Annotated in this window: 101 protein-coding genes, 3 pseudogenes and 1 riboswitch (2 of these 105 only partly in view); of the genes and pseudogenes, 64 read left to right on the top strand and 40 right to left on the bottom strand. The window is 66.7% G+C overall.

Annotated elements, in window-relative coordinates; all coding sequences use genetic code 11:
* A protein-coding gene (araD1, locus tag ACMGER_RS18070; protein WP_436813544.1) for an AraD1 family protein crosses the window boundary here: on the top strand, positions 1–71 show its 3' end. The gene continues 910 nt to the left of window position 1, outside the view; only the last 71 of its 981 coding nucleotides appear in the window; its start codon lies off the left edge, out of view; it ends in the stop codon at positions 69–71.
* 156 nt (positions 72–227) lie between these two features.
* Here the strand turns inward: araD1 and ACMGER_RS18065 are convergent, their stop codons facing one another.
* Positions 228–989, bottom strand: coding sequence for a FadR/GntR family transcriptional regulator (locus tag ACMGER_RS18065; RefSeq protein ID WP_436813543.1), 762 nt, complete (start codon positions 987–989; stop codon positions 228–230).
* Between the two features lie 138 nt (positions 990–1,127).
* Between ACMGER_RS18065 and ACMGER_RS18060 the strand changes: the two genes are divergently transcribed.
* From ACMGER_RS18060 to ACMGER_RS18040, 5 genes and pseudogenes are all read left to right on the top strand, one after another.
* On the top strand, positions 1,128–2,678 hold the full coding sequence (locus ACMGER_RS18060) for an alpha-N-arabinofuranosidase (protein ID WP_436813542.1): 1,551 nt from the start codon (positions 1,128–1,130) through the stop codon (positions 2,676–2,678).
* A gap of 13 nt (positions 2,679–2,691) precedes the next feature.
* Positions 2,692–3,714, top strand: a complete 1,023-nt coding sequence (locus ACMGER_RS18055) for an arabinan endo-1,5-alpha-L-arabinosidase (RefSeq protein ID WP_436813541.1) — start codon at positions 2,692–2,694, stop codon at positions 3,712–3,714.
* 3 nt (positions 3,715–3,717) lie between these two features.
* A pseudogene (locus ACMGER_RS18050) lies at positions 3,718–4,749 on the top strand (glycoside hydrolase family 43 protein); the annotation flags it as partial.
* A 252-nt stretch (positions 4,750–5,001) separates the two neighbouring features.
* The gene (locus ACMGER_RS18045) at positions 5,002–7,872 is read left to right on the top strand and encodes a TonB-dependent receptor (protein WP_436813540.1); all 2,871 of its coding nucleotides are present in this window, start codon (positions 5,002–5,004) and stop codon (positions 7,870–7,872) included.
* Positions 7,873–8,000: 128 nt separating this feature from the next.
* Positions 8,001–10,013 (top strand): MGH1-like glycoside hydrolase domain-containing protein, encoded by a 2,013-nt coding sequence (locus tag ACMGER_RS18040; protein WP_436813539.1) that lies wholly within the window; start codon positions 8,001–8,003, stop codon positions 10,011–10,013.
* A 58-nt stretch (positions 10,014–10,071) separates the two neighbouring features.
* On the opposite strand, the gene ACMGER_RS18035 is transcribed toward ACMGER_RS18040, so the two are convergent.
* A complete protein-coding gene (locus tag ACMGER_RS18035; protein ID WP_436813538.1) occupies positions 10,072–11,157 on the bottom strand; it encodes a FadR/GntR family transcriptional regulator in 1,086 nt (361 codons plus the stop codon).
* A gap of 177 nt (positions 11,158–11,334) precedes the next feature.
* On the opposite strand from ACMGER_RS18035, the gene ACMGER_RS18030 reads away from it, so the two are divergent.
* Positions 11,335–13,575: a TonB-dependent siderophore receptor gene (locus ACMGER_RS18030; protein ID WP_436813537.1), complete on the top strand. Its 2,241-nt coding sequence runs from the start codon at positions 11,335–11,337 to the stop codon at positions 13,573–13,575.
* Here the strand turns inward: ACMGER_RS18030 and ACMGER_RS18025 are convergent.
* Positions 13,565–14,467, bottom strand: coding sequence for a LysR family transcriptional regulator (locus ACMGER_RS18025; protein ID WP_436813536.1), 903 nt, complete (start codon positions 14,465–14,467; stop codon positions 13,565–13,567). The two genes, ACMGER_RS18030 and ACMGER_RS18025, sit on opposite strands and share 11 nt — an antisense overlap.
* A 179-nt stretch (positions 14,468–14,646) precedes the next feature.
* On the opposite strand from ACMGER_RS18025, the gene ACMGER_RS18020 reads away from it, so the two are divergent.
* Genes ACMGER_RS18020 through ACMGER_RS18010 form a run of 3 tightly spaced genes read left to right on the top strand, consistent with a single transcriptional unit; the run spans position 14,647 to position 20,390 of the window.
* Complete coding sequence (locus ACMGER_RS18020) at positions 14,647–17,844, top strand: efflux RND transporter permease subunit (RefSeq protein WP_436813535.1); 3,198 nt, start codon at positions 14,647–14,649, stop codon at positions 17,842–17,844.
* Positions 17,837–19,000 (top strand): efflux RND transporter periplasmic adaptor subunit, encoded by a 1,164-nt coding sequence (locus ACMGER_RS18015; RefSeq protein ID WP_436813534.1) that lies wholly within the window; start codon positions 17,837–17,839, stop codon positions 18,998–19,000. Before ACMGER_RS18020 ends, ACMGER_RS18015 begins: the two co-directional genes overlap by 8 nt.
* Positions 18,987–20,390: an efflux transporter outer membrane subunit gene (locus ACMGER_RS18010; RefSeq protein ID WP_436813533.1), complete on the top strand. Its 1,404-nt coding sequence runs from the start codon at positions 18,987–18,989 to the stop codon at positions 20,388–20,390. The genes ACMGER_RS18015 and ACMGER_RS18010 overlap by 14 nt, the downstream gene beginning before the upstream one ends.
* A 34-nt stretch (positions 20,391–20,424) precedes the next feature.
* On the opposite strand, the gene dacB is transcribed toward ACMGER_RS18010, so the two are convergent.
* The 5 genes from dacB to ACMGER_RS17985 all read right to left on the bottom strand — a co-directional run bounded on the left by dacB (position 20,425) and on the right by ACMGER_RS17985 (position 28,194).
* Entirely contained in the window at positions 20,425–21,888 is a 1,464-nt protein-coding gene (gene dacB, locus ACMGER_RS18005) for a D-alanyl-D-alanine carboxypeptidase/D-alanyl-D-alanine endopeptidase (protein WP_436813532.1), read from the bottom strand.
* Entirely contained in the window at positions 21,854–23,098 is a 1,245-nt protein-coding gene (locus tag ACMGER_RS18000; protein WP_436813531.1) for a dicarboxylate/amino acid:cation symporter, read from the bottom strand. Before ACMGER_RS18000 ends, dacB begins: the two co-directional genes overlap by 35 nt.
* Positions 23,099–23,225: 127 nt before the next feature.
* Positions 23,226–24,812, bottom strand: a complete 1,587-nt coding sequence (locus tag ACMGER_RS17995; protein ID WP_436813530.1) for an N-acyl-D-amino-acid deacylase family protein — start codon at positions 24,810–24,812, stop codon at positions 23,226–23,228.
* A gap of 50 nt (positions 24,813–24,862) precedes the next feature.
* Entirely contained in the window at positions 24,863–27,034 is a 2,172-nt protein-coding gene (locus tag ACMGER_RS17990) for a penicillin acylase family protein (protein ID WP_436813529.1), read from the bottom strand.
* Positions 27,031–28,194: an aminotransferase gene (locus ACMGER_RS17985; RefSeq protein WP_436813528.1), complete on the bottom strand. Its 1,164-nt coding sequence runs from the start codon at positions 28,192–28,194 to the stop codon at positions 27,031–27,033. The genes ACMGER_RS17990 and ACMGER_RS17985 overlap by 4 nt, the downstream gene beginning before the upstream one ends.
* An 88-nt stretch (positions 28,195–28,282) precedes the next feature.
* Here ACMGER_RS17985 and mtnB point away from each other — a divergent pair, with 88 nt between their 5' ends.
* From mtnB to mtnA, 4 genes are read left to right on the top strand one after another with little or no spacing between them, the layout of a single operon-like run.
* The gene (gene mtnB / locus ACMGER_RS17980; protein ID WP_436813527.1) at positions 28,283–28,933 is read left to right on the top strand and encodes a methylthioribulose 1-phosphate dehydratase; all 651 of its coding nucleotides are present in this window, start codon (positions 28,283–28,285) and stop codon (positions 28,931–28,933) included.
* A 3-nt stretch (positions 28,934–28,936) separates the two neighbouring features.
* Positions 28,937–29,488: a 1,2-dihydroxy-3-keto-5-methylthiopentene dioxygenase gene (locus ACMGER_RS17975; RefSeq protein ID WP_436813526.1), complete on the top strand. Its 552-nt coding sequence runs from the start codon at positions 28,937–28,939 to the stop codon at positions 29,486–29,488.
* A 5-nt stretch (positions 29,489–29,493) separates the two neighbouring features.
* Positions 29,494–30,141: an acireductone synthase gene (gene mtnC, locus ACMGER_RS17970; RefSeq protein ID WP_436813525.1), complete on the top strand. Its 648-nt coding sequence runs from the start codon at positions 29,494–29,496 to the stop codon at positions 30,139–30,141.
* A complete protein-coding gene (mtnA, locus tag ACMGER_RS17965) occupies positions 30,138–31,187 on the top strand; it encodes an S-methyl-5-thioribose-1-phosphate isomerase (RefSeq protein WP_436813524.1) in 1,050 nt (349 codons plus the stop codon). Before mtnC ends, mtnA begins: the two co-directional genes overlap by 4 nt.
* Before the next feature lie 124 nt (positions 31,188–31,311).
* Here mtnA and ACMGER_RS17960 read toward each other — a convergent pair whose 3' ends face one another.
* Positions 31,312–32,187, bottom strand: a complete 876-nt coding sequence (locus ACMGER_RS17960; protein ID WP_436813523.1) for an N-acetylmuramic acid 6-phosphate etherase — start codon at positions 32,185–32,187, stop codon at positions 31,312–31,314.
* A gap of 60 nt (positions 32,188–32,247) precedes the next feature.
* On the opposite strand from ACMGER_RS17960, the gene nagA reads away from it, so the two are divergent.
* Entirely contained in the window at positions 32,248–33,399 is a 1,152-nt protein-coding gene (gene nagA, locus ACMGER_RS17955) for an N-acetylglucosamine-6-phosphate deacetylase (RefSeq protein ID WP_436813522.1), read from the top strand.
* A gap of 123 nt (positions 33,400–33,522) precedes the next feature.
* On the opposite strand, the gene ACMGER_RS17950 is transcribed toward nagA, so the two are convergent.
* The 6 genes from ACMGER_RS17950 to maiA form a co-directional block, all read right to left on the bottom strand.
* On the bottom strand, positions 33,523–34,386 hold the full coding sequence (locus tag ACMGER_RS17950) for a glucosamine kinase nucleotide-binding domain-containing protein (RefSeq protein WP_436813521.1): 864 nt from the start codon (positions 34,384–34,386) through the stop codon (positions 33,523–33,525).
* A 2-nt stretch (positions 34,387–34,388) separates the two neighbouring features.
* Entirely contained in the window at positions 34,389–35,159 is a 771-nt protein-coding gene (locus ACMGER_RS17945) for an ABC transporter ATP-binding protein (protein ID WP_436813520.1), read from the bottom strand.
* Positions 35,156–36,130 carry a FecCD family ABC transporter permease gene (locus tag ACMGER_RS17940; protein ID WP_436813519.1) on the bottom strand — a complete coding sequence of 325 codons (975 nt, stop codon included), beginning with the start codon at positions 36,128–36,130 and terminating at the stop codon, positions 35,156–35,158. The genes ACMGER_RS17945 and ACMGER_RS17940 overlap by 4 nt, the downstream gene beginning before the upstream one ends.
* Positions 36,127–36,951 (bottom strand): ABC transporter substrate-binding protein, encoded by an 825-nt coding sequence (locus ACMGER_RS17935; protein WP_436813518.1) that lies wholly within the window; start codon positions 36,949–36,951, stop codon positions 36,127–36,129. Before ACMGER_RS17935 ends, ACMGER_RS17940 begins: the two co-directional genes overlap by 4 nt.
* 259 nt (positions 36,952–37,210) lie before the next feature.
* Positions 37,211–39,055 carry a TonB-dependent receptor plug domain-containing protein gene (locus tag ACMGER_RS17930; protein WP_436813517.1) on the bottom strand — a complete coding sequence of 615 codons (1,845 nt, stop codon included), beginning with the start codon at positions 39,053–39,055 and terminating at the stop codon, positions 37,211–37,213.
* 143 nt (positions 39,056–39,198) lie between these two features.
* Positions 39,199–39,386: riboswitch (cobalamin riboswitch) on the bottom strand.
* A gap of 19 nt (positions 39,387–39,405) precedes the next feature.
* Entirely contained in the window at positions 39,406–40,038 is a 633-nt protein-coding gene (maiA, locus tag ACMGER_RS17925) for a maleylacetoacetate isomerase (RefSeq protein WP_436813516.1), read from the bottom strand.
* Positions 40,039–40,177: 139 nt separating this feature from the next.
* Here maiA and ACMGER_RS17920 point away from each other — a divergent pair, with 139 nt between their 5' ends.
* The 3 genes from ACMGER_RS17920 to ACMGER_RS17910 are packed head-to-tail and all read left to right on the top strand — an operon-like array spanning position 40,178 to position 46,122.
* Positions 40,178–41,419 carry an efflux RND transporter periplasmic adaptor subunit gene (locus tag ACMGER_RS17920; RefSeq protein ID WP_496047868.1) on the top strand — a complete coding sequence of 414 codons (1,242 nt, stop codon included), beginning with the start codon at positions 40,178–40,180 and terminating at the stop codon, positions 41,417–41,419.
* A 12-nt stretch (positions 41,420–41,431) separates the two neighbouring features.
* The gene (locus tag ACMGER_RS17915; protein ID WP_436813515.1) at positions 41,432–44,659 is read left to right on the top strand and encodes an efflux RND transporter permease subunit; all 3,228 of its coding nucleotides are present in this window, start codon (positions 41,432–41,434) and stop codon (positions 44,657–44,659) included.
* Positions 44,656–46,122 (top strand): efflux transporter outer membrane subunit, encoded by a 1,467-nt coding sequence (locus ACMGER_RS17910; RefSeq protein ID WP_436813514.1) that lies wholly within the window; start codon positions 44,656–44,658, stop codon positions 46,120–46,122. Before ACMGER_RS17915 ends, ACMGER_RS17910 begins: the two co-directional genes overlap by 4 nt.
* Here the strand turns inward: ACMGER_RS17910 and ACMGER_RS17905 are convergent, their stop codons facing one another.
* On the bottom strand, positions 46,123–46,335 hold the full coding sequence (locus ACMGER_RS17905; RefSeq protein WP_436813513.1) for a hypothetical protein: 213 nt from the start codon (positions 46,333–46,335) through the stop codon (positions 46,123–46,125).
* A gap of 254 nt (positions 46,336–46,589) precedes the next feature.
* On the opposite strand from ACMGER_RS17905, the gene ACMGER_RS17900 reads away from it, so the two are divergent.
* The 4 genes from ACMGER_RS17900 (at position 46,590) to recJ (ending at position 50,983) form a co-directional block, all read left to right on the top strand.
* Entirely contained in the window at positions 46,590–47,144 is a 555-nt protein-coding gene (locus tag ACMGER_RS17900; protein ID WP_436813512.1) for a (2Fe-2S)-binding protein, read from the top strand.
* 102 nt (positions 47,145–47,246) lie between these two features.
* The gene (locus tag ACMGER_RS17895) at positions 47,247–48,248 is read left to right on the top strand and encodes an RcnB family protein (RefSeq protein WP_436813511.1); all 1,002 of its coding nucleotides are present in this window, start codon (positions 47,247–47,249) and stop codon (positions 48,246–48,248) included.
* 82 nt (positions 48,249–48,330) lie between these two features.
* Entirely contained in the window at positions 48,331–49,014 is a 684-nt protein-coding gene (locus ACMGER_RS17890) for a prolyl hydroxylase family protein (RefSeq protein WP_436813510.1), read from the top strand.
* A gap of 208 nt (positions 49,015–49,222) precedes the next feature.
* Positions 49,223–50,983 carry a single-stranded-DNA-specific exonuclease RecJ gene (recJ, locus tag ACMGER_RS17885; RefSeq protein ID WP_436813509.1) on the top strand — a complete coding sequence of 587 codons (1,761 nt, stop codon included), beginning with the start codon at positions 49,223–49,225 and terminating at the stop codon, positions 50,981–50,983.
* Positions 50,984–51,057: 74 nt separating this feature from the next.
* On the opposite strand, the gene ACMGER_RS17880 is transcribed toward recJ, so the two are convergent.
* Positions 51,058–51,384 carry a hypothetical protein gene (locus ACMGER_RS17880; protein WP_436813508.1) on the bottom strand — a complete coding sequence of 109 codons (327 nt, stop codon included), beginning with the start codon at positions 51,382–51,384 and terminating at the stop codon, positions 51,058–51,060.
* Between the two features lie 35 nt (positions 51,385–51,419).
* On the opposite strand from ACMGER_RS17880, the gene ACMGER_RS17875 reads away from it, so the two are divergent.
* Both ACMGER_RS17875 and ACMGER_RS17870 read left to right on the top strand, forming a co-directional pair.
* On the top strand, positions 51,420–51,719 hold the full coding sequence (locus ACMGER_RS17875; RefSeq protein ID WP_436813507.1) for a hypothetical protein: 300 nt from the start codon (positions 51,420–51,422) through the stop codon (positions 51,717–51,719).
* 334 nt (positions 51,720–52,053) lie between these two features.
* On the top strand, positions 52,054–53,292 hold the full coding sequence (locus ACMGER_RS17870; RefSeq protein WP_436813506.1) for a tyrosine-type recombinase/integrase: 1,239 nt from the start codon (positions 52,054–52,056) through the stop codon (positions 53,290–53,292).
* Positions 53,293–53,298: 6 nt separating this feature from the next.
* Here the strand turns inward: ACMGER_RS17870 and ACMGER_RS17865 are convergent, their stop codons facing one another.
* Positions 53,299–53,898 (bottom strand): SEN1982 family lipoprotein, encoded by a 600-nt coding sequence (locus ACMGER_RS17865; protein WP_436813505.1) that lies wholly within the window; start codon positions 53,896–53,898, stop codon positions 53,299–53,301.
* Positions 53,899–53,953: 55 nt separating this feature from the next.
* Between ACMGER_RS17865 and ACMGER_RS17860 the strand changes: the two genes are divergently transcribed.
* From ACMGER_RS17860 to ACMGER_RS17840, 5 genes are all read left to right on the top strand, one after another.
* Positions 53,954–54,238 (top strand): hypothetical protein, encoded by a 285-nt coding sequence (locus ACMGER_RS17860; protein ID WP_436813504.1) that lies wholly within the window; start codon positions 53,954–53,956, stop codon positions 54,236–54,238.
* Between the two features lie 228 nt (positions 54,239–54,466).
* Positions 54,467–55,036, top strand: a complete 570-nt coding sequence (locus ACMGER_RS17855) for an RNA polymerase sigma factor (RefSeq protein WP_436813503.1) — start codon at positions 54,467–54,469, stop codon at positions 55,034–55,036.
* On the top strand, positions 55,036–56,055 hold the full coding sequence (locus ACMGER_RS17850) for a FecR family protein (RefSeq protein WP_436813502.1): 1,020 nt from the start codon (positions 55,036–55,038) through the stop codon (positions 56,053–56,055). The genes ACMGER_RS17855 and ACMGER_RS17850 overlap by 1 nt, the downstream gene beginning before the upstream one ends.
* 166 nt (positions 56,056–56,221) lie before the next feature.
* Positions 56,222–58,714: a TonB-dependent receptor domain-containing protein gene (locus tag ACMGER_RS17845; protein WP_436813501.1), complete on the top strand. Its 2,493-nt coding sequence runs from the start codon at positions 56,222–56,224 to the stop codon at positions 58,712–58,714.
* Positions 58,711–60,807: an Atxe2 family lasso peptide isopeptidase gene (locus ACMGER_RS17840; protein ID WP_436813500.1), complete on the top strand. Its 2,097-nt coding sequence runs from the start codon at positions 58,711–58,713 to the stop codon at positions 60,805–60,807. Before ACMGER_RS17845 ends, ACMGER_RS17840 begins: the two co-directional genes overlap by 4 nt.
* 350 nt (positions 60,808–61,157) lie before the next feature.
* Here ACMGER_RS17840 and ACMGER_RS17835 read toward each other — a convergent pair whose 3' ends face one another.
* Both ACMGER_RS17835 and ACMGER_RS17830 read right to left on the bottom strand, forming a co-directional pair.
* Positions 61,158–63,668: a hypothetical protein gene (locus ACMGER_RS17835; protein WP_436813499.1), complete on the bottom strand. Its 2,511-nt coding sequence runs from the start codon at positions 63,666–63,668 to the stop codon at positions 61,158–61,160.
* Positions 63,669–63,676: 8 nt separating this feature from the next.
* Complete coding sequence (locus tag ACMGER_RS17830; protein WP_436813498.1) at positions 63,677–63,910, bottom strand: hypothetical protein; 234 nt, start codon at positions 63,908–63,910, stop codon at positions 63,677–63,679.
* A 30-nt stretch (positions 63,911–63,940) separates the two neighbouring features.
* Between ACMGER_RS17830 and ACMGER_RS17825 the strand changes: the two genes are divergently transcribed.
* Together ACMGER_RS17825 and ACMGER_RS17820 are read left to right on the top strand one after the other, a co-directional pair.
* Complete coding sequence (locus ACMGER_RS17825) at positions 63,941–64,300, top strand: MerR family transcriptional regulator (protein WP_436813497.1); 360 nt, start codon at positions 63,941–63,943, stop codon at positions 64,298–64,300.
* Complete coding sequence (locus tag ACMGER_RS17820) at positions 64,290–65,549, top strand: DNA cytosine methyltransferase (protein ID WP_436813496.1); 1,260 nt, start codon at positions 64,290–64,292, stop codon at positions 65,547–65,549. The genes ACMGER_RS17825 and ACMGER_RS17820 overlap by 11 nt, the downstream gene beginning before the upstream one ends.
* Here ACMGER_RS17820 and ACMGER_RS17815 read toward each other — a convergent pair.
* Positions 65,518–65,928 (bottom strand): very short patch repair endonuclease, encoded by a 411-nt coding sequence (locus ACMGER_RS17815; protein WP_436813495.1) that lies wholly within the window; start codon positions 65,926–65,928, stop codon positions 65,518–65,520. The genes ACMGER_RS17820 and ACMGER_RS17815 overlap by 32 nt on opposite strands.
* Before the next feature lie 68 nt (positions 65,929–65,996).
* On the opposite strand from ACMGER_RS17815, the gene ACMGER_RS17810 reads away from it, so the two are divergent.
* Positions 65,997–68,051: an ATP-binding protein gene (locus tag ACMGER_RS17810; RefSeq protein WP_436813494.1), complete on the top strand. Its 2,055-nt coding sequence runs from the start codon at positions 65,997–65,999 to the stop codon at positions 68,049–68,051.
* A gap of 213 nt (positions 68,052–68,264) precedes the next feature.
* Here the strand turns inward: ACMGER_RS17810 and ACMGER_RS17805 are convergent, their stop codons facing one another.
* The 7 genes from ACMGER_RS17805 to ACMGER_RS17775 form a co-directional block, all read right to left on the bottom strand.
* Positions 68,265–70,070: an asparagine synthase-related protein gene (locus ACMGER_RS17805; RefSeq protein ID WP_436813493.1), complete on the bottom strand. Its 1,806-nt coding sequence runs from the start codon at positions 70,068–70,070 to the stop codon at positions 68,265–68,267.
* Positions 70,070–70,729 carry a lasso peptide biosynthesis B2 protein gene (locus ACMGER_RS17800; protein WP_436813492.1) on the bottom strand — a complete coding sequence of 220 codons (660 nt, stop codon included), beginning with the start codon at positions 70,727–70,729 and terminating at the stop codon, positions 70,070–70,072. Before ACMGER_RS17800 ends, ACMGER_RS17805 begins: the two co-directional genes overlap by 1 nt.
* A 53-nt stretch (positions 70,730–70,782) precedes the next feature.
* On the bottom strand, positions 70,783–70,908 hold the full coding sequence (locus ACMGER_RS17795) for a benenodin family lasso peptide (protein WP_436813491.1): 126 nt from the start codon (positions 70,906–70,908) through the stop codon (positions 70,783–70,785).
* Positions 70,909–70,998: 90 nt separating this feature from the next.
* Positions 70,999–71,619 (bottom strand): GntR family transcriptional regulator, encoded by a 621-nt coding sequence (locus ACMGER_RS17790; protein WP_436813490.1) that lies wholly within the window; start codon positions 71,617–71,619, stop codon positions 70,999–71,001.
* Entirely contained in the window at positions 71,616–72,488 is an 873-nt protein-coding gene (locus tag ACMGER_RS17785) for a phytanoyl-CoA dioxygenase family protein (protein ID WP_436813489.1), read from the bottom strand. The genes ACMGER_RS17790 and ACMGER_RS17785 overlap by 4 nt, the downstream gene beginning before the upstream one ends.
* Before the next feature lies 1 nt (position 72,489).
* Positions 72,490–73,107 carry an acyl-homoserine-lactone synthase gene (locus tag ACMGER_RS17780; RefSeq protein ID WP_436813488.1) on the bottom strand — a complete coding sequence of 206 codons (618 nt, stop codon included), beginning with the start codon at positions 73,105–73,107 and terminating at the stop codon, positions 72,490–72,492.
* A 75-nt stretch (positions 73,108–73,182) separates the two neighbouring features.
* Complete coding sequence (locus ACMGER_RS17775; RefSeq protein WP_436813487.1) at positions 73,183–73,929, bottom strand: LuxR family transcriptional regulator; 747 nt, start codon at positions 73,927–73,929, stop codon at positions 73,183–73,185.
* A 239-nt stretch (positions 73,930–74,168) separates the two neighbouring features.
* Here ACMGER_RS17775 and ACMGER_RS17770 point away from each other — a divergent pair, with 239 nt between their 5' ends.
* Positions 74,169–74,474, top strand: a complete 306-nt coding sequence (locus ACMGER_RS17770) for a transcriptional regulator domain-containing protein (protein WP_436813486.1) — start codon at positions 74,169–74,171, stop codon at positions 74,472–74,474.
* A 22-nt stretch (positions 74,475–74,496) separates the two neighbouring features.
* A complete protein-coding gene (locus tag ACMGER_RS17765; RefSeq protein WP_436813569.1) occupies positions 74,497–75,006 on the top strand; it encodes a DNA -binding domain-containing protein in 510 nt (169 codons plus the stop codon).
* 9 nt (positions 75,007–75,015) lie between these two features.
* On the opposite strand, the gene ACMGER_RS17760 is transcribed toward ACMGER_RS17765, so the two are convergent.
* The 3 genes from ACMGER_RS17760 to ACMGER_RS17750 form a co-directional block, all read right to left on the bottom strand.
* Positions 75,016–76,155, bottom strand: coding sequence for an alpha/beta fold hydrolase (locus ACMGER_RS17760; RefSeq protein ID WP_436813485.1), 1,140 nt, complete (start codon positions 76,153–76,155; stop codon positions 75,016–75,018).
* 126 nt (positions 76,156–76,281) lie between these two features.
* Complete coding sequence (locus ACMGER_RS17755) at positions 76,282–76,659, bottom strand: ArsR/SmtB family transcription factor (RefSeq protein WP_436813484.1); 378 nt, start codon at positions 76,657–76,659, stop codon at positions 76,282–76,284.
* Positions 76,656–77,000: a hypothetical protein gene (locus ACMGER_RS17750; RefSeq protein ID WP_436813483.1), complete on the bottom strand. Its 345-nt coding sequence runs from the start codon at positions 76,998–77,000 to the stop codon at positions 76,656–76,658. The genes ACMGER_RS17755 and ACMGER_RS17750 overlap by 4 nt, the downstream gene beginning before the upstream one ends.
* A gap of 328 nt (positions 77,001–77,328) precedes the next feature.
* On the opposite strand from ACMGER_RS17750, the gene ACMGER_RS17745 reads away from it, so the two are divergent.
* A complete protein-coding gene (locus ACMGER_RS17745; protein WP_436813482.1) occupies positions 77,329–78,711 on the top strand; it encodes a glycoside hydrolase family 43 protein in 1,383 nt (460 codons plus the stop codon).
* Here ACMGER_RS17745 and ACMGER_RS17740 read toward each other — a convergent pair.
* From ACMGER_RS17740 to ACMGER_RS17730, 3 genes and pseudogenes are all read right to left on the bottom strand, one after another.
* Positions 78,657–78,861, bottom strand: a pseudogene (locus ACMGER_RS17740) (hypothetical protein); the annotation flags it as partial. The gene ACMGER_RS17745 and the pseudogene ACMGER_RS17740 sit on opposite strands and share 55 nt — an antisense overlap.
* Positions 78,847–78,927: pseudogene (locus ACMGER_RS17735) on the bottom strand (IS5/IS1182 family transposase); the annotation flags it as partial. The pseudogenes ACMGER_RS17740 and ACMGER_RS17735, both read right to left, overlap by 15 nt.
* 640 nt (positions 78,928–79,567) lie before the next feature.
* Positions 79,568–79,798, bottom strand: a complete 231-nt coding sequence (locus ACMGER_RS17730) for a hypothetical protein (RefSeq protein WP_436813481.1) — start codon at positions 79,796–79,798, stop codon at positions 79,568–79,570.
* Positions 79,799–79,978: 180 nt separating this feature from the next.
* On the opposite strand from ACMGER_RS17730, the gene ACMGER_RS17725 reads away from it, so the two are divergent.
* From ACMGER_RS17725 to ACMGER_RS17715, 3 genes are all read left to right on the top strand, one after another.
* Positions 79,979–80,212 (top strand): putative periplasmic lipoprotein, encoded by a 234-nt coding sequence (locus ACMGER_RS17725; protein WP_436813480.1) that lies wholly within the window; start codon positions 79,979–79,981, stop codon positions 80,210–80,212.
* Between the two features lie 158 nt (positions 80,213–80,370).
* On the top strand, positions 80,371–81,093 hold the full coding sequence (locus ACMGER_RS17720; RefSeq protein ID WP_436813479.1) for a hypothetical protein: 723 nt from the start codon (positions 80,371–80,373) through the stop codon (positions 81,091–81,093).
* Positions 81,090–81,335: a hypothetical protein gene (locus ACMGER_RS17715; protein ID WP_436813478.1), complete on the top strand. Its 246-nt coding sequence runs from the start codon at positions 81,090–81,092 to the stop codon at positions 81,333–81,335. Before ACMGER_RS17720 ends, ACMGER_RS17715 begins: the two co-directional genes overlap by 4 nt.
* 1,101 nt (positions 81,336–82,436) lie before the next feature.
* Here the strand turns inward: ACMGER_RS17715 and ACMGER_RS17710 are convergent.
* Both ACMGER_RS17710 and ACMGER_RS17705 read right to left on the bottom strand, forming a co-directional pair.
* The gene (locus tag ACMGER_RS17710) at positions 82,437–82,787 is read right to left on the bottom strand and encodes a hypothetical protein (protein ID WP_436813477.1); all 351 of its coding nucleotides are present in this window, start codon (positions 82,785–82,787) and stop codon (positions 82,437–82,439) included.
* Positions 82,788–82,868: 81 nt separating this feature from the next.
* Positions 82,869–83,168, bottom strand: coding sequence for a hypothetical protein (locus ACMGER_RS17705; RefSeq protein WP_436813476.1), 300 nt, complete (start codon positions 83,166–83,168; stop codon positions 82,869–82,871).
* A 526-nt stretch (positions 83,169–83,694) separates the two neighbouring features.
* Here ACMGER_RS17705 and ACMGER_RS17700 point away from each other — a divergent pair.
* The 5 genes from ACMGER_RS17700 (at position 83,695) to ACMGER_RS17680 (ending at position 87,690) form a co-directional block, all read left to right on the top strand.
* Positions 83,695–84,684: an ArdC family protein gene (locus ACMGER_RS17700; protein WP_436813475.1), complete on the top strand. Its 990-nt coding sequence runs from the start codon at positions 83,695–83,697 to the stop codon at positions 84,682–84,684.
* Positions 84,681–85,085 carry a DUF2958 domain-containing protein gene (locus tag ACMGER_RS17695; protein ID WP_436813474.1) on the top strand — a complete coding sequence of 135 codons (405 nt, stop codon included), beginning with the start codon at positions 84,681–84,683 and terminating at the stop codon, positions 85,083–85,085. Before ACMGER_RS17700 ends, ACMGER_RS17695 begins: the two co-directional genes overlap by 4 nt.
* 97 nt (positions 85,086–85,182) lie before the next feature.
* Positions 85,183–87,033, top strand: a complete 1,851-nt coding sequence (locus ACMGER_RS17690; protein WP_436813473.1) for a ParB/RepB/Spo0J family partition protein — start codon at positions 85,183–85,185, stop codon at positions 87,031–87,033.
* Between the two features lie 124 nt (positions 87,034–87,157).
* Positions 87,158–87,436, top strand: a complete 279-nt coding sequence (locus tag ACMGER_RS17685) for a hypothetical protein (RefSeq protein ID WP_436813472.1) — start codon at positions 87,158–87,160, stop codon at positions 87,434–87,436.
* Between the two features lie 71 nt (positions 87,437–87,507).
* Positions 87,508–87,690, top strand: a complete 183-nt coding sequence (locus ACMGER_RS17680) for a hypothetical protein (protein ID WP_436813471.1) — start codon at positions 87,508–87,510, stop codon at positions 87,688–87,690.
* A 30-nt stretch (positions 87,691–87,720) separates the two neighbouring features.
* On the opposite strand, the gene ACMGER_RS17675 is transcribed toward ACMGER_RS17680, so the two are convergent.
* A complete protein-coding gene (locus ACMGER_RS17675) occupies positions 87,721–88,206 on the bottom strand; it encodes a thermonuclease family protein (RefSeq protein ID WP_436813470.1) in 486 nt (161 codons plus the stop codon).
* 399 nt (positions 88,207–88,605) lie between these two features.
* Between ACMGER_RS17675 and ACMGER_RS17670 the strand changes: the two genes are divergently transcribed.
* From ACMGER_RS17670 to ACMGER_RS17640, 7 genes are all read left to right on the top strand, one after another.
* Entirely contained in the window at positions 88,606–88,932 is a 327-nt protein-coding gene (locus ACMGER_RS17670; protein WP_436813469.1) for a DUF736 domain-containing protein, read from the top strand.
* A 165-nt stretch (positions 88,933–89,097) separates the two neighbouring features.
* The gene (locus ACMGER_RS17665) at positions 89,098–89,322 is read left to right on the top strand and encodes a helix-turn-helix transcriptional regulator (protein ID WP_436813468.1); all 225 of its coding nucleotides are present in this window, start codon (positions 89,098–89,100) and stop codon (positions 89,320–89,322) included.
* Positions 89,315–89,887, top strand: a complete 573-nt coding sequence (locus tag ACMGER_RS17660; RefSeq protein WP_436813467.1) for a S26 family signal peptidase — start codon at positions 89,315–89,317, stop codon at positions 89,885–89,887. Before ACMGER_RS17665 ends, ACMGER_RS17660 begins: the two co-directional genes overlap by 8 nt.
* Positions 89,875–90,552 carry a lytic transglycosylase domain-containing protein gene (locus tag ACMGER_RS17655; protein ID WP_436813466.1) on the top strand — a complete coding sequence of 226 codons (678 nt, stop codon included), beginning with the start codon at positions 89,875–89,877 and terminating at the stop codon, positions 90,550–90,552. The genes ACMGER_RS17660 and ACMGER_RS17655 overlap by 13 nt, the downstream gene beginning before the upstream one ends.
* Before the next feature lie 312 nt (positions 90,553–90,864).
* Positions 90,865–91,008, top strand: a complete 144-nt coding sequence (locus tag ACMGER_RS17650; RefSeq protein ID WP_436813465.1) for a hypothetical protein — start codon at positions 90,865–90,867, stop codon at positions 91,006–91,008.
* A gap of 284 nt (positions 91,009–91,292) precedes the next feature.
* Positions 91,293–93,272, top strand: coding sequence for a relaxase/mobilization nuclease RlxS (gene rlxS / locus ACMGER_RS17645; RefSeq protein WP_436813464.1), 1,980 nt, complete (start codon positions 91,293–91,295; stop codon positions 93,270–93,272).
* Positions 93,273–93,612: 340 nt separating this feature from the next.
* Positions 93,613–94,566 carry a HEPN domain-containing protein gene (locus ACMGER_RS17640; RefSeq protein ID WP_436813463.1) on the top strand — a complete coding sequence of 318 codons (954 nt, stop codon included), beginning with the start codon at positions 93,613–93,615 and terminating at the stop codon, positions 94,564–94,566.
* Here ACMGER_RS17640 and ACMGER_RS17635 read toward each other — a convergent pair.
* Positions 94,547–95,386 (bottom strand): DUF5710 domain-containing protein, encoded by an 840-nt coding sequence (locus ACMGER_RS17635; protein ID WP_436813462.1) that lies wholly within the window; start codon positions 95,384–95,386, stop codon positions 94,547–94,549. The genes ACMGER_RS17640 and ACMGER_RS17635 overlap by 20 nt on opposite strands.
* A 263-nt stretch (positions 95,387–95,649) precedes the next feature.
* On the opposite strand from ACMGER_RS17635, the gene ACMGER_RS17630 reads away from it, so the two are divergent.
* From ACMGER_RS17630 to ACMGER_RS17620, 3 genes are all read left to right on the top strand, one after another.
* Positions 95,650–95,931, top strand: coding sequence for a hypothetical protein (locus tag ACMGER_RS17630; protein ID WP_436813461.1), 282 nt, complete (start codon positions 95,650–95,652; stop codon positions 95,929–95,931).
* A 590-nt stretch (positions 95,932–96,521) separates the two neighbouring features.
* Positions 96,522–100,256, top strand: a complete 3,735-nt coding sequence (locus tag ACMGER_RS17625; RefSeq protein ID WP_436813460.1) for a calcium-binding protein — start codon at positions 96,522–96,524, stop codon at positions 100,254–100,256.
* Between the two features lie 95 nt (positions 100,257–100,351).
* A complete protein-coding gene (locus ACMGER_RS17620; RefSeq protein WP_436813459.1) occupies positions 100,352–101,494 on the top strand; it encodes a nucleotide disphospho-sugar-binding domain-containing protein in 1,143 nt (380 codons plus the stop codon).
* Between the two features lie 480 nt (positions 101,495–101,974).
* Here ACMGER_RS17620 and ACMGER_RS17615 read toward each other — a convergent pair whose 3' ends face one another.
* Together ACMGER_RS17615 and ACMGER_RS17610 are read right to left on the bottom strand one after the other, a co-directional pair.
* Positions 101,975–102,265: a type II toxin-antitoxin system RelE/ParE family toxin gene (locus ACMGER_RS17615; RefSeq protein ID WP_436813458.1), complete on the bottom strand. Its 291-nt coding sequence runs from the start codon at positions 102,263–102,265 to the stop codon at positions 101,975–101,977.
* The gene (locus ACMGER_RS17610) at positions 102,262–102,564 is read right to left on the bottom strand and encodes a type II toxin-antitoxin system RelB/DinJ family antitoxin (protein ID WP_436813457.1); all 303 of its coding nucleotides are present in this window, start codon (positions 102,562–102,564) and stop codon (positions 102,262–102,264) included. The genes ACMGER_RS17615 and ACMGER_RS17610 overlap by 4 nt, the downstream gene beginning before the upstream one ends.
* Positions 102,565–102,822: 258 nt before the next feature.
* On the opposite strand from ACMGER_RS17610, the gene ACMGER_RS17605 reads away from it, so the two are divergent.
* The 11 genes from ACMGER_RS17605 to ACMGER_RS17555 form a co-directional block, all read left to right on the top strand.
* Positions 102,823–104,847: a conjugal transfer protein TraG gene (locus tag ACMGER_RS17605; RefSeq protein ID WP_436813456.1), complete on the top strand. Its 2,025-nt coding sequence runs from the start codon at positions 102,823–102,825 to the stop codon at positions 104,845–104,847.
* Positions 104,810–105,259 (top strand): CopG family transcriptional regulator, encoded by a 450-nt coding sequence (locus ACMGER_RS17600; RefSeq protein ID WP_436813455.1) that lies wholly within the window; start codon positions 104,810–104,812, stop codon positions 105,257–105,259. Before ACMGER_RS17605 ends, ACMGER_RS17600 begins: the two co-directional genes overlap by 38 nt.
* A 32-nt stretch (positions 105,260–105,291) precedes the next feature.
* Positions 105,292–106,245, top strand: a complete 954-nt coding sequence (trbB, locus tag ACMGER_RS17595) for a P-type conjugative transfer ATPase TrbB (protein WP_436813568.1) — start codon at positions 105,292–105,294, stop codon at positions 106,243–106,245.
* Between the two features lie 72 nt (positions 106,246–106,317).
* Complete coding sequence (locus ACMGER_RS17590) at positions 106,318–106,608, top strand: TrbC/VirB2 family type IV secretion system protein (RefSeq protein WP_436813567.1); 291 nt, start codon at positions 106,318–106,320, stop codon at positions 106,606–106,608.
* Positions 106,605–106,889 carry a VirB3 family type IV secretion system protein gene (locus ACMGER_RS17585; protein WP_436813454.1) on the top strand — a complete coding sequence of 95 codons (285 nt, stop codon included), beginning with the start codon at positions 106,605–106,607 and terminating at the stop codon, positions 106,887–106,889. Before ACMGER_RS17590 ends, ACMGER_RS17585 begins: the two co-directional genes overlap by 4 nt.
* Positions 106,883–109,318: a conjugal transfer protein TrbE gene (gene trbE / locus ACMGER_RS17580; protein WP_436813566.1), complete on the top strand. Its 2,436-nt coding sequence runs from the start codon at positions 106,883–106,885 to the stop codon at positions 109,316–109,318. Before ACMGER_RS17585 ends, trbE begins: the two co-directional genes overlap by 7 nt.
* Before the next feature lie 23 nt (positions 109,319–109,341).
* On the top strand, positions 109,342–110,100 hold the full coding sequence (trbJ, locus tag ACMGER_RS17575; protein WP_436813453.1) for a P-type conjugative transfer protein TrbJ: 759 nt from the start codon (positions 109,342–109,344) through the stop codon (positions 110,098–110,100).
* A 108-nt stretch (positions 110,101–110,208) separates the two neighbouring features.
* Positions 110,209–111,513 (top strand): P-type conjugative transfer protein TrbL, encoded by a 1,305-nt coding sequence (gene trbL, locus ACMGER_RS17570; RefSeq protein WP_436813452.1) that lies wholly within the window; start codon positions 110,209–110,211, stop codon positions 111,511–111,513.
* A 3-nt stretch (positions 111,514–111,516) separates the two neighbouring features.
* Positions 111,517–112,311, top strand: coding sequence for a conjugal transfer protein TrbF (trbF, locus tag ACMGER_RS17565; protein WP_436813451.1), 795 nt, complete (start codon positions 111,517–111,519; stop codon positions 112,309–112,311).
* Positions 112,308–113,165: a P-type conjugative transfer protein TrbG gene (gene trbG / locus ACMGER_RS17560; protein WP_436813450.1), complete on the top strand. Its 858-nt coding sequence runs from the start codon at positions 112,308–112,310 to the stop codon at positions 113,163–113,165. The genes trbF and trbG overlap by 4 nt, the downstream gene beginning before the upstream one ends.
* A protein-coding gene (locus ACMGER_RS17555) for a TraB/TrbI/VirB10 family type IV secretion system protein (RefSeq protein WP_436813449.1) crosses the window boundary here: on the top strand, positions 113,162–113,924 show its 5' portion. 458 nt of this gene lie beyond the right edge of the window; only the first 763 of its 1,221 coding nucleotides appear in the window; its start codon is at positions 113,162–113,164; the stop codon falls past the right edge of the window. Before trbG ends, ACMGER_RS17555 begins: the two co-directional genes overlap by 4 nt.

Genomic DNA, 113,924 nt, shown 5'->3' with positions numbered 1-113,924 from the left:
CATTTTCGCTGCCGGTGCGCAACCCGATCGGGCAGGCTGCCGCGGTGACGGTCACGGTGCGCGCGCTGTAGCCTCTGGCAGCGAGAAGTCGGACAATTAAGATCGATCCAGGGCCGATCGACATTCAGGTTCGTCGCCTACTTGTCTCAGCGCCTCCCTGAAGGGGAGGGCTTGAATCATGACGGAAAAGGGTAACCCCGCGCCGCTCGTTGAATGACGCGACGCCGTCAGCGGACCATCGAGATCCTGGTGTCCTCGAGCGCCAGATCGACGAGCACCCGCATCGCGTCCCGCGCCGCATCGGCATCCTGCGCCGCGATCGCGTCGTACACGCGCGCGTGATCCGGGATCGGGTTGCGCGGCAGCTCGCGCAGGCGCTGCTTGAACTGCGTCGTCCAGTTGACCGCGGCGCCGATGCTCGCGGACAGGGCGACGAGCGCCTCGTTGTGCGTCGCACGCAGGATCGCGTTGTGGAAATCGCGGTCGGCGGCGCGGCCCTGCTCGGTCGCGAGCGTGTGGCGCCTCATGCCGGCGAGCGCCTCCTTCATCGCCTTGAGCTCGGCCCGATCGCGCCGCACGGCGGCGAGCGCCGCGCAGGCGGGCTCGACGATCGCGCGCAGCTCGAACAGCGAGCGGACATAATGGATGTCGGGCTCGCCGGTGAAGGCCCAGGCGAGGACGTCGGGATCGAGCAGGTTCCACCGCTCGCGCGGGAGCACGCGCGTGCCCGCCTTCGGCCGGCTCTCGACCAGTCCCTTGGCGACGAGCACCCGCACCGCCTCGCGATAGGCGCTACGCGACACGTCGAGCGCCTCGGAGAAGGCGACCTCGCCCGACAGCGTGTCGCCCGGCGCATAGACCCCGGAGACGATGTCGATCCCGAGCTTGTGCGCGATCGCGCCGTGCAGCCGCCGCCCCGTTCCGCGCGGCTGGCGTCCGTTGGCGGCATCGCGCTCCGACACCCCGTTCGGGCGCGCTTGATCCGTCATCGCTATCCTCCCGGTCCTTTCCTTACCAACGTGGCCGCCGACTTCAAACGGCGATTGCGTTTTGAAGACGAATATGTCTGAGTATAAAGGATGTCCATGGCAGGGCCGCATGGGTCACGACGAAACAGGGAGGATGCGATGAAGCTACGGGTCTTGACTGCGCTCGGCGCACTGGCGGCAGCGCTCGCCGTTCCCGGCACCGCGCCGGCACAGACGCGCGCGACCGCGGTGGTCCGCGCCGACACGCCCGGTCCCGTCTACGATCGCCGCATCTTCACCCAGTTCGCCGAACATCTCGGCAAGGGCATCTATGACGGCCTGTGGGTCGGGCCCGATTCGCCGATCCCCAACACGCGCGGCTTCCGCAATGACGTGATCGCGGCGCTCAAGCGGCTCGACGTTCCGGTGATCCGCTGGCCGGGCGGCTGCTTCGCCGACGAATATCATTGGCGCGAAGGGATCGGCCCGAAGGCGAAGCGCCCGGTCAAGATCAATACCCATTGGGGCGGCGTCACCGAGCCCAACACGGTCGGCACCCACGAGTTCATGGACTTGGTCGAGCAGGTCGGCGCCGAGCCTTATGTCTCGGGCAACGTCGGCAACGGCAGCCCGCAGGAGATGGCCGAGTGGGTCGAATACATGACCGCGCCGGCCGGCAGCCTCGCCGACGAGCGCGCCGCCAACGGCCGCAAGGCGCCCTGGCCTCTCCCCTATTTCGGGATCGGCAACGAGCTGTGGGGCTGCGGCGGCAACATGCGCGCCGAATATGCCGCCGACGTGACGCGCCGCTATGCGACCTTCGTCAAGGCGCCGGCGGGCACGCGCATCCTCAAGATCGCCTCGGGCGCGAACGTCGACGACTATAAATGGACCGAGACGATGATCCGCGAGGCGAAGGGCCAGGTCGACGCCCTCTCGCTCCACTATTACACCGTGCCGGGGAGCTGGCCGCCGCGCGCCAACTCCAGCGACTTCGGCGAGGACGGCTGGGCGGAGACGATGAGCCTCGCGCTGCGCATGGACGAGCTCGTCACCAAACATGCGGCGATCATGGACAAGTACGATCCCGAGAAGCGCATCTTCCTCGCCGTCGACGAATGGGGCACCTGGTATGCGTCCGATCCGGGCACCAATCCCGGCTTCCTACGCCAGCACAACACGCTGCGCGACGCGCTGGTCGCCGCCGTCCACCTCAACATCTTCGCCAAGCACGCCGACCGCGTGAAGATGAGCGCGATCGCGCAGATGGTGAACGTGCTCCAGGCGATGGTGCTGACCGATGGCGCCAAGATCGCGCTCACGCCGACCTATCAGGTCTTCCTGATGTACAAGCCGTACATGGACGCCACCGTCCTGCCGATCGCGGTCGAGGCGCCGGCATACACCCGCGGCAAATGGTCGATGCCGTCGGTCAGCGCCTCGGCGGTGCGCGATAAGGCGGGCGTCGTCCATGTCGCCCTCGCCAACCTCGATCCGAACAAGACGGCGACCGTCACGACGACGCTCACCGGCCTCTCCGCGCGGACGGTGACCGGGCAGGTGCTGACCGCGCCGGCGATGACCGCGACCAACGGCTATGGCGTCGCACCCGCCGTCGCGCCGGTGCGGTTTGGCGATGCCCGGCTGGCCGGGGGCAAGCTGACCGCAACGCTGCCGGCGAAGTCGGTCGTCATGCTCGAGCTGCGCTGACGGGCATCGGGGCATGGCCGTGCCATCGAAGATCGTGGCGGGCGCCCTCGCCGTCCTGCTCACCGCTGCGGCAGGCGCGCAGGGCGGCCCGGCCACTCTCAACGACCGGCTGACGGGCGATCTCGTCCCCACGCACGATCCGGTGCTGATCCGCGAAGGCGACACCTATTACGTGTTCAGCACCGGCGGCGACGGCGGCCGCTTCATCCGCTCGCGCACGTCCAGGGACCTCGTGCACTGGACCGCCGGCCGGCCGCTGATCGACCGCATCCCCGACCGGGCGCTGAAGGCGGTCCCCGGCGCGAAGGACTTGTGGGCGCCCGACATCTCCCATGTGAACGGCCGCTATCGGCTCTACTACTCGGTCTCCACCTTCGGCTCGAACCGGTCGGCGATCGGGCTGTTCACCAGCCCGACGCTCGATCCCGCCGCACCGGGCTACGGCTGGCGCGACGAGGGGCTGGTGGTGACGTCGACCGAAAGGGACGACTTCAACGCGATCGACCCCAATTTCGTCGTCGACCATGAGGGGCGCCACTGGCTCGCGCTCGGCAGCTTCTGGTCGGGGATCAAGCTCTTCGCGCTCGATCCCGAAACCGGCAAGTTGCTCCATCCCGGCGAGAAGCCCCATTCGCTCGCACGCCGCCCGGCGCCCGCCGGCGCGCCCGCACCGGTCGAGGCGCCGTTCATCATCGCGCACGGCCGCCATTACTGGCTGATCGTCAGCTATGACTATTGCTGCAAGGGCGTGAACAGCACCTATTACACGGTCGTCGGCCGCTCGAAGGCGATCACCGGCCCCTATCTGGGCAAGGACGGCAGTGCGATGATGAACGGCGGCGGCACGATCCTGCTCCGCGCCGACCTGCCCGAGAAGCAGCGCTTCCGCGGCCCCGGCCATGCCGGCGTGATGCACGATCGCGGCACAGACTATCTCGTTTACCACGCCTATGATCGCGAGAACAATGGCGCCCCCACGCTCCGGATCGCGCCGATCCGCTGGGGCGCGGACGGCTGGCCGCAAGCGGAGGACTGATCCATGAACCTGCTTTCCCGTCGCAGCTTCGTCGCCGGCGCCGCCGCCGCGGGCACTGCCCCGCTGCTCGCGAAGGCGGCAACCGCGCCGGCCATCGTCAACCCGGTGGTGCGGCGGCGCGCGGACGCGCAGGTGTTCCTCCACACCGACGGCTGGTACTATATGACCGGTTCGGTTCCCGAATACGACCGCCTGGTGCTGCGCCGCTCGCGAACGCTTGCGGGGCTTGCCACCGCCAAGGAAGCGGTGCTGTGGCGCCATCTCGCCAGCGGGCCGATGTCGGGCTTCATCTGGGCGCCCGAGCTGCATCTGATCGACGGGCGCTGGATCATGTATTTCGCGGCCGGGCCCAGCGGCGGCGGCGAGGACGTGTTCCGCATCCGCACCTATGCGCTCGCCTGCGACGGCGCCGACCCCATGACCGGAAAATGGTCGGTGCTGGGCCAGCTGCAGACGCCGTGGGACAGCTTCAACCTCGATTCGACCAGCTTCGTCCATCGCGGCACGCGCTATCTCGCCTGGGCACAGCGCGAGCCGGGGATCGACACCAACTCGAACCTCTACATCGCTCCGCTCGCGACCCCACTCACGCTGGCGGCAAAGCCGGCGCGCCTGTCGGTACCGACGCTCGACTGGGAGATCCGGGGCTTCAAGGTCAACGAAGCCCCCGCGCTGCTCGCGCGCAACGGGCGGCTGTTCATGACCTATTCGGCGAGCGCGACCGACGCGCGCTACTGTATGGGGATGCTCACGGCGCGGGACGACGCCGACATCATGGACCCCGTCTCCTGGAGCAAGTCGCAGGTCCCGGTGTTCAAATCGTCGCCGGAGCACAAGGTGTTCGGCCCCGGGCACAACAGCTTCACCGTCGACGAGCGCGGCCGCGACATGCTGGTCTACCACGCGCGCGACTATGAGAAGATCGTGGGCGACCCGCTGTTCGATCCCAACCGCCACACACGGATCCAGCCGATCCGCTACCGCTCCGACGGGACGCCGGATTTCGGCCTGCCGGTCGCCAACGGGCCGCTGCCGCGCGCATAACGAAGCGGATTCGGGAATCCGACACCCATCCCGAAGGGATGGATGCCGGAACAAGTCCGGCATGACGATGCGGTCATTGCAATTCCTTTAGTCCGACCAACCGGCCGCCGGCCTTTCGCACCGCAGAGACGTCGAAACGCGCGTTTCTCCTTGCGGCGGCCTGTGACTCGACATATTATAATGTATGAGTAATGAGCGCCCCCGAGAAGCGCTCTGACAATTATCCTAGGGAGGGGAGAACACATGGCACTCAAGCCTCGCAATCTCGCGTCGGTATCCATATTGGCGCTGCTCGTCGCCGGCCCGGCCTACGCCCAGACCCAGCCGAGCGAAGCCGATGCGGCGCAGGATCAGCCCGCCGCCGGCACGACGGCCGACGACGCGGGCGATCCCCAGCAGCAGGACATCGTCGTCACCGGCGTGCGCGCCTCGATCGTCGGCGCGCTCAACCGCCGTCGCGAGTCTACCCAGATCGTCGATTCGGTGGTGGCCGAGGACGTCGGCAAATTGCCCGACAATAATGTGGTCGAAGCGCTTCAGCGGATCACCGGCGTGCAGGTGACCGACCGCGCGAGCGGCGAGGCGGCAGGCATACAGATCCGCGGCCTTCCCGATGCGCTGACCACGCTCAACGGCCGCAACATCTTCACCGCGGCCGGCCAGGCCTTCTCGCTCCAGGACATCTCGGCGAACCTCATCAAGCGCGTCGACGTCTTCAAGACGCGTTCGGCGGACCAGATCGAGACCGGCCTCGCCGGCCAGGTCGACGTGGTGACGCGGCGGCCGTTCGACTTCGACGGCTTCGCGCTCTCCGCCCTGGCGCGCGGCATCTACGACCAGGAAGCCGACAAGGTGAACCCGAACGCCGCGCTGCTCGTCAGCAACCGCTGGGAGACCGGAATCGGCGACATCGGTATCCTGGTGAACGGCAGCTACACCCGCAGCAAGTACCGGACGATGTCGACGACGGCGGGCGCGCTGGTGCCGTTCGCGACGGAGACCCCTACCGCCGGCACCGGCTTGGCACCGCTGCAGCGCATCTTTCCCGCAAGCCGAGACCCGGCCACCGGCGACTATGTCGTGGCGCCGGGATTGGGCGAATGGGACGTCGGGCTCGACCGCGGGCTGCCGACCGCCTCCGGGTCGACGATGGTGGTGAACGGCGTCGAAACCCCCTATTATCTGTCACGCGACGCCGTATTCAGCTCCGATCTCTACGGCAAGCGCGAGCGCCCGTCGGTCAACATCGCGCTGCAATGGGCGCCGAACTCGAGTTCGGTCTATACCGCCGAGGCGTTCTACGCCGGCTTCCGCGGCGAGACGTTCAACAGCCTCCAGTTCAGCTTCGTCGATTACTGGGCGAACCCGCAGTCGCCGACGCTCTACGACGGCACCAACATCGTCAAGTCGCGGGTCGCGAACAGCGTCTACGGCTTCAACAGCGGCGACTATACCCGGAGCAAGACCGACAGCTACGTCTATGCGCTGAACGGCAAGTGGGATCTCGGCAACCGCGGCAACATCGTCGCCGATGTCGCCTATCAGACGAGCACCTACAAGACCTCGTTCATCGCGATGCGCACCGAGCGGGTGGCGGATTCCATCAGCACCGATTTCAACGCCGGCGGCGGTATCCCTTCCTACCACTTCAACGACGACTCGCTGCTGACCGATCCCTCGGTCTGGACCGTCGCGCAGCTCTACGACAATGCGTCACGCGACAAGGGCAGCGCGATCACCTTCTCGCTCGACGGCAACTACACCTGGGATTCGGGCTTCCTCCGCCAGATCAAGGGCGGCTTCCGCTTCGACGATCGCAAGGCTTCGAACGCGGTGCGCACGCAGGACGCAGGCGTGCTGGGCCGTCCCCTGTCGAGCCTTCCGGAGGGCGCCACCTTCACCAACTCGGACTTCTTCGACGGACGCGCGGACATCCCGACCAGCTGGGTGCTGGCCAACGGCTATTGGCTCTATGACAATGCCGATGAGGTCCGCGGGCTCTACGGCCTGAGGACGTCCGACCAGCTTGCGCTGACGCAGACCTTCGACGTCGACGAGATCACGCTCGCCGCCTATGTCCAGGCGGACGCGGAGGTGTCGATCCTCGGCCGACCGCTGAAGCTCCAGGCCGGCGTGCGCTATGTCACGGTCGATACCGATGCGCGCTTCTTCGATCGCTACGACAACGGCGCCGAATCCTCGTCTTCGCCGGGGTCGGAGCGTTTCCTGCCGAGCTTCACGGCACGCTATGAGATTACCGATAACCTGCGCATCCGCGCCAACTATGGCGAAACGCTGCGCCGGCCGAATTTCGGCGACATCAATCCGAACTACACGCTGACGGGAGATCTCACCAACGTGGGCTACGGCAGCGGCACCGCGGGCACCGCGAACCTTCGGCCGACCCATTCGAAGAACTACGACGTGGCGGTGGAATGGTTCTTCGACCGCGACAGCGCCATCACCGTGACGGGCTTCCGGCGCGAAATCGACGGACTGGTCGTGCCGGTCACCCAGCTGGAATATATCCCGAACAACGGCATCGTCGCCGGCGCGACCGACTATTTCGCGATCACCCGGCCGCTCAACGCCTCGGACGGCGTGCTGAAGGGCGTGGAGATCGGCGTCACCTATTTCCCGCACTATCTGCCGCGCTTCCTCGACGGGCTTGGCGTTCAGGGCAGCGTGACGGTGCTCGATTCGTCGCAGAACATTCCGCGCTACGACAATGGGGGTAACCTGATCGCGCAGGACCGCTCGGACTTCTTTGGGGTCTCGGACCTCTCGTACAACGCGACGCTCGCCTACGACAACGGCCCGATCGGCGCGCGCCTGTCGTACGTCTACCGCAAGGAGTTCCTGGCCCGGAACGAGGCGCGGCTGTTCGCCAATCCGATCGGCGTGTGGCGCCGTCCGGAGCGGAGCCTCGATTTCCAGCTCACCGCCAGGCTCACCGACCGGCTGGGCCTGACGTTCGACGCGGTGAACCTGACCCGCTCCAAGCAGCAGGAATATTACCGCTTCGCCGATGTTGGCAATCCCGAGCAGTTCAATCTCGGCACCGTGCTGATCCCGCGGACCTTCGCGATCGGTGTACGCTACAGCTTCGACTGACCTGCCGCCGAGGCGCATCGCATTCCGGAGGGCTCATGATCGCAAAGCGTTCCCGTCGTCCGATCGCGATGGTATTCGGCGCAGCGATGCGCCGGTACCTCGGGGCCGGCACTCGACATGGGAAACCGATGACAGGCCGCTGCCACGCCAGCTTCGCCGGCGCGCTGACCGCCGTAGTGCTTGCGGCGACGGCGCCGGCAACGGCGAGCGAGGCCGGGACGACGCTGACCGCCCGGTTCGGCAACGACGCCGAATGGTACCGGGACCGTATCCCGCTGTTCGAATCCTCGGATTCCGTGCTGGACGCGGTCTATTACTATCGCTGGCAGATCGTCCGCGCGCACCAGCGCGACATCGGCGCGCAAGGTTATGTCACGACGGAATTCCTCGACGACGTATCCTGGCAGCGCGAGCCCTTTGCCAGCCTCAACGACGCGACCGGCTTTCACCTCGGCGAGCTCAGGTGGCTGCGCGACCGCCGGTTCGCCGCCGACTATGTCGACTATATGTACCAGGGCGGGAACGACCGCCATTTCTCCGACTACATGGCCGATGCGGTCTGGAGCCGCTACCTCGTCGACGGCGACCGCGCCGAGGCGCTGCGCCATCTGAGCGCGATGCGCCTGCTGTTCGGCGCCTGGGACGACCATCTCGATTTCACCAAGGGCCTCTACTGGATCGAGCCGCTGCTCGACGCGACCGAATACACCATCTCCTCGATCGACGCCTCGGGCGGCAAGGACGGGTTTCGCGGCGGCGACGCGTTCCGGCCGTCGATCAACGCCTATATGTTCGCCAACGCCCGGGCGCTGTCGCGGCTGTCGAGGCTCGCCGGCGACGAGGCTGCCGCGGCCGACTATGCGGCGCGCGCCGAGGCCATCAAGGCCCGCGTCCAGCGCGACCTGTGGAACCCGGCATTCCAGCACTTCATCGATCGCTACAAGGTGTCCAACGAGCACGTCCGCTATTGGGAGCCAATCCGCGGCCGCGAGCTCGTCGGCTATGTGCCGTGGGCGTTCGACCTGCCGGACGATGATCCCCGCTATGCCGCGGCGTGGCGCCACCTGCTCGACCCCGACCGGCTGGCGGGCCCGGCGGGGCTCCGCACGGTCGAGCCGAGCTATCCCCATTACATGCGCCAGTATCGCTACGAGGGGACCGCGCCCGAGTGCCAGTGGAACGGTCCGGTCTGGCCCTTCCAGACCACCCAGGTCCTCGCCGGCATGATCAACCTGCTGGACCATTACAAGCAGTCGACGGTGACGCGGAGCGACTTCCTGCGGCTGCTGCGGCAATATGCCAGGCTCCACTATCAGGGCGACCTCCTCGACCTCGAGGAGGACTATGACCCTGCGACGGGCAAGCCGATCGTCGGATTGGCGCGGAGCCACCACTATTTCCATTCGGGCTTCATCGACCTCGTGATGACCGGCCTGGTCGGCATCCGCCCGCGCGACGACGACATGCTCGAGATCAATCCGCTGATCCCGGCGTCGGGCAGGGACGGGCTGTCATGGTTCCGCGCCGAGGGTATTCCCTATCACGGCCGCACCCTGTCGGTGACCTGGGATGCGGACGGGCGCCATTACGGCCGCGGCGCGGGGCTCCGGATCGAGGCGGACGGCAAGGAGATCGCGCGGCGCGCGAGCCTGGGGCGGATCGTGGTGCCCCTCGCGCGGGCCGCTCCCTCCCCCATCGCGCGTCCGATCGACCGCGCGGTTCAGCTCGTCCGCGGCACCTTTCCCCGCCCGAGCGCCTCGAGCAACCCCGATCCGGAGGCGCTCCACGATGCCATCGACGGGCGGATCTGGTTCTTCCCCGAGATGGCGAACGGCTGGACCTCCGGCACGAGCGACAAGAGCCCCTGGTTCGCGGTAGAGTTCGAGCGGCCGGTCGCACTGTCGCGGGCGGAGCTCGCCTTCTTCGCCGACGGCAGGCAGATCGCCGCGCCGGCCGACCTTCGCCTGCAAAGCTGGAACGCGCAGGCCGGCCGCTGGGTCGACATCGCGCAAACGGCAGCCGTCGTACCGAACGGCATCACGCATGTCCAGTGGCGCGAGGTGCGAACCTCCCGGATTCGGATGGCTTCGACGTCCTCGAACGGCCGCCCCGTGCGTCTGATCGAGCTGAAGCTGTTCTGAAAGCAACAGTGCCGGGATCGGACCGGCCGCCAGCCGCCGCCGCTCGCGCCTGCGGCGGCTAGGATTGCGGCTGCGGCACCTCACCCACCGCGGCGCCGAAATTGATCATGTCCGACATAAGCAAGGCGGCGCGTTCGGTCTCGCGCCGTGCGATCGTCTTGAGCAGCTCCTCGTGCCGGTTCACCGCCTCCGTCCGCAGGTCCGTGTCCTCGAGCGGCAGCAGGAGCGTGGCGCAGACGAGCGCGGTTTCGATGACCGCTGCGAACGAGCCAAGGACGAAGTTCCCCGACGCCGCCGCGACCGCCCGGTGGAACCGCAGATCCGCCTGCGCGAACAGATGCCGGTTCCCGACCGCGTCGCGCATCAGCCGCACGCTCTCGGCCATCTCGGCCATGTCCGCATGAGTCGCCCGCTCCGCAGCCAGCCGGGCGGCGAACGGCTCGACCGCGAGACGGGCCTCCCTCAGCGTCTGCAGCAGCGCCGCATCGAGCCCGGTGTCGATCTTCCAGGCCAGGACGTCGGAATCGAAGAAGTTCCAGCTGTGGCGGTCCCGGACGATCGTGCCGATCCTCGTCTTGGACTTCACCATCCCCTTGGCTTCGAGGATTTTCAGTGCCTCGCGCAGGACGGTTCTCGAAACCGCGAACCGCCCGAGAAGGTCCTCCTCGGCAGGCAGCTTCTGCCCTGGCCCGATCGCGTCCCGGAGGATGTCCATGCCGATCGCCCTGGCGACGCGTCCCGCGGCCGACCCGACGACGCCGTTGGAGCCGCGAGCAGCCATGATGTCGGCGGTCGCGATGGTCGTGTGCCTCGCCGAGGCGGGACCGTGGGGATCGCCGGGGTTCGGCCCGGGCTGCCGTGGTTCGACGCTCCGCCTTTCGGTACTCCTGCCAGGCAGTCGATCGCGCAAAAGAATCCCCCTTGAAAACCGAACCGGCTCGAAAGGAGAGGTAAGCGGATATTGTCCGGCACTCAAGGAGTTGGGCCTGAGGGTGATGACGTAGCGTAACGGCCCGGCCTCCTGGGATACTCGCGGCTTCGCTTTCGTCATTCCGGCGAAAGCCGGAATCCAGGGCCACGAGCGAAGGCCCTGCTTGGCTCTGGATTCCGGCTTTCGCCGGAATGACGATTCAACTCGGCCCATGCTCCAGTCTCCATGGGAGGTTCAAGTTCTCCGCTCATCATCCGTTGCCAGACTCGCCGGCACCCCCTAACGGCGAATGCGAATCAATCGCAATAAAAGGGGTATCAAATGCAGCGCAGACATCACGGCTGGGCTTGGAAGGCTTCCCGGACGGCATTGATCGCTGGTGGGCTCCTCATGTCTTCGGCCGCGCTGGCGAACGACGGCGAGCCGGATGATGCATCCAATCCCCAGGAGATCGTGGTCACCGGCCTGCGCGAACGGGGCACCGGATCGGGCACCAAGACCGACACGCCGCTCATCGAGACGCCGCAGACGATCACCGTCATCGACGAGGAGGAGCTGACGCGCCGCAACGCGCAGTCGATCAACCAGGCGCTCGGCTATGTCGCCGGCGTCGCGGCGAACCAGCGCGGCGGCACCGTCACCCGCTACGACCAGCTGCTGCTGCGCGGCTTCGCACCGGGCATCTACCTCGACGGGATGCGCCTGCTCGCCGGGCCCTATTCGATGCCGCAGACCGACTTCAACCGCATCGATCAGATCGACATCGTCAAGGGGCCGGCCTCGGTGCTCTACGGCAATTCGACGCCGGGCGGCCTCGTCAACCTGACGAGCAAGACGCCGGAGGCGACGCCGTTCGGCCGGGTCGAGCTGCAGGCCGGCAACTATGATTCGCTGCGCGCCGCCGCCGATCTCAACCAGCCGCTGACGGCGGATGGCAAGCTGCTGTTCCGCGTCGTCGGCGGCTGGCAGAAGACCGACGGCTTCACCCGCTACACCGAAAGCGAACGCTATCACGTCAGCCCGATGCTGACCTTCGCGCCGGGACCGGATACCAGCCTCACCCTCATCGCCGTCTACCAGCGCGCGCCGTCGGGTGGCGGCTATTCGGGCGTGCCCGCCTATGGCACCGTCCTGCCCAGCCCCAACGGGCCGCTCCCGCTGCACATCAACACCGGCGATCCGGGCTATGAGCGCTACAACCACAAGCAGAAGGCGATCACCGCGCTGTTCCGCCACGATTTCAGCGATCAGCTGACGTTCCGGTCGAACTTCCGCTTCCAGAACAACACGCTAAGCTATCGCCAGCTCTACGTCGCCGGCTATGCGACGACCGGCACCGGCGCCAACCGCAACACCGATTACTCGACCATCATCCGCGGCGGCGGCGGTGCCGACGAGGATTTCGACACGCTGACGCTCGACAACCACCTAAACGCGAAGTTCGCCACCGGCCCGGTGCGCCACAACCTGCTGGCCGGCATCGACTATCAGTATATCTCGGGCGAGAATTTCCAGCAGTTCAACACCGGGCAGACGTCGAACCCGCTCACCAGCATTCCGAACCTCAGCCTCTACGCGCCGGTCTACGGCGGTACTCTGCCGAGCTTCGACCTGACCGTCCTCTCGCCCAACTACGTGAACACCTACAGCAAGCGCGACCAGCTCGGCCTCTACCTGCAGGACCAGATGGCGATCGGCCGGCTCCAGCTGATCGCGAGCGGGCGCTGGGACTGGTACAACCAGAACACGATCAACAAGAAGATCGTCACCGGCACTCCCAACGCCGTGACCCGGCTGTCGCAGACCGCCTTCACCATGCGGCTGGGGGCGCTGTACGAGTTTCCCTTCGGCCTCTCGCCCTATGTGAGCTATTCGGAATCCTTCGAGCCGCAGGCGGGCGGCGACTATCAGGGCATCCCCTTCGATCCAGTCACCGGCAAGATGTACGAGGCTGGGCTCAAGTTCCAGCCCTCCGGGACCAAGGCGCTCCTCACTCTCTCCGTTTATGAGCTCAAGCGGCAGAAGGTGCCGGTCACCGATCCGCGTGCCGGGACCGGCGGCATCCCGGCCAACGCGCAGATCCAGATCGGCGAGGTCCGCGTGCGCGGCGTCGAGCTGGAGGGACGCGGCGAGGTGACGCCCGGCTTCGATATCGTGCTCGCGGCGAGCTACACCGACGCGATCATCACCCAGGGCACCCCGGCGATACCGCCTCGAACGGGCGACAGCGGCACCCCGACCACCACGGGCACGCGGCAGCTCGGCACGCCCGAGTGGCAGGCGTCGACCTTCCTGTCCTATGATTTCGGCAAGCGCACCATGGGCCCGATCGGCGGCCTCAGCATCGGCGGCGGCGTGCGTTACGTCGGCGGCTCGGCGGGGTCGACGAAATATGCGGTGATCAACGGCGTCACCACCTTCCAGGCCTTCACCACCGACAGCTTCACGCTGGTCGACGGCATGATCGGCTACGACCTCGGTTACTCCACCGATGCCCTGCGCGGATGGAGCGTCGCGCTCAACGCCGCCAACCTGCTCGACGAGCGCTATATCTCGGCCTGCCCCTTCTCCAACTCCTGCTATTTCGGCGCATCGCGCACGGTCACCGGATCGCTGAGGTTCAAATGGTGACCTCGCCCTGCCGGATGATGTCGAGGAAGTTCCGGCATTGCAGCGTCAGCGAATGCTCCGGCAGGTGCAGCAGCCACATCGTCGTGATCGCCGCGGGATCGGCGAGCGGGCGATAGGCGAGCCGCGCCGACTGCAGCGCGCAGAGGGATTCGGCGAGCACCGTCACGCCGACCCCGGCGGCGGCGAGGCCGAACAGCGTCGAGACCTCCCGCACGGTCTGCGCGACCACCGGCTCCACGCCGGCGCGGTCGAGCAGCTCCATGAGCTGGTCGGTGAAGCAACTGCCGCCTTCGCGCGAGTAGAGCACCATCGGCTCGCCCGCGAGATCCCGCAAACCGACCTCGTTGCGGCGGGCGAGCGGATGCTCCGGACGCATCGCCACGAACAGGCGCTCCTCGAGCAGCAGCGTGGCGGTGATCCGCGGGGACAGGGCCATCCGGTCGACGTTCCGCACGAACACGACATCCAGCGAATGATCCTCCAGCAGCGCAGGCTGCGCCGTGCCGTGGACCTCGGTCAACGCGAGCCGGATGTCGGGATAGCGGTTGCGGAACTCGACGATGGCGTTGGCGACCTTCGCGATGAACGGCGCCGAGGCGTTGAAGCCCACCGCCAGCTCGCCGAGCTCCCCCCGCGAGGCGCGCCGCGCCACCTGCGCCGCGCGGTCCGCCTGCGCCAGCGTCGCGCGCGCGGGCTCCAGGAAGGCCTTGCCGGCGCTGGTGAGTCGGACGGTGCGGCTGGTCCGGTCGAACAGGCGCACGCCCAGCTCCTGCTCCAGCGCGCCGATCTGCTGACTGAGCGGCGGCTGCGAGATGCCGATCCGCTGCGCCGCGCGTGCGAAGTGCAGCTCCTCCGCGACGGCGAGGAAATAGCGAAGGTGCCTGAGCTCCATATCAATATGAGTTAGCTATCGATCATGCCGTAAACAATATTGGACGACGATGCTGCACTGCGCAATTGCGCGTTTTCCAGTCCGGCGTATGGCCGGAACCCAGGGAGTCCGCTGGTGCATCACCCATTGCGGGTCCGGGCGAGCCTCCGCTTCCCGGCCGGAATTCGGAGTCGGCAGCCTTGATCGGGATCGTCCGCACCGCGCTCGCGCGTCCGCTCACCTTCATCGTGATGGCGATCCTGATCGTGATCCTGGGCGTGCTCGCCGCGATCCGTACGCCGGTCGACATCTTCCCCGACATCCGCGTGCCGGTGATCGCCACCGCCTGGAACTACGCCGGCCTCTCGCCCGACGAGATGTCGGGTCGCATCATCACGCCGTTCGAGCGCGTGCTGACCACCACCGTCAACGACATCGACCATATCGAGAGCCAGTCGATGCAGGGCATCGGCGTGGTGAAGATCTATTTCCAGCCGGGCGCCGACATCCGCACCGCGACCGCGCAGGTGACCTCGGTCTCGCAGACGGTGCTCAGGCAGCTGCCGCCGGGCATCACGCCGCCGCTGATCCTCAACTACAACGCCTCGACCGTGCCGATCCTCCAGCTCGCGCTGTCGGGCAAGGGCATGTCGGAGGGCCAGCTCTTCGACCTCGCGCAGAACCAGGTCCGCACCACGCTGGTCACCATCCCGGGCGCCGCGGTCCCCTACCCCTCCGGCGGACGCCAGCGGCAGATCCAGATCGACCTCGACCCGCAGGCGCTGCAGTCGAAGGGGCTGTCGGCGCAGGACGTCGGCAATGCGATCGCCGCGCAGAACCAGATCAACCCGGCCGGCTTCGCCAAGATCGGCGGCTACCAATATGCGGTGAAGCTCAACAATGCGCCCGGCTCGGTCGAGGAGCTCAACAACCTGCCGGTGCGGGTGGTGAACGGCGCGACCATCTACATGCGCGACGTGGCGCATGTCCGCGACGGATCGGCGCCGCAGACCAACGTCGTCCATGTCGACGGCTCGCGCTCGGTGCTGATGACCATCCTCAAGAACGGCGCCACCTCGACGCTGGCGATCGTCCAGGGCATCAAGGACGCGCTGCCCAAGATCCAGGAGACGCTGCCGGAAGCGCTCAGGGTCGTGCCGATCGGCGACCAGTCGATCTTCGTGAAGGCCGCGGTCGAGGGCGTGATCAAGGAAGGCGCGATCGCCGCCGCGCTCACCTCGCTGATGATCCTCCTGTTCCTCGGCTCGTGGCGCTCGACGGTGATCATCGCCGTCTCGATCCCGCTCGCGATCCTGGCGGCGATCCTGGCACTGTCGGGGACCGGCAACACGCTCAACATCATGACGCTCGGCGGCCTCAGCCTCGCGGTCGGCATCCTCGTCGACGACGCGACGGTGACGATCGAGAACATCAACTGGCACCTCGAGCAGGGCAAGCCGGTGCGCCAGGCGATCCTCGACGGCGCAGCGCAGATCGTGACGCCGGCGTTCGTGTCGCTGCTGTGCATCTGCATCGTGTTCGTGCCGATGTTCTTCCTGCCGGGCGTCGCCGGCTTCCTGTTCGTGCCGCTGGCGCTGGCGGTGGTGTTCGCGATGATCGCCTCGTTCGTCCTCTCGCGCACCCTGGTGCCGACGATGGCGATGTACCTCCTGAAGCCGCACGCGCCGGGCCACATCCACGAGGCCGGCACCCCCGGCTCGCGCAATCCGCTGGTCCGCTTCCAGCGCGGCTTCGAGCGCCACTTCGAGCAGGTCCGCACCGGCTATGGCGAGCTGCTCGAAAAGGCGCTGGCGGTGCCGAAGCCCTTCGTGCTCGGCTTCCTCGGCGTGGTTGCGGCCTCGTTCCTGCTGGTGCCGTTCCTGGGGCAGAATTTCTTCCCTTCGGTCGACGCCGGCGCGATCGCGATCCACGTCCGCGCGCCGGTGGGATCGCGCATCGAGGAGACCTCGGCCCAGTTCGACCGCATCGCGCAGCGCATCCGCACGATCATCCCGCGCGAGGAGTTGGTGTCGCTGGTCGACAACATCGGCCTGCCGGTGAGCTCGATCAACACGACCTACAACAACTCGGGCACGGTCGGCCCGCAGGACGGCGACATCCTGATCCAGCTTACGGAGGATCACGCCCCGACCGCGGATTATGTCCGCAAGCTGCGCGAGGAGCTGCCCAAGGCGTTTCCGGGCACGCAGTTCGCCTTCCTGCCTGCCGACATCACCAGCCAGATCCTGAACTTCGGCTCGCCCGCGCCGATCGACATCCAGATCGCCGGCCGCGACGTGAACGCGAACGCCGCCTTCGCCCGCAAGATCCTGCGCCGGATCGCGTCGATCCCCGGCGTCGCCGACGCGCGCATCCAGCAGTCGTCGCGCTATCCGCAGCTCAACGTCAACGTCGACCGCAGCCGTATCGGCCAGCTCGGCCTCACCGAACGCGATGTCACCACCAGCCTGGCGAGCTCGCTCGCCGGCACCTCGCAGACCGCGCCGGTGTTCTTCCTCAACCCGGAGAACGGCGTGTCCTACGCCGTGGTCGCGCAGACGCCGGAGTATCGCGTCGGATCGGTCGGCGATCTCGCCAATATCCCGGTGACGGGAGCGGCCGGCAATGCCGGCGGCCAGGTGCTCGGCGGCATCGGCACGATCCAGCGCAGCAACGCCTCGGCGGTGGTCTCGCACTACAACATCGCCCCGGTGATCGACATCTTCGCGACCCCCAACGGCCGCGACCTCGGTGCCGTCGCGGGCGACATCAACAAGGTGCTCGACGACTTGAAGGCCGAGACGCCGAAGGGCGTCACCGTCACCATGCGCGGCCAGTATGAGACGATGAACAGCGCCTTCTCCGGCCTCGCCTTCGGCCTGATCGGCGCGATCGTGCTCATCTACCTGCTGATCGTCGTCAACTTCCAGAGCTGGCTCGATCCGTTCGTGATCATCACCGCGCTGCCGGGCGCGATCGCGGGGATCATCTGGATGCTGTTCACCACCGGCACCACGCTGTCGGTGCCGGCGCTGACCGGCGCGATCATGTGCATGGGCGTGGCGACCGCCAACTCGATCCTGGTGGTGAGCTTCGCGCGCGAGCGGCTCGCCGAGCTCGGCGACGCGACCAAGGCGGCGCTGGAGGCGGGGCTGGTCCGCTTCCGTCCGGTGCTGATGACCGCGCTCGCGATGATCATCGGCATGTTGCCGATGGCGATGGGCTTCGGCGAGGGCGGCGAGCAGAACGCCCCGCTCGGCCGTGCGGTGATCGGCGGGCTGATCGTCGCCACCTTCGCCACGCTGATGTTCGTCCCCGTCATCTTCAGCCTCGCGCACCGCCGCAAGGCCGCCGCCCCGGGCGGCGAACCGATCCATCTGGAGGAAGCCCATGTCTGAGCCGGGCAATAACAGCCGGCTGAAGCTCGCCGGCGGTATCGCCGCGCTGGCCGCGCTCGCGGTGGTCGGCGGCGGCATCTACAGCCGCGTCCAGTCGAAGGAGACGCTGGCGAACTGGACCGAAGCGCAGGCGATCCCCAGCGTCACGCTGATCCGGCCAACCCCGATCGCGGCCAGCGACGCGCTGACGCTGCCGGCCAACCTCCAGGCGCTCAACAGCGCGCCGATCTACGCCCGCACCACCGGCTATGTCCGCCGCTGGCTGGTCGACCTCGGCGACACGGTGCGTCGCGGCCAGTTGCTCGCCATCCTCGACGCGCCCGAGGTCGAGCAGCAGCTCGTCGCCGCGCGCGCCGACCTCCAGACCGCGCGCGCCAACCAGCAGCTCGCGAGCACCACCGCGCAGCGATGGAGCACGATGCTCGCCAAGGACGCGGTGTCGAAGCAGGAGACCGACGAGAAGCTCGGCGACCTCGCCGCCAAGACCGCCGTCACCAACGCCGCGCGCGCCAACGTCGCGCGGCTCCAGGCGCTGACCGGCTTCACCCGCCTGATCGCGCCGTTCGACGGCGTGGTGACGAGCCGCTCGGCACAGATCGGTGCGCTCGTCACCGCCGGCAATGCCGCGGACGCGCCGCTGTTCACCGTCGCCGACGTCGGCCGGATGCGCGCCTATGTGCGCGTACCCCAGCTCTATTCGGCGCAGATCCGCCCAGGCATGGCGGTGAAGCTCACCCTGCCCGAATATCCCGGCCGCAGCTTCGACGCGACCTTGACGCGGACGGCCGGCGCGATCGATCCGAGCTCGGGCACGGTGCTGGTCGAGCTGCAGGCGCCGAACGGCGACCGCGCGCTCAAGCCCGGCGCCTATGCCCAGGCGAGCTTCCCGCTGCGCGGCGCCGGCAACACCCTCACCTTGCCGCCGAGCGCGCTGATCATCGGCGAGAGGGGGACGCAGGTCGCGCTGCTCGGCCCCAACGGTCGCGCGGTGCTGCGCACCGTGACGCTCGGCCACGACCAGGGCAAGGTGGTGGAGATCACCGCCGGCCTCTCCGCGAACGATCGCGTCATCGACAACCCGCCGGACTCGCTCCAGACGGGCGACCCGGTGCGCCCGATCGCGCCCCGCAAGGGCAAGGCCGATGTCGCGAAATAGGGCGGCGCTGCTGCTGGGCGGCGTCCTGATGCTCGCCGGCTGCGCGACGGCGCCGCGCTACGAGCGCCCCGGCGTCGCCACCGCCGCCGCCTACAAGGAGCCCGGACCGTGGCAGCCCGCCGGCGGCGACGTGCCCGCGCCGGGGAACTGGTGGGAGCTGTTCGGCGACCCGGTCCTGAGCGGGCTGGAGGAGCGGATCGAGGCCGGCAACCCGAGCCTCGCCGCCGCCGCCGCGCGCTACGAGCAGGCGCGGGCGCTCGTCCGCGGCGCCAAGGCGGATCGTTTCCCCCAGGTCGATGTCGGCGGTGACGCCGGGCGAAACCGCGTCTCGGCCGGCCGCCCGCTGTCGCCAGGAAATGCTGCCACTTACAATGATTTCGAGGTAGGAGCTTCACTCAGTTATGAGCTCGACCTGTTCGGCCGTGTCCGCAATTCGGTACGGGCGCGCACGGCCGGCGCCGAGGCGAGCGCGGCGGACATGGCCGCGGCCCGCCTCGGCCTCCAGGCGCAGCTCGCCGCCACCTATTTCGACCTGCGCGGGCTCGACGCACGCATCATGCTGCTGCGCGAGACGGTCGCCGCCTTCCGGCGCGCGTTCGAGCTGACCGACACGCGCCATTCCGGCGGCATCGCTTCCGGGCTCGACGTCAGCCGCGCGCAGAGCCAGCTCGCCAGCGCCAAGGCCGAGCTCGACGCGGTCGTGGCGCAACGCGCCCGCGACGAACATGCGATCGCGGCGCTGGTCGGCGAGACGCCGTCGAGCTTCGCGCTCGCCGTCGCCGACGCGCAGCCCGCGCCGCCGTCGATCCCGGTCGGCGTGCCGTCGACCCTGCTGGAGCGCCGCCCCGACATCGCCGCCGCCGAGCGCCGCGTCGCCGCCGCCAATGCCGAGATCGGCGTCGCGCGCGCGGCGCTGTTCCCCAGCGTCACGCTCGGCGCCGCCGGCGGGTTCGAGGCGACCGGCGGCAACCTGCTCAGCGCCTCCAACAGCTTCTGGGCGCTGGGGCCGCTCTCGGCCGCGCTGGCGATCTTCGACGGCGGCCGGCGTCGCGCCAACGTCCGCCTGACGCGCGCCCAATATGACGAGGCGGCGGCGAATTACCGCGAAACGGTGCTGACCGCCTTCCGCGAGGTCGAAGACGACCTCGCCACCGCCCGCCAGCTCCAGGCGCAGGAGCGCAACCAGCGCGATGCGGTCGCCGCGGCCGAGCGCACCCGCGAGCTCGCGCTCACCCGCTACCGCGACGGCGCCTCGGACTATCTCGAGGTCGTCACCGCCCAGACCGCCGCACTCGACGCCGAGCGCGCGCTGCTCCAGCTTCGCACCGAGCAGCTGCGGGTCGCGGTCGATACGGTCCGGGCGCTCGGCGGCGGACCGGCCGGTTCCTGACTCCCCTCTCCCAAAGCGAGGGAGGTCGAAACGCCTAATTCTCCGCCGCGATCAGATCGAGCGCCGCGTCGATCGCCTTGGTCGCCGAGGCGTCCCCTGGCATGTCGCCGGCATAGACGGCGACCACCAGCGTCCGGCCGCTGGCGGCGGTCATATAGCCGGCGATGGCATTGGCCTGGTTGAGCGTCCCGGTCTTGGCCGCGATCCGCCCTTCGAGCGGCGTGCCCTTGAAGCGCCGCGCCAGCGTGCCGTCGACCCCGCCGACCGGCAGCGTCGCCCGGAACGCCGCGCCCCACGGCTGGCCCGCGATCCAGCGCAGCAGCGTGACGGTCGCGCGCGGCGTCACGCGGTTGTAGGTCGACATCCCCGATCCGTCGGAGAAGTCATAGGCCCAGCGCGGCACCCCGGCGGCGGTCGCCATCGCCTCGACCGCCGCCTGCCCGTCCGCGATCGAGCCGCTGCCCTTGAGGCGCGACACGCGGCGCAGCAGCAGCTCGGCATGGACGTTCTGGCTGACCTTGTTGGTGTGCGTGAGATCCTCGATCAGCGGCGGCGGGATCAGCTTGGCGAGCGGCGCCGCGGCCGGCGGCGGAGCGGCCGGCGCACCGTTCCGGGCCTCGGGATCATCGTCGGGCACGAGCGGCCGATGGCGCACCTCCACCTTGCCCTTCACCTCGACCCCGCGCTCGATCAGCATCGCCTGCAGCCGCCACGCCGCGAACTCGGCGGGATCGTCGATGCCGACCGCCAGCGTCACCGGCGCCGCGCCCGCCGCGATCGTGCCGTCGAGCCGCAGCTCGCGGCTCCCCGGCAAACGATGGAGGCGAAGATCGGTCCTGCCCTCGGCCACCGTCGTCACCCGATTGTCGAAGCGGTAGTAAGGCAGCGCCTCGATCGCCGCCGCTCGCCCGGCCGTGCCCGGCTTCACCGTGATCGCCAGCTCGTTGTCGTCGATCGTCAGCGCCGAGACGGCCGTCCCCGAGCGCGTCTGGATGTTGTTCCACCCCATGCCGGGGCTCCAGCGCTCGTCGGGGAAGGCGCTGTCGTCGCCGATCACGTCGTCGACCCTCCTCGTCCCGGTCGCGACCGCGTCGGCCAGCGTGGCGAGGCAGTCGGTCGCGCAGTCGGGCGTGCTGGAGAGCCGCGCGTCGCCATGTCCTTCGAGGATCACGTCCCCATCCTCGATCCGCACCGACGCGCCGCCGGTGGTGTCGGGCCGGGTCACGTCGGGCAGGTTCGCGAAGACGGCCGCCGTCGTATAGATCTTGGTGTTGGACGCAGGCACGAAGCGATCGTCGGGCGAGACCGCGACGACCTCGCGCCCGTCCATCGTCGTCGCCATCACGCCGAAGCGCGCGCCCGGCCCCTGCTGCGCCCGCAGCGCGGCGGCGACGCGCTCGTTCAGCGAAGGCCTGTCCGCCGCCGCCGCCGGCCGTGCCGCCAGCACGACCGCAAGGCACAGGCTAACGTTCGTTCGGCGCGCGATAGACATCTTCATCCAATTCCCCTTCCCAGCGCGCCACCGTCGTCGCCACGACGAGGTTCGCGCTGGCGCTCGGCACGGTGCGGGTCATGTCGAGCAGCCGGTCGAACGGCAGCACGAAGCCGACCACCAGCGCGGTCTGCTCGGGCGCGACGCCGACCGCGGACAGCACCGCCGCCAGCATGAACAGCGAAGCCGAGGGTACCGGCGCGGTCCCGAACGCCGCCAATGCGCCGGTCAGCAGCACGGTCGCGTAGACGAGCGGCGTCATCGGCACCGCGAAGGCCTGGAGCGCGAACAGGCTGAGCAGGCCGACGTACATCGCCGTCCCGTCCTTGCCGATGCTGGCGCCCAAGGGCAGCACAGTCGAATAGACCGCCCGCCCGACGCCCAGATTGTCGCCGGCGACGCGCATCGCCACCGGCAACGTCGCCCCGCTCGATGCGGTCGAGAAGGCGACCGCCAGCGCGTCGACGATGCCGCGGAAGAACGGCAGCAAGGGAAGGCGCGCCAGCAGCCGCAGGATCAGGCTGTGCACGAGCGCCATCTGGATCAGCGATCCCAGCACCACCGCCAGCGCCAGCCAGCCGATGTTGACGAACACCGCGGCGCCGTTGGCCGCAACCGCATTGGCGATCAGCGCGAACACGCCGAACGGGGTCGCCTCCATCACCAGCCCGACGATCCGGAGCAGCACCGCCGACAGCGACTGCAGCAAGGTCGCGAACGGCTTGCCCGCCTCCCCCGCCAGCACGGTGCCGACCCCGGTCAGGATCGCGACGAAGATCAGCGCTAGCATGTCGCCGTTCGCCAACGCCTCGACGATGTTGAGCGGGACGATGCCGATCAGCTGCTCGTAGGGCGTGACCGCCGGCCCCAGCGCATGGGCGGCGGCGGTGCCGAGCGGCGCGCCGGCGCCGGGCCGCACCAGGCTCGCGACCAGCATCCCCACCGACACCGCGACGAAAGTGGTGAGCGCGAACAGCCCGACCGTCCGCCCGCCGAGGCTCCCGAGCCGCTTGGGGTCGGCGAGCGTGGTAATGCCCGAGGCGATGGTGACGAGCACGATCGGCGCGACCAGCATCCGGATCGCCCGGACGAACAGCTCGCCCATGAAGGCGACCGACGGCGCCGCCTCCGGCCAGGCAAAGGCCAGCAGCAACCCCAGCGCGACGCCGCCCAGCACGCGCTTCCACAGAGCGATGGCGAACCAGGCGCGGATCACGGACGCACCCGCAACGGGCCACCCTCACCCTTCCCCCTCGGCTCCGCCGAGCGGGCCCCTTCCCTCTCCCAATGGGAGAGGGAGGGAGGCGCGAAGCGCCGGAAGGGTGAGGGCGACGTAGCGGAAATCAGGAGCAACTGCCCTTCGGCGGCACATGCGCCAGCGCGCGCCCGGCAGCAGCGCCGGTCGGCCGGCCGTTATCCACCGCCACTCGCCCGTTCACCACCACCGTCCGCACGCCCTCGGCGAACAGCTCGGGCCGCTCATAGGTGGCGCGCTCGCGATAGGTCTTGGGATCGAACACAACGACATCGGCGAAGGCACCCGTGCGCAGATGCCCCCTGCCCTTCAATCCGAAGGTGTCCGCCGTCAGCGCGGAACTGCGCTCGATGAACTCGCGCAGCGTGATGACGTGGTCCTGCTGCACATATTTCGCATATTTCCGCGCGAAGCTGCCGTAGACGCGCGGATGACCGGTCGAGGCGTCGGAGCCGGTCATCACCCAGGGCTGGCGCATGAAGGCGGCGATGTCGGCCTCGCTCTGGTTGAACGAGGCGACGGCGGGGTCCGTCACCCGGATGATCGCGATCGCCGCGGCGACGGGATCGAGCTTCATCCGCGCCGCCACCTCCGACAGGCGATGCCCCTTCTCCCGCCCTTCGGTGATGAGCAGCCTGTCCGCCCCGCCGCGCCTGCGCAGGTTCTCGGCCATGTCCTTCAGCAGGCGGTCCTTGAGCGAGGCATCGTCGAACCGCTCGAGCAGCGCCGCCCGCCCGCCGTCCTGCGCCCACAGCGGCACCAGCGAGGCGACCAGGCTCGTGCCCGAGGCGGACCAGGGATATTGGTTGGCCGTCACCTGCTGCCCCGCCCGGCGCGCCGCCTCGACCTTGGCGACGATGACGGGCGCCTTGCCCTGCACGTCGACGCCGAGCGCCTTGATGTGGCTGATGTGGACCGGCATCCCGGCCTCGCGCCCGATCGTGATCGCCTCGTCGACCGCGGCTTCCAGCCCGACGGTGTAGCTCGACTCGTCACGGATATGGCTGTCGTAGACGCCGCCGCGCACCGCCGCCTCGCGGGCGAGCTCCACCACTTCCTTGGTCGTGGAGAAGCTCTGCGGCGCATAGAACAGCCCGGTCGAGAAGCCGATCGCCCCCTGGCACATCGCCGCGGCGACCAGCCCCTTCATCTTCCGAAGCTCGGCGGCGGTCGGCGCGCGGCGGACCTCGCCGATCACCGTCTCGCGCACCGCCCCGAAGCCGACGAAGGTGGCGTAGTTGACCCCGACCGGCTTGGTCTTCGGCCAGGCGAGCGTCGCCGCGACGTCGGGGCTGCCGCCGCCGTCGTTGCCGATGAAGGCGGTGGTGACGCCCTGCATCAGGAACGGCAGCACCAGCCGTTCCCGGGCGTCGTCGGATGCGAGCGCCTTGGCATGGGTATGCGGATCGATGAAACCCGGCGCGACGATCATGCCCTTGGCGTCGATCGTCCGCTTCGCCGCCAGCTTGAGATAGGGTCCCACCTCGACGATGCGGTCGCCGGTGATGGCAACGTCGCCGGTGAACGGCGCCGCGTCGCCGGTGAAGACGGTACCGCCGCGGATCACCAGGTCAGCCTCTACCGGCGCGGGTACGGCACCCGCCGTCGTGGCCAACAGCACGGCGGCCGCCACGATCCGCGCCATTTCTCGCCTGTCGAACCCCGAGCCCCGCATGACAGCGATCCTTTCGAACCGTCCCGCGCCGGTCAAGCCGGCCTCACCGATCATTTGGCACCCGGCCGATAACTCCGGGTTATATGCCCTTTGAGGTCCTCGGGATAGAAATAGACCGGGCGCAGGTCGCCGGCGGCGTAGTGCTTCGCCTGGTCGGTAAAGTGCGGCGACCCGGGATCGCCGCTCTCCCCGCCCGCCGACACCGCCCAGGCGCGCACCCTGGACCCGAACTCGACGATCGCGACGAAGCTGTTGCCGCTGGTGCCGTACCAGCGCCGCGTGCCGGGATAGGCCCGCGCGCCGAACGAGGCGAGGCTGCCCCAGCGCGCCGAGGCGAAGGGCACGGGGATGCTCGGCTTCGCATCGTCGAAGGTCTGGACGATCGCGCCGTCATTGCGCTGGAAGCGGTTGACCTCGCCCCACGGCACCCGCCAGCCGCCCCATTCGCGCCGCATCCGCCCGACGGCGCGGTCGAGCGCCGCCAGCCGCTCGGCGGGGGTAAGCCGGTCGCGCATCCATTCATAGACATTGGCCCGTACCGGCGTCGCGGCGCGCAGCGCGATGGCATAGAGCTCCTCGCCCCAGAAATTGGCGAGCGTCGTTGCCTCCGAGCGTTCCGACCAGCGCGCGTCCCAATCCTTCAGGAGCGCCACCGGCCCGGCGAGCCGGGCGCGCTCTGGGTCGCTCCCCGGCAGCGCCTCCCATGCCGCCACCAGCTTCGGCACCATCATCGCGAAGCCCGGCATCCACGGATCATAGGCGATCCGCCGCAGCCCCTCCGGCGTCAGCGACCTGGCGTCCTCCAGCAGCGCCGTCGCATGGTCGCCGCGGAAATTGATGCCGGCCTGGTCCATGTAGCGCGGAAAATCCGCCTCGCGCGGGCTATCGGCGCCGGCCGCACGCCAAGGCGCGTCATTGGAGTTGTAGAGCCATCCGCCGGCCGGATCGCGCACCTCGGGCAGCTTCGAGAGCGGAGTCAAACCCCGCCAGTCCGCCGCCGGATCGCTGCCGTCGACCGGTCCGCGATAGTCGAACCGGTCGTCGCGCACCGGCACGAACTGCGGATGCAGCAGCGCGATATGCCCGTCGGCGTCGGCATAGACGGTGTTGTTCGACGAGTTCGCCTGCAACGCCGCCACCTTGAGGTAGCCGGCGAAATCGCGCGCCTTGGTCCTGAGCCAGCTCTGCTCGAGCGCCGGTACCGGCTTGTTCATCATCGCGAACGCGATCCACTTGCCGCCTTCCGCGCGGACGATCGGCCCGTGGTGGGTGGCATAGGTGGCGAAGCTGCGCCGCGCCATGCTGCCGTCGGGCCGGCGGTAAGCGATCGTCACCGCCTTTTCCGTCACTTGGCGCAGCATCTTGCCGTGGTGATAGAGGTAACGGTCGCCGTCCTTCTCGATCGCTTCGGCGAACTCGTCGACCGCGTCGACGCCGCTCGAGGTGTGCATCCAGCCCAGCCGCTCGTTGAAGCCCTGATAGAGGAAGAACTGGCCCCAGGTCGACGCGCCATAGGCGTGCAGCCCCTCGTCGCTCGCCATCCCGAGCTCGGAGCGGAAGAAGAAGCTAGTGTGCGGGTTGATCAGCAGCAGGGCGTGGCCGTCCCGGGTCAGCTTGGGCGCGATGGCGATGCCGTTGGACCCGCTCGGCTCGTCGCTGTGTGGGCGTTCCAGCAGCGCGACCTTGGGCGGGGCGCCGTAGAAGGCGGCGAGCTTCTTGAGGTCCGCCCGCTCGATGTCGCCGCCGATGCTGCCTTCGGTGAAGGACAGCGCCATCCACGGCTCGAACCGGTCGAGCACGCGCGGCTTCACCTCGGGATGCGTCGCCAGGTAGAAGTTGAGCCCGCCGGCCCACGCGTCCATCAGCGCGCGCAACCAGGCAGGACTCCTCGCATAATCGGCCTTGAGCGCCTCGGGATCGACATAGAGCCGCTGGCGCAGGTCCTGCCAGATCGCCGCCTCCCCTTCCGCCTCGGCGGTGCGGCCGAGCGCGGTCAGCAGGTTCGCCTCGATCCGCGGGAAATCGTCCTCCGCCTGCGCATAAATCGCCCCGAACACGGCATCTGCGTCGCTCTTGCCGTGGACATGGGCAATGCCCCAGTCGTCGCGCGTGATCGCGACCCGCGCAGCCTGGGCACGCCACTCCGTCAGCTCGTCCGGTCGCGTGGCACTCGTCGCGAGCAGGGCCAGCGCCGCGACGGCGACGCGCATCAAACGGGTCATCGACGATTCTCGAGCTCGGGAAGGGCCGCGGCGAGCCGCCGGAGCGCCTCGTCGAGCGTCGCATCCTCCTTGGCGAAGCACAGCCGAACGAGATGCGTGACCGGCGCCTCGGCGTAGAAGGCGGAGATCGGGATGCCGGCCACCCCCGCCTCCTCCAGCATCCATTCGCAGAAGGCGCGATCGTCCATCGTGAGGCCCGAGGCGGAAAGGTCGATCGACAGGAAATAGGTGGCGGCGCTGTGCGTCGCGGCGAGCCCCAGCCCGGCCAACCCCTTCGCCAGCCGATCGCGCGAGCGCTGGAAGCCGGCGCTCGCCTTCTCGATCCAGCCGCCATGCCGGGCGAGCCCCTCCGCCACCGCCCACTGCAGGTTGGGCGGCGTGGTGAAGGTGAGGAACTGGTGCGCCCGCGACAGCACCCGCGCCAGCGCCGGCGCCGCGCACATCCAGCCGACCTTCCACCCGGTCAGCGCGAAGATCTTGCCCGCCGAGCCGATCTTGACCGTCCGCTCGCGCATCCCCGGAAAGCCGATCAGCGGCCGGTGCCGGGCGCCGTCGAACACGACATGCTCCCACACCTCGTCGCAGACCACGACCACGTCGTGCGCGACGCAGAAGCGCGCGATCGCCGCCAGCTCTTCCCCGCGCATCGCGATACCGAGCGGATTGACCGGATTGTTGAGGATCAGGAGACGCGAGCGCGGGCCTGCCGCCGCTTCCAGCATCGCCTCGCTCACCCGCCATTCGGGAGGTTCCAGCCGGATCAGCCGCGGCAACCCGCCCGCCCGCTCGACCAGCGGCAGATAGGCGTCGTAGAGCGGCTGGATCAGCAGCACCTCGTCGCCCGGCGACACCAGCGCCAGGATCGCCGCCGCCAGCGCCTCGGTGGCGCCGGAGGTGACGATCACCTCCTCGGAGAGGAGATCTAGGTCTTGATGGTGCCTGTAATGATCGGCGACCGCCTGCCGCAGTTCGGCGAGCCCGGGCATCGGTGGATACTGGTTCGACCGCTCCGTCAGCGCCGCCGCCGCCGCGCGCAGCACCGGCTCCGGCCCGGGGCCGTCGGGAAAGCCCTGCCCCAGGTTGATCGCCCCGCTCGCCCGCGCCCTCGCCGACATCTCCTCGAAGATCGTAGTGCCGAGCGCGGCATAGACGGGGTTCATCGAATGGGCTTTCCCGAAAGGAAATCGAGGCGGATGCCTAGCAACTCGTCATTGCCCGCGAAACCGCCGCCGCGCTATTGGCATGTTCATGCCCGAACCCCTGCCCGCCGACGTGACCCCCCTCGACCAGATGAGCGCCGTGACGGCCCTGATCGCCGTCGGCGAGCGCTTCGACCGGCACGGCCTCGCCGCCGCCACTTCCGGCAACCATTCGGTGCGGCTGTCCGACGGCAGCATCGCGATCACCCGCTCGGGCCGGCACAAGGGCCGCCTGACGCCCTCCGACTTCATGCGGGTCAACGCGGCCGGCACCGCGATCGACGAGGGCCGCCCCTCGGCCGAGACCGGGCTGCACCTGATGCTCTACCGCCTGTTCCCATCGACCGGCGCCGTGCTGCACTGGCATTCGCCCAACGCGGTCGGCCTCAGCCGCGCCGAGCCGCGCGCCGGCCGCTGGGCGTTCGAGGGGCAGGAGATGCTCAAGGCCTTCCCCGGCATCGCCACGCACGAGACGCGGCGCAGCCTGCCGGTCGTCGACAACAGCCAGGACATGGCGGTGATCGCGGCGGCGGTCGCGCCGGCGCTTACCGAACGCGACACCCTGCCCGTGTTCATGATCCGCAGCCACGGCCTCTATGCCTGGGGCAAGGATGTCGAGGAGGCCGAACGCATCGCCGAGGCGATCGAATGGCTGATCGCCGCCGATCTCGCCGAGCGCAGCTTCCGCATGAGGATGTAAGCCATGACCCGCCTTCGCCGCTACGACGAGCAGGACGGCGCCTCGCCCGAGCTCGACACCGAGGATCCCTTGGTCATCGCCGACGCGCTGGCGAAGATCGGTGCGCGCTTCGAACGCTGGCCGCTGCACGAGATTGCCGCGGATGCGAGCGACGCCGATGTGCTCGCCACCTACGCGCCCGAGATCGACCGGCTGCGCGCGGAGGGCGGCTATCAGTCGGTCGACATCGTCCGGATGCGCCCCGACCACCCCGACCGCGCGGCGCTCCGCACCAAGTTCCTCGACGAGCATCGCCATTCGGAGGACGAGGTGCGCTTCTTCGTCGAGGGCGAAGGGCTGTTCACGCTGCACGAGGGCGGCAAGGTCCATGCGCTGCTGTGCACAGCCGGCGACCTCATCTCGGTGCCGGCGGGGATGCGCCACTGGTTCGACATGGGCCCCTCGCCGCGCTTCGCCGCGATCCGGCTGTTCATCAATCCCGACGGCTGGGTGGCGCAGATGACCGGCGACGACATCGCCAGCCATTTCCCGCGCCACGAGTCGGTAGCGGCCTGACCTCGGTGCCTCGCCTCCCCCGCGCCGTGCTCCTCGACGTCGAGGGCACGACCAGCAGCATCGCCTTCGTCGCCGACATGCTGTTCCCCTACGCCCGCGCGCATCTCGCCGACTTCGTCGCGCACCATCCGGCAGAGACGGCGCCATTGCTGGACGAGGTGCGGACCGAGACCCCGGACGAGGACCCGGTCGCCACCCTGCTCCGCTGGATCGACGAGGATCGCAAGGCGACGCCGCTCAAGACGTTGCAGGGGATGATCTGGGCGCAGGGCTATGCCGACGGCACGCTCAAAGGCCATGTCTATCCCGACACGGTCGCGGCGCTGCGGCGCTGGCGCGAGGCCGGCATCGCGGTGCACATCTACTCGTCGGGCTCGGTCACCGCGCAGAAGCAGCTGTTCGCGCACAGCATCGCCGGCGACCTCACGCCGTTGCTGTCCGGCCATTTCGACACGCACGTCGGCGCCAAGCGCGAGCCCGGATCCTATCGCGCGATCGCCGACGCGCTGGGCCTGGCGCCGGAGGACATATTGTTCGTCTCCGACGTCGCGGCCGAGACCGATGCGGCGCGGGAGGCCGGCCTAGCCGCGCTGCTGATCGACCGCGACGGCGACGGCGGTGACGTCGCCAGCCTGGCCGAGGTGCTGCCATGATCCTGGAAGGCCGCCCCACCCGCTCGATCACGCGCACCGCCGACGGGCGCGGCGCGCGCATCCTCGACCAGCGGTTGCTGCCGTGGGAGATCCGCTGGGTGGAGCTGCGCAGCGCCGACGAAGCCGCGCGCGCGATCCGCGAAATGTGGACCCGCGGCGCCCCGATGATCGGCGCCACCGCCGCCTATGGCTTGGCGATGGCGCTGGCGGAGGACGCGAGCGACGCCGTGCTCGACGCCGCCCATGCGATGCTGCTCGCCACGCGGCCGACCGCGGTCAACCTGCGCTGGGCGCTCGACCAAGTGGCGGAAGCGGTGCGCCCGCTCCCGCCGGCAGCCCGTGCCGAGGCCGCCTTCGCCCGCGCCGACGCGATCTGTGACGAGGACGCCGCGCTGTGCCGCGCGATCGGCGAGCATGGGCTGGAGCTCGTGAAAGCGCTGCACGCCCGCCGTCCCGACCGGCCGCTCAACGTCCTCACCCACTGCAACGCCGGCTGGCTGGCGACGGTCGACTACGGCACCGCCACCGCGCCGATCTACCTCGCGCACGATGCCGGCCTCCCGCTCCACGTCTGGGTCGACGAGACGCGGCCGCGCAACCAGGGCGCGCTGCTCACCGCCTTCGAGCTCGCCAACCACGGCGTGCCGCACAGCGTGATCGCCGACAATGCCGGCGGGCTGCTGATGATGCGCGGCCAGGTCGACGCGGTGATCGTCGGTACCGACCGCGTCACCGCCAACGGCGACGTGTGCAACAAGATCGGCACCTATCTGAAGGCGCTGGCGGCGCACGACAACGGCGTGCCCTTCTACGTCGCGCTGCCCTACACCACCTTCGATCCCGCGACCCCGAGCGGCGACGCGGTGCCGATCGAGGAGCGCGACGGCGACGAGCTGGCGCTGCTCACCGGCCCCGGCGGCGACGGCGCGCCCGCCACGGTGCGCGTCACCGCCTCGCCGACGCGCAACCCGGCGTTCGACATCACGCCCGCCCGCCTGGTTACCGGCTACATCACCGAACGCGGCGTGCTCGACCGCATCGGCTAGGACGGATCGACATTTGGGATTGCAGGTCTTCCGTAGCCCGGCTCCCAGCCGTCGCCCCGGACTTGTGCCGGGGTGACGGCTGGAACGGTTGAGATGTCGGTCGTCCCCTCGGCGTCGATCGATCCTAACCCCCGATCGCACCGCGCAGGTCGCCCTGATGACGGCGCAGGAGCTCCGCCGCCGCCGCCGCATCCATCCCGCGCGCGATCAGGATCGCGCAGGCGATATCGTTGTCCGCCTCCGCCAGCGCGGCGGCCGCCCGATCCTCCGCGACCCCCGCCGCCTCCCGCACGATCGCGTTGGCGCGCGTCTCGAGCTTCGCATTCGACACGCGCATGTTGACCATCAGTCCGCGATAGACGCGCCCCAGCCGCAGCATGATCGCGGTCGAGAGGAGGTTGAGCGCCACCTTCTGCGCCGTCCCCGCCTTCATCCGCGTCGAGCCGGCGACCAGCTCGCTGCCGGTATCGGCCAGGATCGGATGCTCGGCGGCGGCGAGCAGCGGCGTGCCCGCGTTGTTGGCGACGCCGATCGTGAGCGCGCCGGCGCGACGCGCCGCCTCGATCACCGAAATCGTATATGATGTTCGCCCGCTGGCCGCGACGCCAATAACGACGTCGCTCCGCCCGATCCCCGCCGTGGCAACTTCGGTGTAACCTTGTTGCGCGTTGTCCTCGGCGCCTTCGACACTTCGCGCGAGCGCGGCCATGCCGCCAGCGAGCAGGAACACCAGCCGCTCGCCCGGCCAGCTATAGGTCGGCGTCAGCTCCACCCCGTCCTGCACCGCGACCCGGCCGGAGGTGCCCGCCCCGGCATAGATCAGCCGTCCCTCGTCGCGGAGCCGCGCCGCCGCCGCCTCGGCCGCGGCGGCGATGGCGCCGGTCTGGCTCTTGAGCGCAGCGACGGCGGCGAGCTGCCCTTCCAGCATGGCCTCCACGGCGGTTGCGGTCGGCCAGCGGTCGAGGTCGACATAGCGCGGGTCTGCGGTCTCGGTGGGCATGGGGCCGGACCCTAATGCCGAAACTGGCCAGTGCCCAGCATCGGCCCTATGACGGCGGCGATGACCACCACCGCGATCCTCGGCGCGCGCGTGCTCTCGCCCCACGGCGAGCCATGCCCCCGCGGATTGCTGATCGAGCGCGGGCGCATCCGCCGCCTGCTCGCCGCCGGCGCGCGGCCGGAGGCGGACCGGACGGTCGAGCTCGACGGCGGCTGGCTCCTCCCCGGCTTCGTCGATACACAGGTCAACGGCGGCGGCGGCGTGCTGTTCAACGACACGCCGACCGTCGAGGGCATCGCCGCGATCGCCGCCGCGCATCGCCGGTTCGGCACCACCGGCCTGCTGCCGACGCTGATCAGCGACGGCCTGGAGGTGGTCGACCGCGCGATCGCGGCGGTGGACCAGGCGATCGCCGCGGGTGTGCCGGGCGTGCTCGGCATCCATGTCGAGGGGCCGTTCCTCAACCCCGAGAAGCACGGCATCCATGATCCCGGCAAGTTCCGCATCCTTGACGACGAGGCGCTGGCGCTCCTCACCCGGCCGGGCCGCGGCGCGCGGCTGCTGACCCTGGCACCCGAGCTGGCGCCGCCCGGAGCGATCCGCGCGCTGACCGCGGCGGGCGTGATCGTCTCGGCCGGGCACAGCATGGCGAGCCATGCCGAGGCGCGCATCGCGCTCGACGAGGGGCTGGCGGGTTTCACCCATCTGTTCAACGCGATGACCCAGCTCGGCAGCCGCGAGCCGGGCATGGTCGGCGCCGCGCTCGACGATCGTGCGAGCATGTTCGGGCTGATCGTCGACGGCCATCACGTCGCCCCGGCGACGCTGCGCATCGCGCTCGCCGGGCGTGGGCTCGACCGAGCGATGCTGGTCACCGACGCGATGCCGCCGGCCGGCACCGACATGACCCGCTTCACGCTGATGGGGCGGGAGATCGTCGTGGACGACGGCACGTTGCGCGCGGAAGACGGCACGCTGGCAGGGGCAGCGCTGACCATGGCCGACGCGGTCCGCAACGCGACCGCGATGCTGGGGCTGGATATCGGCGAGGCGTCGCGGCTGGCGAGCGCCAATCCAGCGCGCTTCCTTCGCCTCGACCGCGAGACGGGGGCGATCGCCCCGGGCCTGCGCGCCGACTTGGTCCATCTCGATGAGGACCTGCGCATGACCCGCACCTGGATCGCCGGCGAGATGTCCGACGTGGGAGAATAACCTCACCGTCACCCCGGCGGAGGCCGGGGTCCACCGTGCCGCTCGCACTGGACAAGAGCTCAATCGAAAAGCCTCCGCCTGGTGGACCCCGGCCTCCGCCGGGGTGACGGCGGGCAGTTGCGGTCAGACTCTCCGAAACCCCGCCAGATGCAGCGCCCCGTCGAGCGGATCGCCGAGCGGCTCCGACAACCGCGCCACCGTCCGCGAACGCAGCCAAGGCTTCATCCGCGACGCCAGGCCGCCGACCAGCGCGCAGCGCGGCGCGCCGCGCTCGAAGATCGTCTCGATGAACCGCTCGATATGCTGCGCGGCATCCTCGACGATCGAGCGGGCGATCGCGTCGTTGGCCTCGGCATAGTCCATCACCAGCGGCGCGAAGGCTGCATAGTCGCGCGGGGTCGCCTGATCCATCCATGCGATCGCCCGCGCGGTCTCGTGGTCGAAACGCGCGGTGACGGCGCTGCTGAGCGGCGTCGGCCTGGTGCGCCCGTCCAGCGCGCGCAACGCGTGCCGCATCGCGCTGAGGCCGAGCGCGGCGCCGCTGCCCTCGTCTGAGATCGGGAAGCCGTAGCCGCCGATCGCGAAATTCTTCCCCTCGAAGCGGATCTGGGCGATGCTGCCGGTGCCGATCACCAGCGTCGCGCCGTCCCCACCCATATGCGCACCGATGTTGGCGATGACGGCGTCGGTCTCGAAATGCATCGAGGCGAAGGGCCAGGCGATCGCGGCCAGCGCATCCCGCGCGCCCGGATGCGACAGCCCGGCGATGCCCATGCCGGCGGCGATCGTCGCCACGTCTTCGCCGCCGAGCCCGGCCATCGCGATCGCCTGACCGGCGGCATCCATCAGCGTCGCCTGCAACCGCTCCATGCCGATGCGCGCATTGGCCGGCCCGGTCTCGCCGGTGCCCAGGATCGTGCCGCTCGCGTCGATCAGCCGGCTGCGGCAATGGCTGCCGCCTGCGTCGATCCCCAGGAAATAGGCCATGCTCACTCCCGGTTGATACGCCTATCCGGCGGCGACACTCCATCGACGATCACGTCCGGACCGTCGATCCGGGCCGCGACACCGTAGATACCGGCAATCTGCTCCACCGTCATCGTCTCCGCGACGCCCCCGCTCGCGACGATACGGCCGTGCTTCATCCACACGAGCCGGTCGGCATAGCGCGCCGCCAGCGGGAGGTCGTGGAGCACCGCGAGCGCCCCGCCGCCCCGCTCGACGAAATCGCGCAGCAGGCCGAGCACGCGATGCTGGTGACGCGGATCGAGCGAGGCGACCGGCTCGTCCGCGACGATCAGCGGCGCCTCCGCCGCCAGCGCGCGGGCGAGATGGACGCGGGCGAGCTCGCCGCCCGACAGCGTGTCGGCAGCACGGTCGGCGAGCGGCCGGAGGTCGCAGGCGGCAAGCGCGTGCGCCACGGCCGTCCGATCGGCCTCGCCGAGGCGCGCCGGTGCCGCGCCATGAGCGAAGCGGCCGAGCGCGACGACGTCGCGCACCTTCGCCGGCCAGGCGAGCGGCCGGGCCTGGGGAAGATAGGAGACACGGCGCGCCCGCTCGGCCGCCGCGAGCCGGCGGGGGTCGTCGCCCCCGATCGTCACGCGCCCCCTGTCGGCATGGAGCAGCCCGAGCGCCATCCGGAGCAGCGTCGTCTTGCCGGCGCCGTTGGGGCCGAGCAGCACCACCAGCTCGCCGGGCGCGAGCGTGAAGGACGCATCCTCGACGATGCCGCTGCGGGTCAGGCCCTCGGCGGCGATCATGCGCCGCGTCTCCGCGCCGCGATCAGCACGAACAAGGGCGCGCCGACCAGCGCCGCGACCACGCCGAGGCGCAGCTCGTTGGCCGTCGGGATCAGCCGCACGCCGATGTCGGCGAGCACCAGGAACAGCCCGGCGAGCAGCGCCGAAGGCACCAGGCTGCGCGCCGGATCATGGCCGACCCAGGGCCGCACCAGATGCGGCGCGACGATGCCGACGAAGCCGATCGCCCCGGCGATCGCGATCGAGCCGCCGGTGAGCAGCCCCGCGCCCAGCACCACCGCGATCCGCTGGCGTCGGAGGTCGAGGCCGATGCCGGCAGCGGCTTCCTCGCCGAGCATCAGCGCGGAGAGGCCGCGGCGGCTCGCGAGCAGGATCGCCCCGCCCAGCGCCAGGAACGGCGCCGCCGCGCCGATCTCGTCGAAGCTGCGGTTGGCGACCGATCCCAGCGTCCAATTGACCATGTCGGTCAGGGTGAAGGGATTGGGCGCGAGGTTGAGCAGCAGCGCCATCACCGAGCCGGCGAAGCTCGACAGGCCGACGCCGACCAGGATCAGCGTCGTCACCGAGCTGGTCCGGAGCGCCACGCCGGCGATCAGCGCGGTCGCCGCCAGCGCGCCGAGGATCGAGGCGAGCGGCAGCGCGAACAGCCAGGCGCCGGCGAGGCCGTAGTAGAGCGCCACCGTCGCGGTCAGCGCCGCCGAGGCCGAGACGCCGAGCACGCCGGGCTCGGCGAGCGGATTGCGGAGCAGCCCTTGCAGCGCCGCCCCGCTCATCCCGAGCGCGGCCCCCGCCAACAGGGCCGCGAGCGCACGCGGCAGGCGGATCGCCCAGACGACAAGGCGGTCGCCCACGTCGCCTCCTCCCATCAGCGCTGCGAGCAGGCGCGGCGCGGGCAGCGGCACCGAGCCGAGAAAACACGCGGCCACCAGCGCGACGAGGCAGGCCAGCGCGAGGAGCAGGACGAGCCTCATCGCGTAGCCGCCTTCGCCATCACCTCGACCGCGTCGAGCACGAACCAGCCGCCGCACGCCGTCGATGCACCGGAGAGGTTCGCCGTGGACCGCCTGGCGAGACGGCGCACCAGCGGATGACCGGCCGCGCTCCACGGATCGGGCCGCTTCCAGCGCGTGTCGAGGAAGGCACTGGCGACCACGTCCGGCGTGTCATAGGCGAGCCGTTCGAGCGGGATCGTGCCCCATCCCGGCGCGGTCTGGAAATTGCGGAGGCCGGCCGCGGCGAACATCGCATCGATCATCGTTCCCGGCCCCGCCGTCACCCCGCCCGGCGTGAGGTAGAGTGCGCTCCGCCCGCTCCCGCCGCGCCGGAGCGCCGCTAGGCGGGCGTCGAAGCTGCGCGCCATCGCCTCGCCCCTCGCCCGCTCGCCGAGGCCGGCGGCGGTCTCGACCAGCACCCGCCGCACGCCGGCGAGGTCGTCGGCATAGCCGAGCTGGAGCACCTGCACGCCGGCGCGCGCGAACATCGCCTCCGCATTGGGCCCGCCGCCATAGCTGCGCACGACGAGATCGGGCTTCAGCAGCAGCACGTCCTCCGCCGACGGCCGCACCTGCCGCACGCCCTTCGCCGCGTCGCGCATGTAGGAGAACTCGGCGGCGGCGTCCGGCGACACCGCCAGGATGCGCCCGCGCGGCAGCAGGCGGAGGACGTACTGGTCGGCGCAATAATCGAGGCTCACCACCCGCATCGGCCGCGCCGGCGCCACCGCCGCCGGCGGCGCGGCGGCGCAGCCGGCGGTCAGCATCGCGAGCAGGATCGCCTTAGGTCGGATCCACATCCCGATACCTCGCGCGACCGTCGCAAAAGTGAAGGGAGTCGCGCTGCATTCGTTCACTTTGCTCCACTTATCCCCGCGGCTGCGCCACGGCAGCCGCAGATGGATCCAAGCAAGGCAAATCCTATTAGGAAAGCGGTTTCTTCCGGGCCGGATCGAAACGACACGTGCTCCTGCGAAGGCAGGAGCCCAGGCCGCGAGCCGAGCTGCATGTGTCACAGGGCTCCTGCCTTCGCAGGAGCACGAAGCTCGCGGCCAGCCTTCATAGCTTCAACCGCACGCCCCCATAGGCCGCGCGACCATAGGTGCCGTAGCCCGCCACGGTCTGGTACCGCTCGTCGAACAGGTTATCGACCCGGCCGTAGATCGAGAAGCGATCGCCGATCGGCATCTCCGCACGGATGCCGGCGATGGCATAGCCGTCGAGCCGCACCCGGTTGGCGGCATCGTCGAAGCTGTCGCCCGCCACCAGCAAGGTCGCGCCGGCCGACAGGCCGAACGGCAGGCGATAGTCGGCGCTCACGCTCCACTGGTCGCGGGGGCGCCGCTGGAGGTCGAGCCCGTCGAAGCCCGCCGAACGGTTGAGCGGCTCCATCCAGGTGTAGTTGGCGCTGAAGCTGAGATCGTCGACCGGCCGCACCGTCAGCCCCGCCTCGACGCCCTGCACATGGGTGCGGTCGATGTTGCCGTAGCAGAAGCAGCCCATGTCGAAATTGATGCGGTTGCGGATGCTGCGGTCGAAATAGGTCGCGCCGAAGCGCAGCCGCCCGTCGAGCAGCGCCTGCTCGACGCCGATGTCCCAGCTCTTCGCGGTCTCGGGCCGGAGGTTCTCGTCGCCGAACGAGCTGAACCGCTCATAGAGCGACGGCGCGCGGAAGCCCTCGGCATAGCTCGCGCGGATGGTGGTGCGCGTCTTCAGCGCCAGCGCGGCGTTGGCGCTGAAGCTGGTGTGATTGCCAAAGGTGTCGCTGTCGTCGTTGCGGACGCCGCCGGTCACGGTCAGCACATCGATCGAGCGCACGATCAGTTCGCCGTAGACGCTGGTCAGCCCCGCCGACTTGCGCAGCGTGCCGTCATAGAAGCGGCTGTCCTCATGCTCGGCCCCGAACACCGCGCGGACCTGCTCGACGATGGTGAAGTCGCCCTGATATTCGTAGCGCTCGCTGCGGCCTCGCGCGAAGAAGCTCGGGTCCGAGCCGAGGGTCGGATCGAAATTGTCGCGGTTCACGTCGGCGATGGTGAAGGCGATCCGGTTCCTGAACCGCCCGCCGGCGAGGTCGGCATGGAGCCCGGCATAGCCGTAGATCTCCTGCGCCTTGGAATATTCGGGCGTGTCGGCCAGCGTGAAGGCCGGCGGCGGGAAGCCGTCGAGGTCGGTGCGGCTGTCGGCATAATAGCCGCGCAGGTCGAGGCCGATGCCGGGCACGATCTCGACGCCGATCCGGCCGGTCGCGCCGAACTGGCGATAGCCGTCGCGCTCGCTGCCGTCCGCCGCCGCGGAGATGCCATCGGTGCGCAGGTAGCCGGCGGTGAGCGATCCGGAGAGCGCGCCGCTTCGTCCGGAGACGCCGCCGCTCGTGAACACGCTGTCGGCATAGCCGTATTCGGCATTGGCGCGCGCCTGGAGCCCCTCGCCGGGCTGCTCGGTGATGACATTGACGACGCCGCCGATCGCCTGGCTGCCCCACGGCACCGAGTCCGGCCCGCGCACCACCTCGACCCGGGCGACTGAGCTTGACAGCAGGTTGGCGAAGTCGAACGCGCCGGCCGGCGACGAGGGGTCGTTGACGCGCACGCCGTCGATCACGACCAGGGTGTGCTCGCTCGCGGCGCCGCGGATGGCGACGCTGGTGAGCGTGCCGACGCCGCCGCTGCGCGTCACCTGCACGCCGGGGGTGGTGGCGAGCAGGTCGGCGATGGAGACGGTCTGGCGGCGCTCGACCTCGTCGCGGGTGATGACGGTGACGGCCTGGCCGGTCTGGTCGGCCGGCTGCGCGGCACGCGCGGAGGTGACAATGATGTCGTCGCCCTGGTCGGATACGTCCTGGGCATGGGCGGGCAGCGCCAGCGCGGCGGCCCCGGCCAGGAACAATGCGGATCGGATCATTCGAACTTCCCTCGCCCGCCCGGCGTCGACTTGGGGCGAGCAGCAACGACATTTCCGGCCCGCCCGGCTGAAGGGCGCGACGATGGCCATCGGCTGTCGTTACGAGGGGAAACCTCCCCATGCCCGCGGCTGGACCCGGCCCGGCACGAACGACGCGATGGCAGGTTTCCTGGCTCGCCGATCGTCACTTCCGGCCGTCTTCCCGGAGGCAGGACGCCTCCAGTGACATGATTGACCGTGAGCTCCCGGCTTACAGTTGCGGGCACAGCGCCGGATTTGCACCGGCTTCCCTCTTCGCCGGTCGCCCGGCACCATCTGATGCGCGGATTAGGGTTGTTGCGGTTGCGAAGTCAATCGGCGTCGGGCTGGCGCTCCGGCTCGGCCTCGACGAAGGCTGGGAGCGCGCGGGCGCTGGCGACCGCAGCGGCGAGCCGCGGCCAGGATGAGGTGTCGAGCCTGTAGCGCTCGGCATTGTACCACTGCGGCACCAGCAGGATGTCGGCGAGCCCGACCGCATCGCCGAACGCGAAGCGCCCGCCGTGGCGGGCGACCATCACCTCAAGCGCCTCGAACCCCGCCGCCATCCAGCGCTGCATCCAGGCGGCCACGGCGTGGCCGTCGGCGCCGAACTCGGAGCGCAGGGCATTGACGATGCGCAGGTTGTTGACCGGATGGATGTCCGCCGCGACCGCGAGCGCCATCGCCCGTACGACCGCGCGATCGTCGGGATCGGCGGGCAGGAACGGCGGCGTGGGATGCGTCTCGTCGAGCCATTCCAGGATCGCCAGGCTCTGGACGAAGACGCGGTCGCCCACCTCCAGCGCGGGCACCAGTCCCTGCGGCGATTTCGCGACATAGTCCGGCGCCGCCTGTGCGCCCGACCGCAGGTCGTGGGTGACCTGCTCATAGGCGAGCCCCTTGAGATTCAGGCCGATTCGCGCGCGATACGCCGCCGAGGACCGCCAATAGCCATGCAGGATCATCGTCGTCTCCGAGCCGCTTGCGACATTTTGCTACATTATTCCCATTGCCACGTATGACGGGATGGGCGAACGCGCCCGGACGATCCCCTGTTGCGTTGCGAAAAACCCGTCGCGCGATCGCCCGAACGATGAGGTGTTAATGAGTTTGAGCGCTTCCTCCAACGGCTTCCGGAACGGCAGGATGGCGTGGCGTGCGGGTGTCACGGCGGCGGCGCTGATGCTGGGCGCCTGCGGTGGCGGCGATGCCGCGCAGCAGAAGGGCGGAGGCGGCCGCGGGGGCAATGCCGGCGGGCCGGCGACGGTCGGCTATGTGGTGGTGCAGCCGACCTCGGTGCCAGTGACCACCGAGCTCGCCGCTCGCACCGCCGCGTTCGAGACGTCGGAGGTTCGTCCGCAGGTCTCGGGCATCATCCAGAAGCGGCTGTTCACCGAAGGCGGCATCGTCCGCGCCGGCCAGACGCTCTACCAGATCGATCCCAGCATCTATCAGGCGACCGCCAACCAGGCGCGCGCCAATCTCTCCGCCGCCGCCGCGCAGCTCGAGGCCGCGCGCATCCGCGCCGACCGCTACAAGCCGCTCGCCGCCGCCGAGGCGGTGAGCAAGCAGGACTATACCGACGCCCTCGCCCAGGCGCGCCAGGCGCAGGCCTCGGTCGCACAGAACCGGGCCGCGCTCGAATCGGCGCAGGTGAGCCTGAGGTTCACGCGCGTCCCCGCCCCCATCACCGGCCGCATCGGCCGCAGCCTCGCCACCGTGGGCGCGCTGGTCACCAGCAACCAGGCCGATCCGCTCGCGGTGATCCAGCGGCTCGACCCGATGTTCGTCGACATCCAGCAGTCGAGCACCGACCTGCTGACGCTGCGCCGCTCGCTCGCTTCGGGCAGCATCGTGCCGACCAGCGCGCAGGTGCGGCTCAAGCTCGAGGACGGCACCGAGTATGGTCACACCGGCACCGTGCAGTTCTCCGAGGTGACGGTCGATCAGGGCACCGGCACGGTGACGTTGCGCGCGACCTTCCCCAACCCCGACGGGCTGCTGCTGCCGGGCATGTTCGTCCGCGCGGTGTTCGCCCAGGGGATCAACAACAATGCCTTCCTGGTGCCGCAGGCAGCGGTGACCCGCGATCCGAAGGGCAATGCCGCCGTCTATGTCGTGGGCCCTGACAACAAGGCGGTGCAACGTCAGGTGACGACACCCCGCACCCAGGGCGCCTTCTGGGTCGTGACCGGCGGCCTCCAGGCTGGCGACAAGGTGATCACCCAGGGCATCGCGCGCCTCCGGCCCAACGCCGACATCAGGCCGGTGCCGGCGAGCAGCCCGCAGAGCATCACGCAGCAGCGGCAGGGTCAGGGCGACGCCGCCGCACCCAAGGGCCGCTGAGGCAGCCGGCCGATGATCTCGCGCATCTTCATCGATCGCCCGATCTTCGCATGGGTGATCGCGATCATCATCATGCTGTGCGGCGTCGGCGCGATCTTCTCGCTCCCGATCGCGCAATATCCCGACGTCGCGCCGCCTCAGGTCAACGTGCGCGCGAACTTCCCCGGCGCCTCGGCGGAAACGCTGGAGAACAGCGTGACGCAGGTGATCGAGCAGCAGCTCACCGGCATCGACGGGCTGCTCTATTTCACCTCGACATCCTCCTCGCGCGGGCAGGTGACGATCTCCGCCACGTTCGAGAAGGGCACCGATCCGGACATCGCCCAGGTCCAGGTGCAGAACAAGGTGCAGCAGGCGCTGTCCCGCCTGCCGCAGCAGGTGCAGCAGCAGGGCGTCACGGTCACCAAGTCGAACCCGGACTTCCTGATGATCGTATCGGTCTACGACGAGACCGACACGCGCACCAACGGCGACGTTTCCGACTGGCTGGTCTCCAACATGGAGGAGCCGCTGGGCCGCATCCCCGGCGTCGGCGATTCCAATGTGTTCGGATCGCAATATGCGATGCGGATCTGGCTCGATCCCAACAAGCTCGCGAGCTTCCAGCTCATGCCGGGCGACGTCGTCACCGCGATCCAGAACCAGAACACCGAGGTCGCGGCGGGCGAGGTCGGCGGTCAGCCGATGCCGAACACGCAGATGCTGAACGCGACCGTCACCGCGCGTTCGCGCCTGCAGACGCCGCAGCAGTTCAGGGACATCATCCTCAAGACCCAGCCGAGCGGCGCCGCGGTGCGGCTCAGCGACGTCGCCCGCGTCGAGCTGGGGCAGGAGAACTATACCGCGTTGACCCGCGTCAACGGTCATCCCGGCGCCGGCATCGCCATCAATCTCGCCCCCGGCGCCGACGCGCTCGAGACCGCCGAGCTCGTCAAGCAATATGTCGAGCAGCAGTCGAAGCGCTTCCCGGCCGGCTTCAAATACGCCTTCCCCTACGACACCACCGACTTCATCAAACTGTCGATCGACGAGGTGGTGAAGACACTGTTCGAGGCGATCGTCCTCGTCGTCCTCGTCATGTTCGTGTTCCTGCAGAGCTGGCGCGCGGTGCTGGTGCCGGCGGTCGCGGTGCCGATCGTGCTGCTCGGCACCTTCGCGATCTTCGCCATCGCCGGCTTCTCGATCAACACGCTCACCCTGTTCGGGCTGGTGCTCGCGATCGGCCTGCTCGTCGACGACGCCATCGTCGTGGTCGAGAACGTCGAGCGTCTGATGGAAGAGAATCCGGACATGACGCCGCGCGAGGCGACGATCGAGTCGATGAACCAGATCACGGTCGCGCTGTTCGCGATCGCGCTGGTGCTGTCGGCGGTGTTCCTGCCGATGGCATTCTTCGGCGGCTCGACCGGCGTGATCTACCGCCAGTTCTCGGTGACCTTGGTATCGGCGATGGCGCTGTCGGTGCTGGTCGCGATCGTGCTGAGCCCGGCGCTCACCTCCCACGTCCTCAAACAGAAGAACCATGGCGGCGGAGACGACGGCTGGTTCGCGCGGCGCTTCCCCTTCGTCGGCCGCACGCTGCGCGGCGCGGCGGACCGCTTCAATCGCGGATTCGAATGGACCGTCGAGCATTATCTGCGCTCGGTCCGCACGGTTGTCGACCGCAAATGGCTGTTCCTGCTGATCTATGTCGTCGTCTGCGCCTTGCTGGTGGTGATGTTCTTCCGCCTGCCGACCGGCTTCCTGCCGACCGAGGACCAGGGCGGGGCGCAGATCCAGTTCCGGCTCCCCGCCGGCGCCACCCGCGGCCGCACCTTCGAGGTGCAGCAGGCGATCGAGAAATATTTCTTCGCGAACGAAGCGAACAACACGCGCGTCCTGTTCACCGTCAGCGGTGGTGGCGGTGGCGGTGCGAGCGGGCAGAACACCGGCCAGGGCTTCCTCGCGCTCAAGCATTGGGACGAGCGCAAGGGGCCGCAGAACAGCGCCGACGCGATCACCCAGCGCGCCTCGCAGGCGCTCTCCGGGCTGCGCGACGCCCAGGTGTTCGCGCTGGTGCCGCCGGCGATCCGCGGCCTCGGCCAGTCGAACGGCTTCACGATGGAGCTGCAGAACTCGGGCGGCCTCACCCGCGAGCAGTTCGCCGCCGCGCGCGACCGGCTGCTCAACATGGCGGAAACCGACCCGGCGCTGCGGGCGGTACGCCTCACCGAGCTGCCCGACATCGCCACGCTCAAGATCGACATCGACCAGGCCAAGCTCTCCGCGCTCGGGCTCAACGAAGCCGACGTCAACAACACTCTGTCGACCGCCTGGGGCGGCCGCTACGTCAACGACTTCATCGACCGCGGCCGCGTGAAGCGCGTATACGTGCAGGGCGACGCGCCGTTCCGTGCCGCGCCAGAGGACATCTCCAAATGGTTCGTACGCGGATCGAACGGGCAGATGGCGCCCTTCTCCTCCTTCGCGCGCATCTCCTGGTCGCAGGCGCCGACGACGCTGTCTCGCTTCTCCGGCACCTCCTCGTTCGAGTTCCAGGGCCAGTCCGCGCCCGGACACAGCTCGGGCCAGGCGATGGAGCGGATGGAGCAGCTCGCCGCGCAGATCCCCGGCACCTCGGTCGCCTGGGCGGGCCTATCCTACCAGGAGCGGCTGTCGTCGGGGCAGGCGCCGATCCTCTACGCCCTGTCGCTGCTGGTCGTGTTCCTGTGCCTCGCCGCGCTCTACGAGAGCTGGTCGGTGCCGATCGCGGTGCTGCTGGTGATCCCGCTCGGGCTGGTCGGCGCGGTGTTCGCGGTGACGCTGCGGAGCCTGGAGAACGACGTGTTCCTCCAGATCGGCCTGCTGACGACGATGGGCCTCGCCTCCAAGAACGCGATCCTGATGATCGAGTTCGCCGAGGCCGCCGAGAGGAAAGGCGCACGTGTGATGGATGCAGCGCTGGAGGCCGCCCGCATCCGTCTGCGCCCGATCCTGATGACCAGCTTCTCGTTCATCTTCGGCGTGCTGCCGCTGGCGATCTCGACCGGTGCGGGCGCCAACGGCCGCATCGCGATCGGCACCTCGGTGATCGGTGGCATGATCACCGCGACGATCCTCGCGATCTTCTACATCCCGCTGTTCTTCGTGCTGGTGCGCCGCAGCGTCCGCGACGGGCTCGCGCGCCTCCGGGGCAAACCGACTGGCTACCAGGGGCCGCCGCACCGCGACGACGAGGAAGGGGAGCCGAGGCCGGCATGATCCGCCCGATCCTTCCCGTCGTTTCGCTGATCGCGCTCGCAGCCTGCTCTATGACGCCGGAATATGAGCGGCCGGCGGCGCCGGTGCCCTCGTCCTGGCCGGTGGGCGACGCCTACCTCCGCCAGAACGAGGCGGGGCTGCCCAGCATCACCTATCGCGACATCTTCCGCGATCCTCGCCTCCAGGCGCTGGTCGGGCAGGCGCTCGCCAACAACCGCGACCTGCGCATCGCCGCCGCCAATATCGCGGCCGCACGCGGCGCCTATCGTTCGCAGCGGAGCGCGCTGTTCCCGACGATCGGCACCGGGGCGAGCGCGGGCGCGAGCAAGGGCGGCACGAACGTCCAGAACGTCGGCAACGACGTGCGCGAGAGCTATTCGGCCGACGTCGGCATCACCGCCTTCGAGGTCGACCTGTTCGGCCGCGTCCGCTCGCAGAGCCGCGCGGCGCTGGAGGATTATTTCGCGACCGAGGCGGCGGCGCGCGCCACCCGGCTCGCGCTGGTCGGCGACATCGCCAATGCCTGGCTAACCTACGCCGCCGACAGGAGCCTGCTCGCGCTGGCGGAGGATACCGCCAAGAACGCGCAGGAAAGCGTCCGCCTGACGCGGCTGCGGCTGGAGGGCGGCATCGCGCCGCGCACGGACCTCCGTCAGGCCGAGCAGATCGCGGCGCAGGCCCGCTCCGACGTGGCGACCCAGCGCACAGCGCTCGCGCAGGACGTCAACCTGCTCCAGCTCCTCGTCGGCGCGCCGATCGACCCGGCGCAGCTCCCCGCCTCGATCGACGAGGCGGCGCCGACGCTGGCCGAGCTGCCCGCCGGCCTCGATTCCGGCGTCCTGCTGCGCCGACCGGACGTGGTGCAGGCCGAATATCAGCTCCGCTCCGCCAACGCCCGCATCGGCGCCGCGCGCGCGGCGCTGTTCCCGCGCATCAGCCTGACCGGACTGCTCGGCTTCGCGAGCACGGCGCTGGGATCGCTGTTCGACGGCGATCGCTTCACCTGGAACGCCTCGGGCGGCATCGACTACAACATCTTCGACGCGGGCGGCGCGCGCGGCGACCTGCTCCAGGCGCGCGCCCAGCGCGATGCGGCGGTGGCGACCTACGAGAAGGCGATCCAGACCGCCTTCCGCGAGGTCTCCGACGCGCTCGCCCGCCGCGGCACCATCGCCGACCAGGAAACGGCGCAGCGCAGCCTGGTGACGGCGGCGCAGGACAATTACGACCTGTCCTACGCCCGCTATCGCGGCGGCATCGATACCTTCCTGCAGAGCCTCGACGCGCAGCGCTCGCTCTATTCGGCACAGCGCAGCTACGTCGGCACGCGGCTGGACCGCGCTACCAACCTCGTCGACCTCTACCGCACATTGGGCGGTGACGCGCTGCTCGATGCGACGCCCGAGGGTCCGAAACCGCTGTCACCTGAGCCGACCGCGATCCCGACGCCGCGGACGCGCTGATCACTCGTCGTCGACGGCTTCGTCCTCGTCCTCGTCGAGACCGAGCGCCTCCTCCTCGTCCAGATCGAGCTGCTCCTCGATCGCCTCGCTGATCAGGTCGAGCTGCTCGTACGTCGCGCTGTATTCGACGGTGTCGCCGTCCTCGTCCTCGATGTGGAGGAGATAGCCGTCGGCTTCCTGCGTGATCGTGAACTGTCCAAGCACCTTCGCCATTGCCGCACTCCATCGCCTGGGACTTCCGCCCGACAACCCCGCAGCGCGGCGCGCGTTCCAATGCCACGACATTGGGTGGCCGGATGCTGAAGCTGCCCCCTGTGATGCCATGACCGTCCTGCTCGGATCGAAGCAGTGTCAGTGTTCCTGCGAAGGCAGGAGCCCAGGCCGCGAGCGGCACCGCGGTGATCCAGGGCTCCTGCTTCGCAGGAGCACGATTCCATTTCACCCGTACCGGCTCTAGAACGGCGGGGATGACCCGCTTCACCGTCAACAACCAGCCGGTCGAATATGAGCTGGACCCCGCCACCCCCCTGCTCTGGGCGCTGCGCGACGCCTCCAACCTCACCGGCACCAAATACGGCTGCGGCACCGGCGAGTGCGGCGCGTGCACGGTCGATATCGACGGCAAGGCGGTCCGCTCCTGCACCGTCGCCATCGGCGAGATCGAGGGCGTGTTCGTCACCACGGTCGAGGGCCTGTCGCGCGACCGCAGCCATCCGGTGCAGCAGGCGTTCCTCGCCTCCAACGTCGGCCAGTGCGGCTATTGCATCCCAGGCCTGGTGATGACCGCCCAGGCGCTGATCCGCGCCAGCCGCAATCCCGGCGAGGACCAGATCAAGGCGGCGATCACCAATCTCTGCCGCTGCGGCAGCTACCCGCGAATCGTCGCAGCGATCCAGCAGGCGGCGGCGATTGCGCGCGGCGACGAGACGATCGACACCACGCCGCGGCCCGACGTCGATCCCGCCGAGGCGGCCCGCGCGGTCCCGGCGCTCGCTCCGCCGCCGAAGCGCCCCACTTCCTGACAGATTGCTTTCAGTGCAATTCAGCCGTCGCTCATCGGTGTTCAGGCAATAAGTGTGCCATCGAGACGTGTGCCGGGCGACCGGCCGTGGAGTGACACGAACATGAAGAAGGCGATTCTGGCCGCGCTGATCGCGGCGACCGCGCTGGCGCCGATCGCCGCCAGTGCGCAGGAGTGGCGTGGCCGAGGCGGCGGCGACCGTGGCGGGAACGCCAGAGCCGAGCAGCCGCGCGGCAACGGCGGCGGCGAGCGTTTCCAGCGGAGCGGTCAGCGCCGCGATTGGTCGCGCCCGAGCGCTCCGGCGCGCAGCTTCGACAACGGCGGGCGGCGCTTCGATCGTCCGCAGGTGCAGGGTCGCCCGCAATTCCAGGGCCGGCCGCAATTCCAGGGTCGCCCGCAGTTCCAGGGTCGCCCGCAGTTCCAGCGGCCCGATGGCCAGGCACGCCCTGGCTTCAGGCCGGGCGGGAATGACGGCAACCGCTTCAGCGGCCGCTGGCAGGGCAACGGCCGTCCCGACTTCCGCCGCGACGACAACCGGCCCCCGGTGAACGCCACGCCCGGCGCGCCGCGCGGTAACCGCGACGGCGACGGCCGCCGTGGCTGGAACCGCGACCGTCGCGACGGGCAGTGGGACCGCCGCAACTGGAGCAGCGAGCGCCGCGACTGGGATCGCCGCAACGACTGGAATCAGCGCCGCGACTGGAACCGCCGCGGGGACTCGAACCGGCGCGATTGGGATCGGCGCAACTGGAATCGCGGTGACTGGGACCGCCGGGACTGGGACCGGCGCGGAAGCTGGAACCGCGGCTGGCGCAACGACAACCGCTACAATTGGCGCGATTGGCGCTCGCGCAACCGCTATGCCTATCGCCTGCCTCGCTATTATGCGCCCGGCGGATGGGACTATGGCTACCGCCGCTTCGGCATCGGCATGACGCTGAGCTCCCTGCTGTTCGCCCAGAATTATTGGATCGGCGATCCGTGGGAGTATCGCCTGCCGCCGGCCTATGGCCCCTATCGCTGGGTGCGCTACTACAACGATGCGCTGCTGGTCGACATGGACACGGGCGAGGTGGTCGACGTGATCTACGACATCTTCTGGTAAGCTGCCTGGATTGCGCGTCGAGGGGCCGGTCCTGCGGGGCCGGCCCCTTGATTTTGGTGCTTCCCGCGCCATGGTCGGGATCATGAACGTGGTTGAAAAGAAAGCGGGATCGCCGTCCCGCACCCGCGCCCAGTTCGGCGCGAGCGTGGTCGCGCGGCTGGAAGCGAACCCCAGCGTCAAGCGTGCCAAGGTCGAGACCGCCGATGTCTTCTATCATCAGGATTTCGTCACCGACGCGGAGTGCGACACGCTCATTCGGTTGATCGACGCCGGCCGCCGTCCCTCGACGCTGCTCGCCTACTCGAGCGATCCCAATTTTCGGACCAGCGAGAGCTGCGACCTCGATCGCTTCTCGCCGCTGGTGCGCCCGATCGACGAGCGTATCGCCGCCCTGCTCGGCATCGATTCCCCTTATGGCGAGACGATGCAGGGCCAGCGCTATGCGCCTGGCCAGCAATTCCGCGCGCATCACGATTATTTCCACGAGACCGCCGATTATTGGCCGCGAATGAAGGCGGAGGGCGGTCAGCGCACCTGGACCGCGATGATCTATCTGAGCGACGTCGAGGAAGGTGGTGCGACCTGGTTCCCTCAGGCCGGCGTCCGCGTGCCGCCGAGAAAGCGGATGCTGCTCGCCTGGAACAACATGAAGCCCGACGGCAGCCCCAATCCCCATACTCTCCACGAGGGCATGGCGGTGACGAAGGGCGTCAAATACATCGTCACCAAATGGTTCCGTGAGGACCATTGGTTCAAGCCGCGCTGAAGCCGCACGTTTCCTAGACCGCTGCACCGGTCCCCCCGTCACCGTCACCCCGGCCTTGTGCCGGGTCCACGGTGCCGCAGCCCTTGCGCGAGAGGCTCAAGCTACGGACAAGCCGCCCCGTGGACCCCGGCACAAGGCCGGGGGTGACGAAGGGCTTATGGGGGCAAGCACCCTACCCTCGCCGCCTCGACCGGGCTAAGCCATGCGGATGACCCCCGTCCTCGGCATCCAGCGATCGGTCCTCGGCCAGCCCTGGCGGTGGCGCGGCTTGGCGGCGGATGCCCGCGACGGGCTGGTGCCCGACGATCTCGTCACCACGCTGCTGCTTGCCCGCGGCTGCCCGCGCGACGGCCTCGACGCTCACCGGACACCGAGCATCCGCGGCTTCATGCCCGACCCGTCGATCTTCCGCGACATGGACCGCGCCGCCGCGCGCCTCGCCGACGCCGTCGCCGCGTGCGAGACGGTGGCGGTGTTCGGCGACTATGACGTCGACGGCGCCACTTCCGCCGCGCTGATGATACGGCTGCTGCGCGATCTCGGCCTTGCGCCCCGTCCTTATATCCCCGACCGGTTGATGGAAGGCTACGGCCCCTCGGGCGAGGCGCTGGTGCGGCTGGCACGCGAAGGCGCGAGCCTGATCGTCACCGTCGACTGCGGCACGCAGGCGTTCGAGGCGCTCGAGATGGCACGCGGGGCCGGCGTCGACGTGATCGTCGTCGACCACCACAAATGCGCCGCCGCGCTTCCCGTCGCCCATGCCGTGGTCAATCCCAACCGCCTCGACGAGGGCGACGGCGCCGCGCACGGTCACCTCGCCGCGGTCGGCGTCGCCTTCCTGCTCGGCGCCGCGCTGCTGCGCGAGCTGAGGCAGCGCGGCTGGTTCGCCGAGCGGCCGGAGCCGCGCCTGCTCGACCTGCTCGACCTGGTCGCGCTCGGCACCGTCGCCGACGTGGCCGCGCTGCGCGGCCTCAATCGCGCCTTCGTGGCCCAAGGCCTCAAGGTCATGGCCCAGCGCCGCAACCCCGGCATCGGCGCGCTGATCGAAGCCTCCCGCCTCACCCGCGCGCCGACAGCGAGCGACCTGGGCTTCGCGCTCGGCCCGCGCATCAACGCGGGCGGGCGCGTCGGCAAGTCGGACCTCGGCGTGCGCCTGCTCACCACCGACGATCCCGACGAGGCGCGCGCGATCGCGCAGGAACTGGACCGCCTCAACGAGGAGCGCCGCGCGATCGAGGCGGGCGTCCAGGCCGCCGCCGAGGAGATGATCCACGTCAAGGGCAACCGCGCCGTCGCTGTCGTCGCGGGGGCCGGCTGGCACCCCGGCGTGATCGGGATCGTCGCGGGACGGCTCAAGGAGAAGCTCAATCGCCCCACCATCGTCATCGCACTCGACGAGGCGGGCGTCGGCAAGGGATCGGGCCGCTCGATCCCCGGCGTCGACCTTGGCGCGGCGGTGCTGTCGGCCAGGGAGCACGGCCTGCTCGTCGCCGGCGGCGGCCATGCCATGGCGGCGGGGCTCACCGTCGCCGCCGACCGGCTCGACGCCTTCGCCGACTTCCTCGAGGAGCGCCTCGCCGAGCCGGTCGCCCGCGCCGCCGGCGACCGCGCGCTGCTGATCGATTCGGTACTGGCGCCAGGCGGCGTGTGCCCCGATCTCGTCACCGCACTGGAGGCCGGCGGCCCCTATGGCATGGGCTGGCCCGCCCCGCGCGTCGCGGCGGGACCGGTGCGGCTGGTCAAGGTCGACGTGGTCGGCAGCGGCCACGTCCGCACGATCGCGGCGGGCGACGACGGCCGCAGCCTCAAGGCGGTCGCCTTCCGCGCCGCCGATACAGCGCTCGGTGCCGCGCTGCTCGGCGCACCGCCGCACCGCCGCCTCTGGCTCGCCGGCCGCGCCAGGATCGACGACTGGGGCAGCCGCCCGGCGGCGGAGCTCCACATCGACGATGCCGCCTGGGCGGATTGACGGATTATCGATAGTGGCGGCTCGTCGGGACGCCCAGCATCCGCTTGGACATGGTCGAGAGATTGGCCGGTCCGTCATAGCCGAGGTCGAGCGCGATCGCCGTGATCGGCTCGCCCGGCAGCAACGGACAGGCACGTCTGCGCGGGCAGGATGCGCTTGCCGGCATCGTCCACCAGCGTCAGCTTGGCGTTGAGCGCCGGCGTCGTGGTGGGATTGGCCAGCGTCACCCGCACGAGCCGATCCTTCCCGTCCACCACCGGCGGCGTTGCGGTCGCCGGGAGGGCGACGGGCGCGAGATCATTGAGCGCGCGATAGGCGGCAGGATCGCGGCCGCGCCAGTAGAAATTCTCCGACACCGTCCTGCCTGCCCCGTCGACCAGCGTGAGGCTGACCAGCAGCATCGGAGGATCGCATCCAAGACCGTATCCGCCGGCTGATGCGGGAGCTTGGCTATGTCGCGCGCGATGACAAGGGACGCCCGCTCGACAAAGACGGTGAGCTGGTCACCGACGAGGCGGAGAACGAACCGGACGTGCTCTACACCTTCCACGGCCTCCGCAAGAACGCTGCCTGCTACATGAAGGAGGTCGGGCTTGAGGGCACCCAGATTGGTCTCATCTGCGGCATGTCGCCCGACACGGTGCGCCATTACACCAAGCAGGCACGCGCCCTGATCGTGGCCCGCGACGTTGCCGCGCGACTTGCCGCAACGACCGTCGTGCAGATGGGTCGATAGCCCATGTGGGAACTCGCGGCCGGTTATGGGGAACTCCGCGCCGGACGCAGAAAAAACCACGGCATTTCAATATGGTGACCCCTACGGGAATCGAACCCGTGTTTCAGCCGTGAAAGCGCGCAAAAAAACCGCCAGTGGACCCCCATGGACTTCAATAAAATCAATCACTTGAGCAAGTATATTCCTTGAGCGTCCCCGGCGGTTTTGGTATGTCTATTACCCAAGGATTACCCAAATTTTCGGGTTCGGTATGGGTCGCGTCACGAGCGAAATCAGATTGCAGGAGCGCAGCGCTCGCGCCCGACTGAAGCCGCGTGGGTATCCATACTGGAGGATGGTCTCCGAAGGCCAGCATATCGGCTATTATCGCGGCAAGCGGGTCGGGAATTGGGTCGCGAGATTTCGCGTGGCCGGCGGTGAGGAGAACTACCTCAAGCACACGCTCGGGGCCGCCGATGACTCCTGTGAAGCGAACGGGACGACCATCCTGAATTGGAAGCAGGCGCTCGACGCAGCGAACAAATGGTTTGCGCAACAAGTGTCCGGAGACGCCGAGGTTCAGTCCAACGGCGCGACGAAAACGGTGAAGTCGGATTTGACGGTAGCCGACGTCGTTTCCGCGTTCATAGCGATGCGCGATGCGCGAGAGACGGCGAAGGTGGGCCGGCCGGCACGCTCGACTGCCTCGCTCAAGCTGACGCCGCACGTTCTCGCGGACGAGATATGCACTGTGAAGCTCTGTGATCTCACCGAGGCGGATATTCGTGCCTGGCAGCGTCGCTTGAGGCCCATGGCGGGTTCAAGCAAGCAACGAGTCCTGTCTGAGCTGAAAGCGGCGCTCAATGATGCCGCGATCGAATATCGCCAGAAGGTGCCGAGGGACCTTGCAGTCACGATCAAATTCGGCTGCCGGCCGGTCTTCGCGGAGGACAGTGCCAGCGAGCCCGTCGCGCGCGATAATCAGGTTCTCCCCGATGAGACTATCAGGACGATCCTCTCGACGCTCCGGCTGCAGGACGCCGACGGAGACAACTACGTCCTGGCATTGCTCCTAGGTGCAACGGGTGCCCGCTTCTCGCAGATCGTTCGGATGCGGGTCCGCGATGTCGACCTTGCCCGCACTTGCGTGTTTGTCCCGCCCTCGCGCAAAGGCCGCGGCAAGAAAAGCGGCGCGCCGATCCGCATCCAGATCGGCAGGGACATCATCGAGGCGCTGCATCCCTTCGTCGATGGACGAGAGCCCAATGCGGTGTTGCTGGAGCGGTGGCACTATCGCCAGATAAAGGCGACCGAATGGGAACGTGTCGGACGGCAGCCCTGGAAAACGCCGTCGGAGATGGCAAGATGGTGGAAGAAGGCCGTCGACGCCGCTGGCGTTCCTGGCGTCATTCCCTATGCGCTGCGCCACAGCTCGATTGTACGTGCGATCCGGGCCGACATTCCGATCCGTCTCGTGGCGGCGTTGCACGACACGTCCGTCGCGATGATCGAGAAGCACTACGCGCGATGGATTACCGAGAGCCTGGACGACATCGCTGCCCGCGCGATCGTCCCGCTCGCCGAGGCGGCATGAATTTTACTAGCGAACGGCCGTCTCGGTGTCAGGCTGCCACCCTCTGTCGGTTGCCACCAGTGTCACGGTGGATTGTCCGCCGCCAGCATCGAGCGCGCGTGCGATCTCGGGGAAGGCTGCTTGAACCGACGCGTCACCTGCCCAGGGGGCCGGATCGAGCTTCCACGCGAAGGTGACGGCCGACGTCTTTCGTCCCGCCATGTCGGTGGCGGGGACCACTTGGCGTATTTCCGTCAGGCGACGCTTGCCGTAGCAAATATCTGACCCGCCTAAGAAACGCTCGGCGGCGGTGGCCCGTTTGCTGCCCGGGCGGATCGTGTTTTCCGCGCCTTGATTCACATCATACTGGAATGCGTTTCCTACCTGCGAGACCTTCAGGAGCTTCGCCTTGACCAGGGCGTCGAATGCAGCTCGCCGCGGATCATTTCCACCAGCCGGCAGCTCGATCGGGAAGTTGTCCGGCCTGCGCGCACAGATAGGATTGGCGTCATTCCAGTCGCTCAGGACCTTCGTCAACTCGGCGCGTGAGTCACCGGCACTGCCGCCACCACAGCCAGCCAATGTGAATAGCGCAGCGCATGCAATCGATCGGTGGAAGATGCTCATCGGACACTCCCAATATACCAGAGACGCTTCAGCCCCGAGGAACGACGAGGCTAGCATGAGCCAAGTCGGCTACAAGTCGGGCTGTCGGAATTCTGAATCGACTGATCGAAAGCGAGCTCTCCGCGAGGTCAAAGTCGCCGGAGAACTGCGCACTCTCTGGGCACATTCGATGCTGCAAAATACCGGAAAAACCCATCCATATTGGTTTACGGGAGATCAAACACCTCGCAGCGGAGGTTGGCCAGACATACATGCCTGCCACTGGGGATTCGAGGGAGTTGAATTCGATACCGAAGCGCTTAGTCTGATCGAGCGCCGCCGCAGCGGCGCCGAGGCCTGAGAAACCTCGCACTTGAGAGATCAGACCCGCGCGACGATGCGGCCGGGTGGCCGACGCGCATGTCCAGGCCCTCACCGGCTAAAGGCGTCGGCGCACGTTCTCAAGCGTGTTTCTCACACCCGGCTATCGCGCCGGCTTGGCCTTGCGACCAGAGGAAGGCCACGAGATGCGCGGCAAAGTGTGGGTTGGTGTCGTTGACCGGAGATCGCGGCCGCACGGGGGCCTCCCGTGCGATTGAACATCGATCCGTTTGCGCCCGCCGCACTCGAAAGCACCGAGACGGGCGACGCCTCGGCGGCGCGGAGCGCCGTATCGCTCGACGCGCTCTACCGCTCCCAGGCAGGACGGCTTCTCCGCCTGTTCGTGCGGCGCGCAGGTCCGCAGGACGCCGCGGACCTCGTGCAGGAGACATTCATTCGCTTCGCGTCGGCGAGAGCCGATCGCGATGTCCATCCGGCCTCGCCCGAGCGCTACCTGTCCCGGATCGCGGGCAATCTGCTGCGTGACAAGGCCAAGAGCGCGCCCGAGCGCGCCGCCAATTTCGCCATGTCGCATGAGGATGCGGGCTTGATGGCTCCTGACCAGATCGAAACGCTCGAAGCACGAGACATGCTGAATCGGGTTGAAGCGGCTATGCTGCGGCTCAAACCCATGACTCGGGAGATCTTCATTGCGGCGAAGTTTCACGGCCTGTCCCTCGCAGAAATCGCCGAGCAGACCGGATTGACCGTGAAGGGCGTCGAAAAGCACATGACGAAAGCTTATGCCCAGCTGCATCGGCTGTTGGGGCAACGCTGATGGTACGCGGCAATCCACCCTCGTCCCGCGCGGAGCGCGAAGCGATCGATTGGCTGGTTCGGCTTCAGGCGGGCGATGGTTCCGAACGGGCCGAATTCGAAGCCTGGCGCGCGGCCGATCCGGACAATGCCGCGGCATTCGAGGCGGTCCAAACGTCGATCTCCAGCACCGAGGCCGCCGGCGACTCCGACATGGTGCGGAACTCGCGTCTCCACCGGGCATCGTTCTACGAGCGCAAGCCGGGTACGAGCTGCGCACTCGCGGCCGGCGTGGCGCTGCTCATCTTCATGGGCGCCGGCTTCGGTCTGCGGGAGGCGGGCTATTTCGGGCCGCCCGAGATCGCCAGCCAGACCCTCGCTTTCTCAACGCGGATCGGTGAAGTGCGGACCGTCACCCTGGACGACGGATCGAAGGTGACGCTTGATGCCGATTCCGTTCTTCGCGCCACCTATTCGCCGGACATGCGGCAGCTCCAGCTCGACGCCGGCCGCGCCCGCTTCGAGGTCGCCCATGATCCGCGACGACCGTTCATCGTGGATGCCGGCGGTGGCAGCGTCATCGCCCATGGGACTGTTTTCGACGTCAGCATCGGGCCTTCGGGCGTCCAAGTCGTCCTGTTGCGGGGAGCAATCGAAGTGACGAAGCGAGACAGGCCTGACCAGCGATCGGCCGACAATGGTTCGCGCCGGTTGAACCCAGGGCAGCAAGTCACATTCGACAAAGCCAATCCAATCCCGCAGCCTGAGCCCGCGCCGCCTTCGGAACTGCGCTGGACCTCCGGCATGCTCGCGTTCGAGGGCGCCCGGCTGGCGGATGCGGTCGCCGAGTTCAATCGCTATTCCCGGCGCAAGATCGTTCTTGCCTCACCCGAGCTCGGGGAGCTTCGCATCAGCGGCGGCTTTCACGCCGGTGAAATCGATAAGTTTGCCCAGGTGATGGCCGCGACCTTCGGGCTGCGAGTCACGTCGGAACCGACGAGGATCACGCTCGCCAAAGGCGAGGAGTCAGGCGCCCGCTGAAATCTTGGAGGGGTTCGTGCCCCTCAATCGTCAAGCCCCCACGACGACCGTTCCCGGCGTCGCTGGGAGGGCCTGAATGCGATTGTCACCGTTTCTTTCAAAGTCGAGTTGGATTGCGGCATGCGCCGTCGCGACCGCGGCAGCCAGCCAGCCCGCGAAGGCGCAAGTGGGTGCGCGCTTCCAGTTCAACCTGCCGGAACAAGGTCTCGGCGCCTCGCTTCGCGACGTTTCGCTGGCCACGCGTCGGAACATCGTCGCGGCCTCGCGGCTGACCGACGGCAAGCGCGCACCAGCGGTTGCCGGCACCTATACCGTCGAGGAAGCGCTTGACCTGCTGCTCGCCGGCTCGGGCCTTCATGTCGAGGCTGTGGGCGACACGCTCATTATTCGCCCCGGGCCGCGTCGGAGGGAGGGAGCGACGATATCGGATGCCGCGGAAGACGGCACCGATATCGTCGTCACCGGCACCCGCATCAGGGGCGCGCCGATCGCCTCGCCCGTGATCGCCCTCGGGCGGGAGGAAATCCGCAAGTCGGGACAGACGACTGTCGCAGACGCGGTACGGAGCATCCCCCAAAGCTTCGCGGGAGGACAGAACCCCGGCATCGGCACCAATGTGCCCGCGACCAGCGGCGTCGACGTCGGCGGCGGCTCGAGTGCCAATCTGCGCGGCTTGGGCAGCGACGCCACGCTCACGCTGCTCAACGGGCATCGTCTGGCCTATAGCTCGTCGCGCCAGAGTGTCGACGTCTCGGCCATCCCGCTTCGCGCCGTCGATCGGATCGAAGTTGTCGCCGACGGCGCCTCGGCGCTTTACGGCTCCGATGCGGTCGGCGGCGTGGTCAATATCCTGTTGCGCCGCGATTTCGAGGGAGTCGAGACCGGCGCGCTGCTCGGCGGTTCGACCGATGGCGGCAATTTCACCCAGCAATATGGCGCGATCGCCGGGACCCGCTGGAACGATGGCGGGATCTATGCGGCCTATGAGTTCGGCCGCAACACGGCGATCACCGCGGAAGACCGCTCCTATGCCCGCACGCGCTCACCCGGCCTGACGCTCTATCCCGAGCTGAAGCGGCACAACGCGCTTGCCTCCGGACATCAGAACATCACCGACGCGCTGAGCTTCGAGGTCGACGCGCTCTACAACAAGCGGTGGAGCAGCTCGGTCTTCCCGCTCAACGCGGCCGGCGATCTGAACGTCAGCCGGGGCCAGACCGATTCCGCCGCCGAGGCTTATGCGATCCTGCCGACGCTGCGGCTCAGCGTCGACGACTGGCGGTTCTTCCTCAGCGGCTCCTATGGACATGATCGCGTCGACTATGGCGTCACGCTGTTCTTCGGTCCCGCCTCGCTCTCGGGCGGTGCGGGCCACTACACCAACGCGACGAAGACTGTGGAGATCGGCGGCGACGGCACGCTGTTTCGCCTGCCGGCCGGCGCGGTCAAGGTCGCGCTGGGCGCCGGCTATCGCCGCAACGAGTTCGCCAGCTACAAGGGCACGGGCAGCTTCCAGAATGTCGAGCGGGCACAAGACAGCCGTTTTGCCTATGGCGAGATCAACGTCCCGCTGATCGCGCCTGAGCAAGGCATTGCGCTCGCGCACCGGCTCAGCGCCAGCGCGGCGCTGCGCTATGAGAATTATCCCGGCGTCGACGAGGTGGTGACGCCCAAGCTCGGGCTGATCTACGCGCCGTCACCCGATCTCGACCTCAAGGCCAGCTGGGGCCGATCCTTTCGGGCGCCGACGCTCCTCCAGCAATATCAGCCCAACAGCGTGACCCTGGACCAAGCCCGCTTCTACGGTGGCGCGGGTTTTCCGGCGGGCGCGACCATCCTGTTTCTCCAGGGCGGCAACCCGGCCCTCAAGCCCGAGCGGGCAACCACCTGGTCGGCCACGCTTGCGCTGCATCCGCGCGGGCTCGAAGGGTTTCGGGCCGAACTCGGCTATTTCTCGATCCGCTATCGTGACCGGATCGTGTTTCCGATTCCACTGGCTTCGGTCGCGCTCAGCAATCCCGTGTATCATGATTATGTCGTGCTCACGCCGACGGCGGCACAGCAAGCCGCGGCGATCGCCTCGGCCGGCACCTTCGTCAATGCCAGCGGCGCACCCTATGACCCCGCGGCCACGGTTGCGATCATCAACAACAACAATGTCAACGCAGGGCGCCAGTCGATCCACGGCGTCGACGCGCTGCTAAGCTACCGGACGCCGCTCGGCTCCGGTGCACTGACCGCGACGCTCAACGGCACCTATCTCGACAGCAAGCAGCAGCTCAGCGAAAACCAGGCGTTCCAGCCGCTCGCTGGCACGCTGTTCAACCCGCCGCATGTTCGCGCGCGCGGCGGCCTGAGCTGGGATGGCGGACCTGTGACGCTCACCGCGACGGCCAACTACACCGGGCCGGTCCGCGACACCCGGTCGGCTCCCAACCCGCTGGTCGATTCTATGACCACGCTCGACGTGTCGGTCTTTTACCGTCCGGAATGGAAAGGTTGGCTCGACGGGCTCGAATTCAGCCTGACCGCGCTCAACCTGCTCAACGCCAAGCCCGCGCCGATCGCGACTTCGGTGTTCACCGATACGCCCTATGACTCGACCAACTACTCGCCGGTCGGCCGCTTCGTCAGCTTTGGAGTGACGAAGCGGTGGTGAAGCGGTTTGCAGTCGCTTCCTTGCTGGCGCTGGTGGTCGCGGGCGGCGCTGCCGTGCCCGCTAACGCCTGCGAGGGTGTCCTGCCGGACGCGATCGTCGTGCCGGGTGGCCGTCGTCCGGTCACCTCCGATGATCTTCTCCGGCTCCGCGACATCGGCTTTCCGGACGCCTCGATTGTCGGCCCGTTCAGCCCACTATCGGTCTCGCCTGACGGCACCGCCGTCGCATTCGTGCTCAATCGCGCCGATCCCGACACTAACGGCTATTGCCGCGCGCTGGTCGTGCTGCCGCTGCGGCCTGGCGGACGGCCCAGGATCATCGATCGTGGCGGCGAGCTCATCACCGTCACCGATGTGCAGCGCGGGCTGTTCGTGCCCGGCGGCTTCCCCAATATCGTCGTGCCCGCCTGGTCGCCGGACGGGAGGACGCTCGCCTATCTGAAACGCGTGAACGGGCGGACCCAAGCATGGCGTGTCGCGACGGATGGAAGCGGCGCCAGCGCCGTGACCGATTCCCCGGTTGATGTCGAAGGCGTCGCCTGGAGCAGCGACGGCGGGTCGCTGCTATTCTCGTCGCGGCCTGCGGTGGCAGTCATCAAGCGCGCTCACGCGCACGAGGCCGATGCCGGCTATCTCTATGACGAGCGCATCGTGACCTATTCGGGGGGCTTCCCCCAAATCCGCGCCGCGGACGCGCCGTTGGTGTTCTCGGCGATCGATCTCGCATCGGGCGCGGTGCGCGCGGCCAACGCCGAGGAGACGGATCGCCTGGGGCGCACCGGCGCGCTCGGCGCCGGGCGATTGGAGGCGAGCACGACCGACGGGCGGCGGGCCTGGATCGCGCCCGATCCCGGCGCCCCGCTCAGCCGCGCGATCCTCAAGGCATCCGGCCGCCGCGGCGTGGTCGCCTGTGCCGCCGCCGCTTGCCGGGGCGGCATCGTCGGGCTTTGGTGGGACGACCGCACGCCGGACCTGCTCTTCCTGCGCCGCCAAGGCTGGGCCAACGGCGAAACGGCGCTCTACCGCTGGCGGCCGGGTGCGCACGCACCCCGGCAGGTTTTCGCGACCGAGGATGCGGTGCTGGGCTGCCGGCTCGCGTCTCGCGGTCTCGTCTGCCTGCGCGAGAACGCAACCACGCCGCGCCGAGTGGTGCTGATCGACCCCGCGACAGGCAAGTCAACGCTGCTGTTCGACCCCAATCCCGAATTCGCCGGGTTCGAGTTCGGGAGCGTCCGCCGCCTCAAATGGCGCAACGCGCAGGGCCTCGAAGCCTGGGGCGACTTCGTGCTGCCGCCCGGCTACCGCGCGGGCACGCGCGTACCGCTGGTGGTGGTCCAATATCATAGCGACGGCTTCCTGCGTGGCGGTACGGCCGACGAGTTCCCGATCTTCCCGTTCGCTGCCCAGGGCATCGCCGTCCTCAGCCTCGAGGCGCCGCCGCCCGTCACCACCGGACGCACCGACCTCAGGAACTGGGACGAGATCGTCGCGGCCGAGTATCGCGGCTGGTCCGAGCGGCGGAGCAAGCTTTCGGGACTGCTGGTCGGCGTCGATCAGGTCGTCGCGACGGGCACCGTCGATCCGGCGCGGATCGGTATCACCGGCCTCAGCGACGGTTCCTCGACGGTGCGCTTCGCGCTCATCAATACGCCGGGCCGCTTCGCAGCGGCGTCGATCGCCACTTGCTGCTTCGATCCCAAGACCGTGATGACCTATGGCGGCATCGCCTTTGCCGAATACAACCGCAAGATGGGCTTCCCGCCGGCGACGACGGACGACCCCAAGTTCTGGAAGCCGTTCTCGCTCGCGCTCAACGCGGCGACGATGGACACGCCGCTGCTGATGCAGCTTCCCTCGGACGAATATCTCATTTCGCTCGAAGCCTTCGAGGCGCTCCGCGAGCACCGCAAGCCGGTCGAGATGTACGTCTTTCCCGACGAGTACCATGCGAAATGGCAACCTCGGCATCGGCTCGCCGCCTACCGCCGCAATCTCGATTGGTTCGGGTTTTGGCTCCAGGATCGCATCGATCCCGACCCCGAAAAGGCAGCGCAATATGCGCGGTGGCAGGCAATGCGGGCAACCATGCCATGAAATAAACGGGAACGCCTGGCCACGCCCCACTTCTTGCCGTCCCGCTGTTGACCAGCCTTTCCTACAAGCGGACCCAGTTCGACTTGCTGCTTTTCGGCACAAGCTGGGCCGATTGCAGACTGGCAGGTTTCAATTAGTCAGAGATAGAAAGCAGTCATCCATTTAGCGGGCCGCCCGAGCAGTCCCGTATGTCAGCATTCACAACGGCTGCGGTGTCGCCCCTCGACGACGCGGCCGCAGCTGTCGCACTTCCGATAAATTCTATTCTGATTGAGCGGATGCGCGATTCTCATCCACGTGGGCGCCTGGGCAGTAAGGAGGCTTGTTGACGCGATGACACCGCCATCCGGCTATTCGACCTCCTCAGCCAGCGCCGACTTGTCGATTATCGTCGGCAGATGCTCGGCGAGTGTGAGCACGGTCGACGCGGCGCCACGCGCCGCGAGACGCCTGATCTCCTCCGCGAACTCCTCTAGCTGCTCGCCGCGATCGCCGGCAGCGGCCTTCGCCGCGCGGTAGGCTTGTTCCATTCCTAGCAGCAGCACGCGCATCCCGAGGATGTACTTCTCCGTGACGACGTCACGCTCGACTTGGCCACGCTTACCATATCGAGCCTTGAGGTGGTATGCGTTGTCGTAGTTGATCTTGTAGACGATCTCTCCGTCGCCGAGGTCCTCGATTACGCCGCCGTCGTTCTGGGTAAACCCCGCCGGCCAGCGCTCGACGGCGTAGCCCTTCACCTCCTCGCCGTGTTCGCGGAGCAGGACGCAGGCAGGCAGGCCTACGTTGGGGGCGTCCGAACCCATGCCTTCCCCCTTGCCGCCGGAGCCGCCTCCGCCGGTCTTGTCCTTCGGCTTCCGCTTCTTCGGGTCGGCCTCCTCGGCAACGATGCGTACCGTGACGTGCGCGGTCCAGACAGGTTCCGTCATCGCTTCGTCGCTCAGTGAGATCGCCAGGTCGAACCTGTCTCCCACATTCGTCCGATCCTCCGAAGGCTCCAGGAACAGCGTCAGGCGCCCGTCGTGAAGGTGCTCGCGGATGTTGAAGGCTGCGGCGACATCCGCGTTGCTGAGCGAGACCCGACCCCGGTTCTCTATGCGACGCAGGTATCCGTTCTCCACGTCGGTGCGGCAGGTCAGCGGTCGCGTCCGGTTCATCGGGATTTCTAGCGCGATGTCGCGCAGCTTCTCCTCAATCCGCAGGAAGGTCGGACTGTACTTTCCGACGAACTCGTCGGCACCGGCCTCCTGTCCGCTTCGGCCGCCCGACGAAGGCATCCGAATCGAGGGCATGCGGTTGCTCAGCAGCGCCGCCAGGCTCGGGTCTGCGGTGACCAGCTTCTGGAAGAGCGCGTTGCTCTGTACCTCGGTCGCCTTCTTGAGCTCCTGTTGCGCGATCTGGTGCTGAAGGTCCTTCAGGACCTTGGACTCGCGGATCGTCTCGGCGACGAGTTCCTTGTAGCGCTGGCCCAGCGTGGTCTCGCGGACGTGCTCCCGGTCGCCCTTCCAGATCTCATTGTGAGCACCGAAGGTCATGTTGCTCGCATCGACGATGACGACGAGGCGGTCCTTCAGCGCCGGCAGCTTGCACGTCGTCGAGAGGAATCCCCGGGTCTGCTTGAACTGGACCTGCCCGTTGACCGCGTGGAAGACCTTGTTGTTGGTCTTCCTCAGCCACTCCGGCTGCTGCTCGGCCGGGCGGAGTGGTATCCCATACACAGAGACCCTCCCGATATCAGGGTTCGAGAAGTCGCCGACATGGATCGAATCCATGTCGATCGTCGGATCGTCCGTAGGTGCCTCGGCCGCGTCCTCCTCATCATCGCGGAGATCCTCCCTGTGCTGCCGGAGCAGGAGGAACTCCATTCCGTAGAAAGGGCGCGCGTCGATCCCCTCAGCGCGGTCTCCGCCCCGGCTTGGGTCGGGCTTCCATCGGAAGTCGAGGATGCGGAATGGCAGGATCGTCTCGACGAGGTTCTCGTTCAGCGCCTCGCGCGCGCCGCGGAACCCCGAATGCCTCGATCCGACGTTGTAATCGAAGAGCTTGATGACGGTGCCGGTGCGCAGCGCGCAGTCCGCATACTGCTTCCCGGTGCCGGTCCGGAAGGGGTGGAGCATGTCCTGCTCGAAGGTCGGGATGGCGCCGTGCTCGGAGCCGTCGGCCAGGCTGAAGTACTCGGCGACGGGCATGTCGTTGGGCCCCCCCGGCCTCCGCCGGACGATCGTCCAGCCCCATGGACCCTTCCCGTCATAGCGGCGCGAGATGATGAGCTTGTACCAGCGGCGCCCGCAATACCCCAGCACGCCGGACGAGCCCATGTTGTACTTGCCCTGCACGAAGGGGATGCTGCTCTTCGTCCCGGCGCTGAGCGACAGGAAGGTCCGGTGGAAGTCCTCGGGACGCTGTCCCTCGCCGTTGTCGACGAAGACATAGCAGGGGAGTCCGTCCTTGCGGGATCGCGCACCGGTCACGCCGATCACCAGGTTCTTCGCCGAGAAGTCTTTGAGCCACGGGTCGCCGCTGCCGAGGTTTGTCAGCTTGCCACCATGGAGATTGTGGACGAGACGGTCGACCGCCTCGTACATGGTCTGCGGGGCCTGCGGCGAGCGTGGGTCGATGTCCCGCTCCGCCGCGTGCCTCATCAGCACCGCGTCGACCATGTTAGTCATCAGCTCGGTCAGCGCCTTGCCGCCGTCGGACGCCTGGTTCGAGGTCACGTTAAAATTGGTCTCGCGACCGTCGAGAGGGCGCCAGTTTAACGGGTCGGCCATCACAGCCGATCCCTCGATGATGGCCGCAGCCTGCTCTTCCGAATTCGCCTCGAGGAGCTGGCGGCACAAGTCTTTCGCGTCTAACGCCATGGCCGATCCTATTCGAGCACGAACGAGGTATCGGCGGCCTTGCGCGAAGCCTGCTCGAACCGCTTGCGGCATGCGGCGACTTCGTCTGTCAGTGCCTTGAATATCTTCGCGACGTCCTGGTCGGTGTAGTCGTAGTTGGAGCGGTTCGACAGATTGCCGATGAGCTGGATGTCTTTCAACGCACGGTTTACGCGTTTGGATGCCAATCCTACGAACTTTTTCCGATCCTCTTCGCGTGCCATTAGCTTCCTCCCTGTCAAAGAATCGACATTATGTGCGTATATATCGAATATATACGCGTATCAATGCCATGTGTCGACCACCATCTCGAAATATCTACATTGCCGTGGAATGCTGGCCGTCCATCAGCTGGATACGCCGCCCGCGAATGCTTGATTTCGACTAGGTCCCCGAGTATACCTGAGTATAGTCAGGAGAAAGGTCTTGGGGTGGCAGGAACGACGTTTGGGACGGCTGAGGCGGCGAAGCGCCTCGGTGTTTCGCGCCAGACACTCCTTCGGTGGTTCTCGGAAGGTCGCATCGCGGACGACGTCCGCCGGGATCACCGGAACTGGCGGGAATTCGACGAGCGGGACATCGGACGCATCAGGAAATCAGTCTATGGCCGTTGAACAAGAGCGGGCGGTCGTCGGCCTCGCTGGCGACGCGACCCCCGACTTTCTGGCGGTGGATTTCTTCTGTGGCGCCGGCGGGACTACGCGCGGACTGATCGACGCCAACGGCTACGTGATAGCAGGCGTCGACAAGGACGCGCGCTGCGAAGACACCTATGTCCGCAACAACGTCAACACGAAGATCGACGGGAAGGCGCCTGCGTTCCTGCACCGCGACATCTTCCCGTCCACGACAGCCTATCCGGACGGCGAACAGGGTCACCTGTACAAGGAGCTGTCCGAGCTCGTCCGTGCGAAGCGATTGCTCATGCCCGGCGTCCCGCTCCTTTTCGCCATCTGCGCCCCGTGCCAGCCGTTTACGACGTTGTCGCGCAAGACACTGTCAGATGAACGCAAGGATGGTCGCGAGCGGGACCGCGGCCTGCTGCGCCAGGCGGTCAAGTTCGTCCGCAGGTTCGCGCCCGAGGTGGTGCTTTCGGAGAACGTCGCCGGCATCCGCGATGCGCGCTACGGCGGCGTCTGGGATGATTTCAAGACGTCGCTCGAGAGCCTGGATTACGTCACCGGCACCAAGGTGGTGTGCACGTCTAAGTTCGGCGTACCGCAATTTCGGAAGCGTTCGATCCTGGTCGCTGTGAGGTCCCACCTCGTCAAGGAGGAGCGCTATTCGGACCTTACGCGAACCGAGCTCATCGTGCCCGGCAGCGACCCTGATGCGGTGATGAAGAGCGTGAGGCAGGCGATCGATCACCTTCCGCCGATCGCTGCAGGCGAGCTGCATGCCGAGATCCCGAACCATCGTGCGCGCACGCTTAGCGAAAAGAACCTGCAGCGCATCGGCGCGGCGCTGCCTGGGCAGTCGAACGCCTACATGGCGAAGACCGAGCACGGCGATCTTTCGCTCGGCTGCCATCGGCGCGTGAACGAACGGGTCGGATCGCGCTGCTTCACGGACGTCTACACTAGGATGAGCCCGGACAGGCCTTCGCCGACGATTACCACCAAGTGCCACAGCATATCGAACGGTCGCTTCGGCCACTACGACACCACGCAGTTGCGCGGCATCTCCCTGCGCGAGGCTGCGATCCTGCAGTCCTTCCCCGACGAGTACGTCTTCTACCCAACTAACAAGGTGGAGTCGGTCGCCCGCATGATTGGCAACGCCGTTCCGCCGAAGCTTGCCGAGTTCTTTGCCACGTACCTTGTCGGCTCGATCAACCGCGAAGCTCTGCTCGCCGACGCTTGAGATCCTCCACAAGGTCGTCGAGCCTTTCGCTGAGCTCGCATTCCCATACGACCTTCACTGACCAGCCGGCGTTAGTCAGCGCCGCCTGTGCGGCGGCGTCGCGCTCCGAATTACGGGTGAGCTTCTCCTCCCAGAAAGCGGCGTTCGCCTGCGGCCGCTTCCGGCCCTTGCCGCAGCTGTGGCTGTGCCAGAAGCACCCGTGCACGAAGACCGCGACGCGAAGCGACGGAAGCACGATGTCGGGCTTCCCCGGCATGTCCCTGCGATGGATCCTGTATCTCAGCCCAGCGGCGTGGATAGCCCGGCGCACGAGCATCTCTGGCCGGGTGTTCTTCGTGCGGACCCGCGACATCAGCGCCGAGCGCTTGTCGGCTGTCATCCGATCCGTCACAGTCCTGATTCAGCCCGTCCTGCGCCGGAATAGGTGCGCCACCCGAGGTCGAACGAATGGCCACCAGTGCCGAACCACAACTCTTCCTTCGCTTCCACGGCCGGATCCTCGATTCGCTTGGCATTCAGATGTACCAGAGTCCGGTGGCGGCGGTGGCGGAACTGATCGCCAATGCTTGGGACGCGGACGCCAAAGTTGTGACCGTCACTCTGCCGGACCGCCTAGACGGCGCCGTGGAGCTCATCGTCGAGGACAATGGGGTCGGCATGACGCTTGAGGAGTGCCAGAACTTTTATCTGAACGTCGGGCGCAATAGGCGCGCTGCCGGGGCGGCCGTATCGCCGTCTGGGCGTCCTGTGCTTGGCCGCAAGGGCATCGGGAAGTTCGCTGGCTTCGGCATCGCCGACGTCATGCACGTGGAGACGGTCAGCGGGGTCACCGGGGAGCGGACCGTCTTCGAGCTGGACATCAGGGAGCTCCGTTCGGATTCCTATGTCGACGTCACGCCGCGCCCGGTGACCATGATCGATCATGATGACGCCGATCCGACGAGGACTGCGCAGCAGGGAACGACGATCCGGCTGCGGCAACTCAAGCTGCGCACGGTGCGCGGCGCGGAGGCGTTCGCCAAGCACATGGCCCGCCGGTTCAATCTGGCGAGCCAAGCGGCCGACTTCGTCGTGACCGTAAACGGCTTTCCGCTCCCGGAGGATGTCGAGCCCTTCCCGGTCCAGTTTGATTTTCCCAGCGACTACGAGGACGGTGAGCGTCCCGACGGCATGACCGTCAGCGGCGGGTGGGGCACGGAGACCCTCCCGGACGGCAACACAGTTCGCTGGCGGATCCGGTTCTCGAACACCCCGATAGGCGCCGAGGAGTTTCGCGGAGTCTCGGTGTTCTGCGGTGTGAAGATCGCGCAGAACCCGTTCTTCTTCAACCTTTCCGGTGGCCTTGGGGGCCAGCATGGCCAGCAATACCTGACAGGGAAGGTCGAGGCCGACTACCTCGATCGTCTGTCGGAGGATGTGATCACCACCGAGCGCCAGCGGATAAACTGGGAGGAGCAGGACGCGGCAGCCCTACTCGCCTGGGGACAGGAGCGCCTGAAGCAGTTGTTGGTCATCTGGAAGGATCGGCGCGCACGCGACAAGGTCAGTCGCCTGGACGCGAGGGTGGAACCCTTCTCGGATCGTCTGAATAGGCTCCCCCCTTCAGAACGCGACACCATCCGCAAGGCGCTTGTGCGCATAGCCCAGGTGGAGGCCATCGACGACGCCCAGTTCGGAAACCTCGCTGGCGCGGTGCTCACGGCCTGGGAAGGCGGTCGGCTGCACGGCTTGATCGACGACATATCGCGCATGGATCAACTTGAGGAGGGCGCGCTGATCCACCTCCTGGCCGAAGCCCACGTGATAGGCGCCCTGCATATGGCCGAGATCGTTGATACGCGCGTCGGGATCATCCGAGGGCTGGAGAGGCGCATAGTCGACCGCGAGCTCGAGAACGCCGTGCGCGATTTCATCGCCGGCAACCCATGGCTGATCGGACCGAAGTGGGAGACCTTCAGGATTGAGACCAGCCTCAACACATTCGTGGCTGAGGCGCTAGAGCAGTCGCAGATTGACCGGGACCCGGACTGGACAGGGCGCATGGATTTGGTGCTACGGTCCGGTGACCAGTTGCTTGTCGTCGAGTTCATGAGGCCGGGCCTCACCGTCGATCGAGATCACCTCAACCGCTTCCGCCAATATATCCAGATTCTACGGGCACGTCTTGCTGGCAACACGCAGCTCGCGATCCGCCAAGTGACTGGGCTGCTGGTCGCGGACAACCTCAGCAAGCGTCCTGACATCATGCTTGAGATCGAGAGCTTGGGTCGGGACGACATGTTCTGCCAGGAGTGGAGGTCGCTCCTGGCCAGCGCTCGCGCTCAGTGGGAGGACTTCATGGACGCTGTTGCCGACGGTGCGCCTGACGATCCTCGCGTTCAGGCACTACGTAGCTCGGCGACTGCTTCAATCGTCGATGACGTCGAAGATGGGGCTGTTGAAGACGGCACCGCTGAGACATTCGGCACGCCCATTACCGAGGTGGGGCAAAGTCCTCAATAAGTCTGCTGCTGAAGCGGCGACGGAGGCGGTAATGCATACGTCAGATCTGACTGGGTGGCTGCCTTTAGGATCGCCGCTACCCGCGCTGACGACCGAGATGGGGGCGCGTTGCCGCCGATCGCGATCAGTACTCGATTGTCCGCTATCCCCGCCTCATCGCCCAAAAACCGGTAAGACAGGAAACCACCATTCCCTGCCGTTTGGTTTGTGAGGCTACGATCTAACCACCAATTCTGAGTGCTGCCGATGGACGACCTTCTGCGCGCGTTCGATCCAGGCTCGCGCCCATGCCTCTGCGTCGACCAATTGGAGGACACGAATGAATGCGATCCCGCGAACCGGTCGGGGATCGTCGAGCTCGGCTGCAAGCGCCGCGCGATCGAGCAGGCTGGCGGCGCTTAGCGCACCGTCGAGCAATGCTTCGCGGATCGCGCTTCGATCGCGCTCGTAGATTTGCGCCATGAAGCTTTCGGGCGTGCCCTTCGATCGCCGCCAGACGATCTCGGCCGGCAGCGCGTCGGCGAACGCCCGGCGAGCGACGGCGCGGTTGCAGCCGTTCTCGAACCATAGCCAGCTCGGCACCCGCAGGCAGGTCTCCACCACCGGCTGCGCCAGGAGTGGCGCCGCGGCCGGCGGAGCGGCCTCCGGGTCGAGCGCTTCGACATAGCTCTGCCCGGCGACGATCAGCGCGATATGGGCGGCGCGGCCCGGTAGTGCGCCCTTAGGCGGTGCGAGCCAGGGATGCGCCACCGCCGCGCCCGCCTCGCGCTGCGCGTTATGCGAAAGGAAGCGCCGATCTATCGGCCATCGATAGGCCGGACCGCGACGCCAGGCGCGATCGGCAGCGCGCCGCGCAACCTTGAGGACGCTCGTTTCCGCGAGGCGGGCCATGTCGCCAGCGCAGCGCCAGAACCGCGCGTCCGGCTCGCTGGTCAGCAGGCAGTCGGCGACGGGCGCCACCGATTGAAGCGCGTTGAACACATTGTCGCCGCCGCCGCCGTCTATGAGGAGGTTCGCATCTATTCGGGCTGCGGCGGTGCGGCACGCGCGCTCGCTCTCCTGGACGAACGAGCGCGCCGAGGGCCTGGGAAGATGCGCCGCGGCCGAGCGCAGCGGATCGACTGCCGACGCATCCCGATAGGCTTCGATCAGATCCAAGCCTAGATGCGCGGCGACCTGGCCGGCATAGGACCGTTCGTCGCCGGTGGCCGCCTCCGTGACCAGCGTCAGGCACGAGAACGGGACGCCGGCATGGCGGAGCGCGGCGGCGACGATCGAGGAGTCAAGCCCGCCGGAGAGCTTGAGCAGCACCCGGCCCACGTCTGCGCTGCGCGCAGCGACGCTCGCATGGACCGCATCGCGCACGCGTCGCACCGCCTCGGCCCGGTCGGCGATCGGACGCGCGGCGAAGGTCCAGGGCAACCACAGCGTATCCAGCTTGGCGCCATCGGGACCGATCGTCAGGCGGTCGCCGCCGCGCAGCTCGCGCACGCCCTCCAGGCACGTCTCTGAAAGCCGCAGGTCGCCGGCAAGGAGCTGACGCGCGAGCGCCGGCCAGGCAATGGCGGGGTCGATCAGTCCCGACGCCAGGAGCAACGCCATATCAGAGGCCATGATCGTGATGCCGCCGGCTTGGGCATGATAGCATGGCAGGTCGCCGAGCGGGGCGCGGACGACCGCGGCTTGGCGCGCGTCGTCAGGCGCCAGGATCGCGACATAGCCGCCCCAGAAATCATCAACGAGATGTTGGCCGCCTGATGCGGCGATGCGGGCGGAAGCACCTTGCCGTAAGGTGTCGAGCGCCCCGCGATGCCCCATCGTAAAGACCCGGCCGAGGATGATGCCCTGCGCCGGATCGAGCAACGGCGCCGGCACTGCATCGGCAAGGATCGACAGCCCAGAGGACTCGCGCACGCGCACCAGCTCGGGAAACCGCGCCGCGACCGACGCGGCGGCGCGGCGCATCCGGGCGATGGCCGGCGCCTCGTGGGCAACCAGCGCGAGATAGCGGCACGCCATCAGATCACCCGGACGGGCGTGAATTCGCGCACCACGTCCGGTCGCTCGTTGAGGAGATCGGTTCCGAGCTGCACCCAGGCGTGGGCGGCGAAGGGGTGCAGCCTCACCCCGATCACCATCTCCGGCCGCGCGCCCCGCCCGACCAGCCCGCTTGCCAGCGCCAGCGATCGCGGGACGCATTGATCGAGCGGAGTCATGACCAGCGCCGCGTGGTGGAAGGCGGCGCCGGTGTCGTCGACAAGCTGCGGATCGGCCGGCGCGGACGGTGCTTGCTTGCGGCGCTCCAATCGCCTCACGACGCGCCGGAGCCCGAGCAGCTTCAACGCCGACCGCGCGCTGACCAGTCCGGCCATCGCCTGCGCGATGCGCCATCGCGGCGGGGATAGCTCGCGATCGAGCAGCGAGGATTGCGCAGCCTGCGGCGGCACACAGGGCGCGATGGCGTTCGCGCCGGGACGCTCGAACAGCAGCCCCTTGCCGGCGAGCCTGGCGGCCGCCTCCGCGACACCGTTCGAGCATGAGGCCGATGCCTCCAGCGCGGCAATCGTCTGCTGCGCGGCCTCGCCGAGGCAGAAGAAGCGATCGTTCTCCAGATCGAGAAAGACCGTTCGGCCGGCGACATGGCAATAGGACAGACCGGAGCGAAGGGCGAAGCCCATGACTGCGAGCGGAGAATTCGGCGTGCGGTCAGCACGACCGCACGCCGAAACCTTCAGTCGTCGGACAGGCCGCCGACGATCTGGCCGAGCGTTTCGTCCGGACGGGCGCCGAACGGCCCCTTGGTCTCGGTGCTCGCCTCGCCGAGGTCGATGATGTCTTCGCTCAGTTCGCGGTCCATGATCAGTCCTCCTTTGCTGCCCGATTGCAGCGGCAAGAGGATAATCGCGGCACTCGGTTATCCGAACTTTATACGAATCCTATATGCCGATTATATCGCGCCGGCGCCTTGCTCTTCGCGATACAGCCGGCGGAGGATCTCGGCGGCGAGTCTCTGCCGTCGCCGATGATAGGCAACGACAAGCCGACGAAGCGCTGCGGTGTCCCGGCCGTCCAGCGCGGCGCCGATCGCCGACAGCTCATCGGGAATGCCAGCAATCACCATCGGCTCGACGGTGCGCGCCGCGTGAAGCCGATCGTTGGCCGCTGCCATCGCGCGGTGGTGTTCGGCGTTCGCCGAAAGCCGGGCGACGCGCAGGAACAGCCGCGCGGCATGGTCGGCCGGATCATCCAACGGTGCGGCAAGGCTAGCGGAGCCGTCGGCCGCATCCATGCGGCGCACCGCGAGCAGCAGAATGTCGCAGGACCAGGCGTAGAGATCGCGCAGGCCGGGTTCGTCGACATGCGGGAGCCAGAAGCCCCCGCCATGCCGCGTCTCGACCAAAGCCTCGCCTTCGAGGATGTGCAGCGCCTCGCGCACCGGCGTGACGCTGCTCCCCAGCTCGGCCGCCAGCACCGCGGGATCGAGCCGCGCGCCGGGGCGGATTCCCCGGCGCATGATGGTCAGCTTGAGGGCTTCGTACACACGTTCGGTGGTCGTTCCCGAGTTCATTGCGACTGGCTCGCGACATAGGCGGCAACGCCTTCCGCCTGGTCGGGACGGAGCGCGTCTATCGCGCCGATCGGACCCTCCGGTGGCGCGCCGAGCAGGATCGAAGGGCATCGCCCTTCATAGTTGCCGAGATTGGGCCGGTGCTGGCGATAGCCGACGAGGCCGGCCAGCTCGGGCGGGAAGCGCCGCGCGACCTCGGGCGGATAGGCCAGCCACTGGTTCTCATAGGGCTTGAGCCAGCCCAGACAGTAGCTGACGATCATGCCGCGCCGCACGGCGTTGGTGCGGTTGCCGCCCGCGCCGTGCAAGGTCGAGCCCAGAAACAGGAGCGCGTCGCCCGGACGCATCTCGGCGACGATCGGTGCCTGGCCGGGCTCGCCTTGATGGCAGTTTTCGCCATGGCTCCCGGGCCAGACCAGAGTCGCGCCGTTGTCCGCGCTATAGTCGGTGAACGGCCACATGACGTTCACCAGATATTCGATGCGGCCGGTCTCGCCGCACCACATATCCTGATCACGATGCGGGAATTGCGGAAGCGCGCCGGGGTGGAGCGCGATCGCCTGGGTGAGATTGAGCTGAATTGTGTCGCAATAGGACGACAGGACCCGCTCGGCGGCGCCGAGAATCTGGGCGTGCTGCACGAACCGCGCGGCACGGTCGGTCCGCGCCAGCAGGCGGCCGAACCGCTTGGTCCGCGCGCCGTAGAAACCGCCTTCGCAAAATGGCGTCTCGTCGAACGCGCTCGCCAGCTCGGCGTCGATCGCCTCCACCTCGGCCTCCGGCACTGTGGCGCGCACGATGACGTAGCCGTCGCTCAGGAGCGCGTCGGCCAGGCCGTCCGCCGTCGCGAGCGGACGCGGTTGTAGCATCTCACGCGGCATGGCGGTGCTCCCCCGGCAGGTAGCGAGGGCGATAGACGCCAGCCTCCGCCAAGAGCGTAGGCGTCGCGGCGTCGATCTCGATCGCCAGCGCGCCGAGCATCGACCGGCCGTCGGCGACCGGCAGGCCGAGCGGGCGGCATCGCCAGCCGAATGCGAGGATCTGCTGGAGCCACGCCATTTCGGCGACGCCGGTATAGGTCTCGATCCCTTCGCGCACGCCGTGGTCGGCGATCGCGCTGACGAGCCGGTTGCGGACCTCGAGCCGCGCCGAGCCGCGCACGGAGCGGTCGAGGCAGAAGCGAGTAATCTCGAACACCGTCGGCCCCTTGGGCATCGGCGCCTCGCACAGGTGCGGGAACAGCGTGTCGAGGATATGAGGCGCGGTCGCGGGCAGCAGCCGCGCCGAGGCAAGATGCGCGCCGGCCAAATCGGTCAGCAGCAGATAGACAGCGCCGGGACCGTCGAACTGATCGACCTCGAACCGGCCTGAGACCACCGGCACGTTCCATTTGAGCAGATCGACGAACACGCGCTTGCGCGCAGCATACATCGCGCGCAGTCGGCTGTCGTTCGGCCAGTCGGCCGAATAGCGAAGAATGTGAAGCATGACCCGGTCCTCCTTTGACTGGAGGCCCAAAGTCGATCGGCGCGCCGGGGCTCGCCATTCCCAGAAATGGGCATATCAGCGCTTCACGACATCGGCCAAGCTGAGCGTTCCGTCCATGAGGGCGAGCATGAGTAGCGATGTCCGTTTCTGCACCCCGTAGCGTTCACGAGCCTGCTTGACATGCCGCACCACGGTTTCTTCGCTGATGCCCAGGATGCGGCTCACTTCCCAATCGGATTTGCCGCGGGCCACCCACAGCAGGCAGTCGCGCTGGCGGTCGGTGAGCAACGGCAGCTCGATTGGCGGAGCGCGCATGCGCCAGATGCGTCGCGCGCCCTCGAACGCGAAGGTGCCGATGAGTTGGGCTGCGGGGAGCGTAGCTTCGGGAAGCGGCTCGCCAGCCCGCATCGCGAACGAAACCGAACCGTTGGACTCGCCGGGAACATTCGCCGGCACCGTGAAGCCCTCGCCGATCCCATGCCCCGCCGCCAGCTCGATGATCTTCCGGTCGGTGGGAGTCATCGCGATCAGCAGCGGAAGCTTCGACCAGGGGAACCCGGCCCCGGTGACGTGGCTGGCGCGGTGAACCGGATCGGAGATGCCGAGCGCGTTCCGGTCGAAATATTCGGCCCACTCCTCGGGATAGTTGTGGAGCCGGATCGCCCGTGTTTCCCCGTTCAGAATATCCACGTGGTGGGTCAGTGCGAAATAGTGGAAGCCCAGCTCGGACGTGACGAAAGAGAGAAGCGTGTTCAAGTCTTGGAGCGATTGGGTGCTCTCAGCACCAAGAATGAACTCCTGGACAATCGGAAACAATACCATCGGCCGCACTCACGACCGAGGGCAGCGTCTCAAGCCGGCCTGTGCCCGTCGATCGTCCTTTCGATTGACGTTGGACTGACCGGCGAGCTCTCACCCCGACGCTCAGCAGTATACCTTGTCGAGAAATATGGCGCTGGTTCCATGCCTTCTAGGCAAGGATTGAGAACTTCGTCGCGAGAACGATGCGTTTCAACGCGCAACCTGCCTTTAAGGTGGCCGCGGGGGTCCGATAGCGCCTGATGGGCTATTCGGGACCGCGAGAGGACTGGCGAAACGAGCGCGGCTATCGGCGGCTGCTCGACATCGATCGCGCGGGCATCATGTGGGAGTGGCTGCGGCGCGACCCACGCTATGTCTCTTGGTATGCTCGCACGAGCGCGACGGACGCACCGTCGAGCGAGCTGCATCCCGACAATGATCCGATCCAATGGGGGCTTCACTTTCGCCGAGCGTCCGGATGTCGCGGCACCGGAGGCCCGGCTGATTTGGCGTGCCGAACTCGATCCTGGCGTCCTCCATGTCGAAGCGGTGCCGACCGCCCGTGACGACCCCGAACGGGTCGAGCCGATGCTGCTGCGGCACTGGCTCACCGCCGTGCCGGACTCCGACGGCAACGAGCATGCCGTCCTTTCCGACGGGCTGCACCACATCCGCCTCGAGATCGACGCGGGCACGCTCAATTCCAATCGGCCGGTCCTGCTGCGTTATCGCCTGGCCGGCATCGTCGGCCTCGATCCGGCCATCCTGACGCTGCGCCGCTTCCTGCACCTCTATTGCCACCGCCGCTTCTCCGCCTCTCTGTTCCCGCGTGACGGACGGGTCGAGCGATGGGTCTTGCTGCTGCGCGTCCATGACGCGCTCGCCGATGGCGCGAGTCACCGCGAGATCGGTGCCGCCCTGTTCGGCGAGGAGCGGATTGCCGCCGGTTGGTCCGGCGCCTCGGATTCGCTGCGGTCACGCGTCCGGCGCTTGGTCGCGGACGCGCGGCGCATGGCCGGCGGCGAATATCGGAGCCTTATGTCTGCTACCCGGCCACATCCGCCGCGGCATCGAGGTCGTCATGGTTGGTCCCGGTAGAAAGACCGTTCAGGGCGCGGCGTCGCCTGCGCGCTCGGCAATTGGGCGCGCATAGCGCACAAGCGAGATGAGAACTCTGCCGGGCTCTTCCGACATCACTTCATGCGCGGAGTGCTCGAACCAGACGAAATGCTTTTCCGGAGCCCTCACCCGTTGGAACCATTCATAGGCGACATCCGAGTTGACGGTCCGGTCGTGGCGGCCTTCGAGCAGGATGAGCGGACAACGCAGCCGCCGGATGCGCGAGAGATCGAGGGTTACGACATTGCTGAAAAGGAAATTCTGGGAATAGCCGTTGCCCTCGAAGACGCGCGCCGCTTCCGCATCGGTGTAATCGGGCGAAAGGCGCGCGGCGATGCCGTCGCTCTGGCCCGTGCGATAGGCCATCACGCCGCCGAAATAGTCGGACCATCTGCGCTCGATCATGATGTCATCGAGCGGGATCGGCGCGCCAGAAACGGCGTAAGGGGCAATCGACATGAGCTCTTCGATGGCCTGGGCGTTGCCGGTTCGGCGCGCCTCGGCGAGCGCGAACGCCCAGCCCCTCCGCTCGCTCTCGGGCGTGTTCGTGGCTTGGCCCGTGCCGATATAGGCGTGCAGCCATTCAGGTCTCCGCACCGCGAACTCAAGCCCGATGTAGCTGCCCCAGGAGTGCCCGAGCACGAACACCTTCTTCTTGTCGAGCTCGCGGCGGAGCCAGCCGACCAGCTCTTCGGTGTCGTCGATAAAGTGCTCGGGATCCATGGTCGGGGCGACCGCCTGCGGATCGTTGATGAGATGGGTCTTGCCGGAGCCGCGCTGATCCCAGTGGACGACGACGAAATATTCCTCGAGCGCGCGGGTGTTCCACCAGGCCAGTGCCGCCTCGGGGAAGCCCGGGCCTCCATGGAGGATGAGCAACACCGGATTTCGCCGGTCCGTTCCGCGTATGGTCACGAACTGGTCGATGCCGCCGATGCGGATGGTTTCGGCGCGCTCGATCCCGTTCGGCGTCACGATGCGGCGCAGCTCGCGAATGATCCCTGTCGCATCCGCGCGCGACATGGCGGCGCCGGGGCCCGCCCCTTGCGCTGAAGCGATTTCAACCGTCGGCGCGGCGGCGACGGCAATAAACGCTAATGCCGCTGCGCAAAGAACATGCTTGCTCATCCTCACCTCACAAAACGACTCTCACAAGATTCAACGAAGAATGGAAAATTGTCGGCGCTGCTGGTGCGTCCGTACAAACCTGAGACTGCCACCTGACATGTCGCGACGCCCGGCGCAGGAGGATGCTCACCCGCGTGCCCCTCGCTCTGTTTCAAGGCGGTGGTCTTCATTGTGATCGCCGCCGGACCTGTCGGGTGATCCATTGGATTCTGAAGAAACAGAGAACCAACTTAGCCACTCGCTGACGAGCGCAAGCCGCGCCTTATCAACGGCGTATACGCGAGTCCGCCCGCGTCGCTCGTGTCGTACGAGACCGGCGTCTTCGAGAACGCGCAAGTGACGGGTCGTCGTCGGCCATTTATGGGCGAAACGACCGGCGATTTCGCCTGCCGTCGCCTCGCCTCGAAAATGGATCGTCAGAAGAATCTGTCGTCGCGCCGGATGCGCCAGCCCCGTGATAACGGCATCCAGCGCCGCCAATTTCTCGCCGGCGTCATCGGTCAAAGCAGCTCCACTTCGCAGATCGTCAGTTCTTCGAGGACCGGGCCCATCGGCTCCCATACCGCCATGACCTCCGGCGTCTGATGAGCGATGTCGCTCCCCTTGCTGTCCTTCCACACGAAATATTCGATGAACTGCTCGCGCTGCTTGCGGATGTCATAGGCCTTCCACACCCGGAACGGCTCGCTCGTGACGAGGCCGACCTTTCGCAACGCTGGCTCGTGTTGCCGGACGAGCGCCAACAGTTCGGCCTCCTTTCCCGGCTTCGGAACATAGGTGACGATGTTCGCGACAGGAGCGTTCGCGTCCGCGCGGGGCCTCTCGCGATGATGATTTTCGCCCATGGTGCAGCTCTCTTTCTCCGGTTGAACTTCTCAGATACATTTAGCGTATCTGCTCAACAATATCCAAGGTAATATCTAGCTAATTAGCTAAATGTTGTCGCGCGGTGAGGTATCGTCACGATACGGGGTCCCGCCGCGAATTCAGCGCGAATGCCGGCGCAAGTGAACGCGCCGATTTGGAGAAATCGATCGCCGTCAGTCCATTTCGACCTTCGCTCCTGTCAGGCGTTGCAGCGGCGATGATCGCGCGACATAGGCAAGTCGATTTGCGGCAGGGAGCGGTCGGATGCGTCACGGGGTTTCATCGGGTTTTCGGATGGCGTGCGTGATGGCGATCGCATGGTCTGCCACGGCCGGCGCGGAAAATCCGATCATCCAGACTCGCTTCACCGCGGACCCGTCGCCGCTGGTGCACGATGGCATCGTCTATCTTTATGCCGGTCACGACGAGGATGATGCCGAAGGCTTCAAGATGCTCGATTGGCGGCTCTACAGTTCGACCGACATGGTCAACTGGACCGATCGCGGGGTCGTCGCTTCGCTGAAGACTTTCCCCTGGGCCGTTCAGGACAACGACGCCTGGGCGCCCCAGGTGGTCGAACGCGGGGGCAAGTTCTACCTTTATGCGCCGGTCAGTGTTGCCGGCTCGCCCAAGAACGTCATCGCGGTCGCCGTGGCCGACAAGCCGGAGGGGCCGTTCAGGGACGCCCTGGGCAAGCCGTTGCTGGGGCCTCAGGACGGTTTCTTCGATCCCACCGTGTGGGTCGACGACGATGGACAGGCCTATCTGTACTGGGGCAATCCGCATCTTTGGTACGTGAAGCTCAATCCGGATATGGTTTCCTATTCCGGACCGATCGTGAAGGTCGATTCCAGGCCGGCCGATTACCAGGAAGGTCCCTGGTTCTATAAGCGGAACAAGCATTACTACATGGCCTACGCCTCGACGTGCTGCCCGGAAGGCATTGGCTATGCGATGAGCGACAAGCCCACGGGTCCCTGGGTGCACAAGGGCAAGATCATGGATCCCAATCAGGGATCGACGGGCAACCACCCCGGCATCGTCGACTATAAGGGCGCGACCTACCTTTTCGGCTTCAACTATCGGCTCAATTTCGCGATCACGCCGATCCATCACGAGCGGCGGTCGATCACCGTCACTCGGATCAGCTACAATCCCGACGGCACCATCCCCAATCAGCCGTGGTGGGACGACAAGGGCATCGAACAGCTGAAGCCCATTGACCCGTTCCAGCGGGTCGAGGCCGAGACGATCGCCTGGACGTCGCGGATCAAGCGGGACCGCGATCGCCCGTACGATTGGGCGCCCGGGGTAACGACGGCCGGCGACGCGCAAACCGGCGTCTATGTGACCCGCACCGGCGACCGCAGCTATATCAAGGTCGCCGGCGTCGATTTCGGCAAGGCCGGTGCGAGCAGCTTCGTCGCAAGCGTCGCCAACGCGCTGCCGAAATCGCGGATCGAGCTTCGCCTCGACCGTGTCGACGGTCCGGTCATCGGCACGTTGCAGCTGGACGGCGCCGCGACGGGCAAGCAGTGGCGGGAGGTAAGCACGCCCGTATCCGGCGCGACCGGCACCCGCGACCTCTACCTCCTGTTCAAGGGCGGCTGGGAGCCATCGCTGGTCGATGTCGACTATTGGCGCTTCACGCGCGCGCCCGCGTTGTCGGACCAGGGTGGGCCTTCATAACCACCAAAGGATGGCAGCGGCGAGATGGACGCTGCCAAGACGGCGGCGAGGCGGTCGTATCGGGTGGCGAGCCGGCGGCAGTCCTTCAATGCGTTCGATCGCGTTCCGGCCTTTGTAGAGCACGCGGCTGAAGCAGCTTTTCCAGCGCCGCACGATACCGCTGATTACCCGGCCATCGTCAACGTGCGGCACCCCGCGCGGCTTGTTCGGAAGCAGCGGCGCTGGCCGCCCCCATGCTCAAAACTCACACACCATACATACCTCCCGATCAACCAGAAGGCTGAATCACATCTCGGCGCCCAGTGAATCCTGTTTAAGGGTCCCAACCCTGACTCATGAATGGACCGGCAACAAACGCCCCGGTCGTTGTCGTTCTTCAGCCCGTCTCCCTTGCCTGATAGCCGCCGTTCGGACAGGATATGCCCTTTATGGGAGGCGGCGATGCTCAACCCAACGCTGAAGTTATCAGGGGCAACGTTCGCAGTCGTCGTTGCGGTCCTTAGCTTCTTCAGCCCGTTCTTTATTCCTCGAACCGTTCTGCCGTTCGGGTTCAGCATTTTCTTCTGCTGGGCCGCTCTCTGCGTCGCATGCGCTCTTGCAGACCGTTTACTCCTTTGGGCTTGCCTGTCTTGCGGCGCATTGTTTCTGGTATCGATCGACTGGTGGATGAACGGACCACCCGCAACTGACGAGTTTGGATTCGGCGCGATTGACGCAATTGCACTCTTTGCCGGAACTGCGTTGGTAGTAGCTGGGACCGGCGTCTTGTCGATTATCTGCACCGCTATGCGGCCGAGCAGGAACGGTCGCTAACCGCAAACTTCTGCTCGAAAGCTGTCGGGCTGCTTTCCACCCGTCAGCGGACGAAGAGACAGTCGCCTTCAAGCCGGAGGAGGGCCGCGTCGCCATTGTAGCGAATGTGACGGAGCGCCATACGGCGACATCTCTCATCGGTCGCGATCTGACGCTCCACCCAGCGCCGCCAGGGCGGGTCCGTCAACGCCAACCTCTCGGCATCGAGGATGCTGACGCCGTGCGCGGCGCGTAGCTCCTTGATGTGGAGTATCCATCGATCCCGTTCGGCCATGCAGGACACCTACCGAATGGAGCGTCCAAATTCCATAAGCGGCGACCGAAAGCCGCCAGTCGGCAAACCATCCAATAGCAGCGTTGCACATGTTTGCGTCTATCGACGCGACGAGTGATTGAGATCGGATAGATTTATCTGCCGTTGGACAGGCTCGGGTTTCAGCTGCACCATGTAGCGATGAGGAACCTGACGGTGCTCGCTAGCCTCACGCTTCCGCTGACCGCGTGCTTGAACAATCCGACTATCGACGAAGAGATCGCCGGCCGATGCGGCATCTCTGTGAATGAATATCAGCGGATCGAAGCAAATCTGGACGCCGGCGATGATGGCATATCCGTCCATGCTGGTCGTTGCCGCCTTAGCCGAACCGCCAAGGGCATCACCGAAGGCACGGTCGTTGATGGCTCCTGAGGACCTTCCTCCGAACAGCCTAGGGTTGTGGGGTGATCCCATGCAGCCGAAAGTGGTGGTGCGAGTTCATCAAGCTGCCCAGCGCGGCGCTGCCGTTCCGATTACGTGTAATCGGGTGAACGCTTGCGCTTGCCGTACCTAACTGCGAGCGTTGGGCGATGATCGAGCTTGAAACCATAGCGCAGATGACCCCTCTTCCGGCAACGCCGGAGGGTTGGTTCGATTATGGCTACACTGCGTTGGCTGATGGACGACTGGCGCTCATCCGCACACGCAAGAATGTTCATGCCGAACATATGCGCTGGTGGGAGGTCGTGAACGGCGGCGGCCAATCGCGAGAATATCCGAAGGTCTGGGATGGCGACATGCGCCTGTCGATCTTCGACGGGATTGCCGAAACCGATGTAGCGGTCGTGCCATCGGGGGCGCATCCCATCGTTGACCGGATGGCGGACGGCAGGTGGCTCGTGGCCGGATCGCGCGCTGGAGAGGGCGAGAAGAACGGGCGTATCCATGCCGCTGACGGGTGGATGAAGCACGAGATGATCCTCGGCGACGGAATCGAAAATCTACTATGCTCGGCGGATGGCACGATCTGGGTGGGCTATTTCGACGAGGGCGTGTTCGGCGGCCCTAATAAGGACGGAAGTTGGCCGGTGTCATCGGGGGGCATTGTCCAGTTTGATGCCTCTGGCAGGGTTCTCTGGTCGTTCAACGAACGAGTTCGCGAGAACCACTCGATTGCTGACTCGTACGCGATGACGCTCTCCGGCCCCGACCTATGGGCATGCTTCTATACGGACTTCCAATCGCCCGGATCCGCGGCGGTAAGCCGGTGTTTTGGTCGAACAGCGTTGCCGGAGCGAAGGCCATCGCCGTGAAGGACGACATCGTGATGCTAGGCGGCGGCTACAGCGACGACGCCAACCGCATCACGCTCGTGAAGCTCGACGGCAAGTCCAGTCGCGAGCTTGGCAGTTTGCGGTATGCCAAGGGGACACGCGGCGAAGCCGGTGCGCTTCAAGGGCGAGGGAGCACCATCCACCTCGTCAGCGATGGCGTATGGTCCAAGGTGTCGGTCGACAAGGCTACAGCGACTATCAGGCAGGACTGCCGCTCTTGAGGGCTCGATAGACGCTGGCGAGCCCGATCTTCGAAATCGGGATGAACGAACGACCGGAAACGACAACACGGCGCTTCAAAGCGGACCGTCCGCTTCCCATCCATTCTCAGCCGTTCCGGCGCTCGCATCCGGGCGAAAGCGGACCGGCAGGAAGCGCCCCACTAGCGGACATTCGACGAAACCGTTAGGAAAGCCGCTTGGCGGCACATCTGATGGCGTATGTAGATCCTTCGAAGCGACCCCTGGCCGTCTTCTTCTCATACGTCCTCGTGTTTACTTTTTTAGCCCGCTTGGTCGAGTTAGCGACCGGGCTGTCGCTAAGAGCCTCCGGGTGGGGCTTCTTCCGCCTGGTGCTTCTGCTTGGCTTATTAGCAGGCGCCACAACTTGGCTCACGCTTCGCTGGTCACCTGACGAGACATGAGGCTTGCGAAGCGCCAGCGGCTGTCAAGTGAATTAGCGGGACCTATGTCCACGAACCAACCATTCTCGGCGTTCCGACGCTCGCATCCGGGCACCGAAAGCGGGCCGGCGGGAACCGCCCTAAGAGCAGACGTTCGCCGCTTCATTTAGTTTGCTCGATGGCCGACCTTCCTGAATTCTCGTTGCCGCAAATCTCCAAATCGGAATTCGGAGTGCCGCAGGGTCGAGTTCGCACGTCTTTTGCGCAGCCTCGTTCGCTGATCTTGGCGGTCACCGTCTGGAGTTTAGACCGATTGATCGGACCCACCTCCATTCGGCCGATACCCTTCGACCAAACCGGCCTATGGGCAAGGCCCACGTCAGCGTCGAGAAGCTCGCTCATAACTTCGCCTAAGCATTCAGCAGAGCCTGTGACCTCGAGATTGAACAAATGCTTGGGAGTTGACGGCGGATCGCTCTGACAGGCGGCCAAAATGCCGAAGATGCACAGAGGAGCAGCCTTCATCCGAATGTGATGCCTTTTTTTAGGAACGCCGACCAGTCAGCTTTTGCTGATGGTCGGCTCGGAACCGGTCAGACCGCTTCCCACCCCCTTCCTGCCGGTTTCCTCCATGAGTTCATTGCTTTGTGGATGTTTTCCCGTGTTCGGCTACAGCCGAATTAAGGCAGAACAGCCCGCATCAGCCGACAAGCCTCAGAGCCAGAGTACACGCCAACCCGACGGCCAACGCTGCGGCGGTCATCATCGCCCACCTAGCGCCCTTCGCGTTCAGACCGCTTGCTTCGTTCACGACATCGATGGCTACGCTCGTGCGCCGGAACATCGCGTGGATCTGAGCCTGTAGCACCGAAAGATCCTCATCATTGAGCATGACCAAACCCCGACCTGGGATGTCTTCCGGAAGCGGCTCCTCCGAAGGCAAGGGCAAGGCGGACGCGGCATGCCAAAAGTACGCGCTAATCGTCGCGAATATGATGGAGATAAAGTTTGCAATCGTTGCGCCAAGATCAAACCAGTAAGGCAGTTCCAATTCTAATCCCCTTTGTTAATCCCCATCGGACTCGTCACCGCGGCATGGTGCGTGGTCAGGAGCCGGCAGCGAGTCCATGTCCTAGTTGTCCTTGAACAGCGCGATTACCGAAACGATCAGCGCGAGAATGGCGATGATGTTGGCGACCATTGGACTCACCGGTTGCGCGCGTCTCGTGATTTCGAGGTCGATGATCTTCCGCGTTTGGGCGTCGATGCTGCCCATGGGCGGCCCTGCCAGCAGCTCGGGCGTCGGGATCTTTCGCGCGATGGCTGGTGTCCAGGGACCGGACGCCCACCCCTCGAACTTCGCGAAATCGTCGCTCGAACCGATCTTGTTGCTGAAGCGGGCGTAATTCCAACGCCGCCAAGTTTCCATCATCTTCGAGTCCCCTTTCGACAATCCTCTATGACGAAGATATCTGCGTTCTCGGCGCCAAGTATCCCACTGCCGATCATGCTCGTTCCGCATTTATAAGAGCATCCGCTTAGAAAAGATTTGAAGATCGGCGTCTCCGGCCTTCGGCCGGACCGCGCTCTACTCCGCTAGGCTCCCGCGTCCCTTCGGCCCGCGCTCGCCAAGCTCCACCGAGCCGCGCGTGCCGCGCGTCTCGGCGCTTCGCATGACGATCGAGCTGACGCGCTTTCGGGGCCTGCGGCCCCGCATCGGGCATCGCGCGTGCCGCGCGATGGCGCGCTTTGTTGCGGGCCGCGGCCAGAGGGGTGGTCGGCGCTCCCTGCTAGGCGCGCCCGCGCCGCCGGCAAGCCGGGCTGCGCCCAGCTCCTCCACTTCGTTGCGGCCCTGCGGGTGCCGGCGCCGCTCGCGGCGCGCCTCTCCAGTCGCGTTTCGCCGCCCACCCCTCCGGCCGAGGCCCTGGGGGTTTTTTGGGGCGGGATGGAGGTTAGCGATGGTTTCCTTAGCCACACGTCATGCCAAGACCGGCCGTGGTGGGGGTGCCAAGGCACTCCCTGCTGCGGCCAAGCAGACGGACCGCACGTTTGTCCATGACGAGGTAACGAACCGCATCATCGCCGAGCTGGAAGCGGGCAGCTTTCCTTGGGTCCAGCCTTGGGGGCGCCCCGGCGGCGCCGCGATCGGCCTGCCGCGCAACGCGCTCACCCGCAGGAGCTATTCCGGCGTCAATGTCCTGACGCTGTGGAGCGAGGTGTTCGCCAAGGGCTACGTTAGCCAAAGCTGGTTGACCTTCCGCCAAGCCATCGAGGCGGGCGGCTGCGTCCGCAAGGGCGAGCATGGCGTCGCCATCGTCTATGCCGACCGCTTCATTCCGGCCAAGGAACAGGAACGCGCGGCTGCCGCTGGCGAGGACCCCAAGGCGGTGCCGTTCCTCAAGCGGTCGACCGTGTTCAACGTCGAGCAGTGCGAAGGGCTGCGCCCCGGCCTTGCGCCCGAGCCGGTGCCGCTGCCCGAGCGCGAAATCGTCCCCGTCGCCGAGGAAGTGATTGCGGCGAGCGGCGTGCGCTTCGTGGTGCAGGGCAACCGCGCCTATTACGCGCCGGGCGCCGACATGGTGGTGGTGCCGCCGCAGCCCGCCTTCTTCGAGCAGATCAACTATTACCGCACCTGCCTGCACGAGCTGACCCACGCCACTGGCCACGCCAAGCGGCTCGGCCGCGACCTGTCCCACGCCTTCGGCACCAAAGGCTATGCGCGCGAGGAACTGGTGGCCGAGATGGGCTCGGCCTTCCTCTGCGCCGCGCTCGGCATCGCGCCGACCGTTCGCCATTCCGACTATCTGGCGAGCTGGCTGGACGTGCTGCGCGAGGACAATCGCGCGATCTTCCGTGCGGCGAGCCACGCCAGCCGCGCCGCCGAATGGCTGCTTGCCCGCCACCGCGAGGCCAACGCCGACGCGCTTGTCAGGAGGCTGGCGGCATGATGCTCCTGACCCCCGAGCTGCGCACAATGCTGCGCGCCAACGCCGAGCGGACCGCCGCCCATAGCGCGTTCAACCCTCTGCCGGTCGTCAAATTCTTCAACCCCATCGGCGCTGCCACATGGCTCGCGACCGAGCTTTACCCCAACGACGACACCTTGTTCGGGCTGGCCGATCTTGGGTTCGGCACCCCTGAACTCGGCACGTTCAGCCTGTCGGAACTGGTGAGCGTGCGGCTCCCTTGGGGCATCCGCCTCGAACGCGACATTTCGTTCCTCGGGCTCGCACCCTTGTCCATCTGGGCCACAACGGCGCGCGCCTGCGGGTCGATCATCGCAGCCGAGGCGCTGTTGCTGGACCTGCATCTCGGCCGCCCGGCCGACACCGAGCTTCCGCCGCACTGACGCGGCGGCAGACGCGCGGCGCGTCTTCGCCGCACCCAAACCGGCCCCGCTTCACCTTCGACCGATCGGCGGGACCGGCCCTCACATGGAGACTGTCATGAAACTCGAATTTGTTGCGCTCGACAAGCTGTCGATCAGCAAGACCAACATGCACTATGGCAGGAAGGTCCCCGACTTCGGCCATATCCTGCCGTCGATCCGCAAGCGCGGCATCCTGCAGCCGCTGGTGGTGCGGCAGGAAGGCGAGCCCGAGCATCACGGTGTCGTCGGTGGGGCGCGCCGCTATTTCGCGGCGCTCGCGGTGGCCGAGGAGACCGGCCAGCCCGAGCCGGTGCCGTGCGCCATCCTCGAGCAAGGCGACGACGCCGATGCGGTCGAAGCCTCGATCCTGGAGAATATGGCGCGGCGCGATCCCGACGAGGTGACGCAATGGGCGAGCTTCGTCCGGCTGGTCAAGGAAGGCCGCAGCATCGAGGAGATCGCCGAGACCTTCGCCTATCCCGAACTCAAGGTGCGCCGCATCCTCGCGCTCGGCAACCTGCTGCCGCGCATCCGCTCGCTCTATGCGCAAGAGCAGATTGACGTGCTGACGGTGCGGCACCTGACGCTCGCCAGCAAGAGCCAGCAGCGCGAATGGCTGGCCCTTTACGACTCCCCCGACGCCTATGCCCCGTCCGGCCATCAGCTCAAGGGCTGGCTGTTCGGCGGGCAGACCATCCCGGTCAAGCACGCGCTGTTCGACGTCGAGCGGAGCGGCCTGACCGTGGTCGCGGACCTGTTCGGCGACGACAGCTATTTCGCCGACGCCGAAGCCTTCTGGACCTGTCAGAATGCCGAGATCGCCGCGCGCCGCGACGCCTATCTCGCACAGGGCTGGACCGACGCGGTGGTCGTCCCGCCGTCCGACTATTTCCATGCCTATGAGCATGAGAAGGCGCCCAAGCGCAAGGGCGGCCGGGTCTACATCGACGTGCGGTCGAACGGCGAAGTGACCTTCCACGAAGGCTATGTGACCCGCAAGGAAGCCGCGCGGCTCGCCAAGGAGAAGGACAAGGATGCCAAGACGACCGCCGCCGTGCCGGGCGGCCCGACTCCCGGCAGGCCCGAGATCACTTCGGCGATGCGGACCTATATCGACCTGCACCGGCACGCCGCCGTGCGTGCCGCGCTGACCGACCAGCCGGGCATGGCGCTCCGCCTGATGGTGGCGCACGCCATTGCGGGCACGCACCTGTGGTCGGTCAAGGCCGAGCCGCAGGCGACCCGTGACGACGAGGTGCGCGAGAGCATCGAGACCGCGCCCGGCGAAGCCGTGTTCGACGAAAAACGGCGCGCGGTGCTGGCGATGCTCGGCTTCTCGGACGAGGAGCCGACCGTGATTGGCGGCAACGGCGACGAGGGCGGCGTGGCCGCGCTGTTCCTGCGCCTGATGCGGCTCGACGACGCGCAAGTCATGGCGGTGGCCGCGATCGTCATGGGCGAGAGCCTTGCCGCCGGAGGCATGGTGGTCGAGGCGGTGGGCGCCGAGCTGGACGTCGACATGGCGCGCTGGTGGACCGCCGACGCGGCGTTCTTCGAGCAGCTTCGCGACCGCGAGGTGCTGCTTGCGCTGGTCGAGGAGGTCGGCGGCAAGCGCGCCGCGCGCGAGAACCGCGACGAGCGCGGCAAGACGCTCAAGAAGGTGATCGCCGACCATCTTTCGGGAAGCGGCGGCCGCAACAAGGTCGAAGGCTGGGTGCCGAGGTGGATGCAGTTCCCGCCCGCCGCCTATACCGGCCGGGGCGGCGTGACCATGGTGGACGCGAGCGAGCGCGTCGCCGCCGCGCGCGCGGCGCTCGCGCCGCTGCCGGAGCCCGAGCCGGTCGAGCAGCCCGACCCGGCACCCGCCGAGCCGCTTGCGCTGCCGGCGCCGCAGAGCGTGCCCGAGGCGTTGCCGATCGCGGCATGAGCAGGAGCGCGCGGCCGGATCGTCCGGCCGCGCGCCTCCTTTTCTCTCGCCGCCTGACCCTTGTCCTGGGGCTGAAATTCGGCCGCGCGCCGCCGCTGTTCCAGCGCCGGCGCGCGGCATTTTCATGTGCCGGGCCGGCGTGACGGCGAGACCGGTCGAGGCGATCGCGGTTGGCGCGGATCGCTTGGCCGCGTTATCATGCGGCATGGATGTCCCCGACGACGCCACCGCCTTCGCAATCGCGCGCGAACTCATCGAGCGCCATGGCGATAATGTCGCAGCATTCCTTGAAACGAAGATCAGCGCTCTCATGGAGAGCGGCGCGTATGACGAGTTCAATGCATGGGCCATCGTGAGAAACGCGGTCGCGCTCACGCTCAAGAACGGCAACACCTGTCATTGAGGCTTCGAGCGACTCCCGTCGCTGCCCGCGGTCTCCCAAGACCGCCGAAGGGGCTCGCCGTTCGCGATCCGGTGCCCAATCGCAACGCAAGCCAGCATGGCTATATCGCCTATGCGTCGGCCCAGAACTCCCTCAACATGCTCGCGATGACCGACTTCATGTTCCACGTCACCATGCGGACCCATGCCTATATGGATGCGGTCGAGCGCCGCGCCGGCGAGGCCGAAGGTGCAGAGGCAATGGACGCCGGTTGACGGCGCCGCCGCGATCGCGCGGCGCCCCGATCAGCGCCGGGCGCCTCGGGTTCTGCGGCCGTGACCGTCGCACCAATCGGGCTTCGGCTTCCCGCGCGGCCACCACTTCGCGGCATGTGCGCGGACCAGCTCGGCCGCGACGTCGCGGCTGCCGAGCGTGAGCCGCGCGACCGTGCGGTTGTAGCTGCGTCCCACCCGTTCGATCGCAACCAGGCGCCCGCCCAGCAAGGCGCGGGCCCGTGTCGCGGCCGCCTTGCCGCGCGCGATCTCAGCATGGCAACGTGCTTGGTCCTCATGGATTTCCGGGGCGTCGATCCCGGCGATCCGGATGCGCTCACCGGACTCGAGCCGCAGCGTGTCGCCATCGGTGACATAGGCGACCCGCGCCCGATCCTGCAGCGCGGCCGCGGTCGCGATCAGCGCGGCCGCCACGCCAAGCGCCAGACGATGCAGGCGCGCCGGCCCCGTCCGCCACGCCGCACCTGTCATGCTCACTGCCCGTTCGCCGCCGTCCATGCGGGCCGCGATAGTCAGGCTATCCTCCTCTCGGCAAGGGTAGTCGCGGCACGGTTCTGCAAACGCATCAGGGACTCATGAAGCCCGGCAGTGCTCCGCGCACGGCTGGTTTCCGCGGCGCGGCGGCATCCGCTTTCTCCTTGTGTCGCGCGCGGTCCCATCCGGCTCCTTGGGCTGAGTCCTGGAACGGCCGCCGGCCCTGCGAAACCATCGCCTCCGGCTAATTTCCCCGCCGGCCCGAGGCCGGCTCCTCGCGGCCGCTTCGCTCCAAATTAGCCTGCGGCTCCGGTCCTCCGCTCGCGCTCCGGCCTGACGGTTCGCACGTCCGTCTGAGGCCGTCTCCTCGGCTCGCCCGTCGCCCGGAATGGGTCCGGGCGCAGCCAAGATGGAGACGTTGAAATGCCTGCACTCGGAACCGTCACCCGCACCGGAAACAGCTACCGGGGCCAGTTCAAGACGCCGACGATGCGCCAGCCGGTCCGCATCGAAATCCTTCCCAATGCCGAGAAGAAATCCGGCAGCCAGCCCGACTATCGGGTCTATCTCGGCGGCGGCGAAGTCGGCGGCGCGTGGATCAAGACCGGGGAGGCTTCGGGCCGGCCCTATGTCTCGCTGAGCGTCGCGGCGCCAGAGTTCGGGCCGCGGAAGATCTATGCCAATCTCGGCCGCGCCGCCGGCCAGGACGACGAAGACGTCCTCGCGATCATCTGGAACCCGCTCGACTGACCGGCCGCTCCCGCGCCCATCCGGGCGCGGGAGCTTCCCTTCGAGGGAGTCGAGGGGTCGGATTCGACTATACCCGTTTTCGACCCTGCCGAGCTGGGGCGGATCGGGGCAGTTCGAGGCGGTCTCGGGCGCAATCGGGCGCCCGACGTCGACCGGACCCGACACATGACCGACACCGCCGATCGCGCGCGGCATGCACGCGACGCCTCTCCCTTTTTGACCTCGAAGCAGACCGCTTTCTATCTCGGCATCTCGCTCGCCACGCTCAAATCGCTGCGCGCCAAACGCGCCGGCCCGCGTGCCCGCAAGCACGGCCGGACGCTGCGCTATCACATCGACGACATCGACGCCTGGTCGCAGGCGCAGGCGGCGGAGGCGCGCCATGGCTGACCGCCGCGACCTGCCGCTGTTCGCCTGGGGCGATGCGCTGCGCGCCGCCCGCCGCCACCGCATCCGGCTTCGCCGCCGCGCCGCGCTGGTCGGCATCGGCATCGCCTGCCTCGGTGCGACCATCGTCGCGCCGCCGGCCCCGCGCCTGGTCTGGAACGCGAGCGCGAGCGCGCCCGTCGGGCTCTACGCGATCACACCCGGCGCACCGATCGCGGCGGGCGATCTCGTGCTGGTCCGCCTGCCCGGCGATGTCGCCGCCTTCGCTGCGCGGCGCCATTATCTTCCGCTGAACGTACCCGCCGTCAAATATGTCGGCGCGGCCGGCGGCGATACGGTCTGCACCTTCGGCGCGACCGTCGCGATCGCCGGCCGAGGCTCGGTCCAGCGCCGCAGGGCCGACCGTCTCGGCCGCCCGCTACCCTGGTTCCAGGACTGCCGACAGCTCGGTACGGCCGAGCTGCTGCTGCTCAACCCGGCCCGGCCGGACTCGTTCGACGGCCGCTATTTCGGGATCACCGACACGCGTGCGGTGGTCGGCAAAGCGGTGCCGTTATGGGTCCGCTGACCCGCCGCGCGCTCGTCCCGCTCGCCGGGCTGGCGCTCGCGTTCGCCAGCCCGGTGCGGGCCGATCCGCTGGCGCCGTGGCGCGACTATATCGCCGAAGCATCGGCCCGGTTCGGGATACCCGTCGCCTGGATCGAGCGCGTCATGCGCGCCGAGAGCGGCGGCCGCACCACGCTCAATGGCCGGCCGATCACGTCGCGTGCGGGCGCCATGGGTCTCATGCAGCTCATGCCGGGAACTTGGTTCGACATGCGCCGCGCGCTCGGCCTGGGCAGCGATCCTCATGCACCGCGCGACAATATCCTCGCAGGCACGGCTTATCTCCGCCTGATGTACGATCGCTTCGGCTATCCGGGCTGCTTTGCCGCCTACAATGTCGGACCCGCCCGCTATACCGACCATCTCGCGACCGGCCGGCCATTACCGCCTGAGACGATCGCCTATCTCGCCGCAACCAGCGCCGGAGAAGAACCCTCGGCGGTTGCCGGGACCAGCCCGGCTCGGGCGCCGAAGCGGCCGGTCCAGGGCTTGTTCGTGGTGCTGCGGACCGTCACCGCCGCACCAGCGGCACCGCCCGGCGACACGCCGCCGAGCGCGCTGTTCGCGCCGCTTCGGCGCGCTGAACCTGCGACTTCGACGGCGCCGGGAGACGCGCCGGAATCGTGAGCGGCTGTGCCCGAAAGCGCCTGCGATCGAGCGCGTGCAGCCAATGTAGCGGACCTCACGGCGGGAATTGCGCCTGGTCTCGATCGTCCCAGGCTATCGGGCGGCAGGGCAGCTATCAAGGACGGCGGCCCCTCCAATTTTGCCGCGAAATGGAGCGCGCTTCGCGCGCGCATTTGTTCGTTCCAGCGCGACAAAATCGGTTCCTCCGCCGCCGCTTCGCGGTGCGCTTCGCGCATCCCTGACAGCCGCCCCGCCGCCCGATCGCGAGCGCAATGCTCTCGCAGCGGAGAGCGTCACGATCAGGAGGCGACGATGAGCATTGATCAGCAGATCGAGGAGCTTCGGATGGAGCTGGCGGCGTGCTCGGACAAAGCCGAGCGCGCTCAGATCGCGGCCGAGCTGGAAGCAGCCGAGGCCGTTCGCGCCGCGCTCGAAGCGGCGGAGGAGCCGGGGTGAGTCCCGGCGCTTCCAGGCACCCGGCACGGCGAACGAAAGAAGTCGAGAAGAGAAGAAATGCGGGAGAAGCCGATAAGACAGCTAAGGCAAGATAAAGCTACGGCACTGGTGTGCCGTAAACCATTGTCTGCACATCATTTTCTTGCAGGAATCTTGGCACTGTCGGCTTCGCGACAGTGCCGTAGAGGCCAGAACCCGCGCAAATCCGCCATTTCCGGCGGCACTGCTTTTCATGGCGGTGGAGCCGCGCCATGGTCGGCGGCGGGGCGAATGGGATAGACGCCATGCCCATCAGCGACGACGAGTTCGAGCCGCGCCTTGGCCGGATGCGCAGCCAGTCCGGCAGGCGCGCGCGCAAATATCTCCACCGGGTTTTGGCCGCCGCCAATCTGGCGCGCGGCGGAGCCGCACTGGGCCTCGCCAAGCCCGGCTTCAAGGGCAGCCGGATCGGGCGCGGCGCGGGCGTCGGCCGCGTGCTCGGCGCGCGCGATCGGTTCGCCGCCTATCGACAGCGGCGCGTGATCGTCAAAGCCCGGTCGGTGAAGCTCGCCGGCAAGGGCATGGACGGCGCTCGCGCGCACCTCAGCTATCTCGGGCGAGACGGCGTGACGCGCGATGGCAAGCCCGCCGAGTTCTATGTGAAAGACGCCGACAAGATGGACAGCAAGAAGTGGCTCGAACCCCATGCCGGCGATCGTCACCAATTCCGGTTCATCGTGTCGCCCGAGGACGGCGCGCAGATCGACGATCTCAGGGACTTCACGCGGCGGCTCATGGCGCGGGTCGAGGAGGATCTCGGCACCAAGCTCGATTGGATCGCGATCGACCACTACAACACCGGCCATCCGCACACGCATATCATGCTGCGCGGCAAGAACGATCGGGGCCAGGATCTCGTCATCGCGCCGGAGTATCTGACCCGCGGTATCCGCGAGCGCGCGGCCGAGCTCGTCGACCTCGATCTCGGCCCGCGCAGCGACCGCGACATCGAGGACCGGCTGCGCGCGGAAATCGGCCAGGAGCGGTTGACCAGCATCGACCGGCGGCTGATCCATGACATGGATGCCGCGCGGGTGGTATCCGCTGCCGCGCGCGATCCGTTCCAGCAGAGCTTGCGCGCCGGCCGTCTCGCCGCGCTCGGCCGGCTCGGTCTCGCCGAGCGGACCGAGGGCGGTTGGCAGCTCGCCGACGGACTTGAGAACATTTTGCGGTGGATGGGCGAGCGCGGCGACATCATCCGCACGATGCAGCGCGCATTTTCCGAACGCAGGGCCGCGCCGGCGCTCGCCGATCTCGCCATCTACGAGCCCGGCGCGCCGGGCGCGCGGGCGATCACCGGCTGCATCGTCGAGCGCGGCCTGTCGGACGAATATCGCGACCGCCATTATCTCATCGTCGAGGCGACCGATGGCCGCACCCATTATGTCGATGTCGGCTATGGCGAGCGGCTGGCGCCGATCCCTATGGGCGCGGTCGTCCGTCTTGAGCCTGTCGACGCCGCGATCCGCGAGTCCGATCGGACGATAGCCGCGGTCGCCGCCGCCAATGGCGGCCGCTACGATGTCGACGCGCATCTCCGGCATGATCCGTCCGCCAGCGAGGTGTTCGCCGAGACGCATGTGCGGCGGCTCGAAGCAATGCGGAAGGCGGGCTTCGCGGAGCGCTCGCCCGACGGGAGCTGGATCGTCACGCCCGATCATCTCGACCGCGCTGCGGCCTATGAAGCGATGCGCGCGAAGGAGGCTCCCGTTCGGGTCATGACACTCTCCGTTCAGCCTATCGAAAAGCTGGTCGGCGCCGAGGCCGCGACCTGGCTCGATCGCGAGCTGGTCGCGGCCGCGCCGGAACCACTGCGCGAGGCCGGATTTGGCGCGGCCGTGCGCGATGCCCAGGACCGCCGCAGGCAATGGCTGGTCGCCCAGGGCTTCGCCGAGGAAAGCGACGCCGGCGTCCGCTATCAGCGCGGGATGCTCGCGGCGCTCCAGCGCCGCGAGCTGCTGCGCGTCGCGGACCAACTCTCCGACGAGCTGAAGCTGCCGTTTGTCGAAGCCTCGCCGGGCGCCCGCGTCGAGGGCGTGTATCGCCGCTCGGTCGATCTCGCGAGCGCGCGGTTCGCGGTCATCGAGAAGTCACGCGAATTCACATTGGTGCCGTGGCGGCCGGTGCTCGACCGTCATGTCGGCAAATCGGTCTCGGGCCTGATGCGCGGCGACGGGATCAGCTGGACGATCGGCCGCGGCCGTACCGGGCCGACGATTAGCTGAGCGCTGTGCTATTTTCTGAACAGCAGCGAGGCGAAACCGCACCATAGGCTATACGCTGTCGAGCCACCAGCAGGAGTGCCAAGATGAGAATTCGATGCCGGCGGCGGTTCCCTTGCGAGCTGCCGGTTGTGGTGGCGGACCAGTGTTTCGACGCTTTCGCATTACCGAACCTGGCTTGGATCAGTTTGCCGGCCATTGGGCAACACCGGAGTTGAAGCGGCTTCTGCGCGCCGGAAAGCAAGCAACCTTGCGCAGCGTTCTGAATGGCATTCGTTTCTAAACGCCATCCCCCCGTACGCCGGTCAACGCCATGGCTCGCTGCCGGCTATGTGATGAGCCCTTGCCTTATGGCGATCGCGAGGCGAGAATCACGCTGGTGCGCAGCGATATCGATCATCTCCCTCAGCGCCAGCAAGACGAGTTGGAGCACGTCAAGCAAGTCCTGATGGATGAGTTCGCCGTGGCGATCTCGCGTGCGACGCAGCCGTGGAAGCGTAACGGCAAAATCCTCAAGATCATCCTGTTCGGGAGCTATTCCCGAACCGATTGGGTGGATGAGCCCGAGAACGGCTACCAGTCCGATTTCGACCTGCTGGTGATCGTCAGCCACAAGGACCTGACCGAGATCGCCGATTACTGGTATGTCGCGGAGGACAAGATCCTGCGCGATCCGGCCGTCGGGCGACTGGTCAACATCATCGTTCACACCATGGAGGAAGTGAACGACGCGCTGATCCGCGGCGAGTATTTTTGGGTCGATATCGCCCGCGACGGCATCGCACTCTACGAGCTTCCTGGCTTTCCGCTGGCGACGCCGCAGCCGCTTACACCAGCCGATGCCTATGCAATGGCGCAGCGGTATTTCGCTGATTGGTATCCCGCAATCGGCGACCTGCTCGCTGGCGCCGAATTCTATCGGGGCATTAAGAACAACAATCTCGCTGCGTTCACGCTGCACCAAGCGACTGAGCGAGCCTACACCTGCTTTCTGCTGGTATTCACCTTCTACGTGCCTCGCTCGCACAACATCAAATTTCTACGCTCCCTGGCCGAGGAGCGGAACCAGCGTCTAATCGCGGCCTGGCCGCGGAACACGCGCATTGACCGGCGCCGCTTCGAGCTGCTGAAGCGTGCCTATGTCGAGGCTCGCTATTCCGAGAGCTACGAGATCAGCGTCGAGGAACTGGCCGCGCTAACCCAATCGGTCGAACGGTTGGGCGATCTTGTCGAGCAGGTCTGCCGCGAGCGCCTTGAGGAACTGAGCCAGGCTGCCGTCAGCGGAAAAGCGACTTGAGCGCGCCTAGGATCGAGCGATCGACCTTTTGCTCCGGCTGCGACGTCGGAAGTGGAATGACGATGCGCCGGGGCTGAGCAGCAGGAGGTTCGGGCTCCAGCAAATGATTCCAGAACAGTCGGTCCGCCTCCTCGGCACCTCGCCGGGCCAGGGAGACCAGTTCCCGGTTGGATGCTTCAGCACGAGCGGCGCCAGCCTCGTCGGGCGTGAAGCCGTGGGTTCGCGTCACCCAGCTATAGTCGCTTTGCCATTCGTGGCTGGAGCGTTCTTCCCATTGCGCAAGCGCCTCCTCTGCCGCGCTTTCGGCCTGGGCGCGCGTCCAGCGATTGATCGCCATGACATGCCGAAGGGTCTCTTCCTCCCGGCCGTCGATCATCGACTTCCCCCAATGGCGAACATGGTGGCAATCCGGGCATAGCGCGATCACGCTCTTGAGCGTCTGCGTGTGCGTCACATCGTCATATTCCCAGGCTTCGTCCGCTTCGACCGGCCATTGTGGCCCACGGCCGCCGCAGACTCGGCAGCGATTGCCAGCCAGCTCATAGGCGTGCCGCCGGACCACATCCCATTGTTCCTTCGGCAGCAGCGCGCGCAGGTTCTTGCCCCACAATGTCTGCGGCACCATCCACGGTCGGATATACGGCGGCGGAAGCTCCGGCCGATACATGCGCGGCACGAACGGCCGGAGCTGCACGTAAGCCTGCGTGGTGAGCTGCCGGGAGTCGCATGTCCACACCCGCTGCTCCGGCTGCCATCGGGCGCCGGCGAGCCGTGCTTCGTCCTTTCTGGCGAACGGCACGCACAGAGGAATTGTGCTCATGGCAGCATTCTCGTGCAGGATCTCAGAGACGCCAAATCGATTCATCCCGGATTAGAGGCGCTCCGCGCAGATGGGAATGACCGGGATTGATGGTTAACCGATCGTCAGCTTCGCGAGCGGCAAAAGTCGATAGCGGCCGCTCACTCGTCGCAGTATGCCTGCGCCATGAACGCTCAGCCGCTACCGGTTGGTAGCAAATGCTAAAGGATTGGGTGTAACTGTGATCTTAGTCGACCCACTGAATCAGCAAGGCGTGGTGAACAATGTTCGAACTGGCCGCCTTTGTAATCGTCTATATCACGATCTGCTGTCTCGTGATTGTCGGCCCCACATACCTGCTGGCGAGGCTGGGCTATGCGAAAACCTCGTTTGTAGTGGCGCTGGTAACGGCGTCTGCGCTGACGATCGATTACATCTATAACTGGGATGGAATCTCTTACCCTCACTGGTTTCTAAGCGGGCCAACCGCCCTATTCCCATTAACGATATTAGTTGCCGCGGGAGCGGTCGCGATCGGCTTTATGGCTTGTCTTAAGCGCCTTTGAGATATGGGTAACCTGTTGATCTAGTGGTGGCATTATTTACAATGCGGGCCGTCTGCCAACAGACCTACTCGGACCACTTGCCGTGACTACTGAGAGCCGCTCGTTCTAGGGGGCCGCGACGATACTGCCGAGAAACGGCGTTGACTCCCTGGAGGTCGTCAGAATTCTAGGCTGAATGGGGGTAGGCCATCCAGTCCAGCGCCACCTCGCGTCGCTCGAGGAGGGGCATCTCCGCGGCGATGGGATTTTCCGCCGCTCGCACGACTACAAGTCTTCCCAAACTCACTTCGTTTGTGCAGAATCGCGATAGTAATATCGCGTGCTCCTTAATTCACAATGAACCCATCATTTTACGGATCAAGGCCGCTGAAATCAATCGTCGAATATGGGAACTAGTTGAGAGAAGGGTTCGATTCTACCTAGAAAAAATTGAGCTGCCATGGAGATAATCGATGACCCCCGTTAGATCAGAATACATGCTAAACTATTTCCTGTACGGCGAAGAAACTCGCCCATCTGATATATCTTCTTCGGACATTATACGGCCAGTAGATACATCGTCACAATTTTCTGTAACTATGCAAAGTTACATGGATAGCATCGGTAGATTCGCACTGCCATCCCAATTTGATCTTATCCAGCTATTTTTCTCGTCATCAAACGTCCCTATTAAGATCGATGAAAATGGCGTCGCGACGTTTTATTCGAAAGCGGAGATAGCCGGCTTTTTTGGCTTGGATAGCTACGGTCTTACAGTGCAGCAGTATTTATACAGTGATGGTATAAATGATTATGCAGAAAGAGTTTTACTATGGAATACGGGAGCATTCAAGATATCTGATGATGTGCAATTTTGGGTAGATGCTGACGGCAACCGGCACATAGAAAATTTGGCAATCCAACCCAGAGGAGAGGAAAACTTTGATTTAACAAGCAATGATTTTTTTACTCAAATAGGAAACGAGGCATATCTTCAAGATCGACTAGATCCGTATCATATAGGAAGGATAGTAAATATAGATTTTTCAGGCGATGTGGAGCGCCGTAGCTATGACTCTGAAGATTATTTATCCGATTTGCAGACATCTCAAGCTTGGATAACTCCAGATCCCGTGTCCGCTTTGAACGCTATTTCGTCCCTAGTTTCTGATTTGAATACAGATAACATCATTTCTCCATTGGATGATCTTGGTCGTCCTATTATCTATGGCACAGATAATAGCGATAATCTTCTCGATAATACGAGTTCAAAACCCTTCTACGATGGGAAATCTGCTGGAGGGCTTGTCTTCGTAAGCGGGTCGGGAGCTGATCACATAACCGCGGAATCTGGCACAAACCTTATCAAAGGCGGGGCTGGGAACGATACTATAATTTCTCATGGGAGCAACGATTCCGTTTATGGAGAAGGTGATAATGATCTGATAAAAATCGGATCCAACTCGATAGATATCCACTTCTCTGCGGAAGATGGCCATGATGTTGCTCAGTATGATAATGCAAGTGCCAATTATAATTTGAAATTAGATGGTTTGAATTTAGAGGATGTGTCCTTCATTGCTGGTGGAGTAGATCTCTATAGCTATGGCCACGAGATAATCGATTATGTCGCATTTGAATGGATTGGCATTAAGATCGATGCAACGGGCGAGACAATTGTATTTAGTAACAGTGACCAGAGCATAGGCCCTTCCGGCGATGCGGGTTATGATCAAGGTGGAATAGCTTATGCAAAATCGACGATATCGTTGAACTCAATAGAGTTTGAAAACGGGCAGATCATAAATAAAGATACAATATGGTCATATATTGAAAATTGGAAGAGTCGAGACGATGTCTTCTTTGATCTTATGAGAAGCTATAGCGGTTGGGGAAATTTTAAAGGTCAGAGTTACTTACCGAGCAAATACCTACAGCATTTGAATGACACTTACTTTCAGGCTCTAGCAATTTCTCCGCCAGTTGCGAAAACAGTCGAGGGGTCTAGCGATACTGATTTCCTTAGTGATGGCTACGGCAGTGATGTTGTGCGAGGTCTGGCTGGTGATGATTATATTACTACGGGCGCCGGTGATGACGTCGTTGAATGGACCGCCGGCGATGGGAACGATATCCTCTATTCCTCCGGAGCAGGCAACGGCACCGACACGCTGAAGCTGGGAGCCGGAATTGCTGTTGGCGACCTTCTATTCTCGGCAGAAGGCACCGCTATAAAGATCGAGTTCAATGGCTCGAATGGCTCCATCTATCTCGCCGACGAGCTGGCAGCGGTAGTCAGTGGCGGCGCGCATCAGATACTCTTTGATGACGGTACACTATGGTCGTCGGCGCAGCTCATAGCCGCTGCAAGCAGCGCGATAGCCGCCGCTCATGAAACCGTCGACGGAACCAACGGCTCGGACGAAATCTACCTGCCGCAAACGAATTTCACCGCTGAGGGTCATGAAGGTGACGATACCCTGACCGTGTTCGGTGACGGCTTTGGTACAGTAATTTTTGGAGCCGGAGCTGGTAGCGACAAATACCTGTCGTATGGGAATCGGTCCGACACGTTGGAACTCACCGGCATCCTCCCGGGGGACGTGACCATCACGCGCTCGGGTCCGGCGGGCTTTCTCACGATTGCGGCCACGGGCGAAACGATGGAGATCGGTTCGCAGTTCGTAATTGGCGATCTCGGCGCGATGGGCGGATTTGAAGCGATCAAGTTTTCAAATGGCGTCGTCTGGGATCGTGATGACATTGAGACGGCTGCGGGACCGTCGACACCGCGGCCGATCAATGGGACTGCCGGGGCTGACGAGATTTATCTGCCTTACTACGATGCAGTGGTGGATGCCGGTCTGGGCAATGACACGATCGTCAATGCCGAGGAGGGAACGGCGGTTATTCGCTATGCCAAGGGTGATGGGAGCGACACGATCGGGGGCGGCTATGCTGTTCGCAATGATACTCTGCTTCTCACCGATCTGTTGCCGCAGGAGTTGGCGATAACAAAGGTTGGCGGCGCCGCGGTCCTGACCATTCTCGAAACTGGAGACACGATCCAGCTTCTTGGCCAGTTTCCCGAAGAGGAGGGCTATCTCCAGCTTGGCGTCGACATCATTCGCTTCGCCGACGGGAGCGAATGGGACCGGGGCGATATCGAGTATCTGGCATCGCAACCGACCAATCCGCCGGCCGGGAATATTCCCTATCCGGAGACGACTAACACGGTCACGTTCGACCCAGGTGCAATGATCGGTACCACCGCCAACGACTATATCGTGGCACCGTCGGGGCCGGCAGGTGGCTCGAACGGCAATGTGCTCTCGGGCCTGGATGGCAACGACTGGATGGTGAGCGAGAGCTGGAGCAGCTCGATGGACGGCGGTGTCGGGGCCGATGTTCTCGAAGTCCGCAATTCGGACCTCACCGTGACCGGCGGTGGCGGCAGCGACCATTTCGTGTTCGATGCCGGCAACTTCGTCGGGGAAAGCTGGAGCCTCGATCCGCAATATACCTGGGCGACCATCACCGATTTCGAGGACGGCCTCGACAAGATCGCCGTTCTCAACACCGCTGCAGGCTTCGGCGCGCTCACGTTGACGCAGGCGGGTGCCGACGTGGAGATCACGATGGCCGGAGCGCCGAAGATCGTGGTCGCGCAGACGCTCGTTGCCGATCTCACCGCGGATGATTTCATCGTCAGGCTGGGCGGAGACGCGGGAACGCCGCCGAGCGGCGATGGCGTCGTCTATCCCACACCCACGAATGTCGTCAGCTACGACAGTGCCCAGATGGACGGCACGGCTGCCAACGATTCCATCTTCGCACTCTCCAGCTCGAACGGAACCTCGCTGCTCGGCCGTGACGGCGACGATCTGCTGATTACCGAAAGCTGGGCCAGCTTCGTGAGCGGCGGCGCCGGCAATGACGTGATCGAAATCCGCAATGACGATGTCACTGCGATCGGCGGTGCCGGATACGACTCTTTCGTCTTCGATCCAGCAGCCTTCGTCGGCGAATCCTGGGCGCTCGATCCTGGGTTCGTATGGGCCACGATCACCGGCTTCACCAGCGGCGAGGACAAGCTGGCGATCGGTTCGGCCGCCTATGAGGACCTCACGATCTCGCAGGTCGGAGACAATGTCGAAATCTCGATGGATGGAGCGCCTCGTATCATCCTGCGCGGGACATCGGCATCGGACATCGACGCATCCGATTTCATCTTCGACACCGATCCACAGCAGACGCTGGGCTATGCCGATACGCCCATGCCAATCTGGGATGGAGCGGGGTCGGAACACCACTTCCAACCTGAAATGATGACCTGGTTCGCTTGAGCTGAATTACGACAAACATGAATCTGACGGCGTGCGGCCTTCCAACGAGGTGCCGCACGTTTGTCTCGCCGGTATCGAAGTGTAGACGTAGCTCGATGCCAAGGCTGTTGATCGGTTGGGAATTGGGCGCGGGAGCCGGTCACCTCCACCGCCTGGTCCCGATCATCGATCTCTATCTGTCTCGCGGCTGGAGCGTGGTTGCCGCAGTTCGCGCCAGAGCCGCAGCCAATGCGCTGTTTGCACGCTTTGAACGCCATCTCGCCGATGGAAGCCTCTCCGCCGTCCAAGCTCCCATCTTCCTGCACCCGAGCCGCGGTCCAACCGATGCGGCATCGCTCCCCGAACTGCTCGCCCACATGGGATTTGCCGAAGCCGATTTGGTGAGGCCGGTCGTCGGAGCATGGCATCGGGTCCTGATCGATGCCCGGCCGGACGCGATCATTTCGGACATGGCTCCCAGTCTCAACATCGCAGCGCGCGGGAAGCTACCGCTGATCGTCATCGGCAATGGCTGGACGATTCCGCCCGACACCGCTGATCCCGTTCCGTTTCAGCTTCGTCCCGGCGCGCAAGCGGCGGCAAGCGAAGCCGCGATGCGCGTGCTGGACACCGTATCGAAAGTCGACGGCAAACCGTGCTTCGGGCGTTTCAGCGACTTGCTCCGCGGCTCGGCCAACCTGGTCTGCACGCTCGATCTGTTCGACCCTTACCGGGACCATCGGAATGAAGATTACTATTGGCCGGTTGAGATAGCTCCACCCGCTGCCACATCTCATGAGCGCGATCGTGGTTTCGTATATCTACCGAAGAACCACCCTGCGCTCGCCTCAGTGCTTCGCGCGATTGAAGCCGGCTCGATACCATTCCGAGGGCATTTTTCAGGGGTGGAACCTTCGGCGCGTAATCTTGTCGCTAGCGCTGCTCCGATGAAGCTTGCTGATGAGCTGCCGCGCAGTCGCCTCGCGGTGCACCACGGTGGTCTCGGAACCGCGATCGAGTGCCTGATCCATGGCGTGCCGCAGATGATCAGCTTTCTCGATTACGAGAAGTTCGTGATCACGCGCGGTCTGGAGGCGGCTGGCGCAGGGATAGCATTTCCTCCTCGCGCCGATGCGGCAGCGCTCGCTCGCGCATTCGAACGCGTGGCGAAGCTGGTTCCCAAGGCGCCGGAATATTCGAGGATGAAGACGCGGTCGCCCGACGAAACGCTATCTGCGCTCTGCGGCTGGACGGGCTAACCTCCGTCTCGATATGAGCTCAGTAGATTTTGACTGAGTATTGAGTGCCATGTCGACTGTCGTGTCGACAGACTTATTCGACGTCGGCCCAATCAACTGATCATCTCGAGGGCATGCAACGTAACTCAGTCGTAAGTGACCACGGGCTTCGGAGAACGTCGAACGGCGGCTGTCAGCGCTTCAATCTCGAAAGCTGCCAGTCCGAAAACAGCCCATTGCTATCATAAGACTTTGATATTCAACGACTGAAATTGGGGCGTTAGCTGACCGGCTGCTTTTCGAGCAGACAACGACCGGACGCTTACGTACTGCGTTTTGAGCATCGGACTCATCCGCGCTTCTTCATCACTTTGGCGTTCAGTCGGCAGCGCAGCGAAGTCACCTTTGGGCCAAAGACATACGATGCTGCGCCCCCCCAACCTGTTCGCGAACACGGTTCAATGATGCGCGTGGCCGCGGTTGAATCGAGTTGAGCCGTCCCTATTCGTCGAAAGTGTCGGGCCAGATGCGGGCGCCGTGAATCACGCGCAGGATGCGAACTACGTCGCCGATCACGCGATAGGGCGTAATGTACGGTGTGCGGGCGATGACAAGCTCGCGCGTGCCTTCGACGCGGCCGATCCGACCGCTTTGAGGATAGGCAACGAGCCGCCAAGTCGCCGCTTCAATGCGCTCGTCGACCATCACGGCCGCACGGGGATCGTCGGTTTCGATATAGTCGAAGATCGCGCGCCTATCTTCCAGGGCGCGCTGCGACCAGACCAGCCTCACGCATTGTCCGCCTTGCGCATCGCGGCAGCGCGCCGCGCGGCGAACTCGGCCTCGACCTCTTCGCTCGAGACATCCGGCCGATCATCGTCCAGCGCTTCATGGACCTTCGCGCGAAACCAGGCGTCATAGGCTTCGCGGTCGGCCGCCAGCTCGAACGGCAGCCGCCCCTCGCGCGCCGTTCGGGTGAGCAGGATGCGCACCGCATCGGAGACCGTCAGGCCCATCGCATCGAGAATGGCGGTCGCGCGGTCCTTCACGTCGGGATCGACACGGGTTTGGATCAATGCATTGGCGGCCATGGGCGCGACTCCTGTATTGCATCGCCAATGTAATGCAATTGCATGACAGATTCCAGAGAGCGGGGCAGAAGGCCATGGTTGATGACTCCGGTCCGACGGCGCCCCAATCGCCGCTGTGGCAAAGATTGAAGGCTGCGGCGGCGCCAGCCTAGCCTCTGACAGCCAAACAGCACCCATCAGCACCGTTCAATTTTTCGTGCGAGGCGCGGATTCTTAGGCCGTGCCCAGCGGACGGCTCCGCGGGCGGGAGTCTCAGCCATGACGCCGACCAAGCTCTTGATCGGGCAAATCCTTGCCGTGTTCGCGATCGTCCTGCTCGGCCTGTCGGCAGCGACGCAGTGGGCGGCGGCGATGCTGGCCTATCAGCCCGAGCTTGGCCGGCCTTGGGCGGTAGCGGCGGGCGTGCCCCTCTACCGGCCGTGGGCGATCTTCATCTGGTGGTATCACTTCGATGCTTACGCGCCCCACGTCTTCGACGAGGCGGGTGCGCTCGCGGGAGCGAGCGGCTTCATCGGCTGCGCCGCCGCCATCTTCGGTTCGCTGTGGCGCGCGCGCCAGAACCGGAACGTCACCACTTACGGCTCGGCACGTTGGGCGACCCAGCGCGAGATCGAGGCCGCCGGCCTGTTCGAGAATGCCGGCGTGCTGCTCGGGCGGCTGCATGGGCGGTATCTGCGTCACAACGGCCCCGAGCATGTCATGTGCTTTGCCCCGACCCGATCGGGCAAGGGCGTCGGCCTGGTCGTGCCGACCTTGCTGTCCTGGACCGGCAGCGCGGTCATTCATGACATCAAGGGCGAGAACTGGACGCTGACCGCCGGCTGGCGAGCGCGCTTTTCCCATTGCCTGCTGTTCAACCCGACCGATCGGCGCTCGGCGCACTACAATCCGCTGCTCGAGGTCCGCAAAGGCCCGAACGAGGTCCGCGACGTCCAGAACATCGCCGACATCCTCGTGGACCCCGAAGGCGCTTTGGAGCGGCGCAATCATTGGGAGAAGACCGGGCACGCGCTGTTGGTCGGGGCCATCCTCCACGTCCTCTACGCCGAGGAGGAAAAGACGCTCGCGCGCGTCGCCACTTTCCTTTCCGATCCGCAACGCAGCTTCATCTCCACGCTGCGGCGGATGATGTCGACCAATCACCTTGGCGACGAGGAGCATCCGCGCGTCCACCCGGTCGTCGCGAGCGCCGCCCGCGAGCTCCTCAACAAGAGCGAGAACGAACGCAGCGGCGTGCTGTCGACCGCCATGTCATTCCTTTCGCTCTACCGCGATCCGACCGTGGCCGAAGTCACGTCGCGCTGCGACTGGCGGATTGCCGATCTCGTGGAAGCCGAGCGGCCGGTCTCGCTCTACCTCGTGGTGCCGCCGTCGGACATCTCGCGGACCAAGCCGCTCATTCGGTTGGTGCTGAACCAGATCGGGCGCCGGCTCACCGAACGCCTTGATCCCGGCGCGGACGGTGCCCGTCGGCACCGGCTGCTGATGATGCTGGACGAGTTCCCGGCCTTGGGCCGCTTGGACTTCTTCGAGACCAGCCTTGCCTTCGTCGCGGGCTACGGCGTGCGGGCCTTCCTGATCGCGCAATCGCTCAACCAGATCGAAAAGGCTTACGGCGAGCACAATTCGATCCTCGACAACTGCCACGTCCGCGTCGCGTTCAGCACCAACGACGAGCGGACCGCCAAACGCATCTCCGACGCGCTTGGCACGGCGACCGAGCAGCGGGCGATGCGCAACTATGCCGGCCACCGCCTCGCGCCCTGGCTCGCCCACGTCATGGTCAGCCGCCAGGAGACCGCCCGCCAGCTCATGACCCCCGGCGAGATCATGCAGCTCCCGCCGACCGACGAGCTCGTGCTTGTTTCCGGCACCTCGCCAATCCGCGCGAAAAAGCTGCGCTACTATGCCGACGGCAATTTCACGCCGCGCGTCCTGCCGGCGCCACGCCTCTCTGACGGCATCTATGCGGACCGGCCCGAGCCTCGGCCCCATGATTGGCCCGACGCGCCCCGACGCCCAGACGTCCGCCTGGCACAGGATGCCGAAGCCGAGACCGGCGACGTCGACGGCGGCATGGAACAGCAGCGGCACCCCGGCCTTCCCGAGGAAGCTCCGGCCAAGGTTGCCGAGCCCGCGCCCGTGCCTGCGCAGGATCTCGTCGATGAAGACGATATTGCCGCCGACAAGCGCGCCTTGGATCGCGTCGGCAGCCTCAGCGCCGTAGCGCGCGGCCACGCACTCAATGTCGGCGGCGGGCACGACCTGCTGCCGGGACTGTGAGGCGGCCATGAAGGTCCGGCAGAACCTCTATATCGACCGCGAAATCAGCGATGCGCTCGAAGCGCTCGCTGCGGCTCCCGGCGCCAACAAGTCGCGGATGGTCAACGATGCGCTCGGGGCCTGGCTCGCACGGCGCGCGACCAAGGAAGTCGACGACCTGTTCAAGGCGCGGCTCGATCGCATCGCCCGCGAGCTGGGCAAGACGCGGCGCGATATCGACGTGCTGCTCGAAAGCTTCAGCCTGTTCGTGCGCTACCAGCTCACGGTGATGGCGCCGCTTCCCGAAGCGGACGCGGCGGCAAGGGCCGTCGGCCAGGCACGCTTCGATGCCTTCCTGCGCCAGGTGGGCCGGCAGATCGCGGACGGCCGCCGCACGCTCGCAGCCGATATCGATGAGGAGGCGGCATCGTGAGCGCCGGCCTCTCCGAAGACCGCCGCCGCGCGATGCTGCGGACCGCGATGGGACCGGCGATCGCCGCCGCGCTGTCCGACGCGCGCGTGCTTGAGGTGATGGTCAATCCCGACGGCGCGCTGCGCGTCGACATCCTCGGCGAGGGCCGTGTCGACACCGATATCCGGCTCGATCCAGCCCAGGTCGAGCGGATCATTCGGCTTGTCGCCAGCCATTCGCGGACCGAGGTGCACGCCGGCGCGCCGATCGTGTCGGCCGAGCTGCCGCCGCACGGCAACGGCGCCGGCGAGCGGTTCGAAGGCGTACTGCCGCCGGTGTCGCTGGCGCCGTGCTTTTCGATCCGGAAGCCGGCGACGCGCATCTATACGCTGCTCGACTATGTGGCCGATGGGATCATGTCGGCGGACACGGCGCGGGTTCTGTCGCTTGCCGTGGTCGAGCGCCGCAACATCCTCATCGCCGGCGGCACCAGCTCGGGCAAGACGACCCTTGCCAATGCGCTGCTCGCGGAGATGGCGCATCTCGACGAGCGCATCATCCTCATCGAAGACACGCGCGAGCTGCAATCGCCCGCGTCCGATACGGTGGCGCTCCGGATCAGGGCCGGCGCGGTGACGATGACCGACCTCGTTCGGTCGACACTGCGGCTTCGCCCGGACCGCATCATCGTCGGTGAAGTCCGCGGCCCGGAAGCGCTCGACATGCTCAAGGCATGGAATACGGGCCACCCCGGCGGCATCGCCACGGTCCACGCAAACGGCCCGCTCGCGGCGCTCTTTCGTATCGAGCAGCTCGTACAGGAAGCCGTGATCACCGTGCCCCGGCGACTGATCGCCGAGGCAATCGATCTTGTCGTCTTCATCGCCGGGCGCGGGACCGCCCGGCGCGTGGACAGCATCGCGCGTCTGGCCGGGCTCGATCCCGACGGCGGTTACGCGGTGCTCGATCTCACCCCCGACTCCGCAACCTCGTTCGAAGGAGAATGACCCGTGTCCGCTACCGCCAAATCCCACACCTTCAAATATCGCCTGCGGGCTTCGACTGCGCTTTCATCCACGCTGAGGGTCGCGTCGACCGGGCTGCTGCTGATCCCAGTGATCGCCACGGCGGCCGGCACCGGCATGCCGTGGGAGGAGCCGCTTCAGCAGGTACTCGAGTCCGTCCAGGGACCTGTCGCCAAAATCGTCGCAGTCATCATCATTATCACCACCGGCCTGACGCTGGCGTTCGGCGAGACGGCGGGCGGCTTCCGTCGCCTGATCCAGATCATCTTCGGCCTGTCGATCGCCTTCGCGGCATCGAGCTTCTTCCTGAGCTTCTTCAGCTTCGGCGGCGGGGCGCTCGTATGAACACATGGTCGCCCGGAGACGGACAGCACCTCGAAGGCTTCGAGGTGCCGATCCACGGCGCGCTGGTTTCGCCGATCCTGCTTGGCGGCGCACCCCGCGGCATCGCCATCCTCAATGGGACGCTCGCCGCCGCGCTCGGCCTCGGGCTCCAGCAATGGCTTGCGGGGCTTGCCGTGTGGGCGATCGGCCACAGCGTCGCCGTCTTCGCCGCGCGCCGCGATCCGGACTTCGCGCCGGTCCTCCTTCGCCACCTCCGCCAGCGGAGTCACCTGACATGCTAATGCTGCGCGAATACCGGCACCGAGCCGACCGTCTCGCCGATCATCTTCCATGGGCAGCCCTCGTCGCCGACGGGGTGGTGCTGAACAAGGACGGCAGCTTTCAGCGATCCTTGGCGTTTCGCGGGCCTGATCTCGAAAGCGCGACCGAGGCCGAACTGATTGCCGCCTGCGCTCGGGCAAACAATGTGCTCAAGCGCTTCGGTTCGGGCTGGGCCGTCTTTGTCGAGGCCGAACGGCGCGAGGCGCTGGGCTATCCCGCCTCCATCTTTCCCGACGTTGCTTCGGCGCTGGTCGATCGCGAGCGTCGCGCCGCGTTCGAGGCCGAAGGCGAGCATTATGAGAGCCGCTACCATGTGACGCTGACCTGGCTGCCGAGCGCCGACAGCAGCGACGCCGCCGGCCGCTCGCTCGTTGAGCGGCCCGACGAGCCGAAGGGCCGCGACTGGCAAGGCGCGCTGGCGTCCTTCGTCGCCGAGACCAATCGCGTCCTCGACCTGCTCTCGGGCGTCATGCCCGAAGTGCGCGCGCTCAGCTCGGCCGAAACCCTGAGCTACCTGCACGGCACGATCTCGAACCGGCCGCATCCGGTGTCCGTGCCGGACACGCCGATGTATCTGGACGGGCTTCTCGTCGACACCCCGCTTACAGGCGGTCTTGAGCCGATGCTTGGCGATACGCACCTGCGCACGCTGACCGTGCTCAGCTTCCCGAACCTGAGCCGTCCCGGAATCCTCGATGCGCTGAACGCCTCGGACTTCGGCTATCGCTGGTCGACGCGCTTCATCGCGCTCGACAAATCCGACGCGACCAAGGTGCTGACCAAGATCCGGCGCCAGTGGTTCAACAAGCGCAAGTCGCTCGCGGCGATGGTCCGCGAGGTCATGTACAACCAGCCCGCGCAACTCCTCGACAGCGACGCCGACAACAAGGTCGCCGACGCCGACATGGCATTGCAGGTCCTCGGCGGCGATCATGTCGCCTTCGGCTATCTGACCACCACCGTCACGGTATCCGACACCGATCGAGAACGCGCGGAGGCCAAGGTTCGCGCGGTCGAGCGGATCGTGAACGGACTCGGCTTCACCTGCATCCGCGAGAGCGTCAATGCCGTCGAAGCCTGGCTGTCGTCGCTGCCTGGCCACGCCTATGCGAATGTCCGCCAACCGCTCGTTCACACGCTGAATCTCGCGCACCTGATGCCGCTATCCTCGGTTTGGGCGGGGCCGGAGCGCAATGCGCATCTTGGCGGTCCACCGCTGCTGGTCGCACAGACCGCCGGTGCGACGCCGTTCCGCCTGTCCACTCATGTCGGCGACGTCGGCCATATGCTCGTCGTCGGTCCCACCGGTGCCGGCAAGTCCGTGCTGCTTGCCCTGATCGCGCTCCAGTTCCGCCGCTACCCCGACGCGCAGCTCTACATTTTCGACAAGGGCAATTCGGCACGCGCCGCCGTGCTCGCCATGGGCGGTTCGCATCTCGCGCTCGGGATCGGCGCGGACAGCGGCGAAGGCGGTCTCGCGTTCCAGCCGCTTCGCGGGATCGACGATATCGCGGAACGGAGCTGGGCGGCCGAGTGGGTTGTCGCGCTGCTCGCGCATGAGAAGGTCGCCGTCACGCCCGAGGTCAAGGATGCCGTCTGGTCCGCGCTGGCGAGCCTGGCTTCGGCACCGCCCGAGGAACGAACGCTGACCGGCCTGGCAATGCTGCTCCAGTCGAATGCGCTGCGCGTCGCGCTGACGGCCTACACGCTCGACGGTCCGTATGGTCGCCTGCTCGACGCGGCGGAACAGAGTCTCGCGCTCGCGAACGTGCAGTGCTTCGAGACCGAAGCGCTGATGAGCCAGGAAGGCGTGGTCGCGCCCGTCCTGACCTATCTGTTCCATCGCCTCGACGAGCGGTTCGATGGGCGGCCGACGCTGCTGATCCTCGACGAAGCTTGGAAGTTCCTCGACCATCCGCTGTTCGCTGCGCGCATCCGCGAATGGTTGAAGGTCCTGCGCAAGCGCAACGTCTCCGTGTTGTTCGCGACGCAGAGTCTGGCCGACATCGCCGACAGCAGCATTGCGCCGGCGATCATCGAGAGCTGCCCGCAACGAATTTTGTTGCCCAATGATCGCGCCATCGAGCCGCAGTCGCGCGCGATCTACGAACGCTTCGGGCTCAACGCCCGCCAGATCGAACTGCTCGCCCGGGCGACGCCGAAGCGCCACTACTACCTTCAGTCCGCCCGCGGAAATCGCGTGTTCGAACTCGGGCTTGGGCCGATCGCCCTCGCGCTGTGCGGGTCGTCCGATCCGGCCATCCAGCAGCGCATCGACGCAATCCTGGCCGAACACGGACCTGAGGACTTCGCCCGTCACTTTCTCGCGGACGCCGGTCTCGACTGGGCGGCCGCGCTGATCGCCGACCTTCCGTCCACCAATCCCTGACGTTCAACCCAAGGAGACCATCAATGTCGCCCAAATCCTATCGCTCCCGACCGGTCGCCAAATATCTCGGCGGGACCCTGCTCGGCCTCGCTGCGGCAGGCTCGCTTGCCATGGCGCTGACGACGACGCCCGCCGCGGCGCAGATCACGGTGTTCGACCCGAACAATTACTCGCAGAATCTGCTCACCGCCGCGCGCACGCTCCAGCAGATCAACAATCAGATCACCTCGTTGCAGAACGAAGCGACGATGATCCTCAACCAGGCCAAGAACCTGACGCGCATCGACTTCCCCGAGCTTCAGCAGCTCACGCAGACGATGCAGCAGATCGATCAGCTCATGGGCCAGGCGCGCGGCGTCGGGTTTCAGGTGAGCCAGATCGACAGCCAGCTCGGACAGCTCTTCCCGCGCAGCCTCAACGAGGCGCTGACCTCGAACGCCCGCGTGATCGACGCCAAAGCCCGGCTCGATACCGCGATGGACGCCTATCGTCAGACGATGACCGTCCAGGCGCAGGTCGTCGGCAACATCCAGTCGGACTCCGGCGCGCTCGCTTCGATCGTCGCCAAGAGCCAGGGCGCCGAGGGCGCGTTGCAGGCGAGTCAGGCGACGAACCAGCTCCTCGCGCTGCTCGCCAAGCAGCAGATGCAGCTCCAGCAGCTCATGGCCGCGCAGTTCCGCGCTCTGGCGCTGGAGCAGGCCCGGCAGGCGCAGGCCGAAGCCGAGGCGCGCGCGGCGACGGTGAAATTCCTCGGCTCCGGCACGGCCTACACGCCCCGATAGGACGCGCCGGCCAAGCGCGATGGCGTCCGCCTCCGCCGTCGCCGCCGCGGGGCACGCGGCAGCTCCCCCAGCGTGCCCCGCGGTCTTCTTCCAATCAGGACACCGCCCATGAACGACCTCAACGTCATCGATCGTTTTCTGCAGGATTTCACGACGTACATCGACGCCGGGTTCGGTCTGCTGGGCGGCGATGTCCGCTTTCTCACCGCCACGCTGATCGGGATCGACATCACGCTGGCCGGCCTGTTCTGGGCGCTCGGCGGCGAGCAGGATGTGCTGGGGCGGTTCCTCAAGAAGATCCTCTACATCGGCGCCTTCGCGTTCATCATCAGCAACTTCTCGACGCTCGCCGACATCATCCTGCGCTCGTTCACCGCCGCTGGCTTGACCGCCAGCGGCGGGACCCTCTCCGCCGACACGCTGCTGCAGCCTGGCCGGCTGGCAGGCACCGGCTTTTCCGCCGCCTGGCCGCTGCTCGACGAGGCCGGCAAGAAGGCCGGCCTAACCACTTTGTTCAACCTGCCGACCATCGCCGTCCTTCTGTTCTCCTGGGCGCTGGTCATTCTCGCCTTTTTCATCCTGGCCGTTCAGGTCTTCGTGACGGTCGTCGAGTTCAAGCTGACGACACTCGCGGGATTCGTCCTCGTCCCCTTCGCGCTGTGGAACCGGACGAGCTTTCTTGCCGAGCGCGTGCTGGGGAACGTCGTCAGCTCCGGCATCAAGGTGATGGTGCTTGCCGTCATCATCGGCATCGGCTCCAATTTCTTCTCCGAGTTCACCCAGGCGCTTCAGGGAAGGGACCCCGGCATCGGCGATGCCATGAGCCTGATGCTCGCGGCGCTAACACTGTTCGGCCTCGGCATTTTCGGACCCTCGATCGCATCCGGCCTGGTGGCGGGGGCGCCGCAGCTCGGCGCCGGCGCGGCGCTCGGTACAGCGGTCGGCGCGGCTGGCGTGACGATGCTTGCCGGCGGCGCGACCATGGGCGCAGCCCGAGCGTTCGGTGGTGCCGCCCTCGGCGCGGTGCGTGCCGGCACGGCGATGGGGTCGGTGGCCGCGACCGCCTACACGCTCGACAAGGAAACCTCCGCAAACCCGGGCGTGGCCGCCGGTCTCGGCGGTGTCGCCCAGGCAGCCGGCGGCGCGATCCGTCAAACAGCGGCGAATGCCTTCGGGATCGCGGATGCCGCCCGGTCCGGCCGCGCTGCGGCCTGGTCCGCGCTCAAGAGCGGCGGCAGCGGCACCAGCTCGGCGACGAGTGCGAGTTCGGGCGATGGCGACGCGCCGGCGTGGGCACGCGCGATGCGGCACCAGCAGAACATGCGCCACCACCGCCAGATCGCGATGCACACGCTGCAGCAGGGCGACCGCGGCGGCGCCTCCGCAACCCCGGACATCAAGGAAAGGGACTGAACCATGATCTTCCGACGCAGCGTCCAGCGCTACGGACGCACCCCCGAGCCCGAGACGCCATTCCAACGAGCGGGCCAGCTCTGGGACGAGCGCATCGGCTCGGCCCGCGCGCAGGCGCATAGCTGGCGCTTGATGGCGTTCGGCGGCCTCGCGCTCTCAACGGTCATGGGCGCGGGCGTTCTCTGGCAGGCGAGCCAGAGCAAGGTCACACCCTATGTGGTGGAAGTCGATCGGCTCGGCGAGGCTCGCGCCGTCACCGAAGCCAAGAAGAGCTATCGCCCGACCGACGCGCAGGTTGCGTGGCATCTCGCCCGATTCATCGAGAATGTCCGGTCCAAGTCCCTCGATCCGGTGCTGATGCGGCACAACTGGCTCGCTGCCTATGATTTCGCCACCCAGCGCGGCGCGCAGTTCCTCGGTGACTACGCGCGCGCAAACGATCCGTTCGCCGATCTCGGTGAGAAGACCATATCGGTTCAGGTCACGAGTGTCGTGCGAGCCTCGGATCGTTCCTTTCAGGTCAAATGGACCGAGACCGCTTTCGATCGCGGCGCGCGCTCCGGCACTTCGAATTGGACCGGCATTCTCACCGTCGTGATGAAACCGCCGACCTCCGCCGAGGTGCTGCGCAAGAATCCGCTCGGCGTCTATGTCGATGCGATCGACTGGAGCCGCGAGCTCGACGCGCCCGCCGTCAATGCGCCGCCGCCTGCCGCCAACCTGCCGCTCGGATCGCCGCTCGATCCGAACCTAGCCAGCCAGCCTCAACCCACCGCCAGCCCGGAGACCCGGCCATGAATACTGCCCCTGCGATTCCCTTGGCGATCGCCTCGGCGATGCTGATCGCCGCTGCGCCGCCCGATCAGGACCATAGCGCAAGGCCGCGCAATCCAAGCGCGGACATCGCGGCCGCCAACCGCGCGGCGACACTGGAGCCGGCACGTCGGAGCTTCGTCAATGCGAGCACGATCTATCCGTTCTCGGACGGCGCCATCTATCAAGTCTATGCGGCGCCCGAGCGCGTCACCGACATCGTGCTCCAGCCTGGCGAGGCGCTGAGCGCCATCGCGAGCGGCGATACCGTCCGATGGGTGATCGGTGACACCACCAGCGGATCCGGCGCCGACAAGCGCACGCATGTGCTGGTCAAGCCGTTCTCCGCAGGACTTGCGACCAATCTCGTCATCACCACCGATCGTCGAACCTACCACCTGTCGCTCACCAGCAGCACCGATGCTGCGATGGCATCGCTCTCCTGGACCTACCCTCAGGATGCAATCATTGCCTATCGGCGCGCTGCTGCCGAGGCGGAAGCGGCCGCGCCGGTCGCAGACGGTCTCCAGCTCGAGACGCTCCAGTTCGGTTACGAGATATCGGGCGACCGGCCGGCATGGCGGCCGCTGCGTGCGTTCGACAATGGACGGCAGACGTTCATCGAGTTTCCCGCATCGCTCGCGATCGGCGAAGCGCCGCCGTTGTTCTTGCTCGATCGCAAGGGTGACGCGCAGCTCGTCAACTACCGGCAGCGTGGACGCTTCTACGTCGTCGACCGGATCTTCGACGCAGCCGAGCTGCGCCTTGGGACGAAGCGCCAGGACATCGTGCGGATCACACGCGGCGCACCCGGCAAGCGCGGACGGAGGGCTTCATGACCCAAGCATCACACGAGGACGCGTCCGCAGCGCGGCCAGCGCACAAGGTCGACCCGGAAACGCTGGTGCTGCGCGCCAGTCCCGCCCGCGCAATCCGGTTCAAACGCGGTGTCGTCATCGCCATCGCGGGCGCTGCATCGGTCGGCGTGGCAACCACCGCATGGTTCTCGCTGACTCCCGGCAGCTTCCATCTGACGGACCAGCAGGACGACAAGACCGTGCTTGCCAAGTCGCCGAGCGACACGTTGAGCGCATTGCCGGGATCATATGCCGAGGTGCCGAAGCTCGGACCGCCATTGCCGGGCGACTTGGGTCGGCCGATCCTCAATCAACAGCGTGCGGCCGGCGTGGCAGCGGAGAATGTCCAACCGACACCAGCAGAGCAAGCGGCCGCGGCCGAGCGCGAACGCGAGCTCGCCGAACGCAAAGCCGCACGACAGTCGGGCGTGCTGGTGCACGCAGGAGCCCGATCGACCGGCCCAGGCACGCCTATGGCCGCACCGCCACAGCCCGCGAGCGAGCCGCGCGAGCCGAGAAAGATCGCCTTCGATCCGGAGCGCGATGCGAACGAGCAGCAACGCAAGGCCGATTTAATTGCGGCGACGTCACGCGACAGCGACATCAATCCCCATGTCGTGACTGCGGCGCCATCTCCCTACACATTGTTGGGGGGCAGCATCATCGCCGCGAGCCTCGTGACCGGACTGAATTCCGATCTTCCCGGGCTCGTGGTCGCCCAGGTTACGGAGAATGTCTATG

The organism is Sphingomonas astragali (assembly GCF_051400615.1).
Taxonomy (GTDB): Bacteria; Pseudomonadota; Alphaproteobacteria; order Sphingomonadales; family Sphingomonadaceae; genus Sphingomonas.
The sequence above is the reverse complement of the archived record's forward strand: the minus strand, read 5'-3'. Positions and strand labels throughout refer to the sequence as shown.

Bases quoted from the DNA above. Each gene is read 5' to 3' on its own strand.
- ACMGER_RS18065 (WP_436813543.1), bottom strand. From the start codon at position 989: ATGACGGATCAAGCGCGCCCGAACGGGGTGTCGGAGCGCGATGCCGCC.
- ACMGER_RS18060 (WP_436813542.1), top strand. From the start codon at position 1,128: ATGAAGCTACGGGTCTTGACTGCGCTCGGCGCACTGGCGGCAGCGCTC.
- ACMGER_RS18055 (WP_436813541.1), top strand. From the start codon at position 2,692: ATGGCCGTGCCATCGAAGATCGTGGCGGGCGCCCTCGCCGTCCTGCTC.
- ACMGER_RS18045 (WP_436813540.1), top strand. From the start codon at position 5,002: ATGGCACTCAAGCCTCGCAATCTCGCGTCGGTATCCATATTGGCGCTG.
- ACMGER_RS18040 (WP_436813539.1), top strand. From the start codon at position 8,001: ATGACAGGCCGCTGCCACGCCAGCTTCGCCGGCGCGCTGACCGCCGTA.
- ACMGER_RS18035 (WP_436813538.1), bottom strand. From the start codon at position 11,157: ATGGGCCGAGTTGAATCGTCATTCCGGCGAAAGCCGGAATCCAGAGCC.
- ACMGER_RS18030 (WP_436813537.1), top strand. From the start codon at position 11,335: ATGTCTTCGGCCGCGCTGGCGAACGACGGCGAGCCGGATGATGCATCC.
- ACMGER_RS18025 (WP_436813536.1), bottom strand. From the start codon at position 14,467: ATGGAGCTCAGGCACCTTCGCTATTTCCTCGCCGTCGCGGAGGAGCTG.
- ACMGER_RS18015 (WP_436813534.1), top strand. From the start codon at position 17,837: ATGTCTGAGCCGGGCAATAACAGCCGGCTGAAGCTCGCCGGCGGTATC.
- ACMGER_RS18010 (WP_436813533.1), top strand. From the start codon at position 18,987: ATGTCGCGAAATAGGGCGGCGCTGCTGCTGGGCGGCGTCCTGATGCTC.
- dacB (WP_436813532.1), bottom strand. From the start codon at position 21,888: ATGAAGATGTCTATCGCGCGCCGAACGAACGTTAGCCTGTGCCTTGCG.
- ACMGER_RS17995 (WP_436813530.1), bottom strand. From the start codon at position 24,812: ATGCGGGGCTCGGGGTTCGACAGGCGAGAAATGGCGCGGATCGTGGCG.
- ACMGER_RS17990 (WP_436813529.1), bottom strand. From the start codon at position 27,034: ATGACCCGTTTGATGCGCGTCGCCGTCGCGGCGCTGGCCCTGCTCGCG.
- ACMGER_RS17985 (WP_436813528.1), bottom strand. From the start codon at position 28,194: ATGAACCCCGTCTATGCCGCGCTCGGCACTACGATCTTCGAGGAGATG.
- mtnB (WP_436813527.1), top strand. From the start codon at position 28,283: ATGCCCGAACCCCTGCCCGCCGACGTGACCCCCCTCGACCAGATGAGC.
- ACMGER_RS17975 (WP_436813526.1), top strand. From the start codon at position 28,937: ATGACCCGCCTTCGCCGCTACGACGAGCAGGACGGCGCCTCGCCCGAG.
- mtnA (WP_436813524.1), top strand. From the start codon at position 30,138: ATGATCCTGGAAGGCCGCCCCACCCGCTCGATCACGCGCACCGCCGAC.
- ACMGER_RS17960 (WP_436813523.1), bottom strand. From the start codon at position 32,187: ATGCCCACCGAGACCGCAGACCCGCGCTATGTCGACCTCGACCGCTGG.
- nagA (WP_436813522.1), top strand. From the start codon at position 32,248: ATGACCACCACCGCGATCCTCGGCGCGCGCGTGCTCTCGCCCCACGGC.
- ACMGER_RS17950 (WP_436813521.1), bottom strand. From the start codon at position 34,386: ATGGCCTATTTCCTGGGGATCGACGCAGGCGGCAGCCATTGCCGCAGC.
- ACMGER_RS17945 (WP_436813520.1), bottom strand. From the start codon at position 35,159: ATGATCGCCGCCGAGGGCCTGACCCGCAGCGGCATCGTCGAGGATGCG.
- ACMGER_RS17940 (WP_436813519.1), bottom strand. From the start codon at position 36,130: ATGAGGCTCGTCCTGCTCCTCGCGCTGGCCTGCCTCGTCGCGCTGGTG.
- ACMGER_RS17935 (WP_436813518.1), bottom strand. From the start codon at position 36,951: ATGTGGATCCGACCTAAGGCGATCCTGCTCGCGATGCTGACCGCCGGC.
- ACMGER_RS17930 (WP_436813517.1), bottom strand. From the start codon at position 39,055: ATGATCCGATCCGCATTGTTCCTGGCCGGGGCCGCCGCGCTGGCGCTG.
- maiA (WP_436813516.1), bottom strand. From the start codon at position 40,038: ATGATCCTGCATGGCTATTGGCGGTCCTCGGCGGCGTATCGCGCGCGA.
- ACMGER_RS17920 (WP_496047868.1), top strand. From the start codon at position 40,178: ATGAGTTTGAGCGCTTCCTCCAACGGCTTCCGGAACGGCAGGATGGCG.
- ACMGER_RS17915 (WP_436813515.1), top strand. From the start codon at position 41,432: ATGATCTCGCGCATCTTCATCGATCGCCCGATCTTCGCATGGGTGATC.
- ACMGER_RS17910 (WP_436813514.1), top strand. From the start codon at position 44,656: ATGATCCGCCCGATCCTTCCCGTCGTTTCGCTGATCGCGCTCGCAGCC.
- ACMGER_RS17905 (WP_436813513.1), bottom strand. From the start codon at position 46,335: ATGGCGAAGGTGCTTGGACAGTTCACGATCACGCAGGAAGCCGACGGC.
- ACMGER_RS17900 (WP_436813512.1), top strand. From the start codon at position 46,590: ATGACCCGCTTCACCGTCAACAACCAGCCGGTCGAATATGAGCTGGAC.
- ACMGER_RS17895 (WP_436813511.1), top strand. From the start codon at position 47,247: ATGAAGAAGGCGATTCTGGCCGCGCTGATCGCGGCGACCGCGCTGGCG.
- ACMGER_RS17890 (WP_436813510.1), top strand. From the start codon at position 48,331: ATGAACGTGGTTGAAAAGAAAGCGGGATCGCCGTCCCGCACCCGCGCC.
- recJ (WP_436813509.1), top strand. From the start codon at position 49,223: ATGACCCCCGTCCTCGGCATCCAGCGATCGGTCCTCGGCCAGCCCTGG.
- ACMGER_RS17880 (WP_436813508.1), bottom strand. From the start codon at position 51,384: ATGCTGCTGGTCAGCCTCACGCTGGTCGACGGGGCAGGCAGGACGGTG.
- ACMGER_RS17875 (WP_436813507.1), top strand. From the start codon at position 51,420: ATGCGGGAGCTTGGCTATGTCGCGCGCGATGACAAGGGACGCCCGCTC.
- ACMGER_RS17870 (WP_436813506.1), top strand. From the start codon at position 52,054: ATGGTCTCCGAAGGCCAGCATATCGGCTATTATCGCGGCAAGCGGGTC.
- ACMGER_RS17865 (WP_436813505.1), bottom strand. From the start codon at position 53,898: ATGAGCATCTTCCACCGATCGATTGCATGCGCTGCGCTATTCACATTG.
- ACMGER_RS17860 (WP_436813504.1), top strand. From the start codon at position 53,954: ATGAGCCAAGTCGGCTACAAGTCGGGCTGTCGGAATTCTGAATCGACT.
- ACMGER_RS17850 (WP_436813502.1), top strand. From the start codon at position 55,036: ATGGTACGCGGCAATCCACCCTCGTCCCGCGCGGAGCGCGAAGCGATC.
- ACMGER_RS17835 (WP_436813499.1), bottom strand. From the start codon at position 63,668: ATGGCGTTAGACGCGAAAGACTTGTGCCGCCAGCTCCTCGAGGCGAAT.
- ACMGER_RS17830 (WP_436813498.1), bottom strand. From the start codon at position 63,910: ATGGCACGCGAAGAGGATCGGAAAAAGTTCGTAGGATTGGCATCCAAA.
- ACMGER_RS17825 (WP_436813497.1), top strand. From the start codon at position 63,941: ATGTGCGTATATATCGAATATATACGCGTATCAATGCCATGTGTCGAC.
- ACMGER_RS17820 (WP_436813496.1), top strand. From the start codon at position 64,290: ATGGCCGTTGAACAAGAGCGGGCGGTCGTCGGCCTCGCTGGCGACGCG.
- ACMGER_RS17815 (WP_436813495.1), bottom strand. From the start codon at position 65,928: ATGACAGCCGACAAGCGCTCGGCGCTGATGTCGCGGGTCCGCACGAAG.
- ACMGER_RS17810 (WP_436813494.1), top strand. From the start codon at position 65,997: ATGGCCACCAGTGCCGAACCACAACTCTTCCTTCGCTTCCACGGCCGG.
- ACMGER_RS17805 (WP_436813493.1), bottom strand. From the start codon at position 70,070: ATGGCGTGCCGCTATCTCGCGCTGGTTGCCCACGAGGCGCCGGCCATC.
- ACMGER_RS17800 (WP_436813492.1), bottom strand. From the start codon at position 70,729: ATGGGCTTCGCCCTTCGCTCCGGTCTGTCCTATTGCCATGTCGCCGGC.
- ACMGER_RS17795 (WP_436813491.1), bottom strand. From the start codon at position 70,908: ATGGACCGCGAACTGAGCGAAGACATCATCGACCTCGGCGAGGCGAGC.
- ACMGER_RS17790 (WP_436813490.1), bottom strand. From the start codon at position 71,619: ATGAACTCGGGAACGACCACCGAACGTGTGTACGAAGCCCTCAAGCTG.
- ACMGER_RS17785 (WP_436813489.1), bottom strand. From the start codon at position 72,488: ATGCTACAACCGCGTCCGCTCGCGACGGCGGACGGCCTGGCCGACGCG.
- ACMGER_RS17780 (WP_436813488.1), bottom strand. From the start codon at position 73,107: ATGCTTCACATTCTTCGCTATTCGGCCGACTGGCCGAACGACAGCCGA.
- ACMGER_RS17775 (WP_436813487.1), bottom strand. From the start codon at position 73,929: ATGGTATTGTTTCCGATTGTCCAGGAGTTCATTCTTGGTGCTGAGAGC.
- ACMGER_RS17770 (WP_436813486.1), top strand. From the start codon at position 74,169: ATGGGCTATTCGGGACCGCGAGAGGACTGGCGAAACGAGCGCGGCTAT.
- ACMGER_RS17765 (WP_436813569.1), top strand. From the start codon at position 74,497: ATGCTGCTGCGGCACTGGCTCACCGCCGTGCCGGACTCCGACGGCAAC.
- ACMGER_RS17760 (WP_436813485.1), bottom strand. From the start codon at position 76,155: ATGAGCAAGCATGTTCTTTGCGCAGCGGCATTAGCGTTTATTGCCGTC.
- ACMGER_RS17750 (WP_436813483.1), bottom strand. From the start codon at position 77,000: ATGGGCGAAAATCATCATCGCGAGAGGCCCCGCGCGGACGCGAACGCT.
- ACMGER_RS17745 (WP_436813482.1), top strand. From the start codon at position 77,329: ATGGCGATCGCATGGTCTGCCACGGCCGGCGCGGAAAATCCGATCATC.
- ACMGER_RS17730 (WP_436813481.1), bottom strand. From the start codon at position 79,798: ATGGCCGAACGGGATCGATGGATACTCCACATCAAGGAGCTACGCGCC.
- ACMGER_RS17725 (WP_436813480.1), top strand. From the start codon at position 79,979: ATGAGGAACCTGACGGTGCTCGCTAGCCTCACGCTTCCGCTGACCGCG.
- ACMGER_RS17720 (WP_436813479.1), top strand. From the start codon at position 80,371: ATGATCGAGCTTGAAACCATAGCGCAGATGACCCCTCTTCCGGCAACG.
- ACMGER_RS17705 (WP_436813476.1), bottom strand. From the start codon at position 83,168: ATGATGGAAACTTGGCGGCGTTGGAATTACGCCCGCTTCAGCAACAAG.
- ACMGER_RS17700 (WP_436813475.1), top strand. From the start codon at position 83,695: ATGGTTTCCTTAGCCACACGTCATGCCAAGACCGGCCGTGGTGGGGGT.
- ACMGER_RS17695 (WP_436813474.1), top strand. From the start codon at position 84,681: ATGATGCTCCTGACCCCCGAGCTGCGCACAATGCTGCGCGCCAACGCC.
- ACMGER_RS17690 (WP_436813473.1), top strand. From the start codon at position 85,183: ATGAAACTCGAATTTGTTGCGCTCGACAAGCTGTCGATCAGCAAGACC.
- ACMGER_RS17685 (WP_436813472.1), top strand. From the start codon at position 87,158: ATGTGCCGGGCCGGCGTGACGGCGAGACCGGTCGAGGCGATCGCGGTT.
- ACMGER_RS17675 (WP_436813470.1), bottom strand. From the start codon at position 88,206: ATGGACGGCGGCGAACGGGCAGTGAGCATGACAGGTGCGGCGTGGCGG.
- ACMGER_RS17670 (WP_436813469.1), top strand. From the start codon at position 88,606: ATGCCTGCACTCGGAACCGTCACCCGCACCGGAAACAGCTACCGGGGC.
- ACMGER_RS17665 (WP_436813468.1), top strand. From the start codon at position 89,098: ATGACCGACACCGCCGATCGCGCGCGGCATGCACGCGACGCCTCTCCC.
- ACMGER_RS17660 (WP_436813467.1), top strand. From the start codon at position 89,315: ATGGCTGACCGCCGCGACCTGCCGCTGTTCGCCTGGGGCGATGCGCTG.
- ACMGER_RS17655 (WP_436813466.1), top strand. From the start codon at position 89,875: ATGGGTCCGCTGACCCGCCGCGCGCTCGTCCCGCTCGCCGGGCTGGCG.
- ACMGER_RS17650 (WP_436813465.1), top strand. From the start codon at position 90,865: ATGAGCATTGATCAGCAGATCGAGGAGCTTCGGATGGAGCTGGCGGCG.
- rlxS (WP_436813464.1), top strand. From the start codon at position 91,293: ATGCCCATCAGCGACGACGAGTTCGAGCCGCGCCTTGGCCGGATGCGC.
- ACMGER_RS17635 (WP_436813462.1), bottom strand. From the start codon at position 95,386: ATGAGCACAATTCCTCTGTGCGTGCCGTTCGCCAGAAAGGACGAAGCA.
- ACMGER_RS17630 (WP_436813461.1), top strand. From the start codon at position 95,650: ATGTTCGAACTGGCCGCCTTTGTAATCGTCTATATCACGATCTGCTGT.
- ACMGER_RS17625 (WP_436813460.1), top strand. From the start codon at position 96,522: ATGGATAGCATCGGTAGATTCGCACTGCCATCCCAATTTGATCTTATC.
- ACMGER_RS17620 (WP_436813459.1), top strand. From the start codon at position 100,352: ATGCCAAGGCTGTTGATCGGTTGGGAATTGGGCGCGGGAGCCGGTCAC.
- ACMGER_RS17610 (WP_436813457.1), bottom strand. From the start codon at position 102,564: ATGGCCGCCAATGCATTGATCCAAACCCGTGTCGATCCCGACGTGAAG.
- ACMGER_RS17605 (WP_436813456.1), top strand. From the start codon at position 102,823: ATGACGCCGACCAAGCTCTTGATCGGGCAAATCCTTGCCGTGTTCGCG.
- ACMGER_RS17600 (WP_436813455.1), top strand. From the start codon at position 104,810: ATGTCGGCGGCGGGCACGACCTGCTGCCGGGACTGTGAGGCGGCCATG.
- trbB (WP_436813568.1), top strand. From the start codon at position 105,292: ATGCTGCGGACCGCGATGGGACCGGCGATCGCCGCCGCGCTGTCCGAC.
- ACMGER_RS17585 (WP_436813454.1), top strand. From the start codon at position 106,605: ATGAACACATGGTCGCCCGGAGACGGACAGCACCTCGAAGGCTTCGAG.
- trbE (WP_436813566.1), top strand. From the start codon at position 106,883: ATGCTAATGCTGCGCGAATACCGGCACCGAGCCGACCGTCTCGCCGAT.
- trbJ (WP_436813453.1), top strand. From the start codon at position 109,342: ATGTCGCCCAAATCCTATCGCTCCCGACCGGTCGCCAAATATCTCGGC.
- trbL (WP_436813452.1), top strand. From the start codon at position 110,209: ATGAACGACCTCAACGTCATCGATCGTTTTCTGCAGGATTTCACGACG.
- trbF (WP_436813451.1), top strand. From the start codon at position 111,517: ATGATCTTCCGACGCAGCGTCCAGCGCTACGGACGCACCCCCGAGCCC.
- trbG (WP_436813450.1), top strand. From the start codon at position 112,308: ATGAATACTGCCCCTGCGATTCCCTTGGCGATCGCCTCGGCGATGCTG.